The organism is uncultured Methanobrevibacter sp., assembly GCF_947170395.1.
GTDB lineage: Archaea > Methanobacteriota > Methanobacteria > Methanobacteriales > Methanobacteriaceae > Methanocatella.
Window position 1 is genome coordinate 1 of the sequence record NZ_CAMVTE010000006.1, and the last position, 84,290, is coordinate 84,290.

At 35.0% G+C, this 84,290-nt stretch carries 79 protein-coding genes and 1 pseudogene; 33 read left to right on the top strand and 47 right to left on the bottom strand.

The window, feature by feature from the left end; translation table 11 throughout:
• The 3 genes from Q0W04_RS02455 to Q0W04_RS02465 form a co-directional block, all read right to left on the bottom strand.
• On the bottom strand, positions 1–1,768 hold a 1,768-nt coding region (locus tag Q0W04_RS02455), incomplete at its 3' end, for a V-type ATP synthase subunit I (protein WP_366938618.1).
• Positions 1,769–1,779: 11 nt separating this feature from the next.
• Positions 1,780–2,094, bottom strand: a complete 315-nt coding sequence (locus Q0W04_RS02460) for an HrpE/YscL family type III secretion apparatus protein (RefSeq protein ID WP_298499948.1) — start codon at positions 2,092–2,094, stop codon at positions 1,780–1,782.
• A gap of 165 nt (positions 2,095–2,259) precedes the next feature.
• The gene (locus tag Q0W04_RS02465; protein ID WP_298499951.1) at positions 2,260–2,610 is read right to left on the bottom strand and encodes a hypothetical protein; all 351 of its coding nucleotides are present in this window, start codon (positions 2,608–2,610) and stop codon (positions 2,260–2,262) included.
• A 63-nt stretch (positions 2,611–2,673) separates the two neighbouring features.
• On the opposite strand from Q0W04_RS02465, the gene Q0W04_RS02470 reads away from it, so the two are divergent.
• Positions 2,674–3,003 carry a hypothetical protein gene (locus Q0W04_RS02470; protein WP_298499954.1) on the top strand — a complete coding sequence of 110 codons (330 nt, stop codon included), beginning with the start codon at positions 2,674–2,676 and terminating at the stop codon, positions 3,001–3,003.
• Here Q0W04_RS02470 and Q0W04_RS02475 read toward each other — a convergent pair.
• From Q0W04_RS02475 to Q0W04_RS02520, 10 genes are all read right to left on the bottom strand, one after another.
• The gene (locus Q0W04_RS02475; RefSeq protein ID WP_298499956.1) at positions 2,993–3,331 is read right to left on the bottom strand and encodes a hypothetical protein; all 339 of its coding nucleotides are present in this window, start codon (positions 3,329–3,331) and stop codon (positions 2,993–2,995) included. The genes Q0W04_RS02470 and Q0W04_RS02475 overlap by 11 nt on opposite strands.
• Position 3,332: 1 nt before the next feature.
• On the bottom strand, positions 3,333–3,842 hold the full coding sequence (locus tag Q0W04_RS02480) for a nitroreductase family protein (RefSeq protein WP_298499960.1): 510 nt from the start codon (positions 3,840–3,842) through the stop codon (positions 3,333–3,335).
• 1 nt (position 3,843) lies between these two features.
• Complete coding sequence (locus Q0W04_RS02485) at positions 3,844–4,644, bottom strand: citryl-CoA lyase (protein WP_298500173.1); 801 nt, start codon at positions 4,642–4,644, stop codon at positions 3,844–3,846.
• A 42-nt stretch (positions 4,645–4,686) separates the two neighbouring features.
• On the bottom strand, positions 4,687–5,559 hold the full coding sequence (locus Q0W04_RS02490; protein ID WP_298499963.1) for a fumarate hydratase: 873 nt from the start codon (positions 5,557–5,559) through the stop codon (positions 4,687–4,689).
• Positions 5,560–5,563: 4 nt separating this feature from the next.
• On the bottom strand, positions 5,564–6,466 hold the full coding sequence (locus Q0W04_RS02495; RefSeq protein WP_298499966.1) for a peptidase: 903 nt from the start codon (positions 6,464–6,466) through the stop codon (positions 5,564–5,566).
• A 1-nt stretch (position 6,467) separates the two neighbouring features.
• The gene (locus Q0W04_RS02500; RefSeq protein WP_298499969.1) at positions 6,468–7,880 is read right to left on the bottom strand and encodes an MmgE/PrpD family protein; all 1,413 of its coding nucleotides are present in this window, start codon (positions 7,878–7,880) and stop codon (positions 6,468–6,470) included.
• Between the two features lie 89 nt (positions 7,881–7,969).
• A complete protein-coding gene (locus Q0W04_RS02505; RefSeq protein ID WP_298499972.1) occupies positions 7,970–8,461 on the bottom strand; it encodes a hypothetical protein in 492 nt (163 codons plus the stop codon).
• Complete coding sequence (locus tag Q0W04_RS02510) at positions 8,461–9,345, bottom strand: DUF3100 domain-containing protein (RefSeq protein WP_298499975.1); 885 nt, start codon at positions 9,343–9,345, stop codon at positions 8,461–8,463. The genes Q0W04_RS02505 and Q0W04_RS02510 overlap by 1 nt, the downstream gene beginning before the upstream one ends.
• 132 nt (positions 9,346–9,477) lie before the next feature.
• Positions 9,478–10,728, bottom strand: coding sequence for a DUF3100 domain-containing protein (locus Q0W04_RS02515; protein ID WP_298499978.1), 1,251 nt, complete (start codon positions 10,726–10,728; stop codon positions 9,478–9,480).
• Positions 10,729–11,131: 403 nt separating this feature from the next.
• The gene (locus tag Q0W04_RS02520) at positions 11,132–12,397 is read right to left on the bottom strand and encodes a tRNA(Ile)(2)-agmatinylcytidine synthase (RefSeq protein WP_298499981.1); all 1,266 of its coding nucleotides are present in this window, start codon (positions 12,395–12,397) and stop codon (positions 11,132–11,134) included.
• A gap of 57 nt (positions 12,398–12,454) precedes the next feature.
• On the opposite strand from Q0W04_RS02520, the gene Q0W04_RS02525 reads away from it, so the two are divergent.
• Both Q0W04_RS02525 and Q0W04_RS02530 read left to right on the top strand, forming a co-directional pair.
• A complete protein-coding gene (locus Q0W04_RS02525; protein WP_298499984.1) occupies positions 12,455–13,387 on the top strand; it encodes a transcriptional regulator in 933 nt (310 codons plus the stop codon).
• A 10-nt stretch (positions 13,388–13,397) separates the two neighbouring features.
• Positions 13,398–13,784, top strand: a complete 387-nt coding sequence (locus Q0W04_RS02530; RefSeq protein ID WP_298499987.1) for a hypothetical protein — start codon at positions 13,398–13,400, stop codon at positions 13,782–13,784.
• Here Q0W04_RS02530 and Q0W04_RS02535 read toward each other — a convergent pair.
• Positions 13,781–14,575 (bottom strand): hypothetical protein, encoded by a 795-nt coding sequence (locus Q0W04_RS02535; protein WP_298499991.1) that lies wholly within the window; start codon positions 14,573–14,575, stop codon positions 13,781–13,783. The genes Q0W04_RS02530 and Q0W04_RS02535 overlap by 4 nt on opposite strands.
• Positions 14,576–14,582: 7 nt before the next feature.
• Positions 14,583–14,921 (bottom strand): heavy metal-binding domain-containing protein, encoded by a 339-nt coding sequence (locus Q0W04_RS02540; protein ID WP_298499994.1) that lies wholly within the window; start codon positions 14,919–14,921, stop codon positions 14,583–14,585.
• Between the two features lie 181 nt (positions 14,922–15,102).
• Between Q0W04_RS02540 and serA the strand changes: the two genes are divergently transcribed.
• Positions 15,103–16,677 carry a phosphoglycerate dehydrogenase gene (gene serA / locus Q0W04_RS02545; protein WP_298499997.1) on the top strand — a complete coding sequence of 525 codons (1,575 nt, stop codon included), beginning with the start codon at positions 15,103–15,105 and terminating at the stop codon, positions 16,675–16,677.
• A gap of 58 nt (positions 16,678–16,735) precedes the next feature.
• Here the strand turns inward: serA and Q0W04_RS02550 are convergent, their stop codons facing one another.
• From Q0W04_RS02550 to Q0W04_RS02565, 4 genes are all read right to left on the bottom strand, one after another.
• Complete coding sequence (locus tag Q0W04_RS02550) at positions 16,736–17,413, bottom strand: Mov34/MPN/PAD-1 family protein (RefSeq protein WP_298500000.1); 678 nt, start codon at positions 17,411–17,413, stop codon at positions 16,736–16,738.
• Positions 17,410–18,132, bottom strand: coding sequence for a tRNA(His) guanylyltransferase Thg1 family protein (locus Q0W04_RS02555; RefSeq protein WP_298500003.1), 723 nt, complete (start codon positions 18,130–18,132; stop codon positions 17,410–17,412). The genes Q0W04_RS02550 and Q0W04_RS02555 overlap by 4 nt, the downstream gene beginning before the upstream one ends.
• Complete coding sequence (locus tag Q0W04_RS02560; protein WP_298500006.1) at positions 18,133–18,897, bottom strand: aspartate dehydrogenase; 765 nt, start codon at positions 18,895–18,897, stop codon at positions 18,133–18,135. It abuts the gene before it with no gap.
• A 66-nt stretch (positions 18,898–18,963) separates the two neighbouring features.
• On the bottom strand, positions 18,964–19,368 hold the full coding sequence (locus Q0W04_RS02565; protein ID WP_298500009.1) for a PRC-barrel domain-containing protein: 405 nt from the start codon (positions 19,366–19,368) through the stop codon (positions 18,964–18,966).
• A 164-nt stretch (positions 19,369–19,532) separates the two neighbouring features.
• On the opposite strand from Q0W04_RS02565, the gene Q0W04_RS02570 reads away from it, so the two are divergent.
• On the top strand, positions 19,533–20,255 hold the full coding sequence (locus Q0W04_RS02570; RefSeq protein ID WP_298500013.1) for a tRNA-binding protein: 723 nt from the start codon (positions 19,533–19,535) through the stop codon (positions 20,253–20,255).
• A gap of 23 nt (positions 20,256–20,278) precedes the next feature.
• Here the strand turns inward: Q0W04_RS02570 and Q0W04_RS02575 are convergent, their stop codons facing one another.
• The 7 genes from Q0W04_RS02575 to Q0W04_RS02605 all read right to left on the bottom strand — a co-directional run bounded on the left by Q0W04_RS02575 (position 20,279) and on the right by Q0W04_RS02605 (position 31,924).
• Positions 20,279–21,691, bottom strand: a complete 1,413-nt coding sequence (locus Q0W04_RS02575) for a lactaldehyde dehydrogenase (protein ID WP_298500017.1) — start codon at positions 21,689–21,691, stop codon at positions 20,279–20,281.
• A 743-nt stretch (positions 21,692–22,434) separates the two neighbouring features.
• A complete protein-coding gene (locus Q0W04_RS02580; protein WP_298500020.1) occupies positions 22,435–22,617 on the bottom strand; it encodes a class III signal peptide-containing protein in 183 nt (60 codons plus the stop codon).
• Positions 22,617–23,543 carry a type II secretion system F family protein gene (locus tag Q0W04_RS02585; RefSeq protein ID WP_298500022.1) on the bottom strand — a complete coding sequence of 309 codons (927 nt, stop codon included), beginning with the start codon at positions 23,541–23,543 and terminating at the stop codon, positions 22,617–22,619. Before Q0W04_RS02585 ends, Q0W04_RS02580 begins: the two co-directional genes overlap by 1 nt.
• A gap of 126 nt (positions 23,544–23,669) precedes the next feature.
• The gene (locus Q0W04_RS02590) at positions 23,670–24,236 is read right to left on the bottom strand and encodes a transglutaminase family protein (protein ID WP_292782317.1); all 567 of its coding nucleotides are present in this window, start codon (positions 24,234–24,236) and stop codon (positions 23,670–23,672) included.
• Between the two features lie 321 nt (positions 24,237–24,557).
• A complete protein-coding gene (locus Q0W04_RS02595) occupies positions 24,558–24,968 on the bottom strand; it encodes a type II secretion system F family protein (protein WP_298500031.1) in 411 nt (136 codons plus the stop codon).
• Positions 24,969–25,094: 126 nt separating this feature from the next.
• On the bottom strand, positions 25,095–25,289 hold the full coding sequence (locus Q0W04_RS02600; protein ID WP_298500034.1) for a hypothetical protein: 195 nt from the start codon (positions 25,287–25,289) through the stop codon (positions 25,095–25,097).
• A 164-nt stretch (positions 25,290–25,453) separates the two neighbouring features.
• Positions 25,454–31,924: a C1 family peptidase gene (locus Q0W04_RS02605; RefSeq protein WP_298500036.1), complete on the bottom strand. Its 6,471-nt coding sequence runs from the start codon at positions 31,922–31,924 to the stop codon at positions 25,454–25,456.
• A 382-nt stretch (positions 31,925–32,306) separates the two neighbouring features.
• Here Q0W04_RS02605 and Q0W04_RS02610 point away from each other — a divergent pair, with 382 nt between their 5' ends.
• A complete protein-coding gene (locus Q0W04_RS02610) occupies positions 32,307–35,789 on the top strand; it encodes a C1 family peptidase (RefSeq protein ID WP_298500039.1) in 3,483 nt (1,160 codons plus the stop codon).
• 182 nt (positions 35,790–35,971) lie between these two features.
• Positions 35,972–36,658, top strand: coding sequence for a TIGR00266 family protein (locus Q0W04_RS02615; RefSeq protein ID WP_298500042.1), 687 nt, complete (start codon positions 35,972–35,974; stop codon positions 36,656–36,658).
• Positions 36,659–36,753: 95 nt separating this feature from the next.
• Here the strand turns inward: Q0W04_RS02615 and Q0W04_RS02620 are convergent, their stop codons facing one another.
• From Q0W04_RS02620 to Q0W04_RS02630, 3 genes are read right to left on the bottom strand one after another with little or no spacing between them, the layout of a single operon-like run.
• Positions 36,754–37,482, bottom strand: a complete 729-nt coding sequence (locus tag Q0W04_RS02620; RefSeq protein ID WP_298500045.1) for a flavodoxin family protein — start codon at positions 37,480–37,482, stop codon at positions 36,754–36,756.
• A complete protein-coding gene (locus tag Q0W04_RS02625; RefSeq protein WP_298500048.1) occupies positions 37,482–38,090 on the bottom strand; it encodes a GNAT family N-acetyltransferase in 609 nt (202 codons plus the stop codon). The genes Q0W04_RS02620 and Q0W04_RS02625 overlap by 1 nt, the downstream gene beginning before the upstream one ends.
• Complete coding sequence (locus Q0W04_RS02630) at positions 38,087–38,704, bottom strand: TetR/AcrR family transcriptional regulator (protein WP_298500051.1); 618 nt, start codon at positions 38,702–38,704, stop codon at positions 38,087–38,089. Before Q0W04_RS02630 ends, Q0W04_RS02625 begins: the two co-directional genes overlap by 4 nt.
• Before the next feature lie 280 nt (positions 38,705–38,984).
• Between Q0W04_RS02630 and Q0W04_RS02635 the strand changes: the two genes are divergently transcribed.
• Positions 38,985–39,698: a DUF4013 domain-containing protein gene (locus tag Q0W04_RS02635; protein ID WP_298500054.1), complete on the top strand. Its 714-nt coding sequence runs from the start codon at positions 38,985–38,987 to the stop codon at positions 39,696–39,698.
• 155 nt (positions 39,699–39,853) lie between these two features.
• Here Q0W04_RS02635 and Q0W04_RS02640 read toward each other — a convergent pair whose 3' ends face one another.
• Entirely contained in the window at positions 39,854–40,870 is a 1,017-nt protein-coding gene (locus Q0W04_RS02640) for an aminopeptidase P family protein (RefSeq protein WP_298500057.1), read from the bottom strand.
• Positions 40,871–41,100: 230 nt separating this feature from the next.
• Here Q0W04_RS02640 and Q0W04_RS02645 point away from each other — a divergent pair, with 230 nt between their 5' ends.
• From Q0W04_RS02645 to Q0W04_RS02660, 4 genes are read left to right on the top strand one after another with little or no spacing between them, the layout of a single operon-like run.
• Positions 41,101–41,742, top strand: a complete 642-nt coding sequence (locus tag Q0W04_RS02645; protein WP_298500060.1) for a site-2 protease family protein — start codon at positions 41,101–41,103, stop codon at positions 41,740–41,742.
• 1 nt (position 41,743) lies between these two features.
• Complete coding sequence (locus Q0W04_RS02650) at positions 41,744–42,946, top strand: YcaO-related McrA-glycine thioamidation protein (RefSeq protein ID WP_298500063.1); 1,203 nt, start codon at positions 41,744–41,746, stop codon at positions 42,944–42,946.
• 4 nt (positions 42,947–42,950) lie between these two features.
• Positions 42,951–43,604 carry a TfuA-related McrA-glycine thioamidation protein gene (locus Q0W04_RS02655; protein ID WP_298500066.1) on the top strand — a complete coding sequence of 218 codons (654 nt, stop codon included), beginning with the start codon at positions 42,951–42,953 and terminating at the stop codon, positions 43,602–43,604.
• Positions 43,601–44,608, top strand: a complete 1,008-nt coding sequence (locus Q0W04_RS02660) for an ATP-binding protein (protein ID WP_298500069.1) — start codon at positions 43,601–43,603, stop codon at positions 44,606–44,608. The genes Q0W04_RS02655 and Q0W04_RS02660 overlap by 4 nt, the downstream gene beginning before the upstream one ends.
• A 27-nt stretch (positions 44,609–44,635) precedes the next feature.
• Here the strand turns inward: Q0W04_RS02660 and Q0W04_RS02665 are convergent, their stop codons facing one another.
• Genes Q0W04_RS02665 through Q0W04_RS02680 form a run of 4 tightly spaced genes read right to left on the bottom strand, consistent with a single transcriptional unit; the run spans position 44,636 to position 47,603 of the window.
• A complete protein-coding gene (locus tag Q0W04_RS02665; protein ID WP_298500072.1) occupies positions 44,636–45,094 on the bottom strand; it encodes a hypothetical protein in 459 nt (152 codons plus the stop codon).
• A gap of 10 nt (positions 45,095–45,104) precedes the next feature.
• A complete protein-coding gene (locus tag Q0W04_RS02670) occupies positions 45,105–45,944 on the bottom strand; it encodes a CBS domain-containing protein (RefSeq protein ID WP_298500074.1) in 840 nt (279 codons plus the stop codon).
• 41 nt (positions 45,945–45,985) lie between these two features.
• On the bottom strand, positions 45,986–46,408 hold the full coding sequence (locus tag Q0W04_RS02675; RefSeq protein WP_298500176.1) for a universal stress protein: 423 nt from the start codon (positions 46,406–46,408) through the stop codon (positions 45,986–45,988).
• 40 nt (positions 46,409–46,448) lie between these two features.
• Positions 46,449–47,603 carry an amidohydrolase family protein gene (locus tag Q0W04_RS02680; protein ID WP_298500077.1) on the bottom strand — a complete coding sequence of 385 codons (1,155 nt, stop codon included), beginning with the start codon at positions 47,601–47,603 and terminating at the stop codon, positions 46,449–46,451.
• 139 nt (positions 47,604–47,742) lie between these two features.
• Between Q0W04_RS02680 and Q0W04_RS02685 the strand changes: the two genes are divergently transcribed.
• Positions 47,743–48,336 (top strand): zinc ribbon domain-containing protein, encoded by a 594-nt coding sequence (locus Q0W04_RS02685; protein ID WP_298500080.1) that lies wholly within the window; start codon positions 47,743–47,745, stop codon positions 48,334–48,336.
• 18 nt (positions 48,337–48,354) lie between these two features.
• Here the strand turns inward: Q0W04_RS02685 and carB are convergent, their stop codons facing one another.
• Both carB and carA read right to left on the bottom strand, forming a co-directional pair.
• Positions 48,355–51,531, bottom strand: coding sequence for a carbamoyl-phosphate synthase large subunit (gene carB, locus Q0W04_RS02690; protein ID WP_298500083.1), 3,177 nt, complete (start codon positions 51,529–51,531; stop codon positions 48,355–48,357).
• Positions 51,531–52,613 (bottom strand): glutamine-hydrolyzing carbamoyl-phosphate synthase small subunit, encoded by a 1,083-nt coding sequence (gene carA / locus Q0W04_RS02695; RefSeq protein WP_298500086.1) that lies wholly within the window; start codon positions 52,611–52,613, stop codon positions 51,531–51,533. Before carA ends, carB begins: the two co-directional genes overlap by 1 nt.
• Positions 52,614–52,820: 207 nt before the next feature.
• Between carA and Q0W04_RS02700 the strand changes: the two genes are divergently transcribed.
• Entirely contained in the window at positions 52,821–54,314 is a 1,494-nt protein-coding gene (locus Q0W04_RS02700) for a DEAD/DEAH box helicase (protein ID WP_298500088.1), read from the top strand.
• A gap of 6 nt (positions 54,315–54,320) precedes the next feature.
• On the opposite strand, the gene nadC is transcribed toward Q0W04_RS02700, so the two are convergent.
• Positions 54,321–55,148 (bottom strand): carboxylating nicotinate-nucleotide diphosphorylase, encoded by an 828-nt coding sequence (nadC, locus tag Q0W04_RS02705; protein WP_298500091.1) that lies wholly within the window; start codon positions 55,146–55,148, stop codon positions 54,321–54,323.
• A gap of 68 nt (positions 55,149–55,216) precedes the next feature.
• Here nadC and rnz point away from each other — a divergent pair, with 68 nt between their 5' ends.
• The 3 genes from rnz to nadA are packed head-to-tail and all read left to right on the top strand — an operon-like array spanning position 55,217 to position 57,792.
• Complete coding sequence (gene rnz / locus Q0W04_RS02710; protein WP_298500094.1) at positions 55,217–56,119, top strand: ribonuclease Z; 903 nt, start codon at positions 55,217–55,219, stop codon at positions 56,117–56,119.
• 4 nt (positions 56,120–56,123) lie between these two features.
• The gene (locus Q0W04_RS02715) at positions 56,124–56,882 is read left to right on the top strand and encodes a mechanosensitive ion channel family protein (protein ID WP_298500097.1); all 759 of its coding nucleotides are present in this window, start codon (positions 56,124–56,126) and stop codon (positions 56,880–56,882) included.
• Positions 56,875–57,792 carry a quinolinate synthase NadA gene (gene nadA, locus Q0W04_RS02720; RefSeq protein ID WP_298500100.1) on the top strand — a complete coding sequence of 306 codons (918 nt, stop codon included), beginning with the start codon at positions 56,875–56,877 and terminating at the stop codon, positions 57,790–57,792. Before Q0W04_RS02715 ends, nadA begins: the two co-directional genes overlap by 8 nt.
• A 31-nt stretch (positions 57,793–57,823) precedes the next feature.
• On the opposite strand, the gene Q0W04_RS02725 is transcribed toward nadA, so the two are convergent.
• The 4 genes from Q0W04_RS02725 to Q0W04_RS02740 form a co-directional block, all read right to left on the bottom strand.
• Positions 57,824–58,765, bottom strand: coding sequence for an alpha/beta fold hydrolase (locus tag Q0W04_RS02725; protein ID WP_298500103.1), 942 nt, complete (start codon positions 58,763–58,765; stop codon positions 57,824–57,826).
• A 75-nt stretch (positions 58,766–58,840) separates the two neighbouring features.
• On the bottom strand, positions 58,841–59,833 hold the full coding sequence (locus Q0W04_RS02730) for a hypothetical protein (RefSeq protein WP_298500106.1): 993 nt from the start codon (positions 59,831–59,833) through the stop codon (positions 58,841–58,843).
• A gap of 146 nt (positions 59,834–59,979) precedes the next feature.
• Positions 59,980–60,255, bottom strand: a complete 276-nt coding sequence (locus Q0W04_RS02735) for a DUF5750 family protein (protein ID WP_298500110.1) — start codon at positions 60,253–60,255, stop codon at positions 59,980–59,982.
• Positions 60,245–61,162: a homoserine acetyltransferase gene (locus Q0W04_RS02740; RefSeq protein ID WP_298500113.1), complete on the bottom strand. Its 918-nt coding sequence runs from the start codon at positions 61,160–61,162 to the stop codon at positions 60,245–60,247. The genes Q0W04_RS02735 and Q0W04_RS02740 overlap by 11 nt, the downstream gene beginning before the upstream one ends.
• A gap of 154 nt (positions 61,163–61,316) precedes the next feature.
• Between Q0W04_RS02740 and nucS the strand changes: the two genes are divergently transcribed.
• Complete coding sequence (nucS, locus tag Q0W04_RS02745) at positions 61,317–62,099, top strand: endonuclease NucS (protein ID WP_298500116.1); 783 nt, start codon at positions 61,317–61,319, stop codon at positions 62,097–62,099.
• Here nucS and Q0W04_RS02750 read toward each other — a convergent pair.
• The gene (locus tag Q0W04_RS02750) at positions 62,096–62,575 is read right to left on the bottom strand and encodes a hypothetical protein (protein WP_298500118.1); all 480 of its coding nucleotides are present in this window, start codon (positions 62,573–62,575) and stop codon (positions 62,096–62,098) included. The two genes, nucS and Q0W04_RS02750, sit on opposite strands and share 4 nt — an antisense overlap.
• A 98-nt stretch (positions 62,576–62,673) precedes the next feature.
• On the opposite strand from Q0W04_RS02750, the gene Q0W04_RS02755 reads away from it, so the two are divergent.
• Together Q0W04_RS02755 and Q0W04_RS02760 are read left to right on the top strand one after the other, a co-directional pair.
• Positions 62,674–63,396, top strand: a complete 723-nt coding sequence (locus Q0W04_RS02755) for a PsbP-related protein (RefSeq protein ID WP_298500121.1) — start codon at positions 62,674–62,676, stop codon at positions 63,394–63,396.
• Between the two features lie 45 nt (positions 63,397–63,441).
• Positions 63,442–64,269: a carbon-nitrogen hydrolase family protein gene (locus Q0W04_RS02760; RefSeq protein ID WP_298500124.1), complete on the top strand. Its 828-nt coding sequence runs from the start codon at positions 63,442–63,444 to the stop codon at positions 64,267–64,269.
• Here the strand turns inward: Q0W04_RS02760 and Q0W04_RS02765 are convergent, their stop codons facing one another.
• Both Q0W04_RS02765 and Q0W04_RS02770 read right to left on the bottom strand, forming a co-directional pair.
• Positions 64,270–65,115 (bottom strand): HEAT repeat domain-containing protein, encoded by an 846-nt coding sequence (locus tag Q0W04_RS02765; protein ID WP_298500127.1) that lies wholly within the window; start codon positions 65,113–65,115, stop codon positions 64,270–64,272.
• 204 nt (positions 65,116–65,319) lie between these two features.
• Positions 65,320–66,090, bottom strand: coding sequence for an SDR family NAD(P)-dependent oxidoreductase (locus tag Q0W04_RS02770; RefSeq protein WP_298500130.1), 771 nt, complete (start codon positions 66,088–66,090; stop codon positions 65,320–65,322).
• Between the two features lie 274 nt (positions 66,091–66,364).
• Between Q0W04_RS02770 and Q0W04_RS02775 the strand changes: the two genes are divergently transcribed.
• The 3 genes from Q0W04_RS02775 to Q0W04_RS02785 are packed head-to-tail and all read left to right on the top strand — an operon-like array spanning position 66,365 to position 69,885.
• Positions 66,365–68,962 (top strand): ATP-dependent helicase, encoded by a 2,598-nt coding sequence (locus Q0W04_RS02775; protein ID WP_298500133.1) that lies wholly within the window; start codon positions 66,365–66,367, stop codon positions 68,960–68,962.
• Between the two features lie 59 nt (positions 68,963–69,021).
• Entirely contained in the window at positions 69,022–69,396 is a 375-nt protein-coding gene (locus tag Q0W04_RS02780) for a DUF5518 domain-containing protein (protein ID WP_298500136.1), read from the top strand.
• An 18-nt stretch (positions 69,397–69,414) separates the two neighbouring features.
• Positions 69,415–69,885, top strand: coding sequence for a hypothetical protein (locus Q0W04_RS02785; RefSeq protein WP_298500139.1), 471 nt, complete (start codon positions 69,415–69,417; stop codon positions 69,883–69,885).
• 8 nt (positions 69,886–69,893) lie between these two features.
• On the opposite strand, the gene Q0W04_RS02790 is transcribed toward Q0W04_RS02785, so the two are convergent.
• Entirely contained in the window at positions 69,894–70,985 is a 1,092-nt protein-coding gene (locus Q0W04_RS02790) for a formate--phosphoribosylaminoimidazolecarboxamide ligase (protein WP_298500141.1), read from the bottom strand.
• Positions 70,986–71,101: 116 nt separating this feature from the next.
• Here Q0W04_RS02790 and Q0W04_RS02795 point away from each other — a divergent pair, with 116 nt between their 5' ends.
• Both Q0W04_RS02795 and Q0W04_RS02800 read left to right on the top strand, forming a co-directional pair.
• Entirely contained in the window at positions 71,102–71,632 is a 531-nt protein-coding gene (locus Q0W04_RS02795; RefSeq protein ID WP_298500144.1) for a metallophosphoesterase, read from the top strand.
• A 2-nt stretch (positions 71,633–71,634) separates the two neighbouring features.
• A complete protein-coding gene (locus tag Q0W04_RS02800) occupies positions 71,635–72,270 on the top strand; it encodes an RlmE family RNA methyltransferase (protein ID WP_298500147.1) in 636 nt (211 codons plus the stop codon).
• On the opposite strand, the gene Q0W04_RS02805 is transcribed toward Q0W04_RS02800, so the two are convergent.
• A complete protein-coding gene (locus tag Q0W04_RS02805) occupies positions 72,267–72,686 on the bottom strand; it encodes a hypothetical protein (protein WP_298500149.1) in 420 nt (139 codons plus the stop codon). The two genes, Q0W04_RS02800 and Q0W04_RS02805, sit on opposite strands and share 4 nt — an antisense overlap.
• Before the next feature lie 129 nt (positions 72,687–72,815).
• On the opposite strand from Q0W04_RS02805, the gene Q0W04_RS02810 reads away from it, so the two are divergent.
• From Q0W04_RS02810 to Q0W04_RS02830, 5 genes are all read left to right on the top strand, one after another.
• A complete protein-coding gene (locus Q0W04_RS02810) occupies positions 72,816–74,816 on the top strand; it encodes a minichromosome maintenance protein MCM (RefSeq protein ID WP_298500152.1) in 2,001 nt (666 codons plus the stop codon).
• A gap of 172 nt (positions 74,817–74,988) precedes the next feature.
• Positions 74,989–75,396, top strand: a complete 408-nt coding sequence (locus tag Q0W04_RS02815; protein WP_067040760.1) for a translation initiation factor IF-2 subunit beta — start codon at positions 74,989–74,991, stop codon at positions 75,394–75,396.
• 32 nt (positions 75,397–75,428) lie between these two features.
• On the top strand, positions 75,429–76,472 hold the full coding sequence (locus Q0W04_RS02820; protein WP_298500155.1) for a 60S ribosomal export protein NMD3: 1,044 nt from the start codon (positions 75,429–75,431) through the stop codon (positions 76,470–76,472).
• Positions 76,473–76,480: 8 nt separating this feature from the next.
• Positions 76,481–77,443 carry a tyrosine--tRNA ligase gene (locus Q0W04_RS02825; RefSeq protein WP_298500158.1) on the top strand — a complete coding sequence of 321 codons (963 nt, stop codon included), beginning with the start codon at positions 76,481–76,483 and terminating at the stop codon, positions 77,441–77,443.
• Positions 77,444–77,653, top strand: a complete 210-nt coding sequence (locus tag Q0W04_RS02830) for a hypothetical protein (RefSeq protein WP_298500161.1) — start codon at positions 77,444–77,446, stop codon at positions 77,651–77,653.
• 21 nt (positions 77,654–77,674) lie between these two features.
• Here Q0W04_RS02830 and tmk read toward each other — a convergent pair whose 3' ends face one another.
• The gene (gene tmk / locus Q0W04_RS02835; RefSeq protein WP_298500164.1) at positions 77,675–78,253 is read right to left on the bottom strand and encodes a dTMP kinase; all 579 of its coding nucleotides are present in this window, start codon (positions 78,251–78,253) and stop codon (positions 77,675–77,677) included.
• A gap of 80 nt (positions 78,254–78,333) precedes the next feature.
• On the opposite strand from tmk, the gene Q0W04_RS02840 reads away from it, so the two are divergent.
• The 3 genes and pseudogenes from Q0W04_RS02840 to Q0W04_RS02850 form a co-directional block, all read left to right on the top strand.
• On the top strand, positions 78,334–80,835 hold the full coding sequence (locus tag Q0W04_RS02840) for a U32 family peptidase (RefSeq protein ID WP_298500167.1): 2,502 nt from the start codon (positions 78,334–78,336) through the stop codon (positions 80,833–80,835).
• On the top strand, positions 80,835–83,255 hold the full coding sequence (locus Q0W04_RS02845) for a U32 family peptidase (RefSeq protein WP_298500170.1): 2,421 nt from the start codon (positions 80,835–80,837) through the stop codon (positions 83,253–83,255). The genes Q0W04_RS02840 and Q0W04_RS02845 overlap by 1 nt, the downstream gene beginning before the upstream one ends.
• A gap of 55 nt (positions 83,256–83,310) precedes the next feature.
• Positions 83,311–84,290, top strand: a pseudogene (locus Q0W04_RS02850) (endonuclease MutS2); the annotation flags it as partial.

Below are 84,290 nucleotides of genomic sequence, written 5' to 3' on the forward strand. Positions count from 1 at the left end.
TCATAGCAATACCACCAGTAGCTAAACATAATGCTAAAAGACGAGCGTAGGATAATACATCTCCCATGTAACCGAAAATATCCATTACACCATATGCACCGTTAGCCCATACCAACATTCCAATAGTAGCGAGTATTAATACGCCTCCTAATGCCATACCAATCATACCAATAGCAGGCATCATGTATCCTAAAGCAAGTAAGATAATACCAGCTTCGAAAACAAACCAACAAATTTGAGAACCAATAGCTTCTTTCTTATTACCATATCTTAAGTTGTTGATAGCACCTAATATAAATCCGATATTAGTGTAAATAAGACCCACTATGATAGCAATAATCAATATAGTATCTGGGTGTACGAATGCTTCAACAGGAGCAAATACGGTTGGTAAACGGAAACCAGCTATCCTTTCCGGGAAGTCCCCAATGAAACCGTTGGTTATTAAACCCAGTATCACAGCCCACAGACCGGACCAGATTAAAATCCAACCAAATGAATGCATTGATTCTTTAACTTTTCCAAGACCTTTCAGCAATACTACCCCAATAGCAGATACAACTAAACCATATACTGCATCGGTTAAACAGAAACCGAAGAAGAATGGGAATGTGATTGCAACAAAAATTGTTGGATCCATTGCATTGTAACGTACCGGAGAGTACATATCAACGAGATATTCGAAAGGTTTTGCATACCATCCATTCTGTTGTAAAATAGGAACATTTTCATCATCAGTACCTTCAACCTCTATTGTTTCAAAGGCACAATGTCCATCAGAACTTTTTTCAACGACTTGTTCAACCTTTTCGGTGTCCTTTACAGGCACCCATGCTTCAAGAACGTAAGCATCTTTGGTTTGAACAAATGATGAAAGAATTTCGTTCTTTTCTTTTTCATTTTCTAATTGTTCTTTGAGAGCTAATATCTCATCATCCCATTGTTCAGCGACTGCTCTTAATTCTTTTTTAACAGCAGCACGTTCTGAGTCAATTGTCAATAATCTGGAATCAGCATTTGAAATAATCTGTTGAGGAGAACCTTCAACATTACCTATTTCAATTTTCTCAAAGTCAAATTTACGAAGTGTTGAATAAACTTCATCACTATATTCTTTTAATGTTACTACGACGATAATTTCTCCTTCCTTATCATCCGCAGGAACAGAAAATACATCTAATTCATCTGTCAAGTTACTTAATTGATTTTTGATTTCTGAAGTAGATTCAGCATTAATCCTACCAACAGTAGTAGAAGTGTACTTTGAATCTTTTAAAAGAGCTAAATCCATGTCAAAATTGGATAAGTGCTTAGCCAAACTTTTATTAGACTTGAGTTCACTTGTTTCAGCGTCGAGTGCGGCTAGTTTTCCTTCAATTACATGTGTTTTAGACTCCACTTGAGCTAGTGTGTCTTCAGCTTTCTCAATGAAAGCTTCAGTATCTAGAGCTTCTACTTCTTTTTGAACTGGCATGTCTGGACTAATAAAAGACATTAATGTATCTTTTAACCCATGGCCTTCTGATAAAGAATTTCCTAATAGTTCAGATATACCATTTGTTTTCATTAGAAGAGAAGATAACTTACCAGTGTAAGGAGTAGCTTTTGCCGGAGTGACTAATTCCGCTAATTCAGGATCTTGCTGAACGCTATCAGAAATATCACTGACTTGTATAAGCCCTGATTCGTGGAGAGCATCCACTGTAGGAGCTACATACTTATCAAGTGTAACAATTCTAATTTTACGCATTCTAGCTGTCTTGAACATATAATCTCACACTACAAAATATTTTTGACAATAATTGAAGCAGCTTCATCCACATTTGCCATAGCCTTTTCTTTTAATGCACTTACGTCATCATCAGAGCTAGCAGCAATAGTTTTAGCTTCTTCTTTAGCTTTATCTTCTGCATCAAAAACAGTATTTTTAGCTTCTTCTTCTGCTGCAGCTTTAGCTTCGGAAATAATTTCTTCAGCTTTAACTTTAGATTCAGCAATCAAATCTTTTGATTGAGACTCTGAATCAATAATAAGCTGCTCAGCATCAGCTTCAGCTTTTTTTATCATTGCGATTGCGTCTGATATCTCTGCCATAATAAATCACCATGGTGTACTTATTTTTATTGTGCAATATATATATCTTTTACTATTTAATATTTGTAAAAATAGCTAAAATTTAAAATAGATTAAAAAAATGTATTCAAATAATTAAATTTACATGAAAAAATGATATAAAAAAAATAATAAAAGAAAAATAAGTTATTTATAGAACCATTTCAATATACTAGGAGGCAATTTCTGTAAATAAGCAAGAATTGCTATTATTACAACAATCAAACCAACTACAATGAATTCAATATTGTACGGAAAACCCAGTAATACATATCCTGCAACAGCAATAATTATTCCTTCAAAGAAAAATACTGCTTTGGTCCAACCAGGGTTCAGCATTATAACAAAATATGCCACACCAATCATAATAAGTATTACAGAAGTTGCAAGGACATCATTTGTTAACGGTTCGTGCCTTAGAATTGGAGATACACCCCAAATAATTAACACCAGCGCCAGCATTACCCCCAATAATTTAAACATTTTTACATTTGCCATAATAACACTTACATTTAATTATAACTTCATATTATTTATATCATTATATTTAGATGAATACATATGGAAAGAGCAGTTTGGATTATACTAAATGAAAATTTCTCACTTACTTTAGATAGTGAAATCAAAGACAAAAAAGTTGTGGATAAAAAATTCTCACCTGGCGGCGACATCTGGACAGAAGAACTGCCAAGATTAGGATTCAGCGATGAGACTGTTCAAAAGGATTATGATGAATTCCTATCAGACATCACAGCACTATTTTCAGAACCCCTTGCCGACGAAGTTTTCGTTGACGCAAAAATAGGTGAGGAATCAGAATATTTAAACAGCAAAAAGCCCTTGTTAATAAGAAAAATAGAAGAATACAGTGTGGATGAAATCATAAAATAGCATTAGCCTTGTTTAATACTTCATCCATTGTATTGAATTTTAAAGGTTCGCCATCATCGGAAACTTTTTGAGTGGTTATTAACACATTAGGGGAAGCCCATATATATGAATACATGAAATAAGCCACATTAATGAATATCAATAATGAAAAAGCAGATAAAGCCAATATTAAACATATCACATGTATCAAAGGATTGCCGTATCTTCGCTTATGCATCAATATAAAATCATTATCGGTTTCAATGATTGTGAACTTTTTTTCAGACAGTTGCTCGGAAATTTTTTCCATGTCCTTAAAACTGTCTGCACTTAATATCAATAAATCCATTTTAATCAACGTAAACTACAAATTCATCCAATTCTTTTCTTGGAGTCTCTCTTGGCTCAGCATTGCCGTAACCCAATGGAGTAAACAATATTGGTTCTTCATTTTCCTTTAAGTTTAAAAATTTATGAGCTTCGTATTTTTTAAATGCTCCAATATAACAGGTTCCAAGACCAACGTCCTGTGCAGCAAGAATCATATGATCCATTACGATTGTTGCATCAATGTCTGCAATGTTTCTTCCATCCCATGGTCTGGTCCATGCCTTGTCAATCTCAGCAACCACACAAAGCACATAAGGGGCTTCGGTAAACCATTTTGCACCATAAATTTTGGACAATTCATCCTTATATTTTTTAGCATCTATTACATAAACCTTGAATGGCTGTGCGTTAATGCCTGTTGGTGCAATTGTAGCTGCTTTTAGTACATATTCAAGTTTTTCATCTTCAACGGGTTTATCCAAATAACCTCTAACGCTGTACCTTTCAGTAATTACATCAATAAATTCCATTTTATCTTCCTCCTTCGTAAATTATATCATCCAAATCACAGAATCTTCTAAATTCATCTTCATCCATTTTTTCTTCATGAATATGGGCAATAATTCCCGGAAGCCTGCCAATCATGAAAACGCCAAGACCCAAATCCGGAGTAAATCCCAAATCGGATAGAATTGCAGCATTTGCCCCGTCAACATTAAGCCTGATATTCTTTTTTTGATATGCCAAATCCTCAACAGCCAACGCCAATTTAATATGAGGTCCAATAAAACCCTGCTTGATTACAAGTTCCATCAATTTATCGGCTCTCGGATCCACATTATGATACCTATGGCCAAAACCGGGTATTTTTTTATCCCCCAGGACATATTCATTGTATATGTCAATGGCCAAACTGGCAATCTGCTTATTGTCAATGTTGGAATCATCAGTCAAATACAAAGAATCTATTTTAGACTGATATAATTCCATTGTCTTTTCAATTGCCCCCGCATGCTTATGTCCAAAGGACAGTAATGCGCCGGCCACAGCAGAATTCATTGGTGAACCTGATGATGCAACCAAACGGGCTGTTTGGGTACTTGGCGGGGTGGCACCATGGTCACAGAATGAAACCAAAACCTGATTAAAGATTCTGCCTTCCTGAACTGAAGGCAATCTTCCTTTTAACATTAAATAAACCATATCACTGTATCTGATTTTTTCAATCAGATCCCTTTGATTATAACCTCTTGTGACAATCTTATCGGTTTCCACCTTTGATATGGCTGTTTTTAAAGAATGTGAATTTACCCTAAAATTATTTTCCTGCATTTTCATTTACCTTCAAATTAGTTATTAATAGTTTTATTATCATTATAATTTTAATGTTGCTACTCTCGGTTCGACAAAACATGAGGGTCTAACAGCAACTATTCTAACACCGCTTGCTCTCTGATTTCCAATATTAACATAAGCGCCTAAAACTGTAGTTTTTCCACCAAAACCCAAAGGACCAATGCCGGTTTCATTCAGTTGGTCGGTTACATACCTTTCAACATCACTTAAGTTGTCCAGATTCCCATACGCAATCGATTTTAAAAGCAGCGCATTGGCTTCATAGTGTGTTCTTCCAATACCTATTGATGGTATTGATGGTGTACATCCTAGGAGTTTCAGCGAATCCTTTAGCCATCCGCAGGCAGTGTCAACTACATTGGAAAATGAACGCTTATGATAAACCCTATAGGTTTTAGCCCTAATTTCAGGACCTCCTCCTTCAAGAATAAAATGAATATTCAAAGTATCCTGTGAAATTTCCCTCATATATGACGATTCATCATTTCCACAATCAATCAAAATTGAAGCCGGCTTGAGCATCCCAGGCATTTCATACAATCCTCTGGACTGTTCTATTCTTTCTGTGAAATCCCCTTTTACAGCCATCGGCCTTGCCGGAAGACTGTTTAAACCCAAAGCAATGCCTTCGTGAATCTGGTTTAACAATTCTCCGGAAATTTCCCTTTCAGAACCCATTTCTATTATGACATGAGGAATTCCGGTATCATCACACAACGGGAATTTATCTCTAAAAGCAACATTGTAATTTTCTAAAATCTGGGTTAATGCCCAACGGGCGTTTTCATTATTTTCACTTTTAATGGCTCTCTTTAAGGCATTTAACTTATCATCACTTAAAGAGGTTGAAGCATCAATAATGGTTTTGGAAATATCTTCTAGAATATCCATAAAATCACTCAGGAACAGATAAATCACTGGATTGGTTAGGTGATGCAACGGCATCCGGACAATAACTGTCAATCATACGTTTAACCAACATTACCTGTTTTATGCGGGCAATGGCTTCTTTTTGTGTAGTGTCCCAATTATGATTTGCAGCTACAGACCCTCCGGTTTTCAGATATGCCGGTGATGCCACGTCAATGAATTTAGGAACTTCATAATGTCTGATAAATCCGCCTGTTGATTTTGGGTTTTCAGTATGCAAATCCAAAGAAATATCAACAGCATTCCTGATGGCTGCAATCATAGGAATCTGCAAGTCCCTAACAGGATTTAAAGAGTCAAGACCCATTTCCTCAAGCAGTTTTGCAGAAGCGGGATTTGAATGGCCTGCATGTGCTGATAATTTAAAATGAACATTTTTTGGAATTTCGCCTTCACTGCGCATTTTATTTAAAACCCACAGCAATCCCTCATCATAAAGCAATATTCCCCTAACGCCCAAATCGCATGCCCTTCTAACATCCTCAATTGCATAAACCAGATTATCATAACCTCTTAAACGGTACCCGATTCTGCTTCCTTCCTGGGTGTGTACGGTAGCTGAAGTATCATAGGTTGCCCTTGGACCAACGGATAAAAATAGCTCACATCCATATCCTTTAGCCAGATCTACCATTTCCTTAATTTCACTGTCAGTTAAAAGCATTATTCCCTTTGTTTGGGTAACCCTATGGATAAAAATGTCATTTTTTAATGATTCATTTAAAAGTGCATCCATTGTTTTTGGAGATTGTATTCCAGGAACTTCAAAACGGTACTGTCCCCCATCATTGAACCTTTTAGAGGATTTGAAGTCTGCAGAAGTTTCCTCGATTCCTGATTTTTTAAGAAAATCTTTTGTCTTATCCATATTATCTACCGTTTAATTTACTAACAACATACCTCATGGAATACTCTTCAAGCGAATCAATAACCGTGAGGTTTTTTACATCATAAAGAGGATTGTTGGATTTGAATTTGTCTATCAATTCGCTTAATTGATATGGATTTTCAAAGTCCCCCTTCGGAAGCAATGTGAGATTTTGAAATACCCCATTTCTGAAGTTCTTATCCAATTTGATGATAACATTTGATGGCCTTTTTTCGGGATACAACTCATTTAACTTATCGTCTGAAAGAATTATCATTCTGTTTACCAAGTTTTTAATACTGTTTACTTTATCAACAGTAGAATAATTTTCCAAAAGACCATATTCCATTAACTGATCTATATCATCCACTGTAACCTCACCAACGACCAATGATATTGCCACAGCATAAGGAAGTGACTGTTTTAGCTCATCCATATTTTTTGGATTGAAATTATTGTGTTCTGCGGCTACAGAATAGGTTTTAACTGCAATGTTTTCAATATGGTCATATTCATCTCCTATACTTGCCTTCAGCTTTAACGCAGTGTCGATTGAAGAGTGAATATGTCTGCAGAACGGATATTTCTTGAAGTAAATGTCTCTCACCCTTACTTTTCCTATGTCCTTCAACACCTCTTCAAAGGAAAAGTCTTCAGCAGTATAATCGGTGTTGTCATAAACCATGGTTTTTAAAAATCCTTCATTGCCTTCAAATATTGTCCCGCTACCAGTAAAACCGTTTCTTGCAAGGATTGCAGACAATATTCCATTATACACAGCTTTTCCCACATGAAGTGATTTGCCCATAGACCCCCCATGGTCGGATTCCAGCAGTCCCGCAGCCTGGGTTCCGCATAATCCCAGTGCATTTAATATCTGTTCTTCATCAAGCTTCAGCAATTTTGAAGCAACAGTTCCGGCTACAAAAGCCCCTATTGTTCCTGTTGTATGAAATCCTTTGTTTCTGTGCATAGGATTTACAATTTTTCCAAGTAAAATTCCGACTTCATAACCTACAATAACACCTTCCAAAAATTCCTTTCCGCTTAAATCATAACTTTCAGCGATGGCTAATGCAGTTGGAAATATTACTGAACCCAAATGAATCTGTGCACCTCTGTGACCATCATCAAGTTCCAATACATGAGCTGAAACACCATTTAGGAATCCTGCACTGAGAATATCTGTCTTCAGATTTCTTCCAATGACTGAAGCTTTTAAATTTAATATAAAGTTTCCTGAAAATATTTCTTCAACTGTATTAAAAGCTATTTTTGAAGCGTTTTCCTCAGATCCCCGGTAAGTTACTCCAAAAAAATCCAGAAAAGCAGCTTTTACAGTGGTGATGGATTCCACAGTTGCCTGTTCATAACGATAGTTTGAAATAAATTTAGAAATATTTTTTAAAAACATAAAACACCTAGAATAATATATGTAAAAAGTACTATTAAAAATTTAAGTTATATGTAAAAACAATTTTTCAAAAGGAAATAAAAATTGATTTAAACTGCAGGAACTCCAGTTAAAACCAATACTATGTGAGCCACAATAGCTGCGCCATAATATGTTGCTGCAATAACCAAAATAGTAATTACAACTGCTCTCCATCCTAAAGCTTTAAATTCATCCCAGCTTTTACCCATACCAATACCCACATAAGCCAAAAAGACTGTAACGATTGATAAAAGCTCTACTTTAGAAACATAATAAAGGACAAAATCGGAAGTCGGCATTCCCGGAAATGCAAGAATTATACCGAATATACTTATATATAGAATTGAAGAGACATTGAAAGGCAAATATCTTTCCAGCCAAACGCCTGCCAAAGTTATAAGAGATAAAATGCCCATACCAACTAATGAATCAGTCATAGGATGTTTATAACCCAAATTATTGCCGATTACTGTAATTATTGAAAATATCACCAAAAGCAAAATCCAGTTAAAGATACCGTGAACTGTAACATTTTCAGATCCGTCAATCAAATCCGGCATTATTCATCCTCCTTTTCAGGCACTATAGGATCCCTTCCAATTTTTGGTTCCAGCCAGTTATACATTTTTTCAGTTAATGGAAGTGCAACAAATATTACAATATATATTCCGACACAGAATGAAAGCAAATTACTGAATCCGGCAAATGCCTCAATTTGAGTTTCCAGACCTGGAAATGCCGCAAGGGTAGGTCCAATAGCTGCCGCATTCATACTTGCACTGCCCACACCACTTGCCATAGCAAATGCATAAGGGTGCAATGGAATAAATGAAAGTGAAAAAGTAACCAGGAAACTAATGAATATTGTACCTATAACAGTCCCTATAATAAATATTGCAAATACTCCTCTTGATTCCGGAGAATTAAAACCGTATTTATCAACAACAACCGCAACATTCGGTTCACGACCAATAGAATTTGTCATACCAATAGATTCCTTTTTAAATCCTAAAAGCAATGCAATCGGAAGAACCAGAATTGTTGCCAAGTGGCCCAATTCCTGTAGAATTAAAGCAGGACCCATCTGGAATATCAAGCTTATAGATTGGCCGCTTGATACAGCCAATTTTGCAATTAGAACTCCAATGAAAAGCATCATGGCCCCTTCAGCAATACGGGCTTGTTTTCTCTGAATCCATGTTACAGGTTTGGCTAAATAAAAAACAAGGCCTAAAATGATTGTATAAATCAAAGGCATTATTGTAATGGCAACATCTTTCGCGAGTGGAATTTTAATTGTACCGATTATCTCTGCAATAATAACTAAAACAAGTACAGTACCATGCAATTTGTAATCTCTCCAAGGATTTTTCTTTAAAATCCTCTTATCGGTTTTTTCACGGTAAATATGCTCTACCTGACCATCCTTATTCGGAATTTTCATCCACTCCCAAACATTGAAAATATTTGTATAATACTATTTTCTTTAAACATATTATATAAATTAATAAGATTAAATCTTAAAAATTTCTCAAAAAGTGAATAGAAATCAATAAATTTATTCCGAAAATGAGAATTAAATCATACCTGTGACAAGCAATGTCAGATGTGCAATAGTTGCAGAACCAAGATAAGTTCCGGAAATGACAATCATAGCAATAATTACTCCTTTCCAGCCAATCTTTTTAAATTCAGCCCAATCATTACCTATCGCAATCCCGACATAAGCTAAAAACGCAGTACAAATAGTTGCCAAATTAATTTGTGAAACATAATGCATTACAAAACCAGATGTTGGAACACCAGGAATAGCTATAAAAATACCGATTAAACTAATGTAGATAATTGATTGAATTTCATACGGGACAATCCTTTCAAGAGACATGCCAACAATTGTAATAACGGAAATTATCATCATTCCGATGAATGAATCGATTAAGGAAGAGTGATAACCTACAGCATTTCCAACGGTTACAATTAGTGAAAAAATTAAAAGCAATGCTCCCCATCTTTTAAGTTTTCCAAATGACAATTCCTCTTTAGAGATATACTTATCCTGTTTTACCCCCTGAATCTCATACTCATCATCAATAGACTCATCATCACTATTTCCAATATGCGGAGATAACCAGCCATATAATTTCTCTGCAAGAGGTATTGAAACAAAAATACACATATAAATACCAAAGCAGAATGAAAGAAGATTACTGCAACCTGCAAAAGCTTCCAAATCAGTAGCCATTGTCGGATAAATGTGAGATATCGAAGCCAGAGATGCAGCATTCATACTTGCACTTCCGATACCTGAAGCCATTGCAAAGGCATATGGATGAATTGGTAAAACTGAAACTGAAATACTTGACAAAAGACTTATAAAAGCAGTTCCAATAATGGATCCAATAACAAAAATCGCCAAAACTCCACGCGCTTCAGGAGATTTGAAACCATATTTGTCAATAATAACTCCCAGGTTAGGTTCACGACAAATGGAACTGGTCATACCAATAACTTCTCGCCTGAAACCTAAAAATAAAGCAACAGGCAATGCAATAAGAGTCCCCAAATCTCCCAATTGCTGTAAAATCAAAGCAGGACCCACATTAAAAATATCACTTATGGAATTACCGCTTGAAATTGCTAATTTAGCGATTAAAACTCCTATGAATAAAACCATTACTCCTTCAGCTACTTTAGATTGCTTACTCCCTACAAATTTAATAGGTTTTGCCAAAAAAAGGGCCAATCCCATAACTAAAGCATATAATAACGGCAACAACACAATTTGAATATCATCGGTTATTTTAATCTCAATAACACCGACAAACATAGAAATGATGACCAAAACCAAAACAACTATGTGCAACTTATATTCGACCCACGGAGGCCTCTTTTTAACAGCCCGATCTGTTTTTTCCCTAAAAGGATGTGTCTGATTAGTAATAAAATCCCCTCCAACATGTGAAAGAATTATTTGTTAATTATAACTTCAGCAGAATATGTTCTCCATTTTATTTGCATATGGAGCGAACATATGAATTCGACTTTGCCATACTTATTAATCATACCTATAAAAAAAGTAGTATATAAATACATATGACATAATTCACATTAGTTCTAAAATTGGGAAAAAAAATAGGGAAAAATTAAATATTATTTCACAAAAAGTGAATAAAAATAAATTAGTAAAAATTGTTCAAATTTAAAAATAACAATTAAAAGAAATTCATATACTATAATAACATTCTACAAAGAGGTTTTGACAAGTGTCGACGAGCTGAAACCGGTGTTTCATAAAACTGAGAATTTTCTAAAAATCTGTCGATTTTAATAGGAACTTTTTCATCAGATGCAATTTTATTTCCACATTTTTTACACTTGAATCCTTTATTCCTACCGGCAGATGCCATCCTTTTTCCGCATTCACAAATCGGATTTTGATATTCTACATCATTTAATTTTATGACCTGGAACTTCTCAATATTAAATGTATTTTGCTCACCAATTCCGCCAAAGACTCTAATGATGTCACCTTCCCTCAAATAGGAAACGGTTTTTCTAAAGTTTTTTGTTGGCTCATATGCACCGCATTCTATTTCACCAGATTCATCTTTAATGTAGAAAAACATATGCCCCCCATCAATGACAGTTGGCTTATTTTTTACTTCCCCAACAACTTCATAACATCCGTACTGTTTCATGGAAGAAATATTATCTGCCTTTTGAATATGCATATCAGTATGCTGATTTGTTTTAAAGATACACCAATCTACAATCGGTTCGGCCACTTCAACAATTTCTTTTGCTTTTTTCAATGCCTCAACAGTGTTTGACCGAATTCCATACAACACAGGACACGGTGTTTTAGGCTCGATAGCAATATAGTTTTCAGAATAATCAATGTTTTCAAATGTGTCCGGAAATGTTTCTTTATCCATTAAATAAACGGAATCATAATTTATGCGCCTTTCAGTTCCGTAATTTTTAGAATCCCTATAAGCAAGTAATTCAAAAGTATAATCGCTTAAAGGCAAGCTAATAGCTGCGATAGATCCAATAATGCCTCTGCCTTTTTTGAATTTATGAATCTCACAACCGACGGATTTGCCGAATTCTTCAGCCTCTTCGATTGTAATGAACTCATAAATTGCCCGAAATGCATAATCCTCCATTTCCTTTGTGATTTCACCATCATAAAAAATTACGCCCGGATTCGTATTGTCGCAGTCAAACATGGATAATTTTTCAACTTCGCCCAAAACAATTTCCTTTGCCAAACCGGCATTTTCATCATTTTCAATTTTTAAGCTAACTCCGCCATTACCCCTAGTCTTAAATCTGGCAAAAGGATTTAAGCGAATTAATCTGGGATAATCCTGTAGTTTGATTCCATTTTCTTCAAATTTATTGATAATTTGACTTGCAAGATATGTTGTGCACATTCCATCGGGAGAGTCAGTATCATCAATACCAATGTGTAAAAAATTAATTATAATCACCTTAAATATAAAATTATATTAGAGTTAAAACAATATATAGTTTAGAGGAATTTAATTATGTTAACTCGAGGAAACTTGCTACAGCAGATTGAAAATTTATTGAAATCACAAGGATATAAAACCTCAGACATTTATGAACAGGGTTCCTTTGATTTGGTAGCCAGGAAAAACCTATTGATTTTACTTTTAAAAACATTTTTAAATATCGACAGCATTAACGAACATAATGCTCATGAAATGAAACAGTTGGCCAACATATTTTTGGCTTCACCTATCATCATCGGCGAAAAATCCAGAAACGGGTTTCTCGAAGAGGGAGTAATCTATGAAAGATATGATATCCCAACCATTGGCCTTGACACATTCAAAAACATGATTTTATACAATGAGTATCCCGAAATTCTAGCCGACCGTGGCGGATACTTCGTAAAGATTGATGGAAATGTCATAAAGCAATACCGTGAAGAATATTCAATGTCACTAAAGGATCTGGCAAATCTAGCTCACGTTTCAAGAGCCACAATGTATAAATACGAAAATGGAATAGTTCGCGCAAATACCGAAACGGCAATGATACTGGAAGAAATTCTCAATACAAAAGTTACCCTCGATATTGATCTGCTTAAACAACCTCAAAAAGAAGACATTGAATACAATGACGATACAACAGACCTGTCCAAATTAGGCTATGGTGTTTTGTCCACAAACAAAAGTCCTTTTGATGCAGTGGCAAAAATGAAAACCTCAGACAAGCATTCGCCATTAATGGCAAATGTCGAAAAAAACAGAAGTGAAAAAACATTGAAAAGAATGGCAGTGCCACTTAAGGATTTGTCAATGGTTACAACATCAGAACCGGTATTTATAATCAACAACGATAAAATAAAAGATTCAATCGGAACAATTCCGGTTATAAAATCCTGGGAGTTAAAGGAATTTGAGAACTCAAAGGAATTATTGAAAATGATTAAAGAGAGAAAAGAGAACTGAAGTGATTATCATGGAGAATTTACAAATTACAGGCATGGAAAATCATCCAATTAAATGGGTTTGCAACTACAAAGGACAAAATGCAATTGGAATCTGCGGCAAGACACAAAAAATAGCTATGTTTGCATCAGATGAGCGAGTTTCAAGAATATTGGACGACATTGTAATTGGAACCGATGAAGCCCAGGAAGGATACGGCTGTGAAGAAAAGGACCGCTGCTGTAATTTTGAATGCGAATTATGCGAAATCTCCCCAAGGCAATACCTCCAGATTACAGGCAAAAAACCATCCAATAAAAATATAAAGGATTTGATTAATGGCCTTAAGGATTTGAATGATTCCCTTGAAGCTGAAGGATATGTTCCTTTTGAAGAATATGAAGTTGTAAAACTCTAAAATTCCTTTAAAAGTGAAAAATCTTCACTTGCCTCTTCAACTTTGGCAACACCCAATGCAATGGCATCTATATAGTCAATATTTTTAAAAAAAGTGAAAGTTTCTTTTGGTTTTAAAACACCAGCCGCCAAAGCTCGGGTAGCTATTACCTTTTTATTTAATTTTAGCAATCTCTGCTTGAAATCTTCCCTTTGGGATGCATTGAATGCTGAAATATCCATCATGTAAGAAAGAGAATTGAATGGAATCATATAAAAATCAAATAAATCCATATCTAAATTTTTGGAAATCAGATTTGTTGTCTTTGATGGAAATGAAGTAACCAAACCTGAAAGGGATCCTGAATTATTTATTTCACTCAAAATCTTTGAAGTGAGTTTCCAGTCATAAGCGTCGGTTATGAATTCATCAACCAGCATCAACGGACAGTCATAACCTCTGAATAACTCAATGTCATCCTCCCAGTCTGCCTCTTTTGCAACTTCATAATTTGGGTTTAAATAATCCACATCGGATTTTCCCACAGTTGCAATGACTTTCATCTCACATCCATTATCTCGGACAATATCATATGCTTCAAGCAAAACAGGATCGTTTACAAGGTTGATTGCGCGAACACCCTGATTATAAGATTCCATTATAACTTCAGCAATATTTTGAGGACTTGTATACAAATCCACCTGATAAAGTCTGGAACGATGCCCAAAATAAGGTTCTGCGATGAATGGTCCGTAACCTAAAATTGTCTGCGGAATTGAGTTGCCTTTAATCTCCAAGTCCTCGAAAAACATATTATCACTATTCTTTTTCAACTACAACAGCAGTTCCATAAACAAGGATTTCCTGCATTACCTGTGAAATTTCATTTGAATCAAATCTGATGGCAACAATACCATTTGCCCCTAACTCTTTTGCATGCTCAATTGCCCTAAGCAATGCTTCATCACGGGATTCTTCCATCATTTTTACATATTGTTTGATTTCTCCACCAAATAATGATTTTACACCGGCACCTATTTGTCCACCGGCACCTCTGCTTCTGACAGTCAATCCATAAATGAATCCTTTAGTTTCGACTATTCTGAATCCTGGAATATCATTTGCTGTTGATATTGGAAATTCGTTTACTGATACCATATTTATCACCTAATTTAAAAAAAAGAATTGGAAATTCTTTTCAGTATTATTTTATTCATTTGATTTAATAAAAATATATCTAATGTTGGGATTTTAATATATTTAAATATAATAAAAAATAGATATTTAACTAATATTTATTATTAAATATTCTTTTAAATGACAATATTATGGTGAAAATATGAAAGTACTTATCGCTGATTCAATTAATGAAAAGGGTATTGAAAATTTAAAGGAAGTGGCCGAAGTTGTCGTTGATACCAGCATCACTCCTGAAGAATTGGCAAATACCATCCACGAATACGACGGAATTGTTGTAAGAAGTCGGACAAAACTTACTGCTGACATAATCAAAAAAGCAGACAACATGAAAATAATCGCAAGAGCCGGTGTTGGAGTAGACAATATCGACCTTGATGCCGCAACCGAAAAAGGAATCATGGTTGTAAACTCCCCTGAATCCACTTCAGTGACTGTAGCGGAACACACCATGGGATTAATCCTAAGCATGGCACGTAAAATTTCCATTGCAGATAAATCTGTTAAAGAAGGCAAATGGGAAAAGAAAAAATTTATGGGTGTTGAACTTAGAAATAAAACTCTCGGTGTAATCGGTATGGGAAGAATCGGTTCACAGGTAGTCAACAGATGTAAAGCTTTCGGCATGGATGCTATGGCATATGATCCGTACTTGCCTGAAGAGGTTGCAAAACAAATGGGTGTTGAACTAACCGATTTGGAAACCGTTCTTAAAAATTCTGATTTCATTACAATCCACGTTCCACTTACTCCTGAAACCAAACACTCCATTTCAACCGAGCAGTTTGAAATCATGAAAGATAGCGCATATATTGTAAACTGTGCCCGTGGTGGAATCATTGATGAAGAAGCGCTCTATGATGCTTTAGTCAACAATAAAATTGGTGGTGCCGCATTAGACGTATACGAAGAAGAACCACCGGCTGAAGATTCCAAATTATTTGAACTTGACAATATTGTATTGACCCCACACATTGCCGCTTCCACCAAAGAAGCTCAAAGGGATGCTGCCATCATTGTTGCTGACGAAATTATTGAATTGGCAAATGGAAAAGCACCAAGAAATGTTTTAAACATGCCACGTATCGACAACAATACCTACCAGGAAGTAGCTCCATACATGGAACTGTGTGAAAAATTAGGTAGTTTCATCTCACAGGGAGTCAACGGTAAAATAAAAGAAATCGAAATTATTTACAGCGGAGAATTAGCTGAAATTGACAATCTTGAAATTCTAACAAGAACTGTCATTCAGGGTGCAGTCAATCCGTTCCTAAGCTCACCTGTCAATGCCGTTAACGCAGCCCTTGTTGCAAAAGACAGAGGAATCAGCATTACTGAAGGCAGAAAAGACAAAGCTAAAGGATATGATTCACTCATTAAAGTTATTGCAAAAAGTGCTGATGACGTATTCTCAGCTGTCGGAACTCACTTACACGAATCAAGAATTTTAAAAGTAAACGATTATTGGGTGGACGTTATTCCTGAAGGACATATGTTCATTGCAAAATACGAAGATGTTCCTGGAAGTATCGGTAAAATCGGTACCAAACTCGGAGAACATAATGTTAACATCGGAATTATGCAAGTTGGAAGAGATGAAAAAGGCGGAAGAGCAATCATGGTTCTAACTTTAGATAAAGAAATTCCAAAAGATGTTATCAAAGAAATCCAAGCTTTAGACAATGTTTATGAAGCTAACGGATTAGAATTATAAAAAACAATTTTTCACCATAATTGTTTTTTATTTTTTACTTATTTTTTTACAAAAACAGCTATTTTTTAAATTCCTGATAAATGTTTTTAATTGTGCCGTCAGGATTGAGTTCTATTCTTATTTTTCTTGGTTGAGATTGGATATTTTGTCGCCTTTCAAATTCCCCATAATGATCTTTGCGTTCCTCATCCAAAGTTTTGAAAAACTCATCATCCTCCTCATCGAAAAACCCTGGTTTAAATTCATCATCATCGGTTAAAACGTCATCCTCATCGAAAAAGTCACTAATCTCATCATGTTCTGCCAGATAGCTATAGTCTCCAACAGTATAATTTTGAGGTTCGCCATACCGGTCATAGGCTCTAAAAGTATCCAGACAATACGGCAGACATACAATCATATGGAAATAACCGTTTCTTGAAAATGTCTTCAAATCAGCATCAGAAGGCTGTGCACTTGGACCTGGATGTGAGTGTACTGACCCTAAATATTTGGTGTTCATCGGAATCAGTTCAGTGTGGACAACCGCTCCTGTCTCACAGGTTTCGCCGGGAACAAAAATCAGACTTGTAATGTAGAGTACCTTATCCTTAATTAAACCATCAAAAAAGGCTAAAAATTCATTTGGATAAGCTTTTTTTGAATAATAGATGACTGAGTCAAGAACTTCCCGGTCAACTCTTACCTCATGAAACTCCTCATCATCATTCTGGAACAATTTTGATATGAAACTCATTTTAAAACCCCAATATCTTTAAAGAATTCTTCAGAGAATTTCGGAATCTCCCAGTCAATATGTATATAACTTCTATATGAAGTCTGCTCCTTATTTTCTTTTTTATTGAAACCGACCACTTTTTTATTTTTCCTATATACTGCAATTCCACGTTTTTTGTAAGTTTCAACATCGTTTAAGTTAATGCCTTCCTTGAACAATAATTCATGGATATCGCTTAAGTTCATGCCGTTTATTTTATCGTTTGCAACATTATTCGGATACTTGGATTTTAGGTGTGAAATGCCATGGGAGTTTACACAGTTTACCCATGACTCGTCCTGCCTCCATTTGAAATACTCCAAAATATCGCCGTCACTAACAGGGATGACTCTTGAGTCAAAAGCAGGAGGCTTTTTAAAATCCACATCATAGTGAATAACAAATGAACTGGAAGCAAAACCTGCAATTACTGAATCCAATTTTTCAATTCTGCCGTCAAAGGGAACATTATCGAAAAGCAAGCTTATTTCATCAGAAAAGGTATAGGCAAACAGCGGTGAAAACTCTTCAAATAAATCCCTGCAAACATTGGAGATGACTTTATAGAAATTTTCATCATACGGTTTGACCAGCTTCAAATCACGAGCCAGGCTATGGAAACTTCTTCCGTCAAGGCGCATGATAATTTTTGAGTTTTTCGGAACTCTCAGTGATGAATAAACTTCATACTCTTTCATCTACATACCCACGCAAATGGTTTCATTGAAACTTTTAAGCAATCGTATTGCTGAAAGTGCCGCAAGCATACTTGTTTTCGGATTGGCTGCACAGGGATAGTTCATGGTAGTAGTTTTAAACTCGCCAAAGTCACCTCTGGCCGTAATCTCATGGACATTCCTATCCACATTAGGATCAACAATAATCTTTACGTCAATGTCTCTTTGACAGGCAAGGCTGATTGTTGCGGCAACATTAATGTTCAGCGGAAATTCCTTAACCGCCTGTGAAGCTTTTCCTTCAAACAGCACTTCAATTTCATTTATATCCCTTCCAAGGGATTTAGGTGATTTGCGGGTGACAAGACTTACCTCTTCAAGGCCGAATTTTGCAACCGCCCTGATTCCATCCAAACCTACAATCGCACCTGAAGGAAGATGAATTTTAGCACCGTTCTGTTTGGCAATTTCCTCAATTTCAGTATAAAAATCAAAATCCATAAATGCACCGATACTCATTACAATCATGTCTCTGCCTTTGGCCAGAACTTTCGGTGCGAAATGTCTGACGGAATCTGGGGAAGCACATTCGAGAACCAAATCCACATTGTCAACCATTTCATCAAAGTTAAGCGCTGCTACACCACCTGCCAGACTAGCCAGATTTTCAGCTCTTTCTATATCCTTATCAAAAAAGTATGCAATCTCAATTCCATTATCTTCCGGAACTATACTTGTAGTAATGATATTAGCGATAGCTCCACAGCCAATAATACCTACTTTCATAATATCACACTTAAAATCAGTTATTGAATATGAATTAAAAATAAAAAAAGAATATGGAAAGATTATTTATAATCTTTCAGGCTCAAATTGAATTTGAGTTTCATTTTGTGGTTGAGTTTCAGGTTGTTTTGGAGCTGGTGCTTCAGGGATTTGTGGTTCAGGAGCTACTTTTTTTATGTCTCTAGGATTGATTAACATAATGTCCCCGATAGCTTGAACTTTATCAAAATCAACAGTTAATAAATCATTTTGGAAAGACCTCATATCATTTTCTTCAGGTGCTTCTCCACGAATACTGCCTAAAAATTGATTTACAAAACCTGCTGGTTTTCTTTCTTGTTCAATAGCTCTAACTTGTAATTTTGAAATAGTTCCTAATCTAATGTTAAGAATAACATCTTCTACACGACCAACATAATGACCTGTGTTGGTATAAATATCTAAACTGCGTAATTTTGAAACTTCTACCATTTTTACACCACAATATAAAATAATAATAAATTAAATATGTATAATTTTATTTAATTGTTAATATAAATAGTTTATGTTTTTAAAACAATAAATCGCCTTTATTTTCAAAAAATTTATTAAATTATAAAATTAAAATATAAATTAGACATTAAAGAGGACTTCAAATGTGGGATACAACTAAAGATTATAGAATTTTGGTAGCAAGCAAAGCAAGAGAGAATTATCTGAATCTTATTCCGACAGCTTCATTTAGAGGAAGCTGGAATAAAAAACAGGCTGTTGATTTGGGAAAACAAATGAACAGTGATTTTCAATCATTAACCTATTCATACCTTGAAGGGGATGAATTGGTAAACTCTCCCGATGTTGCTGCCCTAAAGGAAAAAGCTTTAAAAATCATTGAATATTTGGGCGGAGATGACTGGAACAAGAAATTCCTAAACAACGCTCCTAAAGAGGACCGGGAAAAAACCCAGGAAAATATCGCCAAAGTGAGATTTTTCCTTGATACAATCATTGGCCTCAAGGACCGTTTGGCATTGGGTCCGATAAATGACCCTATTATGGGCGTTGACATAAAAGTTGGAGAAGTAATGAGCGTTACACAACACCCGAAAAATGAAAACCTGATGCTTTGTAATGTAAACCTGGGAAAACGTGCCATTACAGTAGTCACAAATGACCTGAATGTCAAAGATGACAATAAAGTAGGAGTATCCCTGCTTCCGCCACAATCATTCAGCGACATTGTAAGTGAAGGCATGTTTCTTGGAATGAACGGAAGTATCCTCAAAGATGTCGAAGGAGAACTTGGTCAAATGCCGAAAGGAATTCCAATGGAATCCCTTAATGAAACACGTAACCTTGTTGAAAACTATTTAAAATAAGTTAAAAAACTTATTTTTCTTTTTTACCTTAGATTAAGTCCGATTAGTTTGGTCTTTGTCATCTCCTCTACTGCATATTTGATTCCTTCCTTACCAACACCACTATTTTTAAATCCTCCAAAAGGCATGTTGTCTGTTCTGAATGTAGATTGCTTGTTTATGAAAACCGTTCCTGCTTCAATTTCCTGAGCACACCTCATTGCATTGGAATAATCATTTGTAAATACTCCTGCCTGAAGACCGTATTCAGTGTCGTTTGCAACTTCGATTGCCTCATCAATGTTGGTAACATGAATTATCGGCGCTACCGGACCGAATGTTTCTCTTACCACCAGATCCATATCAGGAGTAACGTCATCGATTACGGTAGCTTCATAAAATGCGCCGTCACGTTTTCCGCCTGTTAGAATTCTTGCACCTAAGTGCACTGCATTATTGACAGTTTGTTCAACTTGGATTGCTGCTTTTTGAGAAATCAGTGTTCCCAAAGTTGTTTTTTCATCCATTGGATTTCCCATGACCAACTTTTCGGTTTCACGGACAAGCATTTGCGCAAATTCCTTTGAGATGTCCTCTTCGACAATGATTCTTTTAACACCCATGCAGACCTGGCCTGCATTTAGGAATGCGCCGTTGATGACACCCTTTACGGCCTTGTCAATGTCGGCATCATTTAGAACGACCATAGGATCATTTCCACCAAGCTCCAGTGTTACCTTTTTCATTCCTGCCTTTTGAGATATCATCATACCTGTTGTAACGCTTCCGGTAAATGAAATCTTGTCAACATCTGGAGAACTCACCAGATAGTCCCCAACTTCAGATCCGTATCCTGTTACGGTATTTACAACACCATCCGGAAATTCCTTATCCAACAATTCCGCAAACTTCATGACAGTTAATGGCGCTTCGGTTGGAGGTTTGATGATTACGGTATTTTTACATGCAATGGCAGGTGCGATTTTGTGGATTGTTAAGTTTAGAGGATAGTTAAATGGAGTAATGGCCGCAACGACACCCAATGGAACTTTTTGAGTGAATGCAAAAAATCCTTTACCGTTGAGTCCGGCATCCAGAGGTACGCTTTCACCATAGATTCTTTTCGCCTCTTCGGCAGCAAGCCTTAATGTTTCAATTGACCTGTCAAGTTCAACCAGTGATTCGTTGATTGGTTTTCCAACTTCCAGAGTCAATAATTCAGCGAATTGGTGGCGCTTTTCTTTTAATTTGTCCACAACATTGAACAACTTATTGGAAACTTTAAAAGCTGACATATCCTGCAGGGATTTTTTAGCATTGTTTGCCTCTTGGATTGCCAAATCTGCAGTTTGCAGGTGTGCAATTGGTATTGTATCAATTACTTCATCATTATACGGGTTTTTTACTTCTTCTACATCTTCACTTGAAATGTGTTTTCCACCAATTAACATATCCATCTTATCACCTTGACTAAAAGTTTGTTTTAAAAAATTAATAAATATGATGTAAAATTTTACTGGCCGGTGAGAGGTGTATTTCAAGTGTAACATGCCCTAACAGGCACTTTTTTAAAATGAAACAAAAAAATTCGGTTTTCGACTTGGCTAACTGTTATTTGCCAATATTTTAAATTATAATCAGATACTTACAAAAATAAGATAATAAATTTTTCAAAAATGAAAATATGGAAAAAATATCAAGTTACTCGCAGAAAAATCACTTCCAATAATTGTCAAATAATCAACTAAACCGGAAAATCATGACTGTTAATGTTTATTTTCAAAATTTGATGCATAATAATGACAAACCAATGAAAATATGATTGTAAAATAATTATTTAAAAAATCTTGAAAAATTTCAAAAATCAGAAATCATCGATTTTTCTTAAAAAAAATTTTCAAAAATTGCATGTGAATCAAACATCCGAAGAAAAATAATAACAAATGATAAAAGGTTATTAAATTTTTCAATGATTTGTGAAATCTGAATAATATTTACCGAAATCGAAATTTGATATGAAAATTCCAATCAGATTATTAAAATTATGAAAATCAGACACCCCCAGAAAATTTTAGACAAAATTATTCAATTATTAGAAAAAAATTACATTCAAGAAAACACCAGAAACAAAGTTATTTTATATATTATCAATCAGAATAATGAAAAATAAGAAAAATGAATAAAAAAATAAAATTTAAAACTATTTAAAGTATCCGTACAAATTTTTCAATTCATTATTGAATTCCTTAACCTCCTTTGAGGAAACTTCATCACTTAAATCGGCGATATAATTGTTATACATATAAATGACCAGCAAAACCACAACGATTATTCCACCAAAAAGCAATATGAATTCCGCTGATGTCTGACCTTTATTATCCATTAAAATCCCCCCATAAGTAAGTTTCCACCGAATGTGGAAATGAAATAGAATATCCCAAAAGATGCGGTCGCCAGAGGAAGGGAGAACTTGATTCCTTTTTTAACATCCCCATACATGATAATGCTGATGATAAAACCCACCAGGACAGAATGGATTATCAGATATATCTCACCGGCAATAGGTGCAGTCAAGATTATTTCTGATTCAAAACCATAGTTTTGCATGAAATTCGAATAAACTCCCACCATACCTATTGCAAATGGCGTTGCAATAATGGCCGAAATTAAAAGAAACATTACCGACATCATTACAGCCGATTTTCTCTCCCGCTTCAATGCAAGAAGATCCCTTAAATCATCCGAGACATCTTCCAAAACATTTGAAATGCTTGATCCGCTTTTACGACCATCCAAAATTATTCCAAAAATTCTCTCCAATTCCTTCGATTTCAGCCGCATGCTCATTGCCCGCCATGCATCATCGAAATTTCGACCCATACGAATTTCAATGATTGTCCTTCTCATTTCGTCATACATGGGTCCTTCTCCGTACTGTGACATGTCCTCCATTGCGTTTTCAAAACTCAGTCCGACCTGCAGCATGCTTGACAATTGCCTTAAAAAGTCAGGAGCAGTCTTTTCGATTTCCTGTGCCCGTTTTTCCTGCTGGACAATAACATACGTGAAAAGGCCAGGAATGACAAAAAGTGGCAAGATTAATACAGACACCGGCAGGTTTAAAAGTGTTAATATTAATGCCAATACAATTTCTGCCACCAAAATGAAAATTATGAGTATGGCTAAAACTTTACTTGCATCAGTAAAAATAGCTCCACTCAGCAAAAATTCCTGCAATTTGGATAGATAGTTTTCAGGTATAAAATTGTCCAAAAATATTGCTAAATCATCAATTATTTTGAATTTCATAAAATAAAATTAGACTTAAAAGCATATAAAGTGTTTGTTATTTTCTAAATCAATTTTACAAGGTAAAGACAATATTTAAAACCTTAAACTATTTTTCTTGTATTTCGAATATTCCTCGCAGCAATATTAAAAGTCGAAATCAATGTTAATCTCAAACAAATTCTCGGTTTGTGCCAGTGTATTTACCAATCTTTCATCCAAATCGGCATTATTGTCCTTGAAATCGATTTCACCAAATTCCTCTCGAACCTGAAAAGCCAACTGGTCTTTATCCAAACTAAATTCTAAATCGTCGTCACCCGTATTTCCCCGAGCATCAATTCTAATCCATTTATCCCCATTGAAAACAGTATTTAAAGCATGAACAATGTGGCCCTGACTGTCGTCCTCGGCAATTGTCAGAAGCTGATAGCTGATTCCTGACGGAATTCCGTTTGCCCTTAGAAGTGCTGCAAGAAGACATGATTTTGCCCAGCATATTCCAGTTTTATTTATCAATGCTTCGCTAGCAGTTCTTGAAACGGTATTTACTCCAATATCCCATGAGTGAGGAATTTCATCCTTAACAAAGAAATAGCATCTTTTGATATAATCGGCCTCATCAGTTGACTGATTTTTTAATTCACAAACCTTTTCCTGAATATGAGGATTCATATAATCAATACTTGGTGTTTCAGTTAAATATTTGTCCATAAACGTCACCTAAAACTTATATGGGAAATTCACTTATTTTTAAATTCCAATTGTAACCCTTGTGCTAAAATTGGTTCGGATATCTAATATCCTTCATTTTCAAGTTTGATCAACCATTATACAATAGCAAAACATATATTATCAACTGTAATATATTAGCTAATGTATTACAAATGATAATATCTAAACCATATATTACATATCACAATACATTTAGTGTGTATTGTAATCAATAATATGTTTTCCAACACTTAAAAAAACTACCAATTTTAGATGAATCAAAACCACAGTTCATCATACCATCATAATGGAGACCCTCCGTTAAGACAACTCGTCATATAGCGGCCCTTCTCCATACTGCGACATGTCCTCCATTGCGTTTTCGAAACTTAGCCCAACCTGCAGCATGCTTGAAAGTTGCCTTAAAAAGTCAGGCGCTGATTTTTCAATTTCCTGTGCTCGACGTTCCTGTACAACAACAACATATGTGAAAAGGCCAGGAAATATGAACAGCGGCAAAATCAACATTGACAACGGCAGATTCAGAATTGCCAATGCTGCTGCAAGCGCAATTTCACTTGCCACGATGAAAATTATCAGAATAGCTAAAACTTTACTTGCTTCTGTAAAAATAGCTCCACTTAGCAAAAATTCCTGGAACTTGGATAAATACTTTTCAGGAATAATATTGTCTAAAATTAATGCCAAATCATTGATTATTTTAAATTTCATAAAATAAAATTAGACTTTAAATAATATAAAGTGTTGGTTGTCTTTAAAAGCAATTTTACAAACTAAAATCAAGAGTGATGGCAATGCAGATTACAACAGTTTTTCCACATTAATTTTACATGTTTATTACTTCTTCTTATTTTTAGAGTATTTCATCCGAACAATATTGAATACAACTACAAGTATCAGTACAATAACTCTCCAATACCATGCAATAGGAGCAAAAAGCAAGCAATAAAGAAGAATAACCCCTACAATCCCATGAGTGAGGAGATTTTTCCAATCTGTCAAATAGATTTTTAAAGCATCAATAATTTTCATTTCAACACCAAAATTAATTCTCTAGAAAAGTTATCCTCTGAATAACAAGCATATGTATTCTATTGGTTTTGAAAAATATTTATAGATTTGCAAAAATCATTGAAAAGTTAAAAATAGGATTACTGTTAAAAAAAAGAAAAAGAGTAGTGAGAAAATGATTCCCACTAATTAATTGTTATTTTTACATTTTTACTTACTGATTCGTAGGTATTATCTCCAGCATAGGCAACAGTGGCTGCATAAATTCCTTTTTTAGTTATGTTAATTTTAAAGGTTGCTTGGCCTTTGTCATTAGTTTTTGCAGTGTAGGTTACACCGTTAATTCTCATTGTGACTTTTTTGCCTGCAGCGAAGTATGTTTTGCCGTCAACACCAGGAATAGTGCTTAAACTAACTGTGTATGACTTGGTTTTTGCAGATGCCTTGTATGTTTTTGAAGAAGCAGTCATGTTTACAGGCTTTTTAACAATGGTAATCAAGTAAACTGACATGGTTGCATCGTAGTTTTCATCACCTAAGAATGCTACAGCAAATGTTAATCTGTTAGCTGCAACTAGGTTGATTTGTACATTGGCAAAACCGTTTTCATCAGTAGTCCTTTCGAGGCATTTGCCATTATAACCAATTAAAACTGTTTTGTTTGCAAGCACTTTTCCACTGGCATCCTTGAGTTGTACTGTGAAGTTTCCACCTCTTTCACCTGAATAATACTCAATTGCATATTGGGTGAAGTTATTTCCTTCAATAACAGTGGCAGATCTAATAGGTACAATGTTGTTTACAGTAATTGACACATTAGCTGGAGCAGTTAAATTATCGCCCAGATAAATAATATCCACTAATGCATTAGAATCAAGCAATACAACAAAAGCACCGTCACCATTAGCAGTAGTATTTGATTCAATACCGTTTATTTTATAGAATATTGTTGCATTTGCAATAGGACAATCATTAATATCCAATAAAATTGCACTAAGATTACCATAACATAGAGTAATGTTTGCAAATTTACTTGCAATCGGTTGAATAACTTCAATTTCATTTAAACTTACCTCACCAGTGACCGGATTTATTACACTGATTACTTGATTTTCGGTTAATTTAGTGAAATTAATTGTTGCAGAACCATTATCATCAGTTGTAAACTCATTGGTTTTCCCATTGATGGTTACGCTGATGGAAGTGTTGCTTAAAGCTTTACCTTTAGCATCCAATAATTGGATTTTATAGTTATAGTCACTATTATATCCGACCACCACATCCTGAGAATCAATAGTGCTTTTTATTTCAACCGGATATGTTACACTGTACTCACTAGTTTTAACAGTTAAATAATAAGTTCCAGGATCTAGATTGACACCCAGTTTTGCAGTTCCATTTTCATCAGCCACAACAGTTGCAGAAATACCATTTATTTCAAAGGTAACTTTTTCACCGGGATTAACATTAATTTCAATTGGAGCATCATCGGAATAATATTTTTCTAAGTCTTTAGTGGAATCAAGAATTGTGTAGACTTTTAATATAGCTGCACTTCCAACCATGCTCAAATCTTCCCAGTTGACCCCATCATTACTTCCAAATGAAACATTTGTTGGCGTAATAACTCGACTTAAAACAGGAGTGACGGCTATATTTTTAAATATTACTGCAAATTCATCTCCTTTTTTAACTGGAATACACTTACTTAGTTTAATAGTTGAATATCCCTCATAATCGCTTACACCACTTTGATTGTATACACTTACACCATTTACAAGTACTGAAAACTCATAATCAGTGACATTAACGAATATTGTTCCGACAGCTGCAATTAAACTGTCATCCTCAGCGATATATTTATTCATATAATAAGTATAATTAGTAGGAGTTATGCCCTGTCCACCGAGTTCTTGTTGATAAATCATATCATAAGTGATATTGTTCTTTATATCAAATGCGGCAAGGAAGTCAACTGCACCAAATGAGGTGTCGTAATATGAGACATAGAAATAACCGTTATCCCCATATGATTCACCCCAACTATTTTTAACAATGAATGCGCCATCCCCAGGAGGAGTCAGTGCAAAATTACTTGCGGAATAATTATCATCCCAACCAACAATGGCAACAATATGATTCATTGATACGCTTGCATTATAATAATATGCATAAGTGGTGCTGTTATAATACTGTGGGCTTGGATCAGCCCAATAACCTACCATTACAACACCAAATTTAACCAGAGCATCCTTAATTTTTTCATTATCAGTTGAGTTGACTCTTGGATCCAACAATACCACATCTGTAATATGAACATCCTGAGAAGTGGTGATTACAGGAGACAATTTTCCAAGTTCATCATAACTATCATAATCACTAGGAGATATGCCAAGCCAACTAATTAAATAACTAACTGCTAAAAATGTATTTCCAGCTTCCGGAGTAACTGAAGAGCCATATTTTGAAAATATAATCATTGTGTCTTGCATGTTATTTTCAGAGAAATCATAGGTAATATTGGCGTACCTAATTAATGCAGATTCCAATGCGCCCATAGCACCAAATGTCCAACAAGCACCCATATTTCCTTGGTCCCTTACAGGAGAAACCCAACCATAATCTCTTAAATCAAATTTATCCGGCAATACATCGAAATGCAATGTGTTGTTTAAGATTGCAAATGCCTCTTGAGATCCTTCGGTATCATAATCATAATCAGTATTATTTAATGATTTAACGTCATTTGTGAAATTATTTCCATCATCCACATATCCCTTATCAAAAAGTGTGTAGATGCTTGAACTATTAGTTGTAGGATTGTTGAAGTAATTATTGACAAGAATCAATTCACATTGATATGCATAAATAGATGAACCTTCACTTGCAGTATTATTTTCAAAAATACAGGAATCCAAGGTTACAGATTCATTGTCGAAATAAGCGGCACCACCATTTGCATATCCTGGCCATACACCATGATTTGAAATGAATCTTGAATTAGAAATATTAACATGTCTTAAATTAGAGGCATAGATAGCCCCACCATCAAATACTGCGATATTTGAAGTGAAATTTGTGTTATCAATAGCTAACCCTCCACCTAATTGAACATATGCTCCACCAAATCCGGAAACACAGTCAATGAACTGGGAATTGATAAAAGTGACATTTCCCACTCCAAAACTATTATCATCATCACTAGTATCCATGTATACTGCTCCACCATTTTTGTCAGAGGAAGTATTAAAGAAGTTACAATTTTCAATGATGATTTCATCAACGATTGTTTTAACTCCAATTGCTCCGGCAGTAACTTTGGCAGTCAAATTAATAAAATCACAATTTTTAATTATACCGGAAGCTTTATTAGAATGTATTGCAGTAGAATAATTGGAAGTTATATTTGCGAAAGTTGTGTTTTCAATAAGCATTGCAGTTCCAGATAAATAAATTAAACTCCATTTCAAATCTTTACCATTTACAAAAGATCCGTTGTTTAATTTAAGCATAATACCTGATTCTGAATAGATTGCAGCACCCTTATCTGCATAGTTGTTAATAAACAAATCATCATTACTTTCATAATTAGACCTTACAAAAACAATAGCTCCACCGAAACCAGCAGTGTTATTAATAAATACATCACCAGATGTTGTGGAATTAGAGCTGAGAATAAGTATTGCCCCACCTAAAGTAGCAGTGTTATTAATAAATACATCACCTACACCGTCATGATTTGAATTCCTAATTGCTAATGCTCCACCAGCTGTACCAGTATTATTTAAAAATTGCACATTAATTGTAGTTATATTCGAATTTTCAGCAGATATTGCTCCGTTAATGGCATTTTTGACAATAAGGTTTTTAATTACAACATTGGCTGAATTAATTTTAAAGATTCTTGCTTGACCGGCGGCATCAATTGTGTGGTTAGCACCATCAATTATTAAAGTCCTGTTAGATATTTCAATTCCACTAATGAAATTGAAATCTGTTTCGTTGTCAAATGTATAATCTTTTTCAAGAGTTATTTCACTTCCGCTTGAAATAGTTTCATTCAAATCAGCAAAAGTGGTTTTATCCCTAACAGTATAAACTTTTATAGAACAGGTTTGTCGCATATCTGAAGCATTCACCCAAGAACCATTAAAAAGATATTGTGAGGACCCTTGTATATAATGTTGTCTGGAGTCAAGAAATATTGGAATCGCATTTGATGTAATTTTAACTGCGAATTCATCGCCTTTTTTAATTGGTATGAATGAATCTAATTGAATTGTATGGAAACCGGCGAATGGAGAAACACCATTTTGTGAAGCCATTAAAACCTCGTTAACATAAACCTCAACATTATACTCCACACCAGTCTCATTAAAGTAAGTTCCAACAGCGGCGATTAAATCATTCCCAAGGGATACATAAAAATTCACATATTCATTTGCAGGACAATAACTCAAATCACCATTAATATCATACTGGTAGTTCATATTGTATTCAACAGTGTTATTGAGTAAAAATGCTACTGACTCATATTGGGATGCGAAACCTGGGTCATAGTATGAAATATAGAAATATCCCTCATCTCCAACATTTTCTCCCCAGCTATTTTTAATAATCCATGCACCATTTCCCGGAGGAGTAATTAAAAAGTTTTCTGCGGAATAAGTATCATCCCAACCAATTAAAGTAACTGCGTGGTTGGAATACATAGATACATTACAATATTGCGCACCAGTTTCAATATTACAATACGGAGCAGTTTGTGCTGCATAATATGCAACAGCTAAAGCACCATATTTTAAAATAGATTCTTTTAACTGATTATTATCAAGTGGGCTTTCACGGACAGGTATGAAAACTACATCCTGGAAATGAACACTGTCTTCTGTGGCAATGATTGGTGAAATTTTTCCAAGTTGATCATAACTATCATATTCAGATGAGAATACTCCAAGCCAACTTAAAGCATAAGCCGCAGCATGCCATAAAGTGGCTCCTTCAAGACGGCCGTTTACTCCATACATGTAGTATTGCAGTGAGACATCCTGCATATTATTTTCAGAAATGTCCATTTCAAGTCCCAAATACCTTAATATTGCAGATTCCATAGCCCCTGAAGATCCGAATGCCCAACATGCTGCCCCATGCTCCTGATCTCTGACAAGTGTGACCCATCCCCAATCACGCAAGTCAAATCTAGATGGGATAGTACTTACATCGAAAGGATTATTGATTAATACTATTTTCATTCCACTTCCATCAACTATTGTTGCATAATTTACATTATCCAAACTTAAACTATCATTACTACTGTAATTATTATCATTTAACGATGAAAACTGATCAAATACTGTAAAAATATCCTGATAACTGCCATATAATGCAAGATTATCATTGAAAGTGTTGTTTTCAATAGTATAAAGAGAATCATAGAGATATACTGCACCACCAGATTGTGCAGAGTTATTAGTTAATATATTTTTGTTTAAAATTACATTACTGAAATCACAGAAGATTGCACCACCAGAAGTACTGCGATCAGTAAATTCATATAATGCTTGATTATCTTCAAATTTTGAATTCACAATCTCAACTCCAGCATAAGAAGTATATATTGCACCACCATCAAATAATGCTGAATTTCTTGTGAAATTACAATTATCAACAATAATCATACCACCCAATTGGAGAATAGCCCCTCCAAATCCAGAATAACAATCAACAAAATTAGAATTATTAATTAAAACAAGAACATTATTGGTTGGAGTGAAAACATCAGCAAATATTGCCCCACCATTTTTCTGGGAAGTGACATTAATAAATGTACAATTATCAATCATTCCTTCACTAATGTCTTTTAGTCCAATTGCCCCTGCAGTAACATTGGCATGTAAATTAATGAATTTTGAATTTTTAATTTTTGTTATGTTGTTTCCACTAATTGCAGTAGTATATTTGGAAGTAGTATTCGTAAATGTTGAGTTAGATACGCTTAGACAAGCACCATTCAGAGCATAAATAAATCCTTCGGCCAATTTTTTGGAATTCATCATAAATGCATTATTAAAAGTTGCACTAGCACCATAGTATAATGTTATAACTCCAAAACTAGAAACAGTTGAATCTGTTATTTTATCGTTATTACTACTGTATTGGCCTAAAACATAAATAATGCCCCAATCTGCAGCATTGTCCTTTAAAATCACATCAGTTGTTGTGAGTGAACAATTTATAGGAATTTTGAAAACACTACCACTACTAAAGTTTGCATTTATAAAAGTAAGGTTATTTATAGTTATATTAGTTCCATTAATAATAAATATCCTAGATTGATTATTCCCATCAATAGTGTATCCATTACCATTAATAACAAAATTATCCTTATTAATAGTAATTCCACTAGAATTATCCGTTCCATTATTGAATTTATAGTTGTCCTGTATATCTAAAACACCTACGGCAGATTGGATATCCTCATCCAATTCGGTAAATGTTTTTGACTCGCCGATTGTATAAATTTCATTTTGTGTAGTTTGTAAGGTATCTGAATTGCCATCACTTAAAACATCATCTGAAATCGAGTCCGTTGCACAAACGGCCCCCATCGACAGAATCAGTATAAGCATGACAATCAAAATTCTCAAAAGTTTCATAGCCATCACTATTTAAATATTTATAAAAAACTATTATATAAGTAAATACATTTAATTTTAATAATTTTAATAGAAATTATTCGACATTACCCCAAATAAATGAATAAAATTAAAATTTTCAATATTCAAATGAATGATTTTAAATATACTTTTAAAGCATCAATAATTTTCATTTCAATACAACTTTTAATTCCAGACATATTACAAAAAAATAAGTTACAAATGTTCTTATGTATTGAATATTATTAATATTTTATTAATTTCTTTTACTTAAAAACTTTATTTTTACATTGTTGAATATACATACATTTTATTAAAATTCTTTAAAACCAATATAAATGTTTAAATATTGACTTTTAACAAAATTTATATTGTGATAATTATGAATGTTTTAAAAATTACGATTGTTACACTTGCATTAATCATGTCGGTAGGTGCTGTTTGTGCAGCAGAAAACATCTCCGACGAAATCATATGTAATGACAGTCAAGAAATACTGGGAACTACACAGAATGACATTTATAGTGTTGGTAAATCTTCATTCACCGATCTGAGTTATGAAATAGAAAGTGCAGACACATCTTTTGATTTGAATCAGGATTATGCATTCAACAATGAAACAGACAACAAAAACGGAATTGTTATTAGCAAAGACAACTTTATAGTTAATGGTAATGGCCGTACAATAGACGGAAATAATCATGCGAAAATATTCAATATTACTGCAAACAACGTAACATTAAGCAATATAATTTTAAAGAACGGTAATGCTGAAAAAGGTGGAGCAATATCTTCTTCGGGCAATTTAACATTAAACAACATCACATTCATTGACAACTACGCAACGAAATACGGCGGAGCTTTAGAGATTTACGGTAATGCCACCCTTAACATCAACAATTCCAGATTCATAAACAATTATGCGGATTCCGGTTCAGCAATATACCTTATAAATGGTACCTTGAACATTTACAATACAGAGTTTACCTCAAATGTATATTTTAAACGTGGGCAAATCCTAATTAAAAATGCTGAAGGTTATGTGGAAAACACCACATTTGCAAATATTGTTTCCAGTTATGCACCAGCAATATATCTTGAAACAGCAAAAGCAATTACTGCAATTAATTCCAAATTCATTAATTTAACTGCAAACATCTCATCAGGAGCAATAGGAGTTAAAGAGGGTGGTGTTGTATACATCAAGAATTGCGAATTCATAAACACCACTTCTGCTAAAAATGCAGGAGCAATTCTTGCAGATATTGCAGGAGGTTCTATGAAAATACCTGGCAATGTAACCATACTTGACACAGTATTCAAAGACACATCTTCCGAATTTGGAGGAGCTTATATTCAATTCGGTGGAAAACTCTTAATAAACAATACTAATTTTATAAACAATCACGCTACCTATAATGGCGGATCAATTTATATTTCATTTGTTGATAATGCCAAAATCGATAACTGTAATTTCACTTCAAACGGGGTTGACCTTATTGAAGGATATCCTACCTACGGCGGAGCTATAGTTATTGATATGAGTACAGCAAATATAACCCATTCCCGATTTATCAATAATACTGCAAGTGCAGGTAATGCAATATATGCTTATGATGCAAACTATTCCATCATCAATTCATGGTTTGAAAACAATACAAATCCTATATACACATTCTTTGATAATTTCTCCGAGTTGAAAAACAATACCTACATCAATGACGATGACGTCTCAACCAACAATACATATTATGCAACATTCCAAGTCGGAGAAGGCCTACCTTTAAAATTAGTTAACAATACCATTGACGTCACACATATTCCATCCAGATTTGACCTGCGCGATTGGGGATGGGTTTCACCAGTCCAAGACCAAGGACGGATGGGAGCCTGCTGGACATTCGGAATGACTGGTGCACTAGAATCCGCATTATTAAAAGCTACCGGGTTAAAAGCTAACCTTTCAGAAAACAACATGCAAAATACCATGATACGATATTCAATTTACGGTGCTATCACCGCAGCTGAGGGAGGAGGCAATATTCTTTCCATAGGTTATCTTTTGAGCTGGTTTGGAGCATTCATACAGGATGCTGATACATATGATGAGCTTGGAAAGATTTCACCGATAATCACAACCTATCAGGACATTCATGTTCAGGATGTGATGTTCACACCTAACAATGAAATCCCTAACAGCACACAGCTCAAACTGGCCATAATGAAATACGGTTCAATTGATATTTCATATATGGGACAATCCACCTATAATGAAGTAACTCCATATTACTATCCTGAAAATTATGCACAATATGTTAATGAGACTCTCAACCCAAACCATGGCGTTTCAATTGTCGGATGGGATGATAAATTCCCAAAAGAAAAATTTGGAATTACACCTCCCGATGACGGCGCATGGATTGTCAAAAACAGTTGGGGCACTGATTATGGAGAAAAAGGATTCTTATATGTTTCATATTATGATAAAACATTATTAAAATCCATGGACATATCTACTCATGCTACTTCAATAATACTTGAAAATACCGTACCCTACAATAAGAACTATCAATATGACATATTTTGGGAAGGCGAATTCAAACCAAGTAACGGAACCGCAAGTTACATGAATATATTCGAGTCTCTTGATGACGATTTTATTGCAGCTGTTGGAACATACTTCAACCAAAGTGGGGTCAATTACACAGTTGAAATCTTTGTAAACGATGTGTTAAAATTAACTCAAGAAGGAGTATCACCATATCTTGGTTATCATACAATCAAACTAAATGATTACATACCAATTAAAAAAGGAGATATCTTCAAAGCAGTAATAACCTCAAATTGTGTGCCATTCATTAACTTAAATGAAACCAGAGTGCATTATACTGAAAATCTTTCATTTGTTAGTTTTGATGGTCAACCTTGGGAAGATGCTTATAATCTTGGATACATTGCCTGTTTAAAAGCCTATACAGTTGAAAATAATACCAACATTAAACAAATTGACAGTAAATTTACCAACATTACTGTGGATTATAGCAATATTAGTGCTGTTTTAACCGATATTGATGGCTACGCTATTGCTAATACATCAGTAATTTATAAAATCAATGGCGTTGAGTTCAATACCACAACAAATGATGATGGAGTGTTCTGTATTTTACTTGATTCCAATGGTTTAGTGGATATCAGTTATTTAGGTGATGATTTAACTGCACCAGTTAATATGTCAATTACCATAAATAACATCATACCTATCAGGTCAGCAACAGTTGTTGAAGGAAATAACTTCACTCAATATGCAATTGAGTATTATTCAGGTGAAAGAGGTGGAAACTTCACAGTACAACTCAAGGATGCCAGTGGAAAAGTGCTTGCAAACAAAACAGTTTTAATTGGTTATAATGGCAAATGCCTCGAAAGGACTACTGATGAAAACGGTTTTGCCAATGTACAAATCAACCTAGTTGCGGCTAACAGATTAACATTTGCTGTAGCATTCTTAGGTGATGAAAACTACAATGCAACAATGTCAGTATACCTAATAACTATTAACAAAAAACCAGTGACAATGACCGCCAATGCAAAAACATACAAGGCAAGTGCAAAAACCAAATCATTCACAGTAAGTTTAAGCACCATACCTGGCGCATCAGCAGACGGTAAAACATACTTTGCTGCAGGTAAAAAAGTCACAATGAAAGTCAAGGGAGTAATATATACTGCAAAAACTAATGATAAAGGCCAAGCAACCTTTAAACTCAGTTTAAATAAGAAAGGCACATATACTGCAGATATTGATTATGCCGGAGACAACACATACAAATCAGCATCCAAATCTGTAAAAATAACAGTTAACTAGTGAGAATTAATTCTCACACCTTTTTTCTTTTTTTAACCCCAATGCTAATTTCAATATTGAACCTCTCCTTCCTAAAAGAAGATGGGGCATTCTTGCATAATTAATATCAATTGTCCCAATTGATTTAAGATATGTTTATTTATATTGAAATCAAATAAATATAAATTTAAAGGTGATTTTAAATGGAATATGAAATAAGTGGAGGTTCTTTTCCTACTGTAGTTTGCACATTACAGAAAGGAGAAACCATGAAAGATGAATCCGGTGCAATGGCATTTATGACATCAGACATTAAAATGGATACCAATACTGGAGGGGGCCTTCTAAAAGGTCTTGGAAGAGCTTTGTCTGGAGATACAATATTTTTAAATTTCTTTACAGCACAATCAGACAATCAAAAAATCGCATTTTCCGCATGTTATCCTGGAAAAATTATCCCTATAAGGTTAACCGGGTCAAACACCATCATTGGTGAGAAAAATGCATTTTTAGCAGCGGAAGAAAGTGTGGATATTGACATTTACTTCAAAAAGAAACTTGGTGTAGGATTATTCGGTGGAGAAGGATTTATTCTTCAAAAATTCACTGGAACCGGAATGGTATTTCTAGAAATTGATGGTGAAGTAATTGAACATGACCTCCAACCGGGAGAACATTTGCTTGTTAATCAAGGCCACATTGCAGCAATGGAAGAAAGCGTTGATTTTGATATTGAAAGGGTTAAAGGTGTTAAAAACATGTTATTTGGCGGGGAAGGAGTATTCTTTACCAAATTGACTGGTCCAGGTAAAGTCTGGATACAAACCATGCCAGTCAGCAAATTGGCAGATGCAATTATCCCATATCTACCAGAACGCACTAATGATTAATTTTAAAAAATTATATGATGATGTGATGTTTCATGGGGTTTCCACTTGAAATATCACACCATATCTTTAATTAGAAAAAAAGACTTACCCTAACATTAGAGAACCTTTTTAAATACGAAATACATTAATTTTGCAAAAATCTTTTTTAAAGGGTTTAGTTTCACAGCAGGTGAAAAGTCATGATTGACCAAACCGGTTTCCTGCCAAAATCTTGCATCAGCAGGTATCGGGTCATCCGTAACAGCCATAGCCCTCCAGACATTATAAAATAAGACATCACCAAATTTAGGGGAATGAAGCTTTCCTGATTCTACATCACTGCCAAACTTTTTAGAAATCTTATCAATACCTTCGGTTTCAAGATGGTCTTTTCCACCGCATGCAATGGCAATATTGTAAACCTTATTGAATCCCCAATGCCTTAATGTTTCGTTAAGATATTTGGCAACCTTTTTTTGACCGGCACCCGCAGTCGATACGACTACAAGTGCCTTTTTATCGAAAAATTCAGGTCTGTGGTAGATATAGGCAGTGTGGTCAATGAAGTTTTTAAGAATGGCAGTTACATTCAATGCATAAACCGGAGAGGAAATAATAAACCCGTCAGCTTCCTTTATCTTTTCAACAATAGGATTGATGTATTCAAAATGAGGGCATTTATCTTCACCCTCAAGTATGCAGTTATAACATCCCCTGCACATAGGGATTTTCCTACTTGCCAGATGAATCTCTTCAAATTCACCATTTAAATTTTTTCTTGCCTGATTTATAATATTCCAAGTGTTTTTCTTTCTTGGAGATCCGTTAATAATTACATATTTCATCATATCACCAATTGACCTTCAAGAACCAATTTTTCTTTAAATTCAAACTGTTTGTCAAATTCATCAACATCACTTTCATCTACATCGAATACATCCGGATTTGAAAATATAGCTTGAGCATCACCAATTTTGCCTCCATCAAATATTTTTATCATGAAAAACTGACATTCATCATCAATGTCAGTGCCTTCAAGGAAAATATTGTATTTTGATGCGCTTTCAAAACCGAATCTGGAATAATAATTTTCATCACCTACAACAAATACAAATGGAAACTCATCAATCAGGTTTAAGGTGTATTCTATTAATTTAGATCCATAACCTCTCCCCTGATAGTCATTGTCAATTGAAACCGGACCCAGTACAACTGCATCACAATATTTTTCGTCGCCAAAGTGGAGTTTGCCTTTTGAATAATTGATATGGCCAATAATTTTACCGTCCTCTTCAATTACATATGCCAAATCCTTTATGAAGCTTTCATCATACCTTAAATTGTGAACAATATAGTGTTCGTAAGCTCCCGGACGGTATACATTCCAAAAGGAATTTCTTACAAGATTTTCCACTTCCCGATAATCGTTTTTATTTTCCAATCTTATTTTCATTCGACCACCCTTACTGAATTAAAAACCAGTTTCATGTGATTTTCACTTCTAGGACCCAATTTCATTAAAAATTCACTGTCATCTTCAGGATAATTAATTATGAAATGCTCGTACAACAGAAAAAGACCGTAATAGAAAAATGACTCCGCCAGCTGTTTTGAATCCGCATCATCTTTAATTAATTTCTTCTGCTTCATCAAATCAAACAGTTCGACCCAACCAGCGATTGCATGGTCAATGATTGCCATCTTTACAAAATTTTTAATCTTTTCATTGTGATAGGATTCGATTAGAATAATCCGAGTTATCTTCATCATTTTAGGCTCACTTAGTTTTGAGATGTACAGGTCCAACCCTACTTTGTAAAAATAATCAAAACTTACATCCAGGTTTTGGCTCGCCTGAGACAAAGGAATCTCTTTTGAGGTCATTTCATCAATATAATAATCAAGAATAGCATCCAATATTGATTCCTTACTATTATAATGATTATAGATAGAACTCTCCTTAATTCCAACCTTTGATGCAATTTGGCGAACGGAAACACCATCAAAACCAAACTGTGAGAACAGATCAATTGAAATATCAAAAATTTTTTCTTTATTTGAAACCATAATATCAAAAACTAACAAGTGTTAGTTACAGTTATTAAGAAAATAGTATATAAAACTAACGGGCGTTAGTTAACTGAAAATTAAAACTCTTCATAATATCATTCATGTTAAAAAGAGCATTACCATCTCACTACCAAATCGGACCCCCTCATTCTTATTAATTTTTAGACCAATTAAATAATTATTAGGCTCATAAATGTTTACAATTTATATATTAGATTAAATAAAAATATAAATGGTTCAATTAGAGTGAATCAAAAAAAATTAAAGGTGTATAATAATGAATATAAGTGAAATTATTAGTGATGCTTTAGTATATCCTTTAAACAATATTAAAGCAGTTGTAATATATATGATTTTAGGTATTATTGCAGGTATTGCTATTGGTGGTACCGTATTAGGTATAGCTACCGGTTCAGCAACCCATAATGCATTATTGACTGGTGGAACATCAATTATCGGAGTGATTATTTCAGTCCTAATCATTTTATTAATTGCAGGTTATGAATTGGACATTGTTAAATATGGAATTAATAGAGATCCTGGTGCTCCAGGCATTGATATCGTAAGACAAGTGGTTAATGCTATTAAAGTAATCATCGTATCTTTTGTTTACTATTTAGTTCCTGTTATTATCGCAGCAATTTTACGTTTCCTTTTAGGAAATGGTGTTTTAACTACACTCCTTGTGTTTATTATCACAGTCGTTTTTGCTTTGGCACAATTTATGGCTAAATGCAGATTAGCTAAAACTGACAGTTTAGGTGAAGCATTGGCATTTGGTGAAGCAATTGGAGATATCTCAAGAGTAGGTATTGTAAAACTCCTTGCAACAGTTATTATAATTTTTGTTATTGTATTTGTTGTAATTTTCATCGCTGCTGCAATTGCTAACTGGAATAACATTATTGGCGGAATATTAATCGGTATTCTCGCAATATACTTAACATTCTTCGCTAACAGAGCTACCGGTTTATTATACTCTGACGCTTAAATAAATAGACATTAATGAATGAGTTTTATTCATTCATTTTTTTTACTTTTTTTATAAATTTTCAATTTAATATAGTTTTCTCAACAGCCAAGCATTTTTACTGGCAATGACCATATAACCTGCCAGAAGATAAAATAATTACACCATTAACCGATTTAATCAATCTGAAGAGGCAAATTACCTATAACCAATCCTTTTTTATAGATGGCTACAGTATCCTCCAGCCGGACTCCAAATTCCCCTTCAAGATAGATTCCAGGTTCCACTGTAATTACCATACCATCTCGAATTATGGTTTCGTCCTTAATGGAAAATCCAGGAGTTTCATGAATGTCCAAACCCAGACTATGGCCTGTTGAGTGAATAAAATTATCACCATATCCATATTCAGTTATTATGTCACGGGCAACCCCGTCAATTTCACAACATTTAAGACCTGGCTTAATGGCCCTAATAGCTTTATCATGAGCTTCAGCGACAATGTCCCAAATTTCCTGTTGAGACTCTGTGTAAACCATTGTACGAGTATTGTCAGAGCAATACCCCTTAAAAACAGCTCCCCAATCAATAAGAATTGGTTTTTCCAAAAGTTTATCCTGAGGAGTCGCATGGGGAAGGCTTGAGTTGGCACCGCTGGTGACAATAGTGTCGAATGACTCTTTGGATGCGCCATTTTCAATCATCAACCTTACCAAATCAAAAGCAACAACATTTTCCGGATTTTTATTGTTCAAAACATCCAACTGCATGAAAGACTTTTGAGCAATTTCAGTTGCCTTTTCTATTTTTTCAATCTCAAAAGGAGTTTTTATCATTCTTTGAGTGTTGATGTATGTTTTTGAAGTTATATCAAAATCATCCTTTAATTTTTCATAAGTGCTGAAAACGAGTTCCGGTTCGATTGCAAGACTTTTAATCCCCTCCTCCTTCAGCTCTTTAATCATCACCTCAAATGATTCAAATTCCCTAACATCAATGGTTGAAGTTTTATTGGCTATTTCCATATCCATTTTCGATGCATAAATAATTGGATTTTCATTAATTATGCAAAAAGCAAAACTTGTGGGTTTGTAACCTGAAATATACTCAATATTTGTAAATTTTGTAAGTAAATAAGCCTGAATATCATCATTTTTTAAGTCATTTAAAATGTTTGAAATATGTAAATCCATGATTTAATATTTAAAAAAAGTATTATAAAAAAATAAGTATGGAAAAATTCCAACTTACCTAAATTAAATTACCTATTAAAAACAATCAGATAAACATAAAAAAATATTATAATAAGTTAAACATCCGTTTACTAAATTTAACACATAATAAGATTAAACAAATAAATTTATAAAGTTTTCAATATCAAAAAAGATAGTTTTATTAAAGTAAAAAAAGATAGTTTAACATTATGTTTAAGTTTACAGCTAGTGAAATAAGAGACTTGATTATAGCATTTATCGTTATTTCATTGTGTTTTGGAATTGCAAACACCGGCAGGGACATGAACGCCTTACTCCACTTGCTTCCATTCATTATGGTTGGCGTAGGACTGGGTTTCATCCTGCACGAGTTAGGCCATAAATTCGTATCAATGAAGTATGGTTACTGGGCGGAATTTAAGTTATGGCCACAAGGATTGTTATTTGCACTTGTTACCTCATTTTTCGGGTTTGTATTTGCAGCCCCAGGTGCAGTTTACACATATGCAAATTACATGACCGATGAAATTAATGGTAAAATATCCCTTGCAGGCCCAATTGTCAATATTGTTCTTGCATTAGCATTCCTGGCCGTTGCAACATGGGTTTATCCATCTGCATTTACTTCCGAAACTTCAGTAATCATATTTATCGTATGTTCAATGGGTTTTTCAATCAACAGCTTTTTGGCAGCATTCAATCTGTTGCCTGTCGGAAACCTTGACGGATCCAAAGTGCTTAGATGGAACATTGGAATCTGGATTATTGCAATAGCCATAGCAGGTACAATGACCGTATTGTCAATGCAAATGGGCGTTGAAAACATTGTGAGATTAATTATAGGATTTTAAAATGAGTGAAGAAATTACATACTTTAAAGGAACACACCGAGTTATAGCTCCAAGCAAAACTATTGAAATTAACCAGGACAAGTTAAAAACTGCTGGAATAACCCGTATCGCAGATATCACTGACTTGGACAGGATTGGCCTTCCAATTTATACTGCAATCAGACCGACCGCGCAAGAGGGCGGAGTCAGCATATATGGTGGAAAGGGAATATCCAAAGACCATGCAAAAGCATCTGCAATGATGGAAGGCTTTGAGAGATATTCAGCCGAAAGGCAAAGCAGTGATGAAACCATAATTGCCGATTTATCTGAAATTTCAAAAAATGGAGAATATATTGACCCGAAATCACTTAACCTTCCAAAAGAGTTTGAAAAAAAGGATATTGGTGATTTGAACTTGGAGTGGAGCCTGGCCCACGATATAATCACGGACAAGGATTATTATGTTCCAACAAATGCAATTTTTCACCCATATAACTGTAAAGACGACGTTTCAAAATTGTTCAAATCAAATACCAACGGCCTTGCATCAGGCAACATTTTGGAGGAAGCCATTTTGCATGGGATGCTTGAAGTCATTGAAAGAGATGCATGGAGCATTTTTGAGCTGACACATAAAAATTATGCCCAAATTGATTTGGATAGCATTGAAAGCGAACTGATTAATGAAATTATAGATAAATTCGAATCCGAAGGAATCAAAATCAAACTTATTGATTTTACAGCAGACGTTAAAATCCCAACAATAGCCGCTTCTGCAGACGACACTATAACAAAAGATGCCGGGCTTTTGACTTTGGGAATAGGAACCCATCTTGACCCTGAAGTTGCAATACTCAGAGCATTAACTGAAGTAGCCCAAAGCAGAGCAACACAAATAAACGGAGCCCGTGAAGATACCGTAAGAGCGGATTTTGCACGTGAAGCCGGATACGAACGAATGAAAAGAATCAACAAATATTACTTTAAAGAGGAAGAAAATAAAATTTCACTCTCAGATATTGAAAATAAATCCACATCTTCAATTTCAAAGGACATTGAAATTGTTAAAGATGAACTGATGGCCAACGACATTGAAAAAATATTGTATGTTGACCTGACACGTCCGGAACTTGACGTCAGTGTCGTGCGGATTATCATTCCTGAAATGGAATTGTATGCAATCGACCAGTCACGTGCGGGATACAGATTTTTAAAAGCATGATATTATGGTTAAGGTTATCATTTATACCGGATTGTCCCTTTCTTTTGATGAAGCCAGAGAGATTCTGGATTGTGAAGACGACATTGAAGTGATTTATAAAAGACCCATTCAAAGGGGAGAATTGGCTTTGGCATTAAATGAACATCCGGATATCATTGCAATAATCGATGGAGTGTTTCATCAAAACTCCGCAGTAGGTCATAAGGAAATCCTCAATGTCATAAATAATGGCGTTAAGGTATATGGCGCTTCAAGTATGGGTGCTTTAAGGGCATCGGAACTTGACACATTGGGAATGGTTGGAATAGGTTATTGCTATGAGCAATATGCAAACGGAACTGTGGATTCAGACGATGAAGTTGCAGTAATGCTTGACAGCGAAACCCTCGAACCCCTTTCAATACCACTGATTAGCATGAGATATGTTTTTGACAATGCCGTTTGTGAAAAAATTATAAGTGAAGATGAAAGAGACGAACTGATTAAAATAGCCAAAAGGACGTTTTATCCGAAAAGAAATTACGCCAATACATTGGCCGAATCAAGTTTAAACAGCGATAAAAAAGATGCATTAATCAATTTTATTCGAACATCACCCGACATTAAAAAAGAGGATGCAAAAGAGCTTATCAACCACATCAAATGTGAGATAAAATGAATTTAAAAGACAAAATTCAGATTGTTGAAGATTGCCTGAAAGATAAAAAGGTAGCCATAGGATTTTCAGGCGGTGCCGATTCGACATTGATAACCTACATTTCTTCAAAGGTTGCCAAAGACACATTGGCAATCACCATTGACAACCATCTGATGCCAACGGGTTTTGTTGAACATACACAAAAAATATGCAGACTGTTCAACATCACACATGAGATAGTCGACATCGATTTTTATGATGATGAGGAATTTCTCAAAAACAATCCTCAAAGATGCTACAACTGCCGCCAGATGATGTATTCCCAAATCATTGAAAAATCAAAGGAAAATGGTTTTGAGTATATCTGTGACGGGAACAACATAAGCGATCTGATTTCAGACCGTCCTGGAATTTTAATAACATATGCCAAAAAATTCAACACACCACTTATAGAGGCAAGGCTAACCTCAAAAGAGATTCATGAATACCTCGAGGAAAACAATATTCCCTATTCAAAATCAACAACATGTCTTGCAACAAGAATACCAACCAACACACCGACCACCAAAGAGAAAATCGAAAAAATCAGCAAGTGCGAGGATTACATCTCGGCAAATACAAACTGCAGAATAGTCAAAGTTAGAGATTTTGGACGGACAAGTATATGTGAAGTGGACGACATTGATGAAATTCTATGTGAAAATAAATATAATCAAATAAACGATGCATTAAAATCATTTGGATATGAAAAAGTTGCATTAAATTTATCACCAATTGATGATAATGAATTCATTTCTATTGACTATAAAAACGGTAATTTTTCACACCAACTTCCGTTTACACTAAACCTTGAAAACACTAAAGAAATTATCAAAAATGCAGAAACAATAAACGAATGTGAAATCCAAATCGGAAGCATCACCATAAGCAAAAACGGACTCATAAAAGGAACCGGTTTCAAAGATTATGAAAATGCCCTTGATAATTTTATGGAAATATTGCCCAAGCTTAGAAGAAATATTTAAAAAAAAGAGTAAAAAACCTATTAAAACTCACTTATTCATTTCCAGATATTTTTTTAACACAATGTCGGGAGTTTCAATAGTTTTTTGGAAAGTTTTAACAAAATCACTGGCTTCGTGATTCTCAGGTGTTTTTGTTAAACCTTTAAGAGATAACTGCTTGCCGTCAATTTTAAATCCAACATCATCAGCTTCGATTTCTATCAGATTGATTTCAATTTCAGAAGCCTTCTCCAACACATCATCAGCCCTAACCTCATATTTGATCTTTAAATCCTTGTGAGGCATCAGCTCATTGATGGTTCTTTTGATAACAGATTCAAATAACTCCAGGAATTTTACAACCGGAGGCATATTATTAGCCCACCAATAGGCAAGAACGGAGTTGAGAACTATTTCGTGTTCGACAAAATCATCATATAACCTTGCCCGAACACCAACAGCACTATCATCAACTACTTTAATCACCAATACTGGACTAACAGCCATTATATCACAGTTATTCGACTAATGCTTTAATCAAATCACTAGCTCTTACAAGGCCGACCAAATCTCCTTCAACACCAATTACAGGAATTTGTTCGATGTTTAAGGATTTCATTTTTTTAGCGCAGTCGGAAACTTTTGTTTTGGAGTTAGCTACTTCAACATTGCCAACAGCAACGTCACTTACTACTTTATCTGTGAATTTTAAACTGTTTTTCTCGATGTATAATACTGAAGTACTGTCCCAGGACCATTTATCCCCTTCGGTACCTACAGTGGAACTGTGTTCACTTCTCTCAGAGATAATTTCAATTTCAGAAATAAAATCGGTTTCAGTTAAAATACCTGACAATTTAGCATCATCATCCAAAGCCAAAACGGATTTTAAACCAAATTGGTTCATGGTTTCAAAAGCAACATTTAAAGGAGCTTTTTCCCAGGTGGTCGGAACGGTTGTAATCATATAATTTTCAACAGCATCGTCAACGGTAATTTTGGTTAATGCTTTAGATACCAAATCAAATGAAGTGATAATTCCTACAAGTTCACCATCATCATTTACAACAGGAACTCTTCTTACATCATTTTCAATCATTTTACGAGCAGCATCAGTTACATCGTCACCAGGAGCAACTGTGATTAAATCTCTGCTCATTAACATTGCGATTTGTTCTTCATCAGGATTATTAATTAAATCAGAACGAGTTACTAGTCCTACTAAAATATCAGTATCTTCTTTAACAACAGGAAGTACTGCTTTTTTCTCTTTTCTCATTAAGTCTAAAACTTTTTCTCTGTTACCTGGTACGGAAACACTAACTACATTTTTAGACATTGTTCTTTTAACTAACATAAAAACACCTATATTAATAATATAATAAAAATGACAATATCTTAATGAACTACGAGCACTGCGCATTTAGCTGAATTTACAACCTTATCTGCCACACTACCCATTATAAATCTATCGAAGCCGGATTTGCCGGAACTACCCATAACTATCAAATCAACATCTTCTTCATTTGCCACTTCCAAAATGCTTCTTGCAGGAGAACCTTCTCTAATTACATGAGTGATTTTCAAATCATCTTCATTTAATTTATCAAATTCCTTAAGGTTTTCCTCAGATCTTTCTTTTAAGACTTGATTTAACTGGTATACTTCATCATCCAATGGAAGTCCGTTAACAAAATTATTTTCTGTGACACTCACAGCGATTATTTCAGCTCCTGAAACATTTGCTAAAAATAAAGCATGTTTTTGAGCTTTTTTTGCAAATTCTGACCCATCAGTAGGGACCAATATTTTTTTATACATCATTAACATCTCCCATAATAAATAGATTTATATCATGATATTATACAATACATTTTTTGTTAATGATATATAATATATTTTTCGTTTCACAGCGATTACATATATTAAGATAAGGATTTTTAGAAAAAGATTTGTAAACTATAAATTCCGCAAAATTGTCTTCCATTATACAGGATTTCTGAATAATGTCATTGATTTTATGAGCACAGACATTTGTAGTCGCCATTTTTAACAGCTCCTTCGGGTCGAGATATGATTTATAATAAACTGACATTAACTTTAAGCTGAATTCAAGTTCCCTCAGCATGTTCGGAGAGTTTAACATCACATTATCAGTGCCCAACATCGGTTTAATGCCCATGTTTAACATTTCATTGAGTTTTGAAACGCCAACATTCAATGTTGCATTGGCTCTTGGACAAACAACAACGTTTGATTTTGAGTTTTTTAATAAATCCAAATCATTGTTTTTAGGGTTGGTAACATGAACCAACTGGTCAAAATCATTGCTGATTGCCTTTTCGATTTCAGTTTTGGCGAACTTTTCCAGAGATTCAATCTGATTGGATTCGGATTCTGCAACATGAATTGAAGAAATCTTGCCCTGTTTACTGCATTCATCGCTTATCAGTTTGGCCACATCTTCGGTTATTTCACCAAAACCGCTTGGAGCAATTCCATCGGCAATTTTAAGGATTTTTCTAATGGCTTTTTTTACCTGATTTAAATCCGGATCATCACCATAAAAGCTATCGTCACGGCCTAAAATAATCGGGTTGATTGGAATGTCTTCACTTGCCTCTTTCAATAGTTTGATTCCATGAAGACCCCCTTCACGATAGTCAATGAAGTGAGTAGTGCCTGACAAGACCATATCCCACATTGATGATTTCATGGCTTCAATTAATTCCTCATCAGATGCATTGGCCAGAGCCTTATGCTTAACCCCATCAGGCGGCTTAACCATTTCACTTAATGAAAGGCCGTAACCCTCATCCTTAATTATGGAGTCACCAATATGCATATGCCCATTAATAAATGAAGGACAAACTACGGCACCATCAACATCAATGATTTTGCCTTCCTTTGCATCTTTAGCCATCTCGATGATTTTACCATCTTCAACAACGATATTTTCTTTTGATGGAACTAGATTTTGACCTTTTAAAATAACTCCATTTGATATAGTAAACATTAATGGAAGTTCTAATTTTTTTTATTAATAAAATTTTTGAATATACTTAACATATATTTAATGGAAAAATCATAGTATAATTCAATCATACAAACATTTTCACACAAAACTCTATTAATCAATTTAACCATCCGAAAAGGTGATTTCCATTAACTCTCAGGAACTAAGATACTTCTACAGAAACATTGTAAAAACTGGTGACGTATACAGAGTTAAACATAATAATAAAGATTATGGAGAGTTTTCTAAATTATCCGACGCATTATATGAAAGAGATGCTCTATTTTTTTGTAATTTTGACTATGATTTGCTTGTAGAATGCGATTTGGAAAACAAGTATGAAAATATGGAACTGCCACCATTTCCCGAAAAGCGACCAAAAGGACGTATAAAAGGAAACAAGATCAACAAAAAAGAAAGAGAAGGGGAAATTCTCTTTGACCATAAAAAAAGAGGGTTCTACATTAAAAGAATGGGTGAAATAATTGGTTATTACGATACAATGACCGAAGCGTTTTACTACAAAAAGCTTTTAATGGACAACGATTGGGACAAAAGTGTTCTTAAGAGAAATGTTTCAGAGAAAATTGAAGTCAATATCGTCATTGACCAGAACAAGGAATATAAAGTTCAGCTTAACTTCTGTCCTAAATGTAAAAGCAGGTTAAAAATCGGAGCCGAGGATTGTCCTTCCTGCGGTATCAATATTAAAGATTATCTATATAATAATTAAAAAAAGGATAGAGAATGATTATTCTCCATCAGTATATTCATTTAATGATTTTACATTCATTTCGCTATTTTGTACAGCTGCAATTGCATTTAATGCTGCTCTTGCACCTGCTAAAGTGGTAACATAAGGTATGCCCAGTTCAATAGCCAATCTTCTGATGATGTAACCGTCTTTAGCAGACTGTTTTCCTTCAGAAGTGTTAATGATTAAATCAACTTCCTTATTTAAAATTGCATCCCTAATGTTTGGAGATCCCTGTGACACTTTCAATACTTTTTCAACATCATCAAGTCCGGTTGCATCTCCAGTACCATCAGTAGCCATTATTTTAAATCCTAAATTGGCTGCCTTTTCTGCAATTGGTCTGATTTTTTTCTTATCGGTTTCCTTTACACTGATAAATATTTTACCTTCTTTAGGAAGTTCCATACCAGCTGAAAGTTGTGATTTGTAAAATGCCATTCCGAAGTTTTCATCAATACCGATACTTTCACCTGTGGATTTCATTTCAGGTCCGAGTACGGTATCGGATTCAGGTAATTTCAAGAATGGGAATACAGACTCTTTTACAGCAACATGGTCTATTTTGATTTCTTTGGTTAAGCCAAAGTCTTTTAATTTGGCTCCATGCATAATCCAGGTTGCAACTTTTGCAAGAGGAACGCCAATAGCCTTGCTTACAAATGGAACTGTCCTACTTGCTCTTGGATTTGCTTCAATAATGTAGACCATTTCCTCATCAAGTTTAACTGCATATTGAATGTTCATCAAACCTTTAACGTCCAATTCAAGTGCCAATTTAGTTGAGTTTTCACGAATGGTATCCAAAATATGTTCAGGAATAGTTTGAGGAGGTATTACACATGCTGAGTCTCCTGAGTGAACACCTGCTTCTTCAATGTGTTCCATGATTCCGGCAATGAATACATCTTCACCGTCACATAATATATCAACGTCAAGCTCAATTGCATCTTCCAGGAACTTGTCCACCAGAATAGGATGTTCTGGAGATACTTTTACGGCTTCCTTCATATACTCTTCAAGCTCATTGTTATCGTAAACGATTTCCATTGCTCTTCCACCGATAACATATGACGGACGTACAAGCACTGGGAACGTGATTCTTTCTGCGATTTCACGAGCTTCATCGAATGAATTAGCTGTTCCGTATGGTGCCTGATGAATGTGTAATTTTTCTAAAAGTTCAGCGAATAATTCCCTGTCTTCTACTCTGTCAATACTTTCATATGGAGTACCTAAAATTTTAACACCTGCATTTGCAAGAGGCACTGCCAAGTTAATGGAAGTTTGACCACCGAACTGTACGATTACACCATCCGGTTTTTCCTGTTCAATAACACCCATCACATCTTCAAATGTCAATGGTTCGAAAAACAGTTTGTCGGAAATGTCATAATCTGTACTTACGGTTTCAGGGTTGTTGTTGATTAAGATTGTTTCGATTCCTTCCTCTTTCAGTGCAAGGGAAGAGTGTACACAACAGTAATCGAATTCAATTCCCTGACCGATTCTGATTGGACCTGCCCCTAAAATTACAACCTTTTTCTTGGTAGTGGATAAGAGTTCATTTCCGGTATCGTAACTGCTGTAGTAGTATGGAGTTTTAGCTTCAAACTCGGCTGCACAGGTATCTACCATCTTATAGGATTGTTTGATGTTGTATCTTGAAAGCAGGTTTCTGATATATTCCTCAGTTTGCCCTGACAAATCGGCAAGTCTCTTGTTGGAACATCCTAACTGTTTAGCTTTTCTTAAATATGCTTCATCATCAAGTTTATCGGCAGTAACATCGTTTTCAAAGTTGACGATGTTTCTGATTTTGTAAAGGAAGAAATTATCGATGTTTGTGAGTTCTCTGATTTTATCGATATCCATTCCATCCTTAATTGCAGAATAAATCTGGAAGTAAATCAAATCAGTTGGATTTGCAAGGTCTTCTTCTGTGTATTCAACATATTCAAATCCGTCAAAGCCCATATCAAGAGATCTCAATGCTTTTTGGAATGCTTCTTCAAATGTTCTTCCAATAGCCATTACTTCCCCTGTTGCTTTCATTTGAACTCCCACTTCACGGCCAATTCCTTTAAACTTGTCAAACGGCCATCTTGGGATTTTAATAACCACATAATCGATGGCAGGTTCAAAAGATGCAGGAGTCTCTTTGGTAATGTCGTTTTTAATTTCATCCAAGGTTAGGCCTAAAGCCACTTTTGATGAGATTTTAGCAATAGGATAACCTGTTGCTTTTGAAGCAAGCGCACTACTTCTTGATACACGTGGATTAACTTCAATAACTTTATATTCATCAGTTTCAGGGTTTAGTGCAAATTGAATGTTACAGCCACCTCTAATTCCTAATGCTCTGATGATTTTAATTGATGCGTCACGCATCTTCTGGATGGTTTCATCACATAGGTTTTGAATAGGAGCCACTACAACACTGTCTCCTGTGTGGATACCCATAGGATCAATGTTTTCCATGGTACATACAATGATACAGGTATCTTCCTTATCCCTCATTACCTCAAATTCGATTTCCTTCCATCCGAGAACTGATTCGTCAATGAGTACCTGATTGATGAAACTCATGTCAAGACCATGGTTTGCAATTTCAATCAATTCCTCTTCATTGTGGGCAATTCCCCCACCGGTTCCGCCTAATGTGAATGCCGGCCTTACAATTACAGGATAGCCTATTTCCTTTACGGCTTCAAGTGCTGCATCGACACTTTCAACAGCCTGACATTTTGGGATTTCCTCATTGATTTCTTCCATTAAGTTAGCAAATAAATCCCTGTCTTCCACATCCTTAATAGTTTGAACATCGGAACCTAAAACCTTAATTCCTTCGAGTAAACCTAAGTCTCCAAGTCCTGTTGCAATGTTTAATCCGGTTTGTCCACCCATGGTTGGTAAAATAGCATCAATTTCTTCTTCTTTTATAATTTTTGCAACAACTTCCGGAGTTAACGGTTCGGTATATACAGTATCTGCCATTCCCAAGTCTGTTTGGATAGTAGCCGGATTACTGTTAACAAGAACTGTTTCAATACCTTCCTCTCTTAATGATTTACAGGCCTGAGAACCTGAATAATCGAACTCTGCAGCCTGTCCGATTTGAATAGGTCCTGAACCAATAATTAATACTTTTTTAATATCATTATCAACTGGCATCAGTAATCCTCCATCATTTGATTGAACTCATCAAAAATATTTCTTGTATCGTTTGGACCAGGTCCTGCTTCAGGGTGGTATTGTATACAATGCAAAGGCAATTCCTTGTGGGAAATACCTTCAGGAGTTCCATCATTTAAGTTAATTTGAGTTAATACTAAGTCTGTTTCCTTTAGGGATTCCTTATCAATTGTAAATCCGTGGTTTTGTGAAGTTATAAATACTTTTCCAGTAGCCAAATCCTTAACCGGCTGGTTTTCACCACGGTGTCCGAATTTCATTTTATATGATTTTGCACCAAATGATTTGGCAATCAATTGCTGACCCATACAAATACCAAAAATCGGCAACCTGTTTGACAATTTTTTCATGGTTGCGATTGTCTCGGATACTCTATCTGGATTTCCTGGACCGGAAGTAATCATCAGACCACTTGGTTCATAATCAAGAACAGTTTTATAATCAGTATCATAAGGGAATAAAACCACGCCAATATCCCTTTCCAAAAATGAGTTAATGATATTCTTTTTAACACCACAATCAATTAAAGCAACCTTTTTATCAGCATCCTCATTGAAGATTTTAATTTCCTTAGTTGATACTAGAGGCACAACATCCACATCTTCAATACTTGGTTGGGAACGTGCCATTTCAAGCAGTTTATCATCGTCAATATCTTCAGTTGTAATTGCAGCCTTAAGTGAACCTCTTTCACGGATTTTGAGTGTTAAATCACGAGTATCAATTCCACTAATTCCAGGAGTCTTAAACTCGCTTAAAAATTCGTCCAAAGTTTTTTGAGGTCCGAAGTTGGAAACTTCACGACAAACTTCACGGCAAACAAATCCTTCAACCTGGATTTTATCAGATTGATACCACTTCTCACTTACCCCATGATTTCCTTCCAAAGGATAAGTAGACATCAAGATTTCTCCTTTAAAAGATGGATCTGTTAAAGATTCAGTGTAACCACCCATACCTGTGGAAAAAACAAGTTCTCCCAATTTGGTGGTTTCGTAGCCGAAAGCTTCACCTTTTAAGACTGTTCCATCTTCCAAAGCTAATTTTGCTATTTTTACCATTACATCACCATATTAAAAAAATTATAACTCTCTATCTCTAATATATATTATTTTACTATATTATTAAAGTTTGTTTTTTGTGAAATTTTTCAGATTATAGAAAAAAAATTAATGAATAAATGAATATTATACAACAAATTGGATTTTGCAAAATGATTATGTATTGAAAAAACCAAAATATAAACCAAGTCAACAAGGATGAAAAATATGGCTATCGATAAAGTTCCCGCAGATTATAAAAAGTTTAAAAAGTTGGTTAACGAAACAAAAATCTACAATGCTCCAAAATCATTGACCGGAGAGCTGAGACCCTATCAAAAGATAGGCTATTCCTGGCTGATACAAAATATAAAATACAATTTCGGGTCAATATTGGCTGATGATATGGGACTTGGAAAAACAATACAGGTTTTATCTTCAATCCTTTATTTCAAAGAGAAAAACAAATTCGATAGCGAACCGTCACTGATAATCGTTCCTCCAACACTGATTTCCAATTGGGAAAACGAGATTAAAAAATTCACCCCCGAACTGACATATTACATTTACCACGGATCCAACAGAACATTTCCACTTGAAGAATATGACATCATTTTAACTTCATACGGCGTTGTTAGACTGGATTTGGATATGTTTTTAGATATCGAATGGAGAATATGCGTCATTGATGAAGCTCAAAACATCAAAAATCCGAACACAGAACAAACCAAAGCCATCAAAGAGATTAACGCATCCACAAAAATAGCCCTGACCGGAACGCCGATTGAAAATAGACTAATGGATTACTGGTCAATATTTGATTTCGTAAATCCCGGTTATCTGTCAACAAAAGACGATTTCAAACGAAGATATGTTATGCCGATAGAAAAACTGGAAGATGAAGATGCTCTAAAAAATCTTAAAACAATAGCCAGACCATTTGTTATGAGACGTTTGAAAACGGATGACGACATTAAAAAGGAGCTGCCGGATAAGTTAATCAATGACATTTACTGCAGCCTGTCCAAAAAACAAATCAAATTATACAATGCCATTTTGGAAGAACTGTTCTTTGATATTGAAAACTCCAAAGGAATTCAGAGAAAAGGAATCATCCTAAAGATATTGACTGCCTTAAAGCAAACCTGCAACCATCCTGCACAGTTTCTAGACATCAAAAAGCCAACAATCAAGGAATCCGGAAAGATGGAGCTTCTGGTAAATATTCTGGAAAATATCCTTGATATGGATGAAAAGGTCATAATTTTCACACAGTACGTTGAAATGGGCAAACTAATTCAAAAACTCATTTCCAAGAAATTCAAAACAGAAGTGCTGTTTTTGCACGGCTCACAAACGCTTAAGGAAAAAACAGAAATAATCGATACTTTCCAGGAAAATCCCGACTATAAGATTTTCGTGGCAACCCTCAAGACCGGAGGAACAGGTCTGAACTTAACCGCCGCAAGCAATGTAATCCATTATGATTTGTGGTGGAATCCTGCTGTTGAAAATCAGGCTACTGACAGAGTTCACCGAATTGGTCAGGAAAAGGACGTTATGGTTTATAGATTCATTACAAAAGGAACACTTGAAGAAGAAATCGATGCTATAAGCAAAAGAAAAATAGATTTGGCCGGAAAAGCCATCAGCAACGATGAAACATTCATTACCGAAATGAGCGATGATGAACTGAAAGAAGTATTGAAATTGAGATTGTAATTACAATCATCCATCCAATTTCAAACTAAAGTCAAGACTTCTTGTTGAATGTGTTAGTGCGCCCATAGAAATGATATCCACACCCAATTCAGCATAATCCAGGATAGTATCTTCGCTAATGCCACCTGACACTTCAATCAATGAATTTTTACGAATGTTTAACTCATCAAGTTTGTCAAGTACATTTTTTACTTCATCCGGAGACATATTATCAAGCATTACAATGTCTGCACCGTTTTTTACACAGTCCACAGCATCCTCCAAAGTTTCCACTTCAATTTCGATTTTTTTAGAAAAGCTTACATTGGCTTTTGCTTTTAGAAGAGCTTCCAGAGGTGTTTTGCAAGTTGCAATATGATTGTCTTTAATTAAAACCATGTCATCGAGACCTAACCTGTGGGTATCCGCACCGCCAACACCCAAAGCGTATTTGTCAAATTTGGCGATAGCCGGAGAGGTTTTACGAGTTCCGGCAACCCTAACATCAAAATCTTCAACCATTTTTACATACTTGTTGGCCGCACTGGCCACACCGCTCATCCTCATCAGCAAATTCAGGGCAGTTCGCTCAAGAAGCAGAATGATTCTAGCATCACCTCTAAGAGATATTAACAAATCCCCCTCGGATATTTTACTTCCTTCAGCCAGCCAAAAGCTAACTTTAACCCCATGTTCCTCAAATAAATCTCGAATAATATTAATACCGGCTAAAATACCATTATCTTTTGAAACTATATGTGCGCCAACTTCCATACCCTCTTCAACAACGGCATTTGAAGTAACATCACCGAATCCCTCATCTTCAGCCAACATATATTCAATAATCCTGTCCAAAAAATCACCTAAAAGTTAATAATTATTAAAGATATATAGTTATCTTATAATATAAATTAAGTGATTATATGGAAATTATATTTTTAGGAACATCATCTGCAGTTCATTCAATAACAAGAAATCAGGCTTCAATTGCTTTTAAAGGATTTGGAGAGGTATTCCTGTTTGATTGCGGTGAAGGTGCTCAAAGACAAATGTTATCTACACAAGTAAGTCCGATGAAGATATCAAAAATATTCATATCCCATTTCCATGGAGACCATATTTTAGGCCTTCCGGGATTGCTGCAATCATTGGGATTACTTGGAAGGGAAGAAAAATTAACCATTTATGGCCCGAAAGGTTTGGAAAAAGTTAAAAATGCCATATATAGTCTAGGATATTGTAAAATTGATTTTCCAGTAGAGTTTATTGAGATTGAGTCAGGAATTGTAGAGGAAACCGAAGAATATATCATAAAATCACAATTAGTAAGGCATAATGTTCCAAATCTTGCATATTCAATTGAAGAGAAGAAAAAACCAAGATTTTTAAGGGAAAAAGCCATAGAACTTGGCGTTCCTGTTGGTCCCGCATTTGGAAAACTGCACAATGGAGAGGAAGTTGAAATTGATGGAAAAATCATCAAACCAGAACAGGTTCTTGGCGAACCCAGAAAAGGCATAAAAATCACATATTCTGGTGATTCAAGACCCTGTGAAGAAATGATTGAATTTGCAAAGGACAGCACTTGCCTCATTCATGAATCAACATTTTCCAAAGAGGACAATTCAAATGCCGAAGAGCATGCCCATTCAACATCAGTTGATGCGGCATATATTGCCAAACAATCCAACTCAAAAGAATTGATATTAACCCACATAAGTACAAGATATGGCGAAGAATACTCCAAGACAATCTTAAAAGAAGCAAAGGAAGTATTTGAAAATTCAAGATTGGCCAAAGACTTTGACGTGATTAAAATAAGATGATACTATGATCATTCCAACAATATACAATGACCCTGCAACGACCCTTGTTTATTTTTTAATAGTGGTTGTAGTGACCACATTAATAACAAGGCTGATTGCATTTATAATGAATAAGATGAAGCGTTTTAGCGAAAACATGACAATAGTTTATCTTATAAGAGATATGATAAACTACATAATCTATTTCATTGCATTGATGGTGATTTTACAATTCTTTGGAATCAATCTGGCAGGAACTCTTTTAAGTTTAGGTATTGTAGGTATCGCTGTGAGTTTTGCGGCAAAAGACATTATTTCAAACCTGTTTTCAGGAATACTTTTAATCATTGGAAAAAGTATCAAAGTTGGAGATACAATTGAGGTGAATAACAAAAAGGGATATGTTGAGAGAATTTCTCTTAGATCAACAGTTATAGTTGATGACTTAGGCGTTAAAAGCCACGTTCCAAACTCAACATTGACAAACGAATATTATCTGCAATTCAAACCTCCCGAAAAATATAGGGTAGACATTATTGTGGGAATGCCTTTAGATGTGGATGTTGAAGAATTTAGCAAAAACATTATCCAAAAAATAAATGAATATGATGATTTGGCTAAAAATCCACAACCACAAGTCTTTTCAAACGAAATAAAATTTGAAGAAACCAGACTAAAAGTATCATTTTGGGTAAAAAATTTAAATGATAAAGACAAATATAAATTAAAAATCACAAACGACATTAGAAAATGCATAAAAAACATGGGTGAAAATAATGAGTAGTTCAATTCAAGAAGAAATTTTAAAGCTAAAAAATGAAAAAAATGCAATAATACTTGCACACAATTACCAACCAAAGGAAATTCAGGAAATAGCTGATTTTTTAGGAGATTCCCTTGAATTATGTATAAAAGCTTCTGAAATCGACGATAAAGATTTAGTAATCTTTTGTGGAGTTGATTTCATGGCAGAAACTGCATTTATCTTAAATCCTGATAAAAAAATTGTTATTCCAACACTTGAAGCGGAATGCCCTATGGCACACATGCTGCCTGAAGAGGAATTGCTAAAAGCAAAAGCAGAACACCCAGATGCTGGAGTTATCCTTTATGTTAACAGTATTGCCGAAGCAAAACAGCATGCAGACACCTTATGCACATCAGCTAATGCTGTTAAAGTAACTGAAAGCTTACCGCAGGACAAAATTTTATTTGGACCTGATAAAAACTTGGGAACACATGTTGCAGAAAGGCTTGACAAGGAAATCATTCCTGTCCCTAAGGATGGTCACTGTTATGTCCACAGATTATTCCATGTCGAAGATGTTGAACTTAAAAGAGAGCAATATCCTAATGCAGAAATAATCTGCCATCCCGAATGCGATATAAAAGTTCAACAAGCATGCGATGTGGTAATGTCCACCGGAGGAATGTTAAAACACATTGCAGAAAGCGATAAGGAAGAATTTGTTATCGGAACTGAAATTGACATGATTACAAGAATCAACTCTGAGGTTCCTGGCAAAAAATTATATCCTTTACTTGAAGGGGCAATTTGTGAAACCATGAAATTGCACACTCTAGAAAAAGTAAGAGACTCCCTCATAAATGAAGAACCACAAGTGGTTTTACCAAAAGAAGTTGCAGACAAATCAAGGAAAGCCGTTGAACACATGCTTGAAGCATCAAAATAGCTAGTTCAACTAGCTTTTAACTTTTTTTATCTTAAAAATCACTTAAAAATGAGAGTATTTCCATACCCATTTCAGGCAAAATTTCATCATCATAATAATTTTCCTTTGAAGAGTCATAAACAAATACTTTGGAATTCTCAATTAGGCTCTCCAATGGAATCATATCATCTTTAGGGTCGAAAAACACATGCCCTCCAATTCCTAAAATTAATGACTTGGCTTTGATATTTGGCAATTTATCTTCAACATTATATTCCAAAATGCAATCGTTTCTAGATTTGAAATCATGAATATCCATGAATAATCCATCTTCAACATAATCTTCCATCAATGCATCAATCTCATCATTGGATAACTTTTTTACAACCTTATCCGGCAAATAACCTAAAAATAATAGCCTGAAAATTGAAACAGATACATTCGAAAAGGAAGAGCTATATCCCTCCAAATAGAAATCTTCACAGGATTCAATAATGTTTTCCATACATTTAGCTAAAATATAACGTTGAGCATATGTTTTAAAGGATGAATTTAAAACAATGATAAAATCCATTTCATCCGGATATTCACAGGCCCAGGTGTATATTTCAAATCCGCCCAAACCTTCACCAACCAAACCAAAAAGATGATTGATGTTGAATTTTTCAGCTAAAAACTGCCTTTTAAAATTAACACGGTCCCTAAAGGTATATTTAGGAAAATTATGCCTCAAACCGGTTGAGGATGGAGAGCATGACTCCGGAACCCCAAGCGGAAAAATTCTTATAAAAAAATAATCATCCTTATTAAAATCCTGATTTTTAATTAGATTGTGATATTGCGCCAAAATTGAATTTCTGCTATAAATATGTGGACAATAAACAACAGCATTAGTTATATTTCCACCATCATCGTATTTTGGAATGCCGCTAACTGCATATTCCACAGCTACATTTTCAAGAACCTGACCTGATTCAAATTCAAATGAATCCATTACATGATTGCCGAAATCCAGATTGAATGAAAAAGTAATAATATCCCCACCTTAACGCATATAATCCAATGAAAATTATTGCTTGAACTCCTTTAAAAATTCATGGAAGTCATCAATAAAAGGAGAATAATCCTCATAACCACTAGGATCTTTTTGTGATTCAACTAAAATCACTTTAGAATTTTTGATTAATTTCCCCGGCAGAACTGAATCATATTCCGGAGAATAATACAAATCATCGGTTGAACTGATGATTATTGCTTTTGCCTTGATGTTTTCCAATTTATCTTCAACATTATAATTTAAGACACAGTCATTCCTATATTTAAAGTCATAAATATCAGTAAATAAACCTTCATCCACAAAGTCATCCATCAACACATCGATTTCATCATTTGACATTTTTTGAAAAATCTGTTTTGTGAAATAGTTTGAATACAATAACCTATAAATTGAAACCATTATTCTAGATATGTTTTCGCTGTACATCTCATTATAGAAATCATCATTTGATTCTATAATGCTTTCTATAGCTTTTGAAATAACATATCTGTAACCGTTGGTTTTATAGGAGCTGTTTCCGATTATTAAAAAGTCCATTTCATCAGGATATTCGCAGGCCCAGGTATAAATCTCATATCCTCCTGATCCTCGCCCTGCAATTCCGTGAACCTTATCCATGTCAAATTTTTCTTTTAAGAATTGCCTTTTGAAATTGACCCTATCCTTAAGGGTGTAACTTGGAAAATTATGTTTTAAACCGGTGGATGATGGTGAACAGGACTCCGGAAAACCTAAGGTAGTTATGGAAATAAAACAGTATTCCTTTTCATCAAACGGTTCTCCTTTACCTGTAAGATGATATTCATCTAGAAAAGAGGAATAATTCCCATTATATTTATGACAATAGATTATTGCATTTATTATCCTGCCATCTTCATCATATTTCGGAGTGCCGTAAATGGAATACTCGACTTCAACATCTTTAAGAACCTGTCCATTCTCAAACTCAAATTCCTCTAAAATATGTTTGCCATATCCTAAAATTGAGTCATTATTCCGAAACATTAATACACCCTACCAAATAATTATTATTATAATAATGTCTGATTTTGAGCATATATAAAACTATCTACAATAAACAAAAAAATAAAAAAAATATGTACAAAATCACTAATTTTTAAAAAAAAATAAACAATATTCAATATTGATGTTTACAGGTCCTCTAAAAAACTTGACAGAAACACATTCATTTCAATTTCTTCACGAGCAATGAAATCATCTAACCTAAACTGGGCAACATCACTTTGGAAAGGATACAGATTATCCTCAAAATACATCTTCAACTTCAAGACATCACCAGAAATTTCAGTCTCATCATCCAAATTGTCATTCAAGAAATTCATTTGATTCAATGACAGTCCCAATGCATGATATTCGATGAAATTTTTGTCTCCAACCTTGCCATAATCAACTATTTTAACAATCATCAAAATCACTTAAAAAGTCTTTTAATTCATATGAAATATTTTCAAGTTCATTAAAGCATAAATGACCAAGTTCTGAATCCATTACAATCAACTGAGAGTCATCAATCATTTCAGACATTGGAATGCCATCAAGTTCCGGCGGAAAATGAGGGTCCTGTTTGCATGCAATTATCAAAACCTTTGATTTTATTTTATCCAAATCATCTTCAACATTGAAATTCATGCTTGCCTCATTGCAATACTTCAAATCATAAATGTCAGATTCTATCATCTCATTTCCAAACTCTTCAAATTCCAAACTCAACTCTTCATTGGATTTTTCCCTAAGAGCCTCTTTGGAAAGTCCGAAGTTAAATTCCGCAAGACAAGCTATTCTTAATGTTCTGATTAATGAATAAGTCAGCTCTCCTTTTGCATAGTCAGGATCAGATGTTATAATCTCATCAACGAATCTGGACAGAATATAGTCATGGCCTGCAACCTTATAACTGCTTACACCACAAATGATAAAATCCTGAAAGTCAGGATATTCAATAGCCTGAGTAAGACCTACAAATCCTCCCATGGAATTGCCTATCAAACCTAAAATGTGATTGATATTAAACTTTTCTGCCAGAAATTGCTTTTGAAAATTGACAACATCAAGCATTGTATATTTTGGGAATTTATTTTTTAAGCCAGTTAATGATGGGGAACATGAACCTGATGAGCCCAAAGCAGTCAATGAAACAAAAAAATACTTATCACTGTCAAAGGGACAATCCTTAAAGCTTAATGGCAGAATTTTATTGATTCCGGCAAATGAGCCTAAAGAACCTGCACAGTAGATTATTGCATTTTTAATAAATCCATCTTCATCATATTTTGGAGTCCCGTAAGTCATGTATTCAACCTTGACGTCGCTCAAAACTTCCCCATTTTGAAATTCGAATGAATCCATTATGAATTCCTGCCTGTTTTCATCAAAAAATTCTTCATCAAAAATATAAATCCCTCCTTAAAAACTATATTAACTATCTAAAAAACAAAATATTTAAATTAAACTAAACAATGTTATTGTGATGAAATATAAAATTTTAGAAAAACCCGATTGTGAAGATGCATACGATTTGGTTCATGAAGCGTTAAGAAAAAGGGCAACAATTGTTATTTTTGCCTGCTGTAAGGTTAACTATGAAGGTCGTGCATTAAGCGAACTTAACTGGGGAGAACGTATAATAATGATAAAACCAGATGGAGCATTTTTAATCCATCAGGAAAAGAAAGTGGAACCTGTCAACTGGCAACCTCCTAAATCAAAAACAAGAACATACATCAAAAATGACAACCTGTTTTTAGAAAGCCACAGAAGAACTCCAAAAGAGTTGCTGACAGTTGAAATAAGACACATTCAATTCATCAATTACGCTAATATTGAAGACTTTGAAGAGCTCGAACAGGCAGGATATGAAAAGGACATGGGCGACATGATAATGGAAAAGCCCCATATGATTGAAGAGGGTTTTACACCTACTGCAAGAGAGTACAGTGTCGAGCACGGATTTATTGACATTTTGGGAAAGGACAGCGACAATAACCTGATGATATTGGAACTTAAAGCTCGAAAAGCAGGTGTTACTGCAGTAAAACAACTTAAAAGATATCTTCAGGACTTTGAAAACACAGACAATGATTATTTAAAAGAATGCAAAGCCGAAAAGAAAAAAATAAGGGGCTTGCTTGTTGCACCATCCCTTATGGACGATGCTCAGGAGATGATTGAGGAAGAAGGCATTGAATTCGTGTCAATTGAACCTCCCCGCGAGTTAAAAAGAGATAAAAAAGTTACGTTGGATGCATTTTAGTCTAATGCATCTTCAATTTTTTTCAATTCGTTTTTATAGAATTCCTTTGTAAATTCATTAGCGGGAATTGAAGATGTTACGTGATGATTCTTCTCCAACTTATAGATAAGATAATCTTCATTTTCAAGAGGGATTGTCTCGCCATCAGCCATCAAATCAAGCTCATCCAATTCTTTGGAGATATTTTCAAATTCCTTTTCCTCCAAAGCAATAATGTCATCCAATTCCATTTCCTGAACTTTAGGATTTAACTGCATCGCAATTGCTACAAAACCATTAACTTTTTTATCTGAAATTGAAAATTCAGAATGTCTTATTTCTTCCATAGACAGTTTAACATGAGTTAAAGTATTTTTTGTTACTGGAATTTCACTGGACAATCCAATCTGATTGATTTCATAGTTGTTTTTCCAATTTCCGATTTTGTAAATAGCATAATTTATATCATCAACATTAATAATTTCTTTGTCGTCCATTGTATCACACGCATATAAATATATTTTTATATAAATAAAAACATTATTATAAATATACATTAGTTTATAAAAATGTAAATTTCAATGGAGGTTAAGCTGTGAAAAAATGTCCTGAATGTGGAAATCCAAGTTATGACGGTGCTCCTGTTTGTGGAAATTGCGGATATAAATTCCCAAAACCAAAAGTTACTGTTCGCAAGAAAGAAAGTATCTTCGAACAGAACCCTGAAGTAAGGCGAGAAGAAAAACCAAAAGTTAAAAAAACTTCCAATGAACCAAGTACACTCGAAATTATTAAAGAAAAAAAACTTATTATTGGAACAATATTGCTTATAACTTTAATTGTAATTTGTGGAATTGTCCTTACTGGATCAAATAGTAACAATGGCCCGACAATTCAATCCAGCAATGCGGTTGAATATAATGCAGGGGATTTTTCATTTAAATACCCTGAAAGTTGGCAACCTATTAATATGACTGATTCAGACCATGAAACCGCTATATTTTTCGAAAATGAAAATAATACAATTATTGAGCATTATAATATCACAAGCAGTGCTAATTCCCTTAAAGACATCAACCAAGATAGAATTAGTCATGCTTTAGATAATGGAGATGCTCTTGAACTTTTAGAAACCATTACATTAGACGGTAGAAATGCATCAAACATTATTTTGGAAAATGCTGATGGAAACTACACCAGATATGTTTCAATGTTTACTGACGGTAAATTGTATGTTTTCAAAATTAGTGGAGATTCAATTAACTCAATCACATCCGATTCTATAAACGGTGTGATAAATTCCGCAGACATCAAATAAGTATGATTTAATCATCATACTTTTTTCTATTTTTTAAGTGTTAAAATGACTAAAATCAAACTTGCTCTTTGTCAAATGAATGTTGTCGATGACAAAAAAGAAAATTTAAAAAAAGCCAGCGCCATGATTGGTGAGAGTGCAGCTGAAAATGCCGATTTTATTGTTTTGCCCGAAATGTTTAACTGCCCCTATTCCAATGATAAATTCATTGAATATCAGGAAGAAGAAAACACCAGCGAAACATTGAATTTAATTTCAAAACTGGCCTGTGAAAATAATACATACATCCTTGCAGGCTCAATTCCCGAAAAGGACAATGACAATCTGCACAATACATCCTATCTTTTTAACAGAAAAGGTGAAATAATAGCCAAGCATAGAAAAATGCATCTTTTTGACATTGACATTAAAGACAGGATTACCTTTAAGGAATCTGATGTTTTAACAGCAGGAGACGACTTTACTGTTGCAGATACTGAATTTGGAAAAATAGGTATTGGAATCTGTTATGACATTCGCTTTCCGGAACTTGCAAGAATCATAGTGGAAAAGGGAGCGTTAATATTATTCTATCCAGGAGCATTCAACATGACAACCGGACCGGCACACTGGGAGTTGCTTTTCCGCTCAAGAGCACTGGACAATCAGGTATTCTGTGTTGGTGTTGCACCTGCATTGAATGAAAACGCTAGCTATCACAGTTACGGCCATTCAATTATTACAAACCCTTGGGGAGAAATTATTGATAAAGCCGGCAAAAAAGAAGAACTGATAATTTCAGAAATTGAATTGGATGAAATAAAAAAAGTAAGAGAGGAACTTCCACTTCTGAAAAACAAAAGGAAAGATCTCTACGAAGTCATTGAAAAATAACTATTTTAGCTTAGCTAATCTTTTTTTGAAGTAATCGACTTTTTTAGTGCCATCAAATACTTCAATTGCAGTTTCTATGACTCTGACCTCATTTTCATAGTCATTGGCTTTTCTGTAAAGAACACATAATCTTTTATATGGTGCATCTTTGGCCTGTTTTGCCTCAACATATCTTTCGTATTCTTTAATTGCTTTTTGAGGATTGGTCTTTTCCATTTCCTTAATGGTACTCATTGGAATAACCTTTACAACCGATTCCCCTGAAGCCTTTGCCTTTTGGCGTTTTTGAGCTTTTTTAATTGCTTTGTTACAGGATTTCTTAAAGTCCTTATCATCTTCACCCTTTCTTGCCTTTTTGATTAAATCAATAGCTTCATCACTTGCAAGATCTCCTAAAGCCTGAATTGCAGCTAATTTTACACCCCAATCTTCATCTTCAAGACATTTTGCAATGTTTTCCAATTCGCCTTCAGCCTGAAGCTCGCCTAAAGCACGTACAGCAACTTTCCTAACTCCAAAGTCGTCATCATCAAGTGCTTCGACAAAATAAGGAATGACTTTTTTATCTTCAGTTTCTTTAAGTGCAAATGCTAAAAATCTTTTATCCTTTCCGTCAGCATTTTTAAATTCATCAATTAATTTATCGACCGCTACATCACCCATGCTTCCTAAAATTTCGGCCGCTTTAAATCTGACCTGCGCATTTTCATCAGTAGTGGCTTTAATTAATGGTTCAATAGCAGATTCATCACTAATGCCCACCAATGATTCGATAGCTTCTTTTCTAACTTTAACATCATCACTTGATAAATTGTTAATAGCATCTTCAAAATTTAAATTTGACATAGTAATAGGTTAGTCTTCAAGTTATATAAATATTCAAACATTAACGATTGAAATCTGCAATTTAAGGTTAACGGAATTACTGGATATATATCCCCACTTCAAAACAAGTTCAGAAATCAAAAAAGCGAATGTTAATGAAAACAACGATTAATTAAATGTAAGAAAAACTAAAAAAAGTAAAAAATAAGAGAAAGATTCTCTTATTTAAATTGCTGTCCAACCACCGTCAATACAGATTAGTTGACCTGTACAGAAACTGGATGCGTCAGATGCCAGATAAATTGCAATACCATCTAATTCACCAGGTTGACCTAAACGGCCAGCAGGACAGTAAGCTGCAATAAGGTCCATGAATCCTTCCATTTCAATTGAATCAACGGTTAATTCTGTTTCAAATACTGCAGGACCAATAGCGTTTACGGTAATGTTGTATTTTGCCCATTCAACAGCCAAGTTTTTGGTTAAGTTCATTACTCCACCTTTAGCTGAGGAGTATGCACTAATTCCTCCACCAGGGAAGATTACTCTTGAGTGGATTGAACCTATGTTAATGATTTTACCATATTCTTGTTCAATCATGATTTCTCCAACAGCTTTACACATGTAGTATACACCGCTTAAGTCAATGTGAATGTGTCTTTCCCATTCTTCATTGGACTGATCGGTAACCATTTTGTTGTTTCCCATACCTGCTGCGTTAACTAAAATGTCGATTCTTCCATATGCATCCATAGTTTTTGCAACTGCTGCAGTGATACTGTCGTAGTCACCAACGTCACATACTGCATACATTACTTCGGTTCCAAATTCTTTTTCGATTTCAGCAACGTTTTCTTGTAATCTTTCTTCTCTTCTTGCAAATAATGCTAATTTTGCACCTTGGCTTGCGTATGCTTGAGCAATTTGCCAACCAAGACCAGAAGAAGCACCAGTAATAACTGCAACTTTGTCTTTTATGTCAAAATAGTTTTTCATGTTTTTTACCACCTAAGGCAATAAGCCTATGTATAAATATATAAAATACCAAACTATTTAACTATTATTATATGATTTTCCAATTATTGTTCAAAATAAGTTATAAATATCTAGGATATAATAAAAAATCGGGAACAAAGTGAATAGAATATTTGATAAAAATTTTCCAAAATATCAAAAAAATACTGCAAAAGTTATACTTTCACAATAATAAAGCATAAAAATGAAAAAATTAAAAAATAGATTAACAAATTAGTAAAAATGAGTGGTAAAAATGATTGAAGAACAGACCAAATCATATTCCAAAAAACAAATTTTTAAAATCCTGCACCCTTGGGTCAGGAAATGGTTTGATTCACAGTTTGAGGATTTCACCCCTGCTCAGAAAAAATCAATCATTGACATCCACAAAAAGAACAACATTTTAATTTCATCACCGACAGGTTCGGGAAAGACACTGACAGCTTTTTTATCCATCATAAGCGAACTAACAACACTTGCAAGTGAAGACAAGTTAGAAGACAAGGTTTACTGCATTTACATATCACCACTAAAAGCACTTGACAATGATATTGAAAAGAATTTGGACGAACCCTTAAAAGGAATTCAGGAAATCGCAGGCCGTGATTTGGGAATCCGAAAGGCAGTGAGAACCGGAGACACCTCACAATACCAAAGGCAAAAGATGCTTAAAAAACCACCCCACATTTTAATCACCACCCCCGAAACACTATCAATTTTACTGGTCGCTCCAAAGTTTAGAGAAAAGCTAAGTGGCGTGAAATACGTTATTGTTGATGAAATCCACTCCCTGGCTGAAAACAAAAGAGGAGTCCATCTAAGCCTGTCGCTTGAACGTCTGCAACATCTAATTGGACAATACACCAGAATCGGGCTTTCAGCAACGGTCAGCCCGATTGAGGAAGTTGCCAGATTTCTGGCAGGTTATGAATACGGTGTCGAGAGAAACTGCAAAATCGTTAATATAAATTATTTAAAGGAACTGGACATGGAAGTGATGTGTCCTGTAAGCGATATTGTTCTTGCCGATGAAGAGGACACGAAACTCGGAATGTACGATCTGCTGGATGATTTGATTTGGGATAACAAAACGACCTTGATTTTTACAAACACACGTAGCGGAACGGAACGTTTTGTTTATAACTTAAAGAAAATGTATCCGATGCATTACAGTGACAAGAATATAATGGCACACCACTCTTCCCTTTCAAAAGAGGTCAGACTGGAAACCGAAAACAAACTGAAGGAAGGAAAACTAAAAGCCGTTGTATCATCCACATCCTTAGAGTTGGGAATTGATATCGGATACATTGATTTGGTTGTCCTGATTAATTCACCCAAATCAGTTGCAAGAGCCCTTCAGCGAATTGGAAGAAGCGGACACAAGCTCCATGAAAAGTCACGGGGAAAAATTATAGTTACAGACAGGGATGATTTGGTCGAGTGTTCAGTTTTGCTTAAAAACGCCAAAGAAGGAAAAATCGACAAGATTTCAATCCGTACAAACTGTCTGGACGTTCTGGCTCAGCACATCTACGGAATGAGTATTGAAAATCCATGGGATATAGACTACGCCTTTGACGTGATAAGAAAAAGCTATTGCTATAAAGACCTGACACGTGACGATTACGAAGATGTCTTAAGCTACATGGCCGGAGAATATCCTGAACTGGAAGAGAGATACGTTTATGCAAAAATATGGATAGATTATAAGGAAAATACCTTTGGAAAACGTGGAAAACTGGCAAGAATGCTTTATTCAACAAATATCGGAACAATCCCCGATTCATCAGGAGTATTGGTGAAATGTGATGGTGAAACAGTAGGTAAAATTGAAGAAGTATTCATGGAACGGCTTAAAAAGGGAGATACGTTCGTTCTGGGAGGGCGAACCTACAGATTCAACTATGGAAAGGGAATGACAATCAATGTTACTCCCGCAAGCGGACCCCCAACAATCCCCTCATGGTTTTCACAACAGCTACCACTGGCCTTTGACCTTGCAATGGACATCCAAAGATTCCGGGCACACATGGACGTTAAATTCAGATACCGCAGAAGCAAGGAAGAGATTATGGAATTCATTCACGAATATTTATACGTAGATGACTTTGCGGCAAATTCCATTTATGAATATTTTGTTGAACAGTTCAAATATGCCCAAATCCCAAGCAATCAAAAGTTATTGATTGAATACTACAAAGGATTTGGAGGCAGGCGTTTTGTGATATTCCACTCATTATTTGGAAGAAAAGTCAATGATGCACTATCACGTGCCGTTGCATATGTTGTAGCTCAAAGATACAACATCAACGTCACAATTTCCATTTCGGACAACGGATTTTACTTAAGCTCAGACGGCAAAATCGGAGGCCTTGAAGCATTCAGAGAATTAACTCCCGAAAACTTTGAAAACATTCTGACAAGATCACTGAATAAAACCGAAACATTGGCTTCCAGATTCAGACATTGTGCCGGAAGATCACTCATGACCCTCAGACATTACAAAGGAGAATCCAAATCCGTCGGCCGCCAGCAGGTACGTGGAAAAATCCTGCTTAAATTTGTACAGGACATGGATGACAATTTTTCAATCCTAAAAGAAGCCCGAAGGGAGGCTCTTGAAGATTATATGGACATTAAAAATGCTCTGAAAGTAATTGAAATGATTGACAGAGAAGAAATGGAAATAAAAACCATAAATACCGTTATTCCAAGCCCATTTGCATTCAATTTAGTTTCACAGGGATATCTTGACGTGTTAAATCAAAACGATAAGGGAGAGTTTACAAAAAGAATGCATATGGCAATTCTTGACCAGATTAAAGATAAGCTAAAAGACATCTACTGAAAATCAATTAACTATATTTATTAAGATAATTAAACAATAATTATTCAAGGTGATTATTCATGACCAAATGGAGTGCAGTTACAATAGGATTTATACTCGCCGTAATCGTGCAGGCATTTTTTGCAAAGTATGAATTTGTAGGCCTTTTAATTGTAGGATTCATAACTGGTTACATTGCCCATTCAGGCACATTGGGAGGCCTATGGAATGCTGCGGTTGCAGGGGCGCTGGGCACAATTATTGGAGCAGTATTATTCATCATAACTGTAACATTTGGCGGTAGCTTATATGGAATTTTCGGAGGTCTTACAGGATTTACATTATCAGGAATTACCAGTTTATTTGCTGTTGTGAATGAATTGATTTATTATGCTATTGTAATGGGAATTACTGGAGCTATCGGAGGGGCAATAGCCTCCAAAGACAGAGATTAATTTTTTGGAGATATTAATATGAACGGTTTACCGGATATAAATTTTAAAGCTGTAGTATTTGGAGCAGCAATAGCTGCAGGATTTACACTATTTGGCTGGCAATATTGGGATTGGTTTTACCCATTCTCAGCAATAGGACTTTTATACGCAGGATATGGACAGAAAAACCTTACACTAGGAACAATACTTGGAGCCCTGGCATCCACACCAATCGTGATACTATTTTTAGAAGGATACATGGGTCAGCCTAGCGGTTATTTCATAACTGAAAATGGAATATTAGTATTGACAGCTTTAATTCTTATTGTTGGAGCTCTCATTGGTTTTGTTGGTGCATGGACCAGAAAAAGCCGTGAAAAAGCAAAAGCAGAATTCGAGAAAAAACAGAACATTGGTAAAAACAAAAATAAAAATAAAAAAAATAAAAAAGCTAATGTTAAAAAAGCAAATGAAAAAACATCTTATGTAGATAAAATATTTAAAAAATAATAACAAAATTATGTTATTATTTTTTCTAATTCATCTCTTTCTATACCATTTTTAATTTCAAGTGCAATTCTTCTACCCATACTCATCGGTTTGCCGTAAGTCAGGTAGGAGTAAGGAGAACCATCCATAAATGTGTTGGTACCACCATCAGTTCTTGCACTGATTTCAAAACAGATTACTTCCAGATTATCATTTACTAAAGTTTGCATACAGAATGGACCGTTTAATCCAGGAGCAACTAATTTTTTAGCACTTTCTGTTAATTTATCAGCAATGTCAAATACCTGAGGGAGTAAGGATTCACGGATTACGGCAGGGTGATTACCGGTAACAACATAAGATGGGCTTAAATCAATGTCTAATTGATCTTTAGCAGGCATTCTTACAAATCCATCAATACTGGATTCATATCTTGTATCCATACCCATTAATTCAACTGTATCGTCAAGTGCTGAGTAGAAATAGTGTATACAGTAGTTACAACCGGAAACATATTCTTCTATGTGTGCTGCTTCAACATCACTGTCTTCTAACCATCCACGTGCTTTCATAGCTTCAATTTTTGCATCAAATTCTTCAGTAGAGGATGCTACAAAGTAACCTCTTCCACCTCTTGCACCAGGGAACTTTACCATTACAGGCCTGTCAATTTCTGAAGGGTCGTTGTATTTGAACGGTATCCTTACATCACCTTCAACAAGAAGTGCTCTTTCCTTATCTCTTTCAGCTTCCCATCTAAGTACATCCCTGTTTCCAAACATAGGAACATTGAACTTGTCTTCAACGTTGTCAAGTCCTGCATATGCGACAAAAGATCCATGAGGAACCACAATTGCATTCATATCCCTAAGTTTTTGTTGAACATCTTCATTAACAATGTCTTTAAATTCATCAACGATAATGTATTCGTCAGCTACACCAAAACGTTGATATGGAACTTCACGACCTTTTTCACAAACAATAGCTGTTCTAAACCCTTCTTCCTTAGCACCTTGCAAGATGTGTAAGGAAGTGTGACTTCCAAGAGTTGCTATTGTTATTTCGTTTTTGTCATATTTAGCCAAAATATCCAAAATATCTTCCTTTTTAACTTCTCCCATTATATCTTCTCCTAAAAGAATGATAATATTATATATATTTTTCTGAATTTATAAGAGTTTTTATTTAATATGAGAATAAATATTAGTAATATTGAATAATTAAGGAAAAGATAAAAATGTTAATCGGATTGATTTCAGACACACATATTCCCGATAGGGCAAAACAACTACCCCAAAATGTATTGGATGCATTTAGTGATGTTGATTTGATATTGCATGCAGGAGATTTAACTTCACTTGAAGTTATTGATGAGCTGGAGCAGATTGCTCCCGTAATGGCAGTTCAGGGAAATATGGACAGAGCAAATGGAATTGATCTGCCCAAGGCAAAAATTGTTGAAGCTGAAGGATTGAAAATTGGAATTATACATGGAGAAGTATATCCAAGAGCCGATACACAACAGTTGGTGTATTTGGCAAAAGAACTTAATGTTGACATTTTAGTTAGCGGACATTCACATCAACCTAAAATAGAAAAGGAAGATGGAGTATTGTTGATTAATCCTGGAAGCCCGATAGTTCCAAGGCTTGCAGACAGAACTGTGATGCTTCTTGAAATAAACGACAGGGAAGTTGATGTGGAAATCGTTAAAATCGGAGCGCCGGTATGCAGTGCACTTAATTTCGAATTATACAAGAGGGATTGAAAATGGGAAGCAGATGGCAAGTGGAAAAACATAAAGATCCATACTATAAACAGGCAAAAAAAGAGGATTATCGCTCACGAGCATCATATAAACTTAAACAGCTAGATAAGAAATTCAAGATAATAAAGGAAGGAAATACCGTAGTTGACCTTGGAGCCGCACCGGGAGGATGGTCACAAGTCGCCCTTGAAAAAGTCGGAGAAGAGGGAATTGTGGTTGGAGTCGACCTCAACAGATTCAAAAGATTTCCCGAAGAGAATTATTATGGAATAAGAGGAGATTTCACAACACCTGAAGTACAGGAAAAGATTATGGAAATCATTGGAGGAAAGGCAAAGGTCGTAATGTCTGATGCGTCTCCATCACTGTGCGGAATAAAAAACATAGACCAGCTGAGGTCAATCGATTTGATAAATGTGGTTATTGAAATAGCTGAAAACATCCTCGAGGAAAAGGGAAATCTCGTCATGAAGGTATTTCAGGGACCCGAATATAAACAAATGCTGGATTCCCTTAAAGGAAAATTCAGACAGGTCAAAACTACAAAACCAGCATCATCACGTAAAAAAAGTTCTGAAATGTATGTTGTGGGACTTGGATACAAACCTAAAAAAAATAGAAAAGAAAAGAAAAATTAAAGGCTATTGTATGCATCTTCAGCTGTTTTAAGTTTTTCTTTTGCAAACTCAATCCTGCTGTCCACCTCATTGGATGGCTTGCCCGCATCAAGAGCACTCTGCACATTTTGAATAGCAGAATCCGCCCGTGACAACTCTATTTTAGCATTATTATATGTCTGGATATCATCTGAACTGCCAGCATAATATGTGGCTTTAATGCTGTCAAATTTAGCGGATAAATTGTTATATGATGCTTTCAACTCTGCAAGCTCATCATATTGAGTTCCAGAGGATATTTCGTTTGTAATGCTTGATGAAACCATACTATATCCTACATAAGCTACAACTACGATTGTTGATATTATCATGATAATTCCAACAACGGAAATTAACATAGAAGTAGATTTGAATAAGCTTAATCTTGATTTCCTCATAATTATCCCAAATTTAATAAAATAATTTTTTTAGTAACTATTAAATTTATTAATTTTAGTATATATTCTTTGCCTATGAAATTTGCAATGCAATATTTTTTAAAGTATGAAATATTAATAATATAGATAATGAATTCCACTACTAAATCTCAAACATCTATTAGAAAATTCGAAGAATTTTTCGCAACATCCTACAAAGACGATGTATTTGAAATCCTAGAAACATATCCCGATGAACGATCACTTACTGTAGATTACAACACCCTGGAAATATTTGATCCTGATTTGGCGGACTTGTTAATAGATAAACCGGAAGAAGTGATTGAAGCTGCGCAAACTGCAATAAAAAATATTGACCCACTTGTAAAGGATGCAGACATCAATATCCGTTTTGAAAATCTGTCCAACATAATTCCGTTAAAGACACTTTTGAGTAAGTATATCGGAACATTTGTTGCAGCAGACGGTATCGTCAGAAAAACAGACGAAATCAGGCCACGTATTGAAACAGGTGTTTTTGAATGTAGGGGATGTATGAGATTACATGAAGTGGAGCAAAGTTCCGGAAACAGAATTATAGAACCTTCCTTATGTAGTGAATGTGGTGGAAGATCATTTAGATTGCTTCAGGAGGAATCAAAATACATTGATACCCAAACAGCAAGAATGCAGGAGCCTTTGGAAAATCTATCCGGAGGAACCGAACCAAAACAGATGCTGATGGTTTTGGAAGATGATTTGGTGGACAAATTAAATCCCGGAGACAAGGTAAGAATAACCGGAACGCTTAAAACCTTCAGAGAAGAGAGAAGCGGCAAATTCAAAAACTACATTTATGTAAACCACATCGAACCGCTTGAACAGGAATTCGAAGAGCTTCAGCTTTCCGAAGAGGATGAAGAAAAAATCATCGAACTGTCACAGGACCCTCACATTTACGAAAAAATTATTAAATCAACAGCACCATCCATCAGAGGTTACAGGGATGTAAAAGAAGCTATTGCACTGCAACTCTTTGGAGGAGCTGCCAAACAGCTTGAAGATGAAACAAGACTTAGGGGAGATATCCATATTCTCATCGTAGGGGACCCTGGTATCGGTAAATCCCAAATGCTTAAATACGTTTCAAAATTAGCTCCAAGAAGTATTTACACAAGTGGTAAAGGTACAACCGGTGCAGGATTGACTGCAGCTGCCGTAAGGGATGAACTTGGAGGATGGTCCCTTGAAGCAGGTGCATTGGTACTTGGGGACCAGGGTAACGTTTGTGTTGACGAGCTCGACAAAATGAGATCAGAAGACAGATCCGCACTTCACGAGGCATTGGAACAGCAGACTGTAAGTATTGCAAAAGCAGGAATAATGGCAACATTAAACTCAAGATGTTCCGTTCTTGCAGCGGCAAACCCTAAATTTGGAAGATTTGACCGTTTCAAAGTACTTGCAGAGCAGATTGACTTGCCTTCACCTATTCTTTCCCGTTTCGATTTGATTTTTGTTGTAGAAGACAAACCTAGTGTAGAAGGAGATTCAAAGTTAGCGGAACACATTTTGAAAATACACCAATCCAATACCGTTGATTATGAAATTGAACCTGAATTGCTTAGAAAATATATTGCTTACGCCCGTAAGAACGTGAATCCGGTTTTAACTGATGAAGCAAATGAAGTGTTAAGAGAATTTTATGTAAGTACAAGAAACAGCAATAAGGAAGAACAGGCCCCTGTCCCAATTACAGCAAGACAGCTCGAAGCTATCATCCGTCTTTCAGAAGCAAGTGCAAAAATCAAACTTAAGGATACTGTCGACAGGGAAGATGCTGAAAAAGCAGTAAGACTCCAAATGGCCTGTCTTAAAGAGGTGGGAGTTGACCCTGAAACCGGAGAAATAGATATCGAGGTCATGGAAGGAAGAACACCTACTTCCGAGAGAGAAAAAATGCAAAGAGTAATGGAAGAAATAGGCCTTCTTGAAGAGGAATTTGGAGACCAGGCCCCACTCAATGTCTTAAAAACAAATATGGCTGAAAAATACGATATGAGTGAAGAAAAGGTTGAAGAATTTGTTAGAAACTTAAATCAAAAAGGATTGATTTATGTTCCTGTAACAGGATATCTTAAACGGGCATAATAATTTAATGTAACATTCAATCATGTTGGATAATTTTTCTTATCCGACCATCATTCTTTTTTTAAATTAATTTTTTAAATTAAAAAAGTGCTGGAAAATAAGCATACATTAATAAATGATTAAAATAAAATTTAATATATTATACTTATATTAATTTTTTAGGAGATATATCATGGATAAATATGAAGATTTATTAGAAAGAGCAATTGACCAATTACCTCCTGAAGTATTTGAACACAAAAGATTCAAAATTCCTAAAGCTTATTCAGATATCCAAGGTAATAGAACATTCATTAAAAACTTTAAAGATGTTGCAGAAGGTTTAAACAGAGACCCTCAACATTTATTAAAATTCTTAATGAGAGAACTGGGTACTGCAGGAAACATTGAAGGTCAAAGAGCAATTTTACAAGGTAAATTTACACATTACCTAATCAATGAAAGAATCGAAGATTATGTGGACAAATATGTAATTTGCCACGAATGTAACAGACCAGATACCAGAATTATCAGAGAAGGTAGAATATTCTTACTTAAATGTGCTGCATGCGGTGCAACAGCACCTTTAAAATCATTATAATTCTACTTTTTTATTTTATTTTTACAGATATTATGTTTTGTCCGGAGTGCGGAAGTACCGATAAGGAAATGGTCGGTGACATTTGCATTGACTGTTTTTTGAAAGAATTTCAAATGATTGAACTGCCTAAACGCATTGAAGTTCAGATATGTAGCCACTGCAATAGCAAACTTGAAGAGGGAAAATGGTCTGAAGAAAACATTCCCGAAGAGGAGATAATCTACAGAGCACTTGAAAGAAATATTAAAATAGCCGATGAAGTTTCAAATGAAATCATCAATCTCGAAATTGATCAGATAAAAGGAACATTGGCATATTGCTTTGTCGAGGTTACCGGAGAAGTTCATGGAACTCAAATTGAAGAGACACATGACTGTGAAGTTAAAATCCAAAAGACTGTTTGTCCAAGTTGCAGCAAAATGCAATCAGGCTACTATGAAACCGTAGTTCAATTCAGAGCAGACAAAAGGGAAATAAAACCTGAAGAATATGCCAAAGCCGATGAAGTGGTAGAGCGAACATTGATAAAACAATCCTCATCAGATAAGCTTGCATATTGTCCTCAAATAGCTAAACTTAAAGAGGGATACGATTATTACATAGGTTCTTTTAAATCCGGGAAGAAAGTGGCTGAAAGCCTTAAGGAAGAGTTTGGAGGAATTATCAAGGAATCCCCAAGGCTGATTAGCGAAGACAAATCCACCGGAAAGGGACTTTACAGAATTTGGATTTCCGTAAGGATTCCTGAATTTGAAATAAACGATTTCATCAAATACGAAGATAAAATCATTCAGGTACATAGCATCAGTAAAAATAGCTTCGTCGGAGCAGATATCTCAACAAACAAAAAGCACAACATCCCTATGAAAAACATGGATGACATTGAACTTGTTAAAAAGGCCAACGAAGTTGAAACCACAACAATCATATCAAAATCACCAAGCATCATACAGATTTTAGATCCTAGCGATTATTCTGCAGTTGATTTGGAAATGAAAGACGAATTTGCAGACTATAATATTGGTGATGAAATAAAGCTCATTAAAATTGACAATTACATTTATTTATTGAACTAAGTGATAGAATGAATATTGAAGAGAAAATTCAGTTAATCGAAGAAGGAACCCTTGAAGTTATAGATACCGAAGACTTGAAAGCAGTTCTTGAAAAAGAACAGCCTATAGCTTATACAGGTTATGAACCTTCAGGAAAAATCCATTTAGGCCATGCCGTAACTGTGCAAAAGTTAAAGCAATTGCAAAAGTTAGGTTTTAAAATTAAAATCCTGCTTGCAGATTATCATGCATTTTTAAATGGAAAAGGAACTATTGAAGAAATAGCTGAAACTGCAGAATACAATAAAAAATGTTTCCAGGCATTAGGCTTAGATGAAACAACTGAATATGTTTTAGGTTCATCTTTCCAGTTAGAACCTGATTACACCGATAAAGTTTATCAACTGGCTACAATGACTACATTAAAAAGGGCAAGAAGAAGTATGGATCAGGTAAGTCGTGCAGATGACAACCCAAAAGTGGCCAGCGTAATTTATCCAATCATGCAAACCGTGGACATGGCTGCTTTGGAAGTGGATGTTGCACTTGGAGGAATGGAACAGAGAAAAATCCAAATGTTGGCTCGTGAAAACCTTGAAAGAATTGATGAAAACGTGCCTGTCTGCATTCACACTCCATTATTGCACGGTCTTGACGGTGATGCCAAAATGTCTTCAAGTAAAGGAAACTACATTGCAGTAGACGATTCCGTTGAAGTAATCACCAAAAAAATCAACAAGAGTTACTGCCCTCAAGGCGAACTTGAAGGAAATCCTATGATTGAAATAGCTGAAACATTTGTATTTGCCAATCAGGATACTTTACTTATTAAAAGACCTGAGAAATTCGGTGGAGACATTGAATTGACTCATGATGAACTGCTCAAGGAATTTGGTGAAGGAAACTTGCACCCAATGGATTTGAAAAATGGAATTAAAGATTTCCTAATCGAATTCTTTGCTCCTGTAAGAAAATTCATGGAGGAAAATTAAATGGAAGACGAAAAACAAGAATTTGAAATGGGAATACCTAACGGTGTTGGAGAAGCTATGCTTGCTCATGCATTTGAAAAATTCGATTTTAAATTGGAACAAACTGAATTTGGACCCAAACTAATCGGAGAATATGATGAGCTTGTAAAAGTTAGAGATTTTCTGGAAAATGCCATTAGAGAAAGACTGCAAGAATTAGAAGGAGAATAATTATTCTCCAAAACTTATTTTTTATTGGATACAATCAGGACAGATTCCCAGATATGGTGCAACCGCTTTTTTAATATCTGAGGATACCTTATTTATACCGTTATTAGCATCTATTATCTCACATGTGAAATTATCTGCCAATTTCAAATAGTTTTCTTTTACACCGGCCAGGAATTCCTCATCTTCAAAAGTGTCTTTGCCTGAGGTTCTTGCAACTGATGTTTTAACATCCAAATCCAATAAAATCAATAAATCCGGCCTTTTTGCATACTTATTTAAAACATCAATCCAATCCATGGGACTTTGATAGGCAAGGGAAGAGATAAATGACCTGTCTGAAATGATTATTTTGGATTCATCTTCCAGCTTATCCATTATCATCATTCTATCGGCGGCAAAAAGAAGCCCAAAAATCTTTTGAAAATTGTCTGATTTGGCATCTGGATGCTGCAATAATTTTCTGATTAGCTTGCCGACTTCAGAATCTGTCGGTTCGACTAGTGTTTCCACCCGAAATCCATTGGCTTCAAGCCATTCTTTCAACATTCTAATTTGGGTAGATTTCCCGGCACCATCAATTCCTTCAAAAACAATATACATAGAATAGAATATGTTTTACCTTAATATATAATTAATTACAAAATAATAATGAATAAATCAAATCAAGGTGTATTGAAAAAATGGTTTTAGAAGAATTATTGGCTCCCGCAGGATCCTATGACGTTTTAGTAATAGCTGTCAATGCTGGAGCGGATGCGGTTTATATAGCTGGTCAGCAATATGGAGCCAGAGCCTATGCTAAAAATTTCACAATCGAAGAAATCGAAAAGGCTGTGAAATATGCTCATTTGAATGGGGTCAAGATACATGTTACCGTAAACACACTGATAAACAACTTTGAAATAGTCGACGTTTTGAAATATCTGTTTAAATTATATCAAATTGGAGTCGATGCAGTTATTGTACAGGATTTCGGATTAATATGGCTTTTGAAAACATTCATTCCGGATTTGGAAGTTCATGCATCAACACAAATGGGCCTTAACAATTACGCATCATTCCAATGGGCCTCAAAAAACAATATAAAAAGGGTTGTCCTGCCCCGTGAAGTCAGCATCGAAGAAATCAGACAGACACATGACAAACTTAAAAAGGACAATATAAATATGGATATTGAGGTATTCGGGCATGGGGCACTATGTTACTGCGTAAGTGGAAAATGCTACATGTCCTCATACAACAGCGGAAGAAGCGGAAACAGAGGGGCCTGTGCGCAGCCATGCAGACGTGAGTACCGTCTTAAATACCGAGGATACAATATAGGAAACGGATATCTCCTATCAACACATGATCTTGCAACCTACAACAACATACAGGCCATTTCCGATGCAGGAGTCAAATCCCTGAAACTTGAAGGCAGAATGAAGTCCGGAGACTACATCGGAACAATCGTCAACAGCTACAGAAACATCATTGACGGCAATCCGGGAGACTATAAAAAAGATCTGCACCTTGTTTTCAACCGCCAATTTACAAACGGATATATGATGGGCGACAATCCCGGAGAAGTTATGGGAAGAGGAAGTTCAGGTCATGAAGGACTCTACATTGGAGACATTACCAACATTGAAGATACAAAAGTTACAATTGAAATAAAAAACAAGGAGATTCCGATTATTTTAGAACCTGGAGATGGAATTGCATTTAAATACAACGGCAAAATCAAGGGAATATATCTGGAAAACATAATAAAGCAGGATGAAAATGAGATTATAATAGACACCACCCGTCTTGTTAAAGTGGGAACTGAAGTGTTCATAAGCTATTCCAAATCAACACACGATTATCTGAAGCAATTCGAAAAGGAAACCGTTAAAAATAATGTTGGAATCAATCTGTCACTGACATGGGATGAAAATCTGAACCTCTTTACCAAAGTTGAATATTACCTTGATGATGAGCTAATCAACTTCAGACATAAGACATTGGATAAATTCGAGAAAGCCAAAAACAAACCGATTTCCGAACAAACCCTTGAAAAACAGCTCAAGAAAACTGGAGGAACACCATTTTATATTGAAAGCATCCGCTTCAACAACATGCCAAAGGATATTTTTATTCCGATTCGTGAAATCAACCAAATCAGGCGTGAAATCCTCGATACTGCAACAGAACTTTTGGAAAACCATTACACTCCGACCAAAAAATCTGTAAAAGAGGTGCGCAAGAATTTAACCAAATTCTTCCAGGATTATGAAAACACACCAAATAAAATCAAAAAGAAAACACCAAAATTATCAGTGTTTATTGACAGTCCTTCCCAAATCAATGCGATTTCAGGATTTGATTTGAAAAGAATTTATTTTGACAGAAACTGCCATTATAATAATCCTGAAGATTATTTCAAGGACATAAAGGAAACCTTAAAAGAGGCCAGCCTAATGGCATCCCCAACTGAGCTTGTCTGGGTTTTATCATCCTTCATCTCACAGGAAGATGCCATCAAATGCAACGAAATCGTCAAGGAACTTGAAGATGAAGGAATAATCATTTCAGTTATGGGCGATTTTCCGGGAATGGGTGAAATTTTTGACTGTCCTATTTATGGAAACCACAATTTAAATGTATGGAACAGTTTTGCTGTTCGTGATTTGAATGAAGCTGGATTTAAGTCACTTATATTGTCATCTGAGCTTTCAGGAGAAGAGATTAAAGAACTTATTAGCAAAAATCATGACCGCAACATTGACCTGGAGATGATTGTCAATGGAAACCTGGAAGTCATTGTCAGTAAAGATGACTTTACAAACTTAAATGACGGTAAAGACTTTATAATATCAAATGATGCGGATTATGCAACTCTTGAAGACAAAAAAAGAAAGAAATTCAAGTATAAAATCTTTTTTGACTATAATAAGCAAAGTCACATCATCAACAAGGACTGCCTATGTCTGATTGAAGAGATGAATGAAATCAAGGAATTTGGTCTTGATTCGATAATTCTTGACTGCAGATATTCAAATGAAAAATACACAACACAGATACTGTCAATCTACAATGAAAGTCTTAAAAACAAGGATTCAGAAGAGCTGACCAAATACAAATACCAGATTATGGATTTCTCACAGTCATACATCAACAAAGGAAACTATATTGAAGGCAGACTGCACGAGGCAAAATAATGAGGATTCCCGAATTACTTGCACCGGTAGGATCTGCGGACCATTTGAAAGTGGCAATCAATGCAGGCGCCAGTTCAGTCTATTTGTCCGGAAAAAACTATGGTGCAAGAAAGTTTGCAGAAAACTTCACGTTAGATGAAATTGCACAGGCAGTAAACACCGCACACATGCACAATGTCAAGGTTTATGTAACCGTCAACACATTAATCAGACAGAGCGAACTTGAAAACGTAATAAACTACCTTTCAAAGCTATATGCAATGGGAGTGGATGCAGTTCTGATTCAGGATCTTGGTTTGGTGGAGCTTATCCGCAAACATCTGCCTGATTTGAAAATTCATGCATCAACACAGATGACCTGTGAAAACCAGCTTAAATTAAACTACCTGGAAAGCAAAGGAATCAAAAGGGTCGTTCTCCCACGTGAGATGAGACGTGAAGAAATCAAAAATCTCAAAACCAATATGGAGCTTGAAATATTTGCTCATGGAGCCTTATGCTATTCATATTCCGGACAGTGCCTGATGAGCAGTTTCAAAGGCGGAAGAAGCGGAAACCGAGGAGCATGCGCACAGCCATGCCGTCAGAAATACCAAATCAAAGACATCAAAAAGAAGGATTATTACCTCTCCCCCTGTGATTTAAGCTTATTTGATTACTTAAAAGAAATTTCCGAGCTCGACATAAGCTGCATCAAAATTGAAGGGAGGATGCGAAGCAAGGAATATCTGGCAATTGTTGTAAGCAACTATCGCAAAGCCCTGAACAAACTAAAAAGCGGGAAAAAGATTAGCTCAGAGGAAATCGACCTTGTTTTCAACAGAGGATTTAGCCAAGGACAGTTCAATAACGATTCAAAAAGAAGCATCCGTGCAGGCCATGTGGGTTTAAAGATAGGTAAAGTCATAGACAGCAGAAAAAATCAGATTGCAATAAGGCTAAACGATCGGATTAAAACCATACCCGAAAAAGGTGACGGACTGCTGATTTTAAAAAACGATGAGGATTACGGATTTGAAATATCTCAAAATCCTACAATAACAACACTCAATCACTTCGAGAAAGGTAAAAACAAACCCATTAAAGATTTGAATCGAAAAAACAGGGTGCTGATTGTTAAAAAGGTATGGCAAAATAAAAAGGCTGATTTTGAATTGAATGACTCTGATGTGTATTTGACCAAAAGAAATTCGCTGCACAAAAAAGTCAAAGAGATTGAAACCAAATCCGCAAGCTACATCAAATCCAAACTGATTTTGACCTTTTCTGTGAAAAATAAGTTTCCAAATCTCAGGGCAAAACTGACCCTTGCAAACCGCAGAATAATAGAGTGTGAGGTTAAAGGCAGCACCCCCTTTGAAAAACCTATAAAAAGGAATGTTGACCGGGAAACCATAAAAAAACAACTTTCCAAAGTTGACAACTATCCTTTCCAGATAACACAAATCAACATCAACTATGACGGGACATTATTTATTCCAATAAGCAAAATAAACGAACTCAGAAGAAACCTGTTTGAAAAGCTGGAAAAAGAGGTTGCAAACTCATACAAACATAAAGCTAGAAAAATCACATTGAAACATAGTGAAAACAAAATAAAAGACAATGAAATCAATATCTCATTTTATACTAATAATCTGAAGCATCTGGAAAACATAAAAGGGGTTAAAAGAGTTTACCTTGAGATCCCCCCGGAAAAGGATTCGCTGGACATTTCCAGAAAGCCGGACTACAACCTGAATTACATGATCAATTTCATCAAGAGAGCTTATGAGATTTCATACGGCAAAGGTTATGAATTAATCTGGAAATGGCCGGACATTGCTCATGACGATTTTATAAAAGTGCTGAAGAGAGTGCGTGCAATTTTAGGCAAAATGAATTATCCAGTCTCAATAATGAGCAATAACTTTAATGACGAATACGGACCGTATTCCATGAACATAACAAATACGGAGTCAATAAACAGTCTTGAAAACTACAAAATTCTCACCATATCTCCGGAACTTAGAAAAAAAGACTATGAGGAAATTATAAATCACTGTGAAAGTCCCGATAAAATTGAACTTCTTGTTCAGGGACATGTCGAGGTGATGAAAACAAGATATCCGTTACTTTATGGAAATGAGCTAAAGAAGAATTATAAAAATTGTCTGATTGACTGGAAAAACAACAGATTTGAGATTCACAGAAGCCTGTCCGAGGAAGAACTGATAATATTTAGCGACAGCGAACTTTCCCTATTGGGTGAAATTAATCATCTAAAAGAACTTGGATACTGTAATTTTTCAATTGACGGGCGATATAAAGATGATAGCTATCATAAAATGATTGATATTTACAGAAATGCGCTTGAAGGAAAAATTAACCAAAAAGAGCTTAAAAAAATTAGCTTTAAAAATACGATTGCCAATTATTGATATTACTCTTCAAATGCTCTCGGCAATATGCAATATATATTAAGTAACATACTATATTTACAAAAAGGGTTTGGTAAAAATGCAAGGGGAAAAAATAACATTGCAAAATATAAAAGGCATCGGAGATAAAATCTCTGAAAAAATAATAAACAGTGTTGGAGGAGAAGAAGAACTCCAAAAGATAGTTGATAATGTTGATGTGGAAAAAATAGCAAACATTGAGGGAATAAGCCAAAGAAAAGCTATCGAAATAATGAACCAATTATTGAACAATCCGGAATATGAATTCATTAAAAGCGACAGAGCCATGGAGATTTATGAAGACATCATAAACAAGATTCTATCCTATTCAAACACAACATATTCCAAAAACAGAATTTTACTTTTATCCCCTTCAAAAGACATTTCTAAAATCAATTCACAACTTGATTTTGTAATGAATGCCAAAGAACATGTCTCACAACTTCCAATAATTAAATTGAGAGGATTGATGAAAAATTTAAAGGAAGTTGAAGAAGCTAAACCTGAATATGACCCAAGTAAAGCAATACTTGTCGAAAGAGAAGAAGACAATGCATATCTTACCGATTTGGGTCTTAATCAGTATTATCCCATAATTACTGCCAGCGATTCACCATTGCTTCAGGAAGAAATGATGAATTACGATTTGGTATTTTATGTTTACTCACAGGGAATCCTTGATTTTGAAGGAATGCCAAATCTTGTAATGATTAACATTGAAGAAAATGATTATGAAATCGTTCCCGAAAAGATAATCAACTTTTTCATACAAAACAAGGATTTATTTTCAAGAGTTCATGAAATACAAAAAATCAGAAATAAGGACAGCGTTCTCGGAGAAATCATACCTATTATCAATGAATTGAATATCATTGATAAAAGGGAAGTGAATATTGAAGAACTTGTAAATTCTCTAAAAGATGATATGGATGATGAGTTGGAAAAATCTATTAAAAAAGTTGATCTTGAAGGAGATGAAATTCTCAACTTATTAAACAATAACTTCCCTCCAAA

What these genes read in the sequence shown, in the direction of transcription:
- Q0W04_RS02460 (WP_298499948.1), bottom strand. Translation starts at nt 2,094, where the DNA reads ATGGCAGAGATATCAGACGCAATCGCAATGATAAAAAAAGCTGAAGCT.
- Q0W04_RS02465 (WP_298499951.1), bottom strand. Translation starts at nt 2,610, where the DNA reads ATGGCAAATGTAAAAATGTTTAAATTATTGGGGGTAATGCTGGCGCTG.
- Q0W04_RS02470 (WP_298499954.1), top strand. Translation starts at nt 2,674, where the DNA reads ATGGAAAGAGCAGTTTGGATTATACTAAATGAAAATTTCTCACTTACT.
- Q0W04_RS02475 (WP_298499956.1), bottom strand. Translation starts at nt 3,331, where the DNA reads ATGGATTTATTGATATTAAGTGCAGACAGTTTTAAGGACATGGAAAAA.
- Q0W04_RS02480 (WP_298499960.1), bottom strand. Translation starts at nt 3,842, where the DNA reads ATGGAATTTATTGATGTAATTACTGAAAGGTACAGCGTTAGAGGTTAT.
- Q0W04_RS02485 (WP_298500173.1), bottom strand. Translation starts at nt 4,644, where the DNA reads ATGCAGGAAAATAATTTTAGGGTAAATTCACATTCTTTAAAAACAGCC.
- Q0W04_RS02490 (WP_298499963.1), bottom strand. Translation starts at nt 5,559, where the DNA reads ATGGATATTCTAGAAGATATTTCCAAAACCATTATTGATGCTTCAACC.
- Q0W04_RS02495 (WP_298499966.1), bottom strand. Translation starts at nt 6,466, where the DNA reads ATGGATAAGACAAAAGATTTTCTTAAAAAATCAGGAATCGAGGAAACT.
- Q0W04_RS02500 (WP_298499969.1), bottom strand. Translation starts at nt 7,880, where the DNA reads ATGTTTTTAAAAAATATTTCTAAATTTATTTCAAACTATCGTTATGAA.
- Q0W04_RS02505 (WP_298499972.1), bottom strand. Translation starts at nt 8,461, where the DNA reads ATGCCGGATTTGATTGACGGATCTGAAAATGTTACAGTTCACGGTATC.
- Q0W04_RS02510 (WP_298499975.1), bottom strand. Translation starts at nt 9,345, where the DNA reads ATGAAAATTCCGAATAAGGATGGTCAGGTAGAGCATATTTACCGTGAA.
- Q0W04_RS02515 (WP_298499978.1), bottom strand. Translation starts at nt 10,728, where the DNA reads ATGTTTGTCGGTGTTATTGAGATTAAAATAACCGATGATATTCAAATT.
- Q0W04_RS02525 (WP_298499984.1), top strand. Translation starts at nt 12,455, where the DNA reads ATGTTAACTCGAGGAAACTTGCTACAGCAGATTGAAAATTTATTGAAA.
- Q0W04_RS02530 (WP_298499987.1), top strand. Translation starts at nt 13,398, where the DNA reads ATGGAGAATTTACAAATTACAGGCATGGAAAATCATCCAATTAAATGG.
- Q0W04_RS02535 (WP_298499991.1), bottom strand. Translation starts at nt 14,575, where the DNA reads ATGTTTTTCGAGGACTTGGAGATTAAAGGCAACTCAATTCCGCAGACA.
- Q0W04_RS02540 (WP_298499994.1), bottom strand. Translation starts at nt 14,921, where the DNA reads ATGGTATCAGTAAACGAATTTCCAATATCAACAGCAAATGATATTCCA.
- serA (WP_298499997.1), top strand. Translation starts at nt 15,103, where the DNA reads ATGAAAGTACTTATCGCTGATTCAATTAATGAAAAGGGTATTGAAAAT.
- Q0W04_RS02550 (WP_298500000.1), bottom strand. Translation starts at nt 17,413, where the DNA reads ATGAGTTTCATATCAAAATTGTTCCAGAATGATGATGAGGAGTTTCAT.
- Q0W04_RS02555 (WP_298500003.1), bottom strand. Translation starts at nt 18,132, where the DNA reads ATGAAAGAGTATGAAGTTTATTCATCACTGAGAGTTCCGAAAAACTCA.
- Q0W04_RS02560 (WP_298500006.1), bottom strand. Translation starts at nt 18,897, where the DNA reads ATGAAAGTAGGTATTATTGGCTGTGGAGCTATCGCTAATATCATTACT.
- Q0W04_RS02565 (WP_298500009.1), bottom strand. Translation starts at nt 19,368, where the DNA reads ATGGTAGAAGTTTCAAAATTACGCAGTTTAGATATTTATACCAACACA.
- Q0W04_RS02570 (WP_298500013.1), top strand. Translation starts at nt 19,533, where the DNA reads ATGTGGGATACAACTAAAGATTATAGAATTTTGGTAGCAAGCAAAGCA.
- Q0W04_RS02575 (WP_298500017.1), bottom strand. Translation starts at nt 21,691, where the DNA reads ATGGATATGTTAATTGGTGGAAAACACATTTCAAGTGAAGATGTAGAA.
- Q0W04_RS02580 (WP_298500020.1), bottom strand. Translation starts at nt 22,617, where the DNA reads ATGGATAATAAAGGTCAGACATCAGCGGAATTCATATTGCTTTTTGGT.
- Q0W04_RS02585 (WP_298500022.1), bottom strand. Translation starts at nt 23,543, where the DNA reads ATGAAATTCAAAATAATTGATGATTTAGCAATATTTTTGGACAATTTT.
- Q0W04_RS02590 (WP_292782317.1), bottom strand. Translation starts at nt 24,236, where the DNA reads ATGGACAAATATTTAACTGAAACACCAAGTATTGATTATATGAATCCT.
- Q0W04_RS02595 (WP_298500031.1), bottom strand. Translation starts at nt 24,968, where the DNA reads ATGAAATTTAAAATAATCAATGATTTGGCATTAATTTTAGACAATATT.
- Q0W04_RS02600 (WP_298500034.1), bottom strand. Translation starts at nt 25,289, where the DNA reads ATGAAAATTATTGATGCTTTAAAAATCTATTTGACAGATTGGAAAAAT.
- Q0W04_RS02605 (WP_298500036.1), bottom strand. Translation starts at nt 31,924, where the DNA reads ATGAAACTTTTGAGAATTTTGATTGTCATGCTTATACTGATTCTGTCG.
- Q0W04_RS02610 (WP_298500039.1), top strand. Translation starts at nt 32,307, where the DNA reads ATGAATGTTTTAAAAATTACGATTGTTACACTTGCATTAATCATGTCG.
- Q0W04_RS02615 (WP_298500042.1), top strand. Translation starts at nt 35,972, where the DNA reads ATGGAATATGAAATAAGTGGAGGTTCTTTTCCTACTGTAGTTTGCACA.
- Q0W04_RS02620 (WP_298500045.1), bottom strand. Translation starts at nt 37,482, where the DNA reads ATGAAATATGTAATTATTAACGGATCTCCAAGAAAGAAAAACACTTGG.
- Q0W04_RS02625 (WP_298500048.1), bottom strand. Translation starts at nt 38,090, where the DNA reads ATGAAAATAAGATTGGAAAATAAAAACGATTATCGGGAAGTGGAAAAT.
- Q0W04_RS02630 (WP_298500051.1), bottom strand. Translation starts at nt 38,704, where the DNA reads ATGGTTTCAAATAAAGAAAAAATTTTTGATATTTCAATTGATCTGTTC.
- Q0W04_RS02635 (WP_298500054.1), top strand. Translation starts at nt 38,985, where the DNA reads ATGAATATAAGTGAAATTATTAGTGATGCTTTAGTATATCCTTTAAAC.
- Q0W04_RS02640 (WP_298500057.1), bottom strand. Translation starts at nt 40,870, where the DNA reads ATGGATTTACATATTTCAAACATTTTAAATGACTTAAAAAATGATGAT.
- Q0W04_RS02645 (WP_298500060.1), top strand. Translation starts at nt 41,101, where the DNA reads ATGTTTAAGTTTACAGCTAGTGAAATAAGAGACTTGATTATAGCATTT.
- Q0W04_RS02650 (WP_298500063.1), top strand. Translation starts at nt 41,744, where the DNA reads ATGAGTGAAGAAATTACATACTTTAAAGGAACACACCGAGTTATAGCT.
- Q0W04_RS02655 (WP_298500066.1), top strand. Translation starts at nt 42,951, where the DNA reads ATGGTTAAGGTTATCATTTATACCGGATTGTCCCTTTCTTTTGATGAA.
- Q0W04_RS02660 (WP_298500069.1), top strand. Translation starts at nt 43,601, where the DNA reads ATGAATTTAAAAGACAAAATTCAGATTGTTGAAGATTGCCTGAAAGAT.
- Q0W04_RS02665 (WP_298500072.1), bottom strand. Translation starts at nt 45,094, where the DNA reads ATGGCTGTTAGTCCAGTATTGGTGATTAAAGTAGTTGATGATAGTGCT.
- Q0W04_RS02670 (WP_298500074.1), bottom strand. Translation starts at nt 45,944, where the DNA reads ATGTTAGTTAAAAGAACAATGTCTAAAAATGTAGTTAGTGTTTCCGTA.
- Q0W04_RS02675 (WP_298500176.1), bottom strand. Translation starts at nt 46,408, where the DNA reads ATGTATAAAAAAATATTGGTCCCTACTGATGGGTCAGAATTTGCAAAA.
- Q0W04_RS02680 (WP_298500077.1), bottom strand. Translation starts at nt 47,603, where the DNA reads ATGTTTACTATATCAAATGGAGTTATTTTAAAAGGTCAAAATCTAGTT.
- carB (WP_298500083.1), bottom strand. Translation starts at nt 51,531, where the DNA reads ATGCCAGTTGATAATGATATTAAAAAAGTATTAATTATTGGTTCAGGA.
- carA (WP_298500086.1), bottom strand. Translation starts at nt 52,613, where the DNA reads ATGGTAAAAATAGCAAAATTAGCTTTGGAAGATGGAACAGTCTTAAAA.
- Q0W04_RS02700 (WP_298500088.1), top strand. Translation starts at nt 52,821, where the DNA reads ATGGCTATCGATAAAGTTCCCGCAGATTATAAAAAGTTTAAAAAGTTG.
- rnz (WP_298500094.1), top strand. Translation starts at nt 55,217, where the DNA reads ATGGAAATTATATTTTTAGGAACATCATCTGCAGTTCATTCAATAACA.
- Q0W04_RS02715 (WP_298500097.1), top strand. Translation starts at nt 56,124, where the DNA reads ATGATCATTCCAACAATATACAATGACCCTGCAACGACCCTTGTTTAT.
- nadA (WP_298500100.1), top strand. Translation starts at nt 56,875, where the DNA reads ATGAGTAGTTCAATTCAAGAAGAAATTTTAAAGCTAAAAAATGAAAAA.
- Q0W04_RS02725 (WP_298500103.1), bottom strand. Translation starts at nt 58,765, where the DNA reads ATGGATTCATTTGAATTTGAATCAGGTCAGGTTCTTGAAAATGTAGCT.
- Q0W04_RS02730 (WP_298500106.1), bottom strand. Translation starts at nt 59,833, where the DNA reads ATGTTTCGGAATAATGACTCAATTTTAGGATATGGCAAACATATTTTA.
- Q0W04_RS02735 (WP_298500110.1), bottom strand. Translation starts at nt 60,255, where the DNA reads ATGATTGTTAAAATAGTTGATTATGGCAAGGTTGGAGACAAAAATTTC.
- nucS (WP_298500116.1), top strand. Translation starts at nt 61,317, where the DNA reads ATGAAATATAAAATTTTAGAAAAACCCGATTGTGAAGATGCATACGAT.
- Q0W04_RS02750 (WP_298500118.1), bottom strand. Translation starts at nt 62,575, where the DNA reads ATGGACGACAAAGAAATTATTAATGTTGATGATATAAATTATGCTATT.
- Q0W04_RS02760 (WP_298500124.1), top strand. Translation starts at nt 63,442, where the DNA reads ATGACTAAAATCAAACTTGCTCTTTGTCAAATGAATGTTGTCGATGAC.
- Q0W04_RS02765 (WP_298500127.1), bottom strand. Translation starts at nt 65,115, where the DNA reads ATGTCAAATTTAAATTTTGAAGATGCTATTAACAATTTATCAAGTGAT.
- Q0W04_RS02770 (WP_298500130.1), bottom strand. Translation starts at nt 66,090, where the DNA reads ATGAAAAACTATTTTGACATAAAAGACAAAGTTGCAGTTATTACTGGT.
- Q0W04_RS02775 (WP_298500133.1), top strand. Translation starts at nt 66,365, where the DNA reads ATGATTGAAGAACAGACCAAATCATATTCCAAAAAACAAATTTTTAAA.
- Q0W04_RS02780 (WP_298500136.1), top strand. Translation starts at nt 69,022, where the DNA reads ATGACCAAATGGAGTGCAGTTACAATAGGATTTATACTCGCCGTAATC.
- Q0W04_RS02785 (WP_298500139.1), top strand. Translation starts at nt 69,415, where the DNA reads ATGAACGGTTTACCGGATATAAATTTTAAAGCTGTAGTATTTGGAGCA.
- Q0W04_RS02790 (WP_298500141.1), bottom strand. Translation starts at nt 70,985, where the DNA reads ATGGGAGAAGTTAAAAAGGAAGATATTTTGGATATTTTGGCTAAATAT.
- Q0W04_RS02795 (WP_298500144.1), top strand. Translation starts at nt 71,102, where the DNA reads ATGTTAATCGGATTGATTTCAGACACACATATTCCCGATAGGGCAAAA.
- Q0W04_RS02800 (WP_298500147.1), top strand. Translation starts at nt 71,635, where the DNA reads ATGGGAAGCAGATGGCAAGTGGAAAAACATAAAGATCCATACTATAAA.
- Q0W04_RS02805 (WP_298500149.1), bottom strand. Translation starts at nt 72,686, where the DNA reads ATGAGGAAATCAAGATTAAGCTTATTCAAATCTACTTCTATGTTAATT.
- Q0W04_RS02810 (WP_298500152.1), top strand. Translation starts at nt 72,816, where the DNA reads ATGAATTCCACTACTAAATCTCAAACATCTATTAGAAAATTCGAAGAA.
- Q0W04_RS02815 (WP_067040760.1), top strand. Translation starts at nt 74,989, where the DNA reads ATGGATAAATATGAAGATTTATTAGAAAGAGCAATTGACCAATTACCT.
- Q0W04_RS02820 (WP_298500155.1), top strand. Translation starts at nt 75,429, where the DNA reads ATGTTTTGTCCGGAGTGCGGAAGTACCGATAAGGAAATGGTCGGTGAC.
- Q0W04_RS02825 (WP_298500158.1), top strand. Translation starts at nt 76,481, where the DNA reads ATGAATATTGAAGAGAAAATTCAGTTAATCGAAGAAGGAACCCTTGAA.
- Q0W04_RS02830 (WP_298500161.1), top strand. Translation starts at nt 77,444, where the DNA reads ATGGAAGACGAAAAACAAGAATTTGAAATGGGAATACCTAACGGTGTT.
- tmk (WP_298500164.1), bottom strand. Translation starts at nt 78,253, where the DNA reads ATGTATATTGTTTTTGAAGGAATTGATGGTGCCGGGAAATCTACCCAA.
- Q0W04_RS02840 (WP_298500167.1), top strand. Translation starts at nt 78,334, where the DNA reads ATGGTTTTAGAAGAATTATTGGCTCCCGCAGGATCCTATGACGTTTTA.
- Q0W04_RS02845 (WP_298500170.1), top strand. Translation starts at nt 80,835, where the DNA reads ATGAGGATTCCCGAATTACTTGCACCGGTAGGATCTGCGGACCATTTG.